At 54.1% G+C, this 113,693-nt stretch carries 111 protein-coding genes, 4 tRNA genes, 1 other RNA gene and 1 pseudogene (2 of these 117 cut by a window edge); 43 read left to right on the top strand and 74 right to left on the bottom strand.

All coding sequences use genetic code 11. The features are described from left to right. Positions 1-180 carry the final stretch of an NrtR DNA-binding winged helix domain-containing protein gene (locus RHK62_RS04370; RefSeq protein ID WP_206201071.1) on the top strand. It extends 531 nt beyond the left edge of the window, so only the last 180 of its 711 coding nucleotides appear in the window; the start codon falls outside the window, past its left edge; the stop codon is at positions 178-180. A gap of 18 nt (positions 181-198) precedes the next feature. Further along, the gene (locus RHK62_RS04375; RefSeq protein WP_310453325.1) at positions 199-1,914 is read left to right on the top strand and encodes an NAD+ synthase; all 1,716 of its coding nucleotides are present in this window, start codon (positions 199-201) and stop codon (positions 1,912-1,914) included. Between the two features lies 1 nt (position 1,915). On the opposite strand, the gene RHK62_RS04380 is transcribed toward RHK62_RS04375, so the two are convergent. From RHK62_RS04380 to murC, 3 genes are read right to left on the bottom strand one after another with little or no spacing between them, the layout of a single operon-like run. Continuing rightward, positions 1,916-2,992, bottom strand: coding sequence for a glycosyltransferase (locus tag RHK62_RS04380; protein WP_310453326.1), 1,077 nt, complete (start codon positions 2,990-2,992; stop codon positions 1,916-1,918). 5 nt (positions 2,993-2,997) lie between these two features. Continuing rightward, positions 2,998-3,903, bottom strand: coding sequence for a UDP-N-acetylmuramate dehydrogenase (murB, locus tag RHK62_RS04385; protein WP_310453327.1), 906 nt, complete (start codon positions 3,901-3,903; stop codon positions 2,998-3,000). Beyond that, on the bottom strand, positions 3,900-5,324 hold the full coding sequence (gene murC, locus RHK62_RS04390; RefSeq protein WP_206201596.1) for a UDP-N-acetylmuramate--L-alanine ligase: 1,425 nt from the start codon (positions 5,322-5,324) through the stop codon (positions 3,900-3,902). Before murC ends, murB begins: the two co-directional genes overlap by 4 nt. A 343-nt stretch (positions 5,325-5,667) precedes the next feature. Between murC and RHK62_RS04395 the strand changes: the two genes are divergently transcribed. The 5 genes from RHK62_RS04395 (at position 5,668) to fba (ending at position 10,606) form a co-directional block, all read left to right on the top strand. Continuing rightward, a complete protein-coding gene (locus tag RHK62_RS04395; RefSeq protein WP_310453328.1) occupies positions 5,668-6,933 on the top strand; it encodes a Ycf66 family protein in 1,266 nt (421 codons plus the stop codon). A gap of 554 nt (positions 6,934-7,487) precedes the next feature. Continuing rightward, a complete protein-coding gene (locus RHK62_RS04400) occupies positions 7,488-7,691 on the top strand; it encodes a DUF2811 domain-containing protein (RefSeq protein WP_011056228.1) in 204 nt (67 codons plus the stop codon). A gap of 24 nt (positions 7,692-7,715) precedes the next feature. After that, positions 7,716-9,119, top strand: coding sequence for a protoporphyrinogen oxidase (hemG, locus tag RHK62_RS04405; protein ID WP_302676816.1), 1,404 nt, complete (start codon positions 7,716-7,718; stop codon positions 9,117-9,119). Between the two features lie 2 nt (positions 9,120-9,121). Next, positions 9,122-9,367, top strand: a complete 246-nt coding sequence (locus RHK62_RS04410; protein ID WP_206201077.1) for a type II toxin-antitoxin system HicB family antitoxin — start codon at positions 9,122-9,124, stop codon at positions 9,365-9,367. 159 nt (positions 9,368-9,526) lie between these two features. Then, on the top strand, positions 9,527-10,606 hold the full coding sequence (gene fba, locus RHK62_RS04415) for a class II fructose-bisphosphate aldolase (protein ID WP_181495590.1): 1,080 nt from the start codon (positions 9,527-9,529) through the stop codon (positions 10,604-10,606). A 113-nt stretch (positions 10,607-10,719) separates the two neighbouring features. On the opposite strand, the gene RHK62_RS04420 is transcribed toward fba, so the two are convergent. Next, positions 10,720-10,793 (bottom strand) — tRNA-Arg (locus RHK62_RS04420). Positions 10,794-10,906: 113 nt separating this feature from the next. On the opposite strand from RHK62_RS04420, the gene RHK62_RS04425 reads away from it, so the two are divergent. After that, a complete protein-coding gene (locus RHK62_RS04425; protein WP_302676815.1) occupies positions 10,907-12,574 on the top strand; it encodes a hypothetical protein in 1,668 nt (555 codons plus the stop codon). A gap of 24 nt (positions 12,575-12,598) precedes the next feature. Continuing rightward, positions 12,599-12,680 (top strand) — tRNA-Leu (locus tag RHK62_RS04430). Between the two features lie 5 nt (positions 12,681-12,685). Here RHK62_RS04430 and RHK62_RS04435 read toward each other — a convergent pair. Next, entirely contained in the window at positions 12,686-14,128 is a 1,443-nt protein-coding gene (locus RHK62_RS04435; RefSeq protein WP_302678850.1) for a TldD/PmbA family protein, read from the bottom strand. A 45-nt stretch (positions 14,129-14,173) separates the two neighbouring features. On the opposite strand from RHK62_RS04435, the gene RHK62_RS04440 reads away from it, so the two are divergent. Further along, positions 14,174-14,809, top strand: coding sequence for a TMEM165/GDT1 family protein (locus tag RHK62_RS04440; RefSeq protein WP_310438065.1), 636 nt, complete (start codon positions 14,174-14,176; stop codon positions 14,807-14,809). Between the two features lie 29 nt (positions 14,810-14,838). Here the strand turns inward: RHK62_RS04440 and RHK62_RS04445 are convergent, their stop codons facing one another. The 6 genes from RHK62_RS04445 to RHK62_RS04470 form a co-directional block, all read right to left on the bottom strand. After that, a complete protein-coding gene (locus tag RHK62_RS04445; protein WP_310453329.1) occupies positions 14,839-16,377 on the bottom strand; it encodes a hypothetical protein in 1,539 nt (512 codons plus the stop codon). A gap of 169 nt (positions 16,378-16,546) precedes the next feature. Continuing rightward, positions 16,547-17,167, bottom strand: a complete 621-nt coding sequence (locus tag RHK62_RS04450; RefSeq protein ID WP_302678853.1) for a hypothetical protein — start codon at positions 17,165-17,167, stop codon at positions 16,547-16,549. A gap of 19 nt (positions 17,168-17,186) precedes the next feature. Next, positions 17,187-18,236 (bottom strand): SpoIID/LytB domain-containing protein, encoded by a 1,050-nt coding sequence (locus RHK62_RS04455; protein ID WP_302678854.1) that lies wholly within the window; start codon positions 18,234-18,236, stop codon positions 17,187-17,189. Between the two features lie 74 nt (positions 18,237-18,310). Beyond that, on the bottom strand, positions 18,311-19,300 hold the full coding sequence (locus RHK62_RS04460) for a glycosyltransferase family 4 protein (RefSeq protein WP_315863362.1): 990 nt from the start codon (positions 19,298-19,300) through the stop codon (positions 18,311-18,313). A 91-nt stretch (positions 19,301-19,391) separates the two neighbouring features. Further along, a complete protein-coding gene (locus tag RHK62_RS04465) occupies positions 19,392-20,339 on the bottom strand; it encodes a F0F1 ATP synthase subunit gamma (RefSeq protein WP_149820854.1) in 948 nt (315 codons plus the stop codon). Between the two features lie 62 nt (positions 20,340-20,401). Then, positions 20,402-21,367, bottom strand: a complete 966-nt coding sequence (locus RHK62_RS04470; protein WP_302678855.1) for a hypothetical protein — start codon at positions 21,365-21,367, stop codon at positions 20,402-20,404. 103 nt (positions 21,368-21,470) lie between these two features. On the opposite strand from RHK62_RS04470, the gene RHK62_RS04475 reads away from it, so the two are divergent. Further along, entirely contained in the window at positions 21,471-22,721 is a 1,251-nt protein-coding gene (locus RHK62_RS04475; protein ID WP_310453331.1) for an APC family permease, read from the top strand. Here the strand turns inward: RHK62_RS04475 and RHK62_RS04480 are convergent. Continuing rightward, the gene (locus RHK62_RS04480) at positions 22,691-23,275 is read right to left on the bottom strand and encodes a GerMN domain-containing protein (RefSeq protein ID WP_310438097.1); all 585 of its coding nucleotides are present in this window, start codon (positions 23,273-23,275) and stop codon (positions 22,691-22,693) included. The two genes, RHK62_RS04475 and RHK62_RS04480, sit on opposite strands and share 31 nt — an antisense overlap. 143 nt (positions 23,276-23,418) lie before the next feature. On the opposite strand from RHK62_RS04480, the gene RHK62_RS04485 reads away from it, so the two are divergent. Beyond that, on the top strand, positions 23,419-23,664 hold the full coding sequence (locus tag RHK62_RS04485; protein ID WP_310438071.1) for a DUF6439 family protein: 246 nt from the start codon (positions 23,419-23,421) through the stop codon (positions 23,662-23,664). Here RHK62_RS04485 and RHK62_RS04490 read toward each other — a convergent pair. After that, positions 23,661-24,152, bottom strand: coding sequence for a metal-binding protein (locus RHK62_RS04490; RefSeq protein WP_206201086.1), 492 nt, complete (start codon positions 24,150-24,152; stop codon positions 23,661-23,663). The two genes, RHK62_RS04485 and RHK62_RS04490, sit on opposite strands and share 4 nt — an antisense overlap. 274 nt (positions 24,153-24,426) lie before the next feature. Between RHK62_RS04490 and RHK62_RS04495 the strand changes: the two genes are divergently transcribed. After that, the gene (locus RHK62_RS04495) at positions 24,427-26,229 is read left to right on the top strand and encodes an N-acetylmuramoyl-L-alanine amidase (RefSeq protein ID WP_310453332.1); all 1,803 of its coding nucleotides are present in this window, start codon (positions 24,427-24,429) and stop codon (positions 26,227-26,229) included. On the opposite strand, the gene ssrA is transcribed toward RHK62_RS04495, so the two are convergent. The 3 genes from ssrA to RHK62_RS04510 form a co-directional block, all read right to left on the bottom strand. Then, positions 26,227-26,612, bottom strand: a transfer-messenger RNA (tmRNA) gene (ssrA, locus tag RHK62_RS04500). The genes RHK62_RS04495 and ssrA overlap by 3 nt on opposite strands. Before the next feature lie 54 nt (positions 26,613-26,666). Beyond that, positions 26,667-28,370, bottom strand: a complete 1,704-nt coding sequence (locus tag RHK62_RS04505) for a helicase HerA domain-containing protein (protein WP_310453333.1) — start codon at positions 28,368-28,370, stop codon at positions 26,667-26,669. Between the two features lie 91 nt (positions 28,371-28,461). Next, positions 28,462-29,271, bottom strand: coding sequence for a TPM domain-containing protein (locus RHK62_RS04510; protein WP_310438074.1), 810 nt, complete (start codon positions 29,269-29,271; stop codon positions 28,462-28,464). Positions 29,272-29,472: 201 nt separating this feature from the next. On the opposite strand from RHK62_RS04510, the gene RHK62_RS04515 reads away from it, so the two are divergent. Further along, positions 29,473-29,685: a DUF2949 domain-containing protein gene (locus tag RHK62_RS04515; protein WP_206201090.1), complete on the top strand. Its 213-nt coding sequence runs from the start codon at positions 29,473-29,475 to the stop codon at positions 29,683-29,685. Between the two features lie 8 nt (positions 29,686-29,693). Here the strand turns inward: RHK62_RS04515 and RHK62_RS04520 are convergent, their stop codons facing one another. The 3 genes from RHK62_RS04520 to mrdA all read right to left on the bottom strand — a co-directional run bounded on the left by RHK62_RS04520 (position 29,694) and on the right by mrdA (position 34,628). Continuing rightward, the gene (locus tag RHK62_RS04520) at positions 29,694-31,802 is read right to left on the bottom strand and encodes a M3 family metallopeptidase (protein ID WP_310453334.1); all 2,109 of its coding nucleotides are present in this window, start codon (positions 31,800-31,802) and stop codon (positions 29,694-29,696) included. A 10-nt stretch (positions 31,803-31,812) separates the two neighbouring features. Continuing rightward, positions 31,813-32,772: a M23 family metallopeptidase gene (locus RHK62_RS04525; RefSeq protein WP_310438077.1), complete on the bottom strand. Its 960-nt coding sequence runs from the start codon at positions 32,770-32,772 to the stop codon at positions 31,813-31,815. Positions 32,773-32,849: 77 nt separating this feature from the next. Then, positions 32,850-34,628, bottom strand: coding sequence for a penicillin-binding protein 2 (gene mrdA, locus RHK62_RS04530; protein WP_206201093.1), 1,779 nt, complete (start codon positions 34,626-34,628; stop codon positions 32,850-32,852). A 123-nt stretch (positions 34,629-34,751) separates the two neighbouring features. Between mrdA and RHK62_RS04535 the strand changes: the two genes are divergently transcribed. Both RHK62_RS04535 and hisF read left to right on the top strand, forming a co-directional pair. After that, complete coding sequence (locus RHK62_RS04535) at positions 34,752-35,411, top strand: hypothetical protein (RefSeq protein WP_302678863.1); 660 nt, start codon at positions 34,752-34,754, stop codon at positions 35,409-35,411. Between the two features lie 15 nt (positions 35,412-35,426). Next, a complete protein-coding gene (hisF, locus tag RHK62_RS04540) occupies positions 35,427-36,221 on the top strand; it encodes an imidazole glycerol phosphate synthase subunit HisF (RefSeq protein ID WP_149820833.1) in 795 nt (264 codons plus the stop codon). Between the two features lie 38 nt (positions 36,222-36,259). Here hisF and RHK62_RS04545 read toward each other — a convergent pair whose 3' ends face one another. The 14 genes from RHK62_RS04545 to RHK62_RS04610 form a co-directional block, all read right to left on the bottom strand. Further along, entirely contained in the window at positions 36,260-38,698 is a 2,439-nt protein-coding gene (locus RHK62_RS04545) for a phosphoketolase (RefSeq protein ID WP_206201095.1), read from the bottom strand. Positions 38,699-38,937: 239 nt separating this feature from the next. After that, a complete protein-coding gene (locus RHK62_RS04550; RefSeq protein ID WP_206201096.1) occupies positions 38,938-39,735 on the bottom strand; it encodes a TatD family hydrolase in 798 nt (265 codons plus the stop codon). 5 nt (positions 39,736-39,740) lie between these two features. Further along, entirely contained in the window at positions 39,741-40,037 is a 297-nt protein-coding gene (gene rpsT, locus RHK62_RS04555) for a 30S ribosomal protein S20 (RefSeq protein ID WP_149820827.1), read from the bottom strand. Between the two features lie 42 nt (positions 40,038-40,079). Next, positions 40,080-40,841: a nickel pincer cofactor biosynthesis protein LarB gene (larB, locus tag RHK62_RS04560; RefSeq protein ID WP_310438080.1), complete on the bottom strand. Its 762-nt coding sequence runs from the start codon at positions 40,839-40,841 to the stop codon at positions 40,080-40,082. Beyond that, complete coding sequence (locus tag RHK62_RS04565) at positions 40,842-42,308, bottom strand: site-2 protease family protein (RefSeq protein WP_206201098.1); 1,467 nt, start codon at positions 42,306-42,308, stop codon at positions 40,842-40,844. It lies immediately after the preceding gene. Positions 42,309-42,333: 25 nt separating this feature from the next. Next, positions 42,334-44,262, bottom strand: coding sequence for a molecular chaperone HtpG (gene htpG, locus RHK62_RS04570; RefSeq protein ID WP_310453335.1), 1,929 nt, complete (start codon positions 44,260-44,262; stop codon positions 42,334-42,336). A 37-nt stretch (positions 44,263-44,299) separates the two neighbouring features. After that, complete coding sequence (gene hemW / locus RHK62_RS04575) at positions 44,300-45,499, bottom strand: radical SAM family heme chaperone HemW (protein WP_310453336.1); 1,200 nt, start codon at positions 45,497-45,499, stop codon at positions 44,300-44,302. 7 nt (positions 45,500-45,506) lie between these two features. Then, on the bottom strand, positions 45,507-46,313 hold the full coding sequence (locus RHK62_RS04580) for a hypothetical protein (protein ID WP_310438083.1): 807 nt from the start codon (positions 46,311-46,313) through the stop codon (positions 45,507-45,509). 100 nt (positions 46,314-46,413) lie between these two features. Continuing rightward, positions 46,414-47,496, bottom strand: coding sequence for a photosystem II q(b) protein (gene psbA, locus RHK62_RS04585; RefSeq protein WP_310438084.1), 1,083 nt, complete (start codon positions 47,494-47,496; stop codon positions 46,414-46,416). A gap of 225 nt (positions 47,497-47,721) precedes the next feature. Next, positions 47,722-49,263 (bottom strand): Gldg family protein, encoded by a 1,542-nt coding sequence (locus RHK62_RS04590; RefSeq protein ID WP_310453337.1) that lies wholly within the window; start codon positions 49,261-49,263, stop codon positions 47,722-47,724. 12 nt (positions 49,264-49,275) lie between these two features. Next, on the bottom strand, positions 49,276-50,079 hold the full coding sequence (locus RHK62_RS04595; RefSeq protein ID WP_190278347.1) for an ABC transporter permease: 804 nt from the start codon (positions 50,077-50,079) through the stop codon (positions 49,276-49,278). Between the two features lie 16 nt (positions 50,080-50,095). After that, entirely contained in the window at positions 50,096-51,067 is a 972-nt protein-coding gene (locus RHK62_RS04600; RefSeq protein WP_302678871.1) for an ABC transporter ATP-binding protein, read from the bottom strand. A gap of 59 nt (positions 51,068-51,126) precedes the next feature. Then, a complete protein-coding gene (locus RHK62_RS04605) occupies positions 51,127-51,876 on the bottom strand; it encodes an MBL fold metallo-hydrolase (protein WP_302678872.1) in 750 nt (249 codons plus the stop codon). 52 nt (positions 51,877-51,928) lie between these two features. Beyond that, entirely contained in the window at positions 51,929-52,531 is a 603-nt protein-coding gene (locus RHK62_RS04610; protein WP_310453338.1) for an aminodeoxychorismate/anthranilate synthase component II, read from the bottom strand. Between the two features lie 60 nt (positions 52,532-52,591). Here RHK62_RS04610 and RHK62_RS04615 point away from each other — a divergent pair, with 60 nt between their 5' ends. Then, positions 52,592-53,335, top strand: coding sequence for an HAD family hydrolase (locus RHK62_RS04615; protein WP_310453339.1), 744 nt, complete (start codon positions 52,592-52,594; stop codon positions 53,333-53,335). A gap of 44 nt (positions 53,336-53,379) precedes the next feature. Here RHK62_RS04615 and RHK62_RS04620 read toward each other — a convergent pair whose 3' ends face one another. Both RHK62_RS04620 and RHK62_RS04625 read right to left on the bottom strand, forming a co-directional pair. Beyond that, positions 53,380-54,057, bottom strand: a complete 678-nt coding sequence (locus RHK62_RS04620; RefSeq protein ID WP_310438087.1) for a RibD family protein — start codon at positions 54,055-54,057, stop codon at positions 53,380-53,382. Further along, the gene (locus RHK62_RS04625) at positions 54,054-54,407 is read right to left on the bottom strand and encodes a DUF1830 domain-containing protein (RefSeq protein ID WP_302678877.1); all 354 of its coding nucleotides are present in this window, start codon (positions 54,405-54,407) and stop codon (positions 54,054-54,056) included. Before RHK62_RS04625 ends, RHK62_RS04620 begins: the two co-directional genes overlap by 4 nt. A gap of 214 nt (positions 54,408-54,621) precedes the next feature. On the opposite strand from RHK62_RS04625, the gene RHK62_RS04630 reads away from it, so the two are divergent. The 6 genes from RHK62_RS04630 to RHK62_RS04655 all read left to right on the top strand — a co-directional run bounded on the left by RHK62_RS04630 (position 54,622) and on the right by RHK62_RS04655 (position 61,001). Then, positions 54,622-56,184: a photosystem II high light acclimation radical SAM protein gene (locus RHK62_RS04630; protein WP_310453340.1), complete on the top strand. Its 1,563-nt coding sequence runs from the start codon at positions 54,622-54,624 to the stop codon at positions 56,182-56,184. Between the two features lie 87 nt (positions 56,185-56,271). Further along, on the top strand, positions 56,272-57,285 hold the full coding sequence (locus tag RHK62_RS04635) for a type I glyceraldehyde-3-phosphate dehydrogenase (protein ID WP_206201109.1): 1,014 nt from the start codon (positions 56,272-56,274) through the stop codon (positions 57,283-57,285). 34 nt (positions 57,286-57,319) lie between these two features. Next, positions 57,320-58,474 (top strand): alanine--glyoxylate aminotransferase family protein, encoded by a 1,155-nt coding sequence (locus RHK62_RS04640; protein ID WP_310453341.1) that lies wholly within the window; start codon positions 57,320-57,322, stop codon positions 58,472-58,474. Between the two features lie 3 nt (positions 58,475-58,477). After that, on the top strand, positions 58,478-58,942 hold the full coding sequence (locus RHK62_RS04645) for an MEKHLA domain-containing protein (RefSeq protein ID WP_206201600.1): 465 nt from the start codon (positions 58,478-58,480) through the stop codon (positions 58,940-58,942). A gap of 45 nt (positions 58,943-58,987) precedes the next feature. Next, positions 58,988-59,998: a DUF389 domain-containing protein gene (locus RHK62_RS04650; protein ID WP_206201111.1), complete on the top strand. Its 1,011-nt coding sequence runs from the start codon at positions 58,988-58,990 to the stop codon at positions 59,996-59,998. 91 nt (positions 59,999-60,089) lie between these two features. Further along, positions 60,090-61,001 (top strand): branched-chain amino acid transaminase, encoded by a 912-nt coding sequence (locus tag RHK62_RS04655; protein ID WP_310438090.1) that lies wholly within the window; start codon positions 60,090-60,092, stop codon positions 60,999-61,001. Positions 61,002-61,015: 14 nt separating this feature from the next. On the opposite strand, the gene RHK62_RS04660 is transcribed toward RHK62_RS04655, so the two are convergent. From RHK62_RS04660 to RHK62_RS04670, 3 genes are all read right to left on the bottom strand, one after another. After that, positions 61,016-61,429 (bottom strand): ATP-binding protein, encoded by a 414-nt coding sequence (locus RHK62_RS04660; RefSeq protein WP_206201113.1) that lies wholly within the window; start codon positions 61,427-61,429, stop codon positions 61,016-61,018. Positions 61,430-61,583: 154 nt separating this feature from the next. Continuing rightward, the gene (locus RHK62_RS04665) at positions 61,584-64,202 is read right to left on the bottom strand and encodes an AAA-like domain-containing protein (protein WP_310453342.1); all 2,619 of its coding nucleotides are present in this window, start codon (positions 64,200-64,202) and stop codon (positions 61,584-61,586) included. A 188-nt stretch (positions 64,203-64,390) separates the two neighbouring features. Then, complete coding sequence (locus RHK62_RS04670; RefSeq protein WP_310453343.1) at positions 64,391-64,774, bottom strand: DUF4359 domain-containing protein; 384 nt, start codon at positions 64,772-64,774, stop codon at positions 64,391-64,393. 46 nt (positions 64,775-64,820) lie between these two features. Here RHK62_RS04670 and RHK62_RS04675 point away from each other — a divergent pair. From RHK62_RS04675 to RHK62_RS04725, 11 genes are all read left to right on the top strand, one after another. Further along, a tRNA-His gene (locus tag RHK62_RS04675) sits at positions 64,821-64,893 on the top strand. 14 nt (positions 64,894-64,907) lie between these two features. After that, entirely contained in the window at positions 64,908-66,530 is a 1,623-nt protein-coding gene (locus RHK62_RS04680) for an ABC transporter substrate-binding protein (RefSeq protein ID WP_399377973.1), read from the top strand. Continuing rightward, complete coding sequence (locus tag RHK62_RS04685) at positions 66,527-67,321, top strand: TlyA family RNA methyltransferase (RefSeq protein WP_310453345.1); 795 nt, start codon at positions 66,527-66,529, stop codon at positions 67,319-67,321. Before RHK62_RS04680 ends, RHK62_RS04685 begins: the two co-directional genes overlap by 4 nt. After that, positions 67,299-67,430, top strand: a complete 132-nt coding sequence (locus tag RHK62_RS04690) for a hypothetical protein (RefSeq protein ID WP_310453346.1) — start codon at positions 67,299-67,301, stop codon at positions 67,428-67,430. The genes RHK62_RS04685 and RHK62_RS04690 overlap by 23 nt, the downstream gene beginning before the upstream one ends. A 97-nt stretch (positions 67,431-67,527) precedes the next feature. After that, positions 67,528-67,680: a hypothetical protein gene (locus tag RHK62_RS04695; RefSeq protein WP_302678883.1), complete on the top strand. Its 153-nt coding sequence runs from the start codon at positions 67,528-67,530 to the stop codon at positions 67,678-67,680. Between the two features lie 21 nt (positions 67,681-67,701). Then, positions 67,702-68,103: an amino acid ABC transporter permease gene (locus RHK62_RS04700; protein WP_399377976.1), complete on the top strand. Its 402-nt coding sequence runs from the start codon at positions 67,702-67,704 to the stop codon at positions 68,101-68,103. 94 nt (positions 68,104-68,197) lie between these two features. Continuing rightward, positions 68,198-68,791, top strand: a complete 594-nt coding sequence (locus tag RHK62_RS04705) for a peroxiredoxin (RefSeq protein ID WP_310453347.1) — start codon at positions 68,198-68,200, stop codon at positions 68,789-68,791. A 130-nt stretch (positions 68,792-68,921) separates the two neighbouring features. Beyond that, a complete protein-coding gene (locus tag RHK62_RS04710) occupies positions 68,922-70,220 on the top strand; it encodes a hypothetical protein (protein WP_310453348.1) in 1,299 nt (432 codons plus the stop codon). Positions 70,221-70,223: 3 nt separating this feature from the next. Then, positions 70,224-71,348 carry a hypothetical protein gene (locus RHK62_RS04715; RefSeq protein WP_310453349.1) on the top strand — a complete coding sequence of 375 codons (1,125 nt, stop codon included), beginning with the start codon at positions 70,224-70,226 and terminating at the stop codon, positions 71,346-71,348. A gap of 80 nt (positions 71,349-71,428) precedes the next feature. Next, a complete protein-coding gene (gene bcp, locus RHK62_RS04720; RefSeq protein WP_286625685.1) occupies positions 71,429-71,899 on the top strand; it encodes a thioredoxin-dependent thiol peroxidase in 471 nt (156 codons plus the stop codon). Then, complete coding sequence (locus RHK62_RS04725) at positions 71,896-72,351, top strand: NUDIX domain-containing protein (protein WP_206201123.1); 456 nt, start codon at positions 71,896-71,898, stop codon at positions 72,349-72,351. Before bcp ends, RHK62_RS04725 begins: the two co-directional genes overlap by 4 nt. A 162-nt stretch (positions 72,352-72,513) precedes the next feature. Here RHK62_RS04725 and RHK62_RS04730 read toward each other — a convergent pair whose 3' ends face one another. The 11 genes from RHK62_RS04730 to RHK62_RS04780 all read right to left on the bottom strand — a co-directional run bounded on the left by RHK62_RS04730 (position 72,514) and on the right by RHK62_RS04780 (position 83,121). Further along, positions 72,514-73,284, bottom strand: coding sequence for a precorrin-2 C(20)-methyltransferase (locus tag RHK62_RS04730; protein ID WP_206201601.1), 771 nt, complete (start codon positions 73,282-73,284; stop codon positions 72,514-72,516). Next, the gene (gene feoB, locus RHK62_RS04735) at positions 73,275-75,065 is read right to left on the bottom strand and encodes a ferrous iron transport protein B (protein WP_302678887.1); all 1,791 of its coding nucleotides are present in this window, start codon (positions 75,063-75,065) and stop codon (positions 73,275-73,277) included. The genes RHK62_RS04730 and feoB overlap by 10 nt, the downstream gene beginning before the upstream one ends. Beyond that, entirely contained in the window at positions 75,062-77,941 is a 2,880-nt protein-coding gene (locus tag RHK62_RS04740) for a GAF domain-containing protein (protein WP_310453350.1), read from the bottom strand. Before RHK62_RS04740 ends, feoB begins: the two co-directional genes overlap by 4 nt. Positions 77,942-77,971: 30 nt before the next feature. After that, entirely contained in the window at positions 77,972-78,352 is a 381-nt protein-coding gene (locus RHK62_RS04745) for a DUF1818 family protein (protein WP_310453351.1), read from the bottom strand. Between the two features lie 11 nt (positions 78,353-78,363). Next, positions 78,364-79,167: an MlaE family lipid ABC transporter permease subunit gene (locus tag RHK62_RS04750; protein WP_206201127.1), complete on the bottom strand. Its 804-nt coding sequence runs from the start codon at positions 79,165-79,167 to the stop codon at positions 78,364-78,366. Positions 79,168-79,176: 9 nt separating this feature from the next. Continuing rightward, positions 79,177-79,728 (bottom strand): DUF3172 domain-containing protein, encoded by a 552-nt coding sequence (locus RHK62_RS04755; protein ID WP_206201128.1) that lies wholly within the window; start codon positions 79,726-79,728, stop codon positions 79,177-79,179. 39 nt (positions 79,729-79,767) lie between these two features. Next, positions 79,768-80,040 (bottom strand): RNA-binding protein, encoded by a 273-nt coding sequence (locus RHK62_RS04760; protein WP_149820749.1) that lies wholly within the window; start codon positions 80,038-80,040, stop codon positions 79,768-79,770. A 515-nt stretch (positions 80,041-80,555) separates the two neighbouring features. Beyond that, positions 80,556-80,753 (bottom strand): hypothetical protein, encoded by a 198-nt coding sequence (locus RHK62_RS04765; protein WP_310453352.1) that lies wholly within the window; start codon positions 80,751-80,753, stop codon positions 80,556-80,558. After that, the gene (locus RHK62_RS04770) at positions 80,753-81,028 is read right to left on the bottom strand and encodes a helix-turn-helix domain-containing protein (RefSeq protein WP_310453353.1); all 276 of its coding nucleotides are present in this window, start codon (positions 81,026-81,028) and stop codon (positions 80,753-80,755) included. Before RHK62_RS04770 ends, RHK62_RS04765 begins: the two co-directional genes overlap by 1 nt. A gap of 226 nt (positions 81,029-81,254) precedes the next feature. Further along, positions 81,255-82,628: a D-alanyl-D-alanine carboxypeptidase/D-alanyl-D-alanine-endopeptidase gene (gene dacB, locus RHK62_RS04775; RefSeq protein ID WP_310453354.1), complete on the bottom strand. Its 1,374-nt coding sequence runs from the start codon at positions 82,626-82,628 to the stop codon at positions 81,255-81,257. Next, on the bottom strand, positions 82,594-83,121 hold the full coding sequence (locus tag RHK62_RS04780) for a GNAT family N-acetyltransferase (protein ID WP_302676764.1): 528 nt from the start codon (positions 83,119-83,121) through the stop codon (positions 82,594-82,596). The genes dacB and RHK62_RS04780 overlap by 35 nt, the downstream gene beginning before the upstream one ends. A 227-nt stretch (positions 83,122-83,348) precedes the next feature. Between RHK62_RS04780 and RHK62_RS04785 the strand changes: the two genes are divergently transcribed. The 3 genes from RHK62_RS04785 to RHK62_RS04795 are packed head-to-tail and all read left to right on the top strand — an operon-like array spanning position 83,349 to position 86,894. Beyond that, positions 83,349-85,076: a succinate dehydrogenase/fumarate reductase flavoprotein subunit gene (locus RHK62_RS04785; RefSeq protein ID WP_310453379.1), complete on the top strand. Its 1,728-nt coding sequence runs from the start codon at positions 83,349-83,351 to the stop codon at positions 85,074-85,076. Between the two features lie 4 nt (positions 85,077-85,080). Continuing rightward, on the top strand, positions 85,081-86,130 hold the full coding sequence (locus RHK62_RS04790) for a potassium channel protein (RefSeq protein ID WP_310453355.1): 1,050 nt from the start codon (positions 85,081-85,083) through the stop codon (positions 86,128-86,130). Further along, on the top strand, positions 86,127-86,894 hold the full coding sequence (locus tag RHK62_RS04795; RefSeq protein ID WP_302676761.1) for a TrkA family potassium uptake protein: 768 nt from the start codon (positions 86,127-86,129) through the stop codon (positions 86,892-86,894). The genes RHK62_RS04790 and RHK62_RS04795 overlap by 4 nt, the downstream gene beginning before the upstream one ends. On the opposite strand, the gene RHK62_RS04800 is transcribed toward RHK62_RS04795, so the two are convergent. The 5 genes from RHK62_RS04800 to psbH all read right to left on the bottom strand — a co-directional run bounded on the left by RHK62_RS04800 (position 86,891) and on the right by psbH (position 90,181). Beyond that, positions 86,891-87,709, bottom strand: a complete 819-nt coding sequence (locus RHK62_RS04800) for a carbohydrate ABC transporter permease (RefSeq protein WP_206201134.1) — start codon at positions 87,707-87,709, stop codon at positions 86,891-86,893. The genes RHK62_RS04795 and RHK62_RS04800 overlap by 4 nt on opposite strands. 120 nt (positions 87,710-87,829) lie before the next feature. Continuing rightward, positions 87,830-89,047, bottom strand: coding sequence for an ABC transporter permease (locus RHK62_RS04805; protein WP_206201135.1), 1,218 nt, complete (start codon positions 89,045-89,047; stop codon positions 87,830-87,832). A 73-nt stretch (positions 89,048-89,120) separates the two neighbouring features. Continuing rightward, positions 89,121-89,738 (bottom strand): aminoacyl-tRNA hydrolase, encoded by a 618-nt coding sequence (pth, locus tag RHK62_RS04810; protein ID WP_310453356.1) that lies wholly within the window; start codon positions 89,736-89,738, stop codon positions 89,121-89,123. A 5-nt stretch (positions 89,739-89,743) separates the two neighbouring features. Beyond that, complete coding sequence (locus tag RHK62_RS04815) at positions 89,744-89,977, bottom strand: TatA/E family twin arginine-targeting protein translocase (protein ID WP_206201137.1); 234 nt, start codon at positions 89,975-89,977, stop codon at positions 89,744-89,746. 3 nt (positions 89,978-89,980) lie between these two features. After that, entirely contained in the window at positions 89,981-90,181 is a 201-nt protein-coding gene (gene psbH / locus RHK62_RS04820) for a photosystem II reaction center phosphoprotein PsbH (protein ID WP_149820192.1), read from the bottom strand. 86 nt (positions 90,182-90,267) lie between these two features. Between psbH and psbN the strand changes: the two genes are divergently transcribed. Then, positions 90,268-90,399, top strand: a complete 132-nt coding sequence (gene psbN / locus RHK62_RS04825) for a photosystem II reaction center protein PsbN (protein WP_206201138.1) — start codon at positions 90,268-90,270, stop codon at positions 90,397-90,399. A 2-nt stretch (positions 90,400-90,401) separates the two neighbouring features. Here the strand turns inward: psbN and RHK62_RS04830 are convergent, their stop codons facing one another. Continuing rightward, positions 90,402-90,980: a photosystem I assembly protein Ycf4 gene (locus tag RHK62_RS04830; RefSeq protein WP_310453357.1), complete on the bottom strand. Its 579-nt coding sequence runs from the start codon at positions 90,978-90,980 to the stop codon at positions 90,402-90,404. A 227-nt stretch (positions 90,981-91,207) separates the two neighbouring features. On the opposite strand from RHK62_RS04830, the gene clpB reads away from it, so the two are divergent. Then, on the top strand, positions 91,208-93,823 hold the full coding sequence (clpB, locus tag RHK62_RS04835; RefSeq protein ID WP_310453358.1) for an ATP-dependent chaperone ClpB: 2,616 nt from the start codon (positions 91,208-91,210) through the stop codon (positions 93,821-93,823). Positions 93,824-93,895: 72 nt separating this feature from the next. On the opposite strand, the gene RHK62_RS04840 is transcribed toward clpB, so the two are convergent. From RHK62_RS04840 to RHK62_RS04855, 4 genes are read right to left on the bottom strand one after another with little or no spacing between them, the layout of a single operon-like run. Beyond that, positions 93,896-94,366 (bottom strand): hypothetical protein, encoded by a 471-nt coding sequence (locus RHK62_RS04840; RefSeq protein ID WP_310453359.1) that lies wholly within the window; start codon positions 94,364-94,366, stop codon positions 93,896-93,898. An 11-nt stretch (positions 94,367-94,377) separates the two neighbouring features. Continuing rightward, a complete protein-coding gene (locus RHK62_RS04845; protein ID WP_310453360.1) occupies positions 94,378-94,791 on the bottom strand; it encodes a hypothetical protein in 414 nt (137 codons plus the stop codon). Between the two features lie 11 nt (positions 94,792-94,802). Then, entirely contained in the window at positions 94,803-95,195 is a 393-nt protein-coding gene (locus RHK62_RS04850; protein ID WP_302678899.1) for a hypothetical protein, read from the bottom strand. A gap of 30 nt (positions 95,196-95,225) precedes the next feature. Next, entirely contained in the window at positions 95,226-95,411 is a 186-nt protein-coding gene (locus RHK62_RS04855) for a hypothetical protein (protein ID WP_310453361.1), read from the bottom strand. A gap of 323 nt (positions 95,412-95,734) precedes the next feature. Between RHK62_RS04855 and RHK62_RS04860 the strand changes: the two genes are divergently transcribed. The 4 genes from RHK62_RS04860 (at position 95,735) to RHK62_RS04875 (ending at position 98,741) form a co-directional block, all read left to right on the top strand. Beyond that, on the top strand, positions 95,735-96,985 hold the full coding sequence (locus RHK62_RS04860) for an MFS transporter (protein WP_206201146.1): 1,251 nt from the start codon (positions 95,735-95,737) through the stop codon (positions 96,983-96,985). Positions 96,986-96,994: 9 nt separating this feature from the next. Continuing rightward, complete coding sequence (locus RHK62_RS04865; RefSeq protein WP_310453362.1) at positions 96,995-97,744, top strand: creatininase family protein; 750 nt, start codon at positions 96,995-96,997, stop codon at positions 97,742-97,744. After that, a complete protein-coding gene (locus tag RHK62_RS04870; RefSeq protein ID WP_310453363.1) occupies positions 97,745-98,641 on the top strand; it encodes an alpha/beta fold hydrolase in 897 nt (298 codons plus the stop codon). A 26-nt stretch (positions 98,642-98,667) separates the two neighbouring features. Continuing rightward, positions 98,668-98,741, top strand: a tRNA-Pro gene (locus tag RHK62_RS04875). An 84-nt stretch (positions 98,742-98,825) separates the two neighbouring features. On the opposite strand, the gene RHK62_RS04880 is transcribed toward RHK62_RS04875, so the two are convergent. From RHK62_RS04880 to RHK62_RS04950, 15 genes and pseudogenes are all read right to left on the bottom strand, one after another. Further along, complete coding sequence (locus RHK62_RS04880; RefSeq protein ID WP_310453364.1) at positions 98,826-100,004, bottom strand: glycosyltransferase family 4 protein; 1,179 nt, start codon at positions 100,002-100,004, stop codon at positions 98,826-98,828. 80 nt (positions 100,005-100,084) lie between these two features. Then, on the bottom strand, positions 100,085-102,040 hold the full coding sequence (asnB, locus tag RHK62_RS04885; protein ID WP_310453365.1) for an asparagine synthase (glutamine-hydrolyzing): 1,956 nt from the start codon (positions 102,038-102,040) through the stop codon (positions 100,085-100,087). Between the two features lie 3 nt (positions 102,041-102,043). Continuing rightward, entirely contained in the window at positions 102,044-102,895 is an 852-nt protein-coding gene (locus tag RHK62_RS04890; protein WP_310453366.1) for a class I SAM-dependent methyltransferase, read from the bottom strand. 205 nt (positions 102,896-103,100) lie between these two features. Then, positions 103,101-103,403: a nucleotidyltransferase domain-containing protein gene (locus RHK62_RS04895; RefSeq protein ID WP_310453367.1), complete on the bottom strand. Its 303-nt coding sequence runs from the start codon at positions 103,401-103,403 to the stop codon at positions 103,101-103,103. Positions 103,404-103,420: 17 nt separating this feature from the next. Further along, positions 103,421-103,798, bottom strand: coding sequence for a nucleotidyltransferase substrate binding protein (locus RHK62_RS04900; protein WP_310453368.1), 378 nt, complete (start codon positions 103,796-103,798; stop codon positions 103,421-103,423). 321 nt (positions 103,799-104,119) lie between these two features. Next, positions 104,120-104,686 carry a class I SAM-dependent methyltransferase gene (locus RHK62_RS04905; protein WP_310453369.1) on the bottom strand — a complete coding sequence of 189 codons (567 nt, stop codon included), beginning with the start codon at positions 104,684-104,686 and terminating at the stop codon, positions 104,120-104,122. Then, on the bottom strand, positions 104,667-105,842 hold the full coding sequence (locus tag RHK62_RS04910; RefSeq protein WP_310453370.1) for a glycosyltransferase: 1,176 nt from the start codon (positions 105,840-105,842) through the stop codon (positions 104,667-104,669). The genes RHK62_RS04905 and RHK62_RS04910 overlap by 20 nt, the downstream gene beginning before the upstream one ends. Beyond that, positions 105,836-107,035: a hypothetical protein gene (locus RHK62_RS04915; protein ID WP_310453371.1), complete on the bottom strand. Its 1,200-nt coding sequence runs from the start codon at positions 107,033-107,035 to the stop codon at positions 105,836-105,838. Before RHK62_RS04915 ends, RHK62_RS04910 begins: the two co-directional genes overlap by 7 nt. 68 nt (positions 107,036-107,103) lie before the next feature. Beyond that, a complete protein-coding gene (locus RHK62_RS04920; protein WP_310453372.1) occupies positions 107,104-108,243 on the bottom strand; it encodes a glycosyltransferase in 1,140 nt (379 codons plus the stop codon). Between the two features lie 9 nt (positions 108,244-108,252). After that, positions 108,253-108,987 (bottom strand): class I SAM-dependent methyltransferase, encoded by a 735-nt coding sequence (locus tag RHK62_RS04925; protein ID WP_310453373.1) that lies wholly within the window; start codon positions 108,985-108,987, stop codon positions 108,253-108,255. Continuing rightward, positions 108,977-110,095, bottom strand: coding sequence for a glycosyltransferase family 4 protein (locus RHK62_RS04930; protein ID WP_225901694.1), 1,119 nt, complete (start codon positions 110,093-110,095; stop codon positions 108,977-108,979). The genes RHK62_RS04925 and RHK62_RS04930 overlap by 11 nt, the downstream gene beginning before the upstream one ends. A gap of 2 nt (positions 110,096-110,097) precedes the next feature. Beyond that, entirely contained in the window at positions 110,098-110,982 is an 885-nt protein-coding gene (locus RHK62_RS04935; RefSeq protein WP_310453374.1) for an FkbM family methyltransferase, read from the bottom strand. Positions 110,983-111,253: 271 nt separating this feature from the next. After that, positions 111,254-111,833: pseudogene (locus RHK62_RS04940) on the bottom strand (IS630 transposase-related protein). Positions 111,834-112,066: 233 nt separating this feature from the next. Beyond that, positions 112,067-113,029, bottom strand: a complete 963-nt coding sequence (locus RHK62_RS04945; RefSeq protein WP_310453375.1) for a glycosyltransferase family 2 protein — start codon at positions 113,027-113,029, stop codon at positions 112,067-112,069. A gap of 169 nt (positions 113,030-113,198) precedes the next feature. Then, on the bottom strand, positions 113,199-113,693 hold the 3' portion of the coding sequence (locus RHK62_RS04950; RefSeq protein WP_310453376.1) for an FkbM family methyltransferase. It continues 216 nt past the right edge of the window; only the last 495 of its 711 coding nucleotides appear in the window; its start codon lies off the right edge, out of view; the stop codon is at positions 113,199-113,201.

Consider the following 113,693-nt stretch of genomic DNA (forward strand, 5'->3'; position numbering starts at 1 on the left):
ACCGTTTTGGGAGCCAACTTCTCCGACTACTCCAATTTCCGCTCACGGCTTTTGAAACTCGGCATTTTGCAGGATACGCACCAAAAAGTGATCCGCGGCGCGGGCCGACCGGCAACCCTCTACCGTTTCGATCGCGAGGCCTTTGCGCCGCTGAAGGATAAACCCCTAGTTTTTGTCTAAACTTTTTGAGGAGTTCCTATGGCCGTGCATCTGTGGATTGCGCAACTCAACCCCACCGTCGGCAGTCTCAAAGCCAATGCCCAAGCAATTCTCACCGCAGTCCAAGAGATCCGCAGCCAGCACCCTCTGGATCTGCTGATCACCTCTGAACTCGCCCTCTGTGGCTACCCCCCCAAGGATCTGCTCCTCAACCGCTACTTTGTTGAAGCGATTCAAGCAGAACTGCACCGCCTTGCCGCTGCCTTACCGGCTGATGTGGCGGTTTTAGTGGGCACAGTGCTAGCCAATCCCGCCGCTGGCGTCAAGGGCGAAAAGCCCCTCTACAATGGCGCAGCCCTGCTGAAGGGGGGACAGGTGCAGCAGGCCTTTGCGAAGCAGTTATTGCCCACCTACGATGTCTTTGATGAATGTCGCTATTTTGCCCCCGGCGGTACGGAGAATCTCTTTACATTAACGACGGCCAGCGATCAACTCAAAATTGGCGTCACCATCTGTGAAGACCTCTGGAACAATGAGCAGTTTTGGGGAGAGCGGTACTACCAGCGCAATCCCGTTGCTGAATTGGTGGCCCAGGGAGCAGATCTGATTGTGAATCTTTCGGCATCGCCCTACTGTGTTGGCAAACCGAAGTTACGGCAGGCGTTGATTGAACATACGGCTCGCCAATATGGCTGTCCCTTAATCTACGCCAATCAGGTGGGAGGCAATGATGATTTGATTTTTGATGGCAGCAGCTTAGCGGTGAATCGTCAGGGTGAGATCGTTAGCCAAGCCAAGGGGTTTCGTGAGGACTACCTAGCCGTGCGCTGGGAAAGGGGAGACCTCGAACCAACGGCGATCGCCCCTGCAGCCACAGGCGAACCTGAGGAAATTTGGCAAGCCTTGGTTTTAGGGGTGCGCGACTATGTCCGCAAATGTGGCTTTCAACAAGTGGTCATTGGCCTCAGTGGGGGGATTGATTCCGCCTTGGTGGCAGCGATCGCGACGGCAGCCTTGGGCAACCAACAGGTGCTGGGGGTGTTGATGCCCTCTCCCTACAGTTCCGATCACTCGATAACCGATGCGAAGGACTTGGCCGCAAATCTGGGCATTGCCACGCAGATCTTACCGATTGCGCCCCTGATGCAGACCTACAGTGAGGTGCTGGCGCCTCTATTTGCTGGTACCCCCAGTGGAGTTGCCGAGGAAAATATCCAAGCCCGTATTCGCGGTACGCTGCTGATGGCGATCGCCAACAAGTTTGGCCACTTGCTTATTTCCACGGGTAATAAGTCTGAACTAGCGGTGGGCTACTGCACCCTCTACGGCGATATGAATGGTGGCCTTGCAGCCATTGCCGATGTGCCCAAAACCCGTGTCTATGAACTCTGCCATTGGCTGAATCAGCAGGCCGCCCAAGGGCATCCGATTCCCGATCTGGCGATCGCTGGTGCCGTTGTCATTCCCCCCCCCATTCTCACCAAAGCCCCCAGTGCCGAACTCAAACCCGGCCAAACGGATCAGGATAGCCTACCGCCCTACGACATTCTCGATGGCATTTTGGTACGAATGATCGATCGCCACCAGTCAGATCAGGAAATTGCCGCTGCCGGATATGATCTAGACTTAGTGCAGCGGGTGCGCCGCATGGTTCAACGGGCAGAATTCAAACGTCAGCAGGCGGCACCGGGGTTGAAAGTGACCGATCGCGCCTTTGGTTCCGGTTGGCGGATGCCGATTGCCGCCCAGTGGTAAGCTACAGCAGTTCCATGGCTTGCAGTTCTTGGCTGAGGCGTTGCGCTTCTTGGGGATTTTGAGCCTGCAGTAAATGAATGGCTTGCCGCAGTTTGTCAAGGGCCGGTCTGAGTTGTCCTAAACGCAGCAGCAGGGCTCCCTGATTTTGATAGGCTAAGGCACAGGTGGGATCCACGGCTTGCAGGCGATCGTAGGTGGCAAGGGCATCGCCCCAGCGTTTCAATTGCTTTTGGGCCTCCGCCAGCCGCAGATAGGTTGCCAGATGCATCACCTCAGGGGTGGGGGTTCTGAGGGCGGTTTCATAGGCTTGGATTGCTGCCGGCCACTCACCGCGTTCGGCGTAGAGATTGCCCCGTTGATAGTGGAGTTCGTAGGCAACGGCAGGGGGGACGCTTTTGACCTTTAGCCCCTGCTCCAGACAGTGCTGAGCCTGCTGCCAAGCTCCTTTAGCCAGATACACCCCTGCCAATTTAGTCCACAGGTAGGCATCCTCAGGGTGCTGCTCAAGGTGGCGGCGCATGATCCGCTCCGCCCGTTCCTGCTTTTGTTGTCGCTGGGAACCAAGGTAGCCACTGTGCACAAGGGCCACACGGTTAACTTGACCAATTTGCCAATGGGGTTCCCGCTGCTGCAGGGCAAGAACGCTGTCATCAATCGTTTCGTGGTACGGACGCTGAAAAAAGAGGTCGGGATGGTGACGAAAGAGGCGCGACACATAAGTATAGGGGGGCACAACGCCCAATTCCTGCCGCAGCAATATCACCACCAGCCAATTCGGTTGTCGGCAGATCTCAGGCAGTACGGCGGCAAATGACGGTGTCAGCGTTTCATCCGCATCGAGAACCAGTACCCACTCGGTAGTGACATATTGCAGGGCAATGTTGCGAGCGGCAGCAAAATCCTCTTGCCAAGGAACTTCATAGACCCGTGCTCCCCACTGGCGGGCGATCGCCACCGTTTCATCCTGAGACCCCGTATCCACAATCACCGCCTCATCCACCACACCAACCACACTGGCAAGGCATTGGGGTAAGCGTGCCGCCTCATCCCGTACAATCATACAGAGGGTAATGGCCATAGCAACTAGGCAAAGTCACCAATCAGCTTCACTTCCGGCTGCAACCACACGGACCAGCGATCCGCAACAGCAGCTTGTACATGGCGAATCAAGCGATAGACATCCATCGCTGTTGCGCCGCCACAGTTGAGGATAAAGTTGGCGTGTTTTTCAGAAACTTGGGCGCGGCCAATCTGGTAGCCCTTCAAGCCCGTTTGCTCAATTAACCAACCCGCTGTTCGCTCTTGGGGATTGCGGAAGACACTGCCACAGCTGGGGAAATCGTAGGGCTGCGTCCGCAGGCGATCGCTCAGGTGTTTTTGGGTGTCTGCTTTCACCTGGGCTGGGTCATGTCCCGGTTCCAGCTGCCATGTGGCCTGCAGCACCAATCGCTGGCTGTTTTGAAGACAAGAGGTACGGTAGCCATAGCCCAACTCCCGTGCCGCCACCACCGCCAATGTGCCATCGGGTTCCAAAATCACCGCTGACACGAGTCGCTCCGCTGTACAGCCACCATGGGCACCGGCATTCATGACCACTGCCCCCCCCACCGTACCGGGAATGCCAACAATCCACTCCAGACCGCGCCAGCCGAGTTTTGCAGCATAGTGAGCCAACTTGGGCAAGGGATACCCCGCACCCACCGTCAGTTGTCCAGTTTCTAGATCACTGTTGAGATAGCGCAGATGCCTGGTGGCGATCACAAGACCCGCCACACCGCGATCGCTCACCAGCAGATTAGAGCCTGCCCCCAAAACCGTAATTGGCAGTTCCTGTTCCTGCGCCCAGATGTAGGCTGCCTGCAATTCAGCAACGGTACGCGGTTCCACAAACCATTCGGCACAGCCCCCCACATTCAGGGTCGTAAACTCGGCAAGGGAGATGTGGCGTTGCAGAGGGCACTGGGTTTGGGGCAAGCAGGACAAGGTCATAGGGCGATCGCCTCAGTGAGGGAAGAGACACTTAATTGTTCTTGATCCGCCATTACAGACGGAATCAGTTGATTGAGATTGCCAGCCCCAAGAAAGATCACCAGATCCCCCGGTTGCAGCAGATGCGCCAAGCGAGTTTGTACCGCTTCAAGGGTGGGGCAATAATCCACTGCAGCATGATACTGACGGGCACAGGCGGCCACATCAGCACCACTAATTGTGCCGGGATTGGGTTCACCCGCACTATAGATATCCGTCAAGATCACGTGATCCGCTGCGGTGAAGCACTGGCCAAAGGCCTCGAGAAAGGTTTGGGTGCGGCTATAGCGATGGGGTTGAAACACGGCCACGACCCGTTGCCAAGGAGCTTGCGTCCCCACTTGCAGGCGGGCTGCCTCTAGGGTTGCACTAATTTCGCTGGGGTGGTGGGCATAGTCATCAATAAAGCGAATCCCATTCACCTGTCCCCGTTCTTCAAAGCGGCGGCGGGCACCGCGAAACTCCAATAAAGCAGCAGCAATGGTGGCAAAGTCAATGCCAAGATAACGTCCCACTGCAATCACCGCCAGAGCATTTTGGAGATTGTGGGCACCTAAGACACTCAGTTGTAGAATGCCAAGGGAGGTGCCTCGCTCCCAAACCCGTGCCGTGGTGCCCTCAGAGGTGTATTGAATATGATCCACACAGTAGTCCACCGCCCCTTGTCGCTGCAGGCTATAGGTCAACAGGCGCGGATGATGTAGGCGATCGTGGATATTCGGACAATCGGCACAGCCAATCACAATGTCTGCCTGATCAGCAAACTGCTGAAACGTGGCCACCACCTCTTCCAAGGAATTATAGTGATCGGGGTGGTCAAGCTCGATATTCGTAATGACGCCAATATGGGGATGGAATTTGCGCAGGGAGCCATCGGACTCATCCGCTTCAGCAACAAGGTAAGGACTTTGACCCACGCGGGCGTTGCCCTGCCACGCCGCCACTTCACCCCCGACAATAATCGTTGGATCCAGCCCGGCCTGCAACAGCAAATAGGCAATCATGCTGCTGGTGGTTGTCTTACCGTGGGTGCCGGCAACGGCAATACTTTGGCTACGGTGCATCAGTGCCGCGAGCACATCGGAACGGTGAAAAATGGGACAGCCTAACCGTTGAGCCGCTTGATATTCAGGGTTATCGCTACGAATGGCGGTGGAGCAGATGACTTGAGGCAGCGGGGCAAAGGGATACGTTTCAAGGTTGGCCGCACTCTGACCAATAAAGATCTGCACGCCTAACTCAGCCAGTTGCTCGGTCAAGCGGTTGGGACGCAAATCGGATCCAGACACCCTAAAGCCCTGCTTGGCGAGAATGTAGGCAAGGGCTGACATACCAATACCACCAATGCCAATGAAGTGGAATGGACGCTCACTAAACTCCATCACTGGCTGATTTGCCACAAACAACTCCTTCGCTCCACCAAAAAGAAATACGTTGAATCAATAATTAATATCAATAGATTAGTATCAATAGGCATAAATTCTTAGGCTCATCATAGCAGGTCACCCTCAATCCTCATGGGCTAATACTGGCAGATCCAAGGCAAATATGTCACCCTGAGCCAAAAATTTTTTGCAAACAGTTTATTCAGCCCGTGGCACCCTCTTCCTTGGGGATCAGCAGTTCGACAAAGAATAAACTTTAGCAGAGACAAATTCAGTGCGGTGTAAGGTAGAAGGTTGATACCGCCTTGTCGGTGTGCCGTTATCTTTCTGAGGACTGGGAATGCTGACGAACTTGCTGGCTTGGAGTATGGCGATCGCCAGTTTAGGCTTGTATCTGTTGGGGTTCTTCCTACCGGAACTGTACCGTAGGTTTGATCTGGTGGCCAGTGGCGCGGGATTATTCTTTGCCCTGACTCTGTGGATCTATGGCGATCGCATTGGCGGTGGATTGCTCCTAGGAACAGCAGCCGCAGTGGCCTTAATTCTCTGGTTGGGTTGGCAGACCCTCAGCTATCGCTGGCAACTCACCTACCCGGGCGATCGCACCGACACCCAAAAAGCTCAAGCCCTCTGGCAAAAAGTCCAGTCTCTGCTGCCCGAAGGTACCTTTGCAAAAATCGGTGAGCAACTGCAAGGCTTCATCAGTAGCTTGCGCGATCGCCTCCAGAAACAGCCGGATCGCCCCCAGCTTCCTGTGGATACCCCACCACCGCCGATGGATACTGGCGACATTAAAGAAGATCTGTGGACAGGGGAAACCAGCACCCCCAGTACCGTTGCCGAACAACCCACCCCAGCCACTGAGGAAGCAGCCACCGTCCCAGAAGAATCTGCTGAACCAGCGCCAGTCGCAGAAACAACAGCCAGCCCCACCGCAGACACTCCCACAGACGCACCGGCTGATCTGCCGTCCGAAGGGGTTGCCGAAATGACTCCCCCAGAAACGCCTAGTGTTGAAACGCTGCAGCCGCCCACTGCCAGTACCCCAGAGGAGTCAGAACCAGCAACGGTTACTGCTTCAGAAGAACCAGCCCCTCCCGAGACAACAGTTGACGCTCCAGAACCCACAGTGACGGCCGAAGCACCAGAAGAGCACGCATCTCCTGAAACGGCAATTGAGACTCCAGAATCCACGGTGACTCCTGAGGCAGTGGCAGAACCAGCCCCTCCTGAAACGGCAGCAGTGACGCCCGCAGCAGTGACGCCCCCTGAGACAGTCGTTGATGCCCCAGAACCCACGGCCACTCCTGAGCCAGTGGCAGAACCAGCCCCTCCTGAAACAGTGGTTGAGACTCCAGAACCGACGGCGACCTCTGAAGGAGTGGTTGAACCGCCTCTAGTCTCTGAATCTGCTCCCGATGCTGAACCGACAGAAACGCTGCCTCCATCGCCAGAATCGCGCACCGCTGCCGCCGATCTCCTAGGGGATATTCCCGAAAGTAGTGATATTGACGATGAGGCAACGTCAGAGGGGACAACCATCGAAAATCCAGAACATACTCCCCCTGAAGATGATGACTGGCCGCCCCCTGAAGCCCGTCTATGACCTCTCAGGCCATCGGGTACAGGGCAGGACTTATCGCTCCGCGAATCCCGCAAAAGTTAATAAAGTCATGAATCCCTGACTTTTGCTGCTTTTATTTTCTCTGAAGCGAACCTTAATAGAACCTTAATTTTCCCCTAACTTTCCCCAAAAATTCCCCAATTTTCCCAAGGTTTTCCACAGATTGGGGCAAAGTTTTCCACAGGCCTTGACGGTGTGATCAGATTTCAAGGCATTTCTGGGGATAACTGCTGCTGGAGCCTTGGGGAAAACGCAAGGAGCGTCAAAAGTCCGGAAACGCTGATTCTGTCGTGGATTTCGATCGCCAAGATCGGTGAAAACAAGGATTGACAGACCCTAGGACAACCCAGACAATGGAGTTCCACGGATAGAGATTCACTTGCTCTGAAACCTTGTGAATGTAGGGCTAAATCCCGCTCTGAGTCAGGGGTCTGGGGATTTGGTCAGAACTTTTATGGGAGTTTTCCACAGGTTTACCCAGGGCGAGCTGATGGCGCCTGCAATTTTGTCTTGGTTTTATTGAGGTAACTCACGGTATGAACGCTCAAGCCACGATTAGTATTCTTGCCGAGATTCCAGAGGAGCTACACGAGACCCTGAAATACTACCTCGAGCGGCATCCCGATTGGGATCAGGATCGCGTCTTTGTGGCCGCACTGTCCCTCTTTTTGCTGCAAAATGGAGAATGCGATCGCCGCACAGCACGGGTCTATCTCGACTCGTTGTTCAAGCGATCCTAAACACGTTGGAGGGTAGCAAAACGGGTGAGTGAGGTAGATGTCGCAATTGTAGGTGGTGGCCTCAGTGGCCTGAGTCTGGCTTGGCGGTTGCAGCAAAGCGCCCCCCAGTACAGTGTGGTTGTCCTAGAGGCCAGCGATCGCCTTGGGGGGAATATTACGACACAAGCAGCGGAGGGCTTTGTCTGGGAACTGGGTCCCAATAGCTTTGCACCGACCCCTGCCCTGTTACAACTCATTGCTGAGCTGGGCTTGCAGTCGGAACTCATTCGGGGCGATCGCCACCTACCGCGCTACATCTACTGGCGGGGACACCTCTACCCCCTAGAACCCACCCGTCCCCTTGCCTTGGCTACTTCAAATCTGCTCAGCCCTTGGGGAAAAGTGCGGGCAGCCCTTGGTGCCTTGGGGTTTGTGCCCCCCTATCTGGGCAGTGGCGATGAATCAGTTCATTCATTTTTCCGTCGCCATTTGGGGCAAGAGGTGGCTGAACGGCTGGTGGCGCCCTTTGTCTCTGGGGTTTATGCGGGTGATCCACAACAACTGAGTGCCGCTGCTGCTTTTCGTCGTATTGCCCAACTGGAAAAACTGGGTGGCAGTCTCATTGCCGGTGCCCTGCGCCTACGGCGTCAACAAGCCCCTAAACCGAAGCCGCCTACGGGTGTGCAGATGCGACCGGGGGAACTTGGCTCCTTTAAGGAAGGCTTGGCTGTGCTACCTCGGGCGATCGCCCAACAATTGAAGGCACCGATTCACCTGCAAACCCCGGTTCAGGAAATTACCCCAGAATCCAAGGGTGGCTACCTGCTGCGCAGTGGTGAGCAAACGTGGCACGCCCGCAGTGTGGTCTTGGCAACGCCCGCCTATCAAACTGCAGAGTTGGTAGCGCCTTTTCAGCCAGCGATCGCCCGTGTTTTGGCTACCATCCCCTATCCCACCGTGGCCTGTGTGGTCTTGGCCTACCCCGCTGGACTCGGGCGCAGTGTCCGCCCCGGCTTTGGGGTACTCATTCCTCGCGGTCAGGGCATCCGCACCCTTGGCACTATTTGGTCGTCCTGTCTCTTTCCCCAACGCACTCCCGCCGGTTGGCAAGTCTTTACGAGTTTTATTGGCGGTGCCACGGATCCTGATTTGGCAAGCCTCAGCGAAGAAACCATTGTCCAGCAGGTGCAGCAGGATTTGAGCCGCCTCCTTGATTTACCCGCAGCCAAGGCACGCTTACTCGGTATGAAAGTTTGGCGACGGGCGATTCCCCAATATATTGTCGGCTACCCTGAGCAGTGGCAGCAGGTGACCCATGCCCTCAGTCAAACCCCCGGCCTTTTCCTGTGTAGTAACTATGCTGAGGGTGTCGCCTTGGGCGATCGTGTTGAACATGGCAATCGAACCGCTGCTGCTGTTGCTGCCTACCTTTCAGGAGGCCAGCCCTAGGGATGTCGCTGTCGGACTATATGAATGCGGCTCTTGAGCGGGCTATCTATCACTTCAATGCAGAGGATGGCCTGATTTACGGTGAAATTCCAGACCTTGAGGGGGTCAAGGCCCATGGCAAGACAGTGCTTGAATGCCGCGAGCATCTCTCCGAACTCTTAGAGGATTGGATCTACTTCCATGTCTCGCGGGGCATTGCCGTACCCATGATTAACGGCATTGAAGTTCCCGTACGGGAGATTTTTTGAACCTCACCCTCTTTGGGTACGGCTGATCTATAGAAAAGGACTGTATTCTCAATAGGCCAGCGATCGCTCCCCTGTAACATAAACGAGCAAACATAGCCTAAGATTATCGGTAAGGTTAACGAAGCGATACATCCGCTCTACTAAGGAGGACATAACCCTATGGCACTCGTACCCATGCGCTTGCTGCTCGATCACGCAGCCGAAAATGGTTACGGCATTCCCGCCTTCAACGTCAACAACATGGAGCAAATCCAAGCCATCATGCAGGCGGCCCATGAAACCGACAGTCCCGTGATTTTGCAAGCATCGCGGGGTGCCCGTAAATATGCTGGGGAAAACTTCCTGCGTCACCTGATTTTGGCTGCGGTGGAAACCTACCCCCACATCCCCATTGTGATGCACCAAGACCATGGTAACGAGCCTGCCACCTGCTACTCCGCCATTCGCAACGGCTTTACCAGTGTGATGATGGATGGCTCCCTTGAAGCGGATGCCAAAACTCCCGCCAGCTATGAGTACAACGTGGCCGTCACCAGCGAAGTGGTAAAAGTCGCGCACTCCATTGGTGTTTCCGTGGAAGGGGAACTCGGCTGCCTTGGTTCCTTGGAAACCGGTAAAGGGGAAGCCGAAGATGGTCATGGGTTTGAAGGTGCCCTCGATCACTCAATGCTGCTCACTGACCCCGATCAAGCTGTGGACTTCGTGGAGCGTACCCAAGTGGATGCCCTTGCAGTGGCCATTGGTACCAGCCACGGTGCCTATAAATTTAGCCGCAAACCCACGGGTGAAATCCTCGCCATCAGCCGCGTGGAAGAAATCCACCGTCGTTTGCCCAACACCCACTTGGTGATGCACGGTTCTAGCTCAGTGCCCCAAGAATTAATTGACATCATCAACCAGTACGGTGGCACAATTCCTGAAACCTACGGCGTGCCTGTGGAAGAGATCCAAAAAGGCATCAAAAGCGGTGTCCGCAAAGTGAACATTGACACCGACAACCGCTTGGCCATTACCGCTGCGGTGCGTGAAGCTCTCGCCTTGGCACCCAAGGAATTTGACCCCCGTCACTTCCTCAAGCCCTCCATTAAATACATGCAAAAAGTGTGTGCTGAACGCTATCAGCAATTTGGTACCGCCGGCAATGCCAGCAAAATTAAGCAACTCAGCCTTGATGACTATGCTGCCAAATATGCCAAAGGTGAACTGAAACAAGTGACTCAGAAAACCGTGGTGGTCTAGGCACTCTGCGATCGCTGAGCAACGATAAGTAACGTGATAGAGGGTGGCTACGGTCACCCTTTTTGATTTGAATAAAAAATAATAGCTCTATAGTTTTATTCAGCTTTACTCAACGGGCTTGGAGGGACTCGAACCCCCGACCTGCTGATCCGTAGTCAGCCGCTCTAATCCACTAAGCTACAAGCCCAAGTCAGGAACACTATCCTAGCATGAATTCCCAGAGAGATCAAAGGGGCGACAGGAAATTTGCGCGCGGGTGTGTCATAGTCGGGAGCGGAGACCCTTGACTCAAACGGATAGATGCTGAAGAAACTCCACCGCTGGTTCTTGACCACTCCCCATCTGCCGCGATCGCTTGTGGCTTTTGGTCTGAGTCTGGCTGCCCTTGCCCTCTTGGATAGCAGTGCTAATCTTGTCCTCGCTCATCTAAAAGCAACTGCCCCAAGGTTCTTTGCTGGCTTGGTTGCTGGTACCTTTGATACTGGCTTTGCCCCAGAGGTGTGGCTCTCGGTCATCGGCCTCACCCTCGGTACGTTAATCATTGTGATTTCCATTGCGGCGCAAAATATCCCCAAAATTACTGAACTGTACATGCAGGACTGGACGAGCCTGATCTATGTCTGGTGTCTGGTTTTGGGGGGTGCCCATATCTTCTACATCAAGGTTTTGCAGGACTTGGGACGGCATCCTGTCGGCAGCATCCTGTTGAATTTATACGGCCTCTTGCCCTTGGCAATTTTGACGGCCCTCCCCTACATCTTCTACATTCTCAAGTCCATCCAGCCAGAAAGTGTGGCTCAGCAAATTTACCGCCGCCAGTATCACTACATGAGTCAACTGGGCATTGTTCTCAAGGATGGGGTGTCCTATCAACCGCAGTTTTTGCGCCGTAGTCAGGCTCACCTGATCGCGGGATTGAACCAATTGGATGATTTGCTGGCCTATGTGGCGTTTCGGGGAGCGCAGGCCGAGATTATTGGTGCAGTCAGTGAACTGCTTCAGCACTACATCAGTTGCAAGCCCGACTACCCAGCCTATTTCTTTCGCCTCAGCGGTGCGGTGATGGGGGATATTGCCTTCAAGACGATGTTTGACCAATTTAGCCAGATTGAAGAGAACCATACCTTCTATGAGCAAAAGTGTTTTCGGCTCCTCGGCAATGCCTATGTGCGCTTTTTGGAGGAGGAGCAGTTTCCTCTCGCGTCGCTGTGTGGCTCTGAGATGTGCGCGATCGCCCACCGCATTCTCAGTATGGGGGATGACATTTTGCTGGACCTAATCATTATTCGCTTTAATACAATGATGCGCTTTGCCATTAAACACGGCAGTCGTTACAACGAGGCACGCAATCTCTATAACTTGGCCTTTCACTATCGGCGGTTTATTGAGAGTCTGGTGCATTACCAGCGCCCCCAGCTCACCCAAAAGTGTGTGAATTATCTACGTGCCTACGGGAATGAAGTCTATGAGTTAGCACAGAATAGTCCTGCACTGTATTTCATTGTTGATGTCTTTGCCGCTGAGCTAAAGAAGGTCTTAATCTTGGTGAACGAGCAGCAGTGGGAGGAGCGACTGCAACTGGAACTCTTGGAGGAAATGCTTCGCCTAGATAATCCACCGGAACTGCGTCAACCCCAAAATGGCGATCGCCCCTATGGCAAAAGTACAGGGGTTCGCCTCCTACAAATGGGACTTGCCCTCTTTTACTTGGCACGGCAGCAACCTCAGTTTGCGCAGCGGATTGTTGAGGATATGGTGGAGGATGCAGCGGTTCTCGGCTTGGCGGGGTTTAAGCGTCTCTTTCAGCAAAATTGCGATCGCCTGCGCCAGGCTCAGCCCAAGTTTTGGGAGGACACCGATCGCGGCAATGCCAATTTGTACTACTCAGAACACACCGAGCAACTGCCTGCCCTACAGACCCTTGTGGATCGCGCTTGTCACGCTCTGGAGATGACTCAGTCGTCCTAAAGCATGGTATAGTAATAAGTCTGAGGGCGAGTGGCGAAATGGTAGACGCACTACACTCAAAATGTAGCGGGAATTTCCCATGTCAGTTCGAGTCTGACCTCGCCCATTGATTCAACCCCCGCCAAAAACTTGGATATTGGCAAAGGCACACACCGGTGAAGCGTGACCCACCCGAATGGCTTGATTGGGTTCGCCTTTACCACAAAACGGTGTACCAAAAATACCGAAGGTGGAGGCATCTCCCACCGCAATGAGGCTATGCCAAAATTCAGGGGTGGTACCGCGATAGTTGGGATTGCGCAGTGTGCGGGTCAGGCGGCCATTTTCAATGCGCTTGGCATATTCACAGCCAAACTGAAATTTGAGACGGTAGTCATCGATTGACCAAGAACGATTGGACTCCATGTACACCCCCGACTCAATGTTGCCAATGATCTCGGCAAAGGACTGTGTCCCTGGCTCAATATTCAGGTTCGCCATCCGGTCAATGGGGGGACGATTCCAAGAACAGGCACGGGCATTGGCAACACCAAGGACACCCGCTCGCTGCTGACTTTCAAGGCTGCCCAGACCGCGCAGGAGGCGTCCTTCCTTGATGAGATAGATGCGTTCAGCCGCCACCCCCAAATCATCAAAGGCATAGCTGGCCAGTTCACCGGCAACGGTCGGATCAAACGTGACGTTCAAGAGGGGGGAGCCGTACTGCCGCTGCCCAAAGTCCTCAAGGCGAATAAAGCTGCTGCCGGCATAGTTGCGCTCATCCCCCAAAATGCGGTCTAGCTCTAGGGGATGACCAATGCTCTCGTGGATTTGCAGCATCATTTGATCGGGGGCGAGTACCAGTGTTGTCGTTGTTTCTGGGCACTCTTGGGCACTGAGGAGTTCAACGGCCTGCTCGCCAATGTGGCGGGCGCGATCGCTCAATTGATCAGCCGTCAGCCACTCTAGCCCCCCTTGATAGCACCGCGCTAACCAACCATGATCGGTTCGCTGCTGCACTACCCCTGCCCCCTGAGCCGTGGCGCTCATATCGGTGAGCACTTGATAAAATTGCTGTTCAATTTGACTGCCATCACTGGTCAACCACTGAGTGGTGGTCTCTACAGTTTGCACAAAGGCACGGGTTTGCACAATGTCGTCACTGACTTTGAGGCAATGGCAAATGTCCTTGAGGAGGTGATTCAACTCAGCGGCTGAAAGTTGGTCAAAAGGTTGCTGCTGGGGCGATCGATAGTGTCCCTTGCCCTTGCCCCGTGCCGCTGGCGTAAAGTTAAAGACTCGCCAATGGGCAGCGGTTTTCGCCTGTTGATAGGCCTGCTGAATCGCCCGATGGATAGCACTGGGTTGCAAATTTGGGGTTGCTGTATAGGCAAATTGACCATCGACGAGCACCTCAACCATGACACCCCGCTGGCGCGATCGCTGGTTCATTTCAGGATGTCCATCCCGAGCACTGCGAGTCGTGACAATCTCCTCAACGTAACGCAGCCCAAGCCAATCAAGGGGTAAATCCACCTGATTCAAAAGGGCGGTGAAATTCTTCGGTGTCGTCATGGCAGCGTGCTAATTTAAGGCATGGTAAAGTTTGAATTCTTTTCCATGCTAACGGCTTTTACTGCGGGGCTGGCTCTCATCACGATTTCTGAGCTGGGAGACAAGACCTTCTTTATTGCCATGATTTTGGCGACCCGTCACAGCAAGCGGTGGGTCTTCCTTGGAGTATGGGCGGCTTTAATTGTGATGACACTGCTTTCAGTGGCCGTGGGCAAGGTCTTTCAACTTTTACCGCAAGAGTTCACCTTCTATGCGGCGATTTTGCTCTTCACTGTTTTTGGTCTCAAGATGCTAATTCAAGGCTGGCGAATGGGGGATAGCCCCTGTGAGGATGAGTGTGAAGCGGCAGTGGAAACCGTTGAAAAGGCGGAAGCCAATCTCAGCCGTTGGGGCAGTAACCCTGCTTGGGTGACTTTTGTGGAGGCCTTTAGTCTCACCTTCATTGCTGAATGGGGCGATCGCACCCAAATTGCAACGATTACCCTTGCTGCCGCGAGCCATGCCTTGGGCGTTGCCCTTGGTGCCATTGTTGGCCACGGGATTTGTGCCGCAATCGCGGTTCTAGGCGGCGGCCTGATGGCTGGACGCATCTCCGAACGGACATTGACCTTGGGCGGTGGTGCCCTATTTTTAATCTTCGCGATTGTTACCGCCTTGCAAGGGATGCCAAGGGCTTCTTGAGCCGCTTCTGAATCTAGAACTCCAATTGGTTATAGGAGGCGGCCAGAGGTGGCAAACTCCTGCACCGCAGCGCGCATAAAGTCTTCAAGGGAGCGTACCCCGGCTTGATCCTCGAACACCTTCGGCAGATTGTTTTGGATTTTTTCGCGGATAAATTGGCGATACTCAGCACTTTGACCCAGTTCAATGGCTTTTTGAATATAGGCAGAAACATCTGGTGCAATTAATTCCGGTAGCTCTAGGAGTGTGAGAATACCAGCGGTATGCCGCCCCCGCATAAAGCGTCCTAGTGTGGTCACCATAGGGACTTGGGCATAGTAGAGGGCTTCAAGGGTAGAATTCCCCCCTGACCATTCAAGGCTGTCTAGGAAAACATCGAGACAATGCAGCATTGAGGTAAAACCATAGAAGTTTAAGGGTCGGCAGAAGAAGCAGTACGCCCTATAGTCAAGGTTTTTGGCAGCAAAAGCTCGTTCTAGACGTCCTTCAAACCGCTGGCGGCTGTTTTTGGTCATAAGGTGGCTTATAAAGACAAATTGGCAATTCCCCACTGCTGCGGCAATTTCGGGATAGATGTCGTCAAACTGGGGGAGATACTTGAAGACACTTTGCAGGCAACCGTAGATAACGGCATCGCTTTTGAGGCCGAATTCCTCCCGCGTAATGGGCGATCGCGGGTCGGGGGGTAGCGGACTAAAGGCAATCCCCAAATTTTTTAGCCTGATCAGCTTTTCTGTGTAATGCGTTTCGCCATCGGGCGGTTCCATCAACTCACTACTGAGGAAATAATCAATTGTGGGTAAGCCAGAGGTGTCGGGATGCCCCCAAGACATACATTGAATCGGCGCTAATTTCAGAGCGGTAATCTTGATCAGTTCCAGATCCATGCCCAGTTCGGGGAAAATCACTAGATGTAATTGATCGGCACGAATCTGCTCAAACCATTCTGCAGGTGATTTGGTGCCCATGACAAAGCGATGGCAGTAGGTTTTTGCTTGCTCCGTACAGCGATCGCCATCATCTCGCACGTAGTAGCCATAAAGCTGAAATTGTGTTTTATCAAGATGTTTAAGCCAGCCGTGGAGCAGCAACTTCCAAACCGTATGCCCACGAAAGTGCCCTGAAACAAACCCAATCCGTAGAGGTTCATTGGCCTTCACTGGTGGCATTGGGGGGCGTTCTTTGGCGGCTGGAATCACACTGGTCATGATTTCGTAGATCATCTGCCCATACTGTTGTTGGACATCGCGGGTTTCTTTCCCTTGATAGGGCAGTAAAAATGTATTCACATTCCCCAGCCACTTCGAGAGATATTGTTTCTTATCTAAAGAGAAACTCTGAAACGTTTGATAGAACTCGGCAACGGATTCTCTGATTTTTTGACGGCAATCCTGTAGCTCTTCTACATCTTTATAAACGTAAATCAAGTACCTCGTACACTTGAGAAAGTCAATGCCAATTTGACAGTCAGGTCTCAGTTCAATCGCTTTTTCGTAGGCTGCTAGTGCCTGTTGTAAATCACTATCAACACCACTGATCATGCCCAACAGGTACCAACATCTTGCCATGGTAGGATCCATTGCTAAGGCATGGTTGAGGGCTGAGATCACTGCTTGATACTCATTCATCCTCCACTTATCAATCGCCAGTTTTTCCCACCCCTTGGCAAAGGCAAGGTGGCCTTTTTGTTGAGTCGTTCTTGCAATGAACTCTTCGATACACCCCATAACCTGAAACTTAGCAATCCCGACGGTATAAGCGCATGTATTTGAGGATAATCTCCCGTGCCTTCGGGCGTAAATCCCGTTTCAGTTGCGGATTTTCATCCACGCGATTCACCGCTTGCCAGACTTGACACCAACTGACATCAAAGAGGGTTTGTGCTTCCACAAGGCCGCGTACCATGGCGATCGCATAGCTTTCGGGGTCACGTTCCTGTGCCATATTGAGAAAAGACATCCCCCGCTGTGGTTGAAAGTAGTTGTCCATTGCTGTGAGATACCCTAGGGCCATTAAGTCATCGGCGGTAAGGCTTTCCAGCGGGATATTTTCAGGGGTCGTACCCTGTCTTAGGGCAAGATAGGCGCGGTAGGCTTGACCATTGGCTTTGCCGTTGAAATCCCAGCCGAGGGCATTGATCAGGGCAGCTTTGTGATCTGTGGGAACCTGCGGCGAAGAGAGCCACTCCGACATTTTCAGATCAAGGCGGCCACTGCGCTTGGCTCGCATCACCATGGGCACATCGGTATAGGCTTCGTAGAAGGGGGTGGAGGTCAAGGGCGAATCTGCTCGCCCACTGTATTGAAGGCAGACCACCGTTGTCAAAGCAAGGGCAGTCGCTAAAAGAGGAGATTTCATGGACTTGGCCTCCAAAGAGTTATTGGGTTTGCAGTTGCGATAGACCCGCCCCCGGATAGTAGGTGCCTAAAATTTGCAGGTAGTTGTAGCCGCGCTTGCCCAGTTCATAGGCACCTGTTTGGCTCATGCCACGCCCGCCAAAGACATCGCGCACAATGTCGTCGGTTGCTGCATACATCGAAACCATCACTCGTCCACTTTTGGTGAGGACAATGCCCCGCGTGGCTTGGACTGCCGCTTGAGTGGTGTTCCACTCGGTTTCAATCCCACGATACACCTGCCAACGCTCGTCGTTCCCCAGATCAAAAAAGCGGCTGGCGGGTTGAAACATTTGGGCAAGGGCATAGGAACGGGCAGCGATCGCTTGGGCTTTGAGGGTTTCCATTGGCCAGTCGGGATAGACCTCTGAACCCACCACACTCACGAGGTATTGTTCCAAGTCCACTTGATTGACGGCTGTAACCGTGTTTCCCTGAGCAATGAGGCGCACCACACCGCGATACCATTTATCGCCAACAAACGCAAGTTGATTGCTGGGGCGAATCCAGAGGGAGGGGGCAAGGGGTTGGCCATTCCAGAGCAAAAAGCCATCGCGGGCTGTGACCACGACCCCTTGGCTAGGGGTAAGCTGCGTCATCACCTGCTGTTGATCATTCGTAACAGCCGTGGCGACAGCAGTGCCAACGGTCAGTTGACTTTGATCGCGGGCGATCGCCACCCGCACTTGAGGGGCAGGGCCTTGGCTCGGAGGCACGGGTTGCAGGGCAGGAGGGGGCACTGTGGGCAAGATTGCCTTGGCGTGGGTAGAGGCAGCCGCTGGTGGTTGGGGGACTTTGTTGGGGACAGTTGCTAATAGGGGATCGCGGCCATCCAAAATCGGCCGAGGCAGAGGTCGTTCAAGTTGAATTGGGTCAGGTAAAGGAATTGGCTCTGAAAGAGCAATCGGTGTCGGGGATAGGCTCCGCAAAAACCAGAACCCTAGGCTCGCACTGGCGATCGTGGCCATCATAAAGGAAATGAGCAAGGGTGAGTGTCCTCGCTTTGTCCCTTGGAACAGAACCCAGCCCATTCAGGTGTCATCTCCACTAGCACCTTGCCTATTGTATAGGGGAGTACGGAATTTGCCATGCAACATTTGCTGGTTTAGGGCAGAGAGGAAGCTGCTACCCGTTGTAGCCATTGCTCCACCCTATCCCCATAAACAGCTAAGCTATACTCCTGTTCCGCCTGCTGCCGACAGGCCGCCCGATCAATTTGATCAATCTTGCCAATGGCAGCAATTAAGGCCTCGACAGAATCCGGGGTAATGAGAAACCCGGTTTGACCATCACGGACAATTTCACTCGGCCCACCGCGATCGTAGGCAATGACGGGAACGCCACAGGCAAGGCTTTCGATGACAACGTTGCCAAAGGCTTCGACCCAGCGGGAGGTCAGCAACAAAGCGCGACAGCGCCGCAGCTGTGCTTGCATTTCCCGTGTTGGCAAAAAGCCCAGATATTCAATGGGGGCGTTGGGGTAATCTGCTTGAATGCGCTGCCAATAGTCTATATCTTGCAGTTGCCCCATGATTTTCAAAGGGGTACGGGTGACATTGACGGCAGCGACAGCATCTTCGAGACCCTTTTCAGGAGCAATGCGCCCCAGCCAGCACAGGGCATCCTCTGGCTCTGCACAAAAGTCATAGAGGGAAAGATCCAGACCACTGCCCAAACACACGCAGCGATCGCCAAAAGGGAAGGTGGCGGCTTGGGTACGGGTATAGACACTAATGGTTTCCGGATAGTCATCAATGACACGGGCGATCGCCTGATCCATGACATCGGAAACTGAGGCCATGCTCACCAGATGCCCCACAGGACGGCTGAGAAAAGGCGTCAGGTAAAAGGGCAGCCAGTCGTAGGCAAAGTTGACAATGACATCAAATTCCTGTTGAAGCTGCCGCACCCGTGCCCACATATTGGCTAACACACTATTGGGGGGCAGTGTAATCGGTTGATCGCGGGTTTGATGCTGCGCTGGCACTTGAAGGGCACCCGCTACTGGTTCAATGGTTGCCGTTACTGGCAAGTGGGAACCCTCGGGGGCAAGGATGTGAATGGTATGCTGGCGATCGCCCAAGGCCTGAGCCATATTGAGGATCGTCAATTCAACACCGCCCCCTTTTCCTGTACCCAGAGGGCCAACCGAAGTGGAAACAAAAAGCAGCTTCAGAGGTCAACTCCTAGCGCAGAGCCTCAGCACCCGCCACCACTTCGAGAATCTCTTGGGTAATGGCAGCTTGACGCGCTTTGTTGTAGGAGAGGGTGAGGGTTCCAATCAGCGCTTGAGCATTATCGCTCGCGTTATTCATTGCCGTCATCCGCGCTGCCAATTCCGAGGCGGCGGCTTCTTGCAGTGCCCGTAGTAACTGGTTATTCAAGTACAGGGGCAGCAGGGCATCGAGAATTTGCACGGGATCCTGCTCAAAAATCATATCGGAGGGCAAAGCGGGCAAGGTTGAGGTGACTTTCTCGCGGTTAACTTCCAGATGTGAACCCCGCGTCGTCAGCCGAAAAATCTCATCATCGGGCGCCTCTAGCCCTTGGGGATCGAGGGGGAGCAGGGTTTGGACAACGGGCTTTGAACTAATGAGGGAGACAAACTTGGTGTAGATGAGTTCCACCCGATCCACCGTTTCCGAAAGAAAGAGGGAGAGCAGTTCACTGGCAATTTGACCCGCTTCACTGGCAGAGGGGATTTGCTCTAGGCCAGAGTACACGGCATCAATGGGATAATTACGGCGCTGGAAGTATTGGGCTGCCTTGCGACCAACAATCACCAGAATATACTTGACGCCCTCGGCTTCGAGTTCTTGGGTACGCTCCTTGGCACGGCGAATAACGTTGGTATTGTAACCGCCGCACAACCCGCGATCGCCCGTCACCACCAGCAGCGCCACCGTCTTCACAGGACGCTTGGCCAATAGCGGTAAATTGGCATCCTCAAAGCGTAGTCGGGTTTGCAAGCCATAGAGCACCTGAGCTAAGCGATCGGCAAAGGGACGGCTCGCCATAACCTGCTCTTGGGCACGGCGAACTTTTGCTGCCGCCACGAGGCGCATAGCTTCGGTAATTTTGCGGGTATCTTTAATCGTTTTGATGCGATCGCGAATAGCTTTGAGATTGGGCACGGTAATCTAAACTCCTAAGCAAAGCGTCCCTGCCCTAAGATTTTAGCCCAGAGGGGGATCGCCTAAGCAGTCTTTTCACTTGACCCACCCCTACCAACCAGCGTTGTAATCACAGGAACTGCCAAAGCGGCGACAGGGGGAATGATGCGGCCAATGGGCTGTGGCAGATTTAAGCTGACGCTCAAAGCAGAAACCACCGTTGCTGCAATGCCACTGATCCAAAGCACGGTGTCACGCCGCCACCGTTGTCGCTTCAGGCGGTGATTTTCCTGGGCAGCAAGGGTGAGTTCAGTGGAAACAACGGTTGAGGATTGGTTGCGCAGCACCTCTAAATCGTGCTGCAGACCGTGCAATTCATTTTGCGCCTGGGCAAGTTCCTCTTGCAGGCGATCGCGCTCCCTTTCCACTTGGGTGAGTTGCCGCGTTATCTCCGCCAGTTGTTGGGCAAGGCCGGCGTCTGGGGGATTACCGAGAAGGGCGGTATCCTCCAAAGAAGCGGGGGGTGAAGCAGCCAATACCGCCTGAAGTTGCTGTTCGAGAGCTGTTTTTTCTGTTTGCAGCGAGGCAAGTTGATCTTGAAGTTCTTGAATTTGTGAGACTTGGGATTGCAGGGTTGCCAATTGACTTTGCAGTTCCTGAATCTGGGAGGCTTGCAGTTGCAGTGTCACCAGTTGCTGCTGAAGTTCGTCTTGCTGAATGAGCGCCTGTGCCAGTTCCTGTTCAAGATTTTGCCGCAGGCCGCTCAAGGTGGCATTTTCTTCTTGGAGGCGGGCAAGGTCTTGGCTCAGTTGATCTCGCTGCTGTTGAACGTTTTCCAGTTCTGCGGTGAGCTGCCTAATTTGCTCCTGTAGGGCTTGGTTTTGGGCGATCGCCCGCTGTTCTGCGGTCAGGGTGAGCGACTCCAATTCAGCCGTCAGAGAGTTGAGATCAATATCCTGTGCAGGAGGCTCGTCCAACTCACCCAAATCAGTAATGATGTTTTCTAGGAGATCGTCGGGTTGGTTGCTAGGAGGTTCTGGACTGGCCATGATCCTAATACCTGCGCGCGTGCTAAGAATTGCTCCAATTATAGCGATCGCCGTCCCTATCCTCTAGGCTAGAAGGCGTTCTGCAGTTCTCGAACGAAACTCCATGCTCAAACGCGAACTAGGACTGTGGGGCGCCATTTTAACGGGTCTAGGTTCCATGATTGGTACGGGGCTGTTTGTCAGTTTAGGCATCGCCACCGACCTTGCTGGTTCTTGGGTGTTGATAGCCTTGATCCTTGCCGCGGCGATCGCGCTGTGTAATGGCCTCAGTAGTGCCCAATTGGCGGCCTCCCATCCTGTGAGTGGGGGCACCTACGAGTATGGGTATCGCTATCTTTCTCCCCCTTTCGGCTTTACAGCGGGGTGGATGTTTTTACTGGCCAAATCGGCTTCTGCAGCCACTGCTGCCCTTGGCTGTATGGCTTATCTCTTCCAATGGCTCGGCCTAGAGGACAATAGCGGGCGCTGGCAAATCATGGCTGCTCTGGGGCTACTGGCGGTCTTGATCTGTGTGGTGCTTTTGGGCATCCGGCGATCGGCGCAAGTGAATCTGGGGATTCTCCTAGTCACGTTCACCAGTTTGTTGCTCTTTGTTGGCATTGGCCACGTCCAACAACGGGGAGGGCTACTTTGGTCGGCAGCATCGCAACCACTCTCGCTCAAGAATCTTCTCCAAGCAACGGCACTGCTTTTTGTCGCCTATGCTGGCTATGCCCGTATTGCTGTGCTGGCGGAGGAGGTCAAGACTCCTCGGCGAACCATTCCACGAGCCATTGCCCTAGCCAGTGGTATTGTTGTCCTGCTCTACTTCAGTGTTGTCTTGATTGTTCTGGGGAGTCATGGCTCTGGGAAGTTGACTACGGCTGCCTCTTTAGAGATTGTCGCCAGTGAATTGGGTGTCTCTTGGCTGCCGCCTCTGATTACGCTGGGGGCGATCGCGGCCATGGTCGGGATTCTGCTCAATCTGTTGCTCGGCCTCTCCCGTGTGGTGTTGGCAATGGCGCGACGGCGAGATTTACCGGCAATTTTGGCTCAGATTCCAGCCCAAGGAAAACAACCTGTTGCTGCCGTTCTTGCGGTGAGTGGGGGGATTGCCCTCTTGATCCTGATTGGCAATGTAAAAACTACGTGGTCTTTTAGTGCCTTTAGCGTGCTGATTTACTACGCGATTACCAACCTTGCCACACTGCAACTGAAGGAGCCACAATTTCCCCGCTGGCTTGCGGTTGCAGGTTTAATCGGTTGTCTAGGGCTGGCTTTTTGGGTCGAAGTCCAAGTGTGGCTGTCGGGGTGTGGTCTCATTCTTCTTGGACTTGCTTGGCACTACTGGGTGCGGAGGGCAAAGGCCGTTTGAAAGTCTTGCCGGGTCATCGGTTGCGTCACCTCTAGCCCCTCACCCCCTAGGACGCGCAGGGGTTCACCCCCAATGGAAATCCAAACTGGCGCATTGGGATCATTCACTGTTGCTGTGTACAGTACCTGTCCTAGACGTGCTTGCATCGAAGCACTTCCCCCCCCTTTGGTAAAGTCTGGAGAGAGATCCACATGGATGCCATCGGCTTTGACTTCTACACGATTGACACGGGTATTTTCCGGAATGCTGGTGGTGACATCTTGATTGGCAGGACCCGCCAAAAGTCGCTCCAGACGAGATTGAATAAAGAGTTCTGGCCGCGTTGCCGGGGTATTGATCCGTACCGTAGAGGGCACTAAAACGAGGCTATCCCCTTCATTCTTGACCCAAAAGATTTGAGTTTCCTGCTGCTGGGCAACTTCCGCCGGATTAGGAACCAGATCTCCCTGCCGGGGGGGACTCAAGGTTAGCCATGCCGCTGTACCAGCCGAGGCAAGGCCAATAACCGCCAGCACAATCAAGGCGGGGCGGGAGCGGGTGACTTTTGCTACCATCACGATCTCTCCTTGGCGGGATGCACCTGCCTCTACCTTAGACGCTATGATTCAAGGGTAAAGTTCCAGTGCCTGTGGCCTTAGGGGCAGTTGCCCACTGCTTAAACTAGAGGATAGTTCTCCCTTTAGATCAAGTTTAAGTCATGGTGCAAACGACTCTCCGTGCAGAAGAACTAGCCACTGCCCTCCTTGATGCAGTTAGGATTGCTCCCCAAGATTGGCATCGCCTCAAGGGCAATCGCCGTGCCCGCGCCCTCGAACAAGTGGCTGCCGCCCTTGTCTATCTCCTCAAGGAAAATGATGCTGAGGCACTGGCGCATCTCCAACAGGCAGTGGGTTGGCTCGATCGCTCCATTAGTGCGCCGCCTTGCCCTACGCACCACCATTAGCGGTGCCAGCGTCGCCACCGAGAAACCACCAGATCGCTTGTGACATGAAGCAGTGCCGATAGCTCTAGGCCAAGGGCGATCGCAACTCCCCAGCGCCAGTCAATTCCCTGCCAACGATGTAGCCATTCCTGCACAAGGGAAAGGTGGCCTGTGAATGCGGCGACCCCGGCCACCAGACCCAATCCTAACCCCAACCAAAAGCTGAGATAGAGCAACCGAATCAGCGTGCCCACCACTGGGCCATGGGTCCAAAAGGAGCGATGGTGAAAGGCTTTTTGGTAGGGTAGCCATATTGCCCGCAGCCAGCCCCAACGGTAGTAGGGTAAAGAGGGGGTATCGAGGTCTGGACTGAGGAGAAAGCCGCCAATACCAAAGCTACTGCTGGCAATTGCCCCCCAGATCCAGTCACGGGTGAGGGCACTGGCGGTGAAGCCCACAAGGGGCATGCCGATCCAAGTCAGGCGATCGTGGGTACGGCCACTGGGCATTGAGGATTCCGCAGATATTTCCTAGGGCAAAGCTACGGCAAAACGGGCTAGATCATGCAATCGGCGAACTTATTGAGTGCGGTGGGCGTCTAAGTGAGCTTGAAGCAACTCGGCTGAAATTTGAATCTGATGAAGGGCGATCGCGCAAAACTAAATCGCAGGGTGTGCCAGTTCACATACCTGTCCCCGATCAAGTATGCTGAGCACGTTTGAGCGAGCGGCTTGGCTAGCCAACTTGGCAGGGTATTGTGCATCGCTGGTGGAGGAAGCGTGAATGGATCAACCGTGGCGTTCTTGGCAATTTCGAGCTGTAGTGAGTTTGCTATGGGCACCTGCCGCTGCACTGGTCATGGCTCAGCCTGCTTCAGCCAGCCGTCTACAATTGTGGCGACTTAACCCTGCCACCAATCAACTGGAAATTCGCACGGAGCGTGCTGTTCAGCCCCGTGCTGAGTTAGTCTATAACCCGACCCGCCTTGTCATTGACTTGCCGGGTGTCGTTCTCGGTAGCCCCCAGATCAGTCAAAACTACAGTGGTGCCATTCGCCAAGTGCGGGTTGCTCAGTTTGACCCCCAAACGACGCGGATTGTGGTGGAATATGCGGACGGTTTTACAATTGACCCGCAGCAGGTGCGCTTTCGGGGAGTCACGGCTAATAACTGGTTGGTGCAACTGCCTACCCCCCAGCAGCAAACAGTTTCGCTACCGCCGCCACCCCCACCGTCTCCTCCTTCTGCTCCTCCCGTAACGCCCACAGGGCCGCTGCAAGTGCGAAGTTGGCGAGCAGATGCCACAGGTTTTCTAGTGCTAGCCGATCGCCCCTTACCCGAAGGCAGTTACACCCTGCGCCGCCCCCGTCGGGATCGCATTGAAATTCTCCTCAGCAATAGTGAATTGATTCGCAACTTTAGTCCTCGGCGCTTGGAACTGCGCCGCTTTGGTCGGGATCGCGTCCGGGCAGAGGTACGGACTCAGAGCAATCGCCAAGTCCAAATTACCCTCGACATTGACCCTCAAGATGCCGATTGGCAAGTGATGCCCCGTCATGATGGCTTTGTGATTGTGCCTTCAACCACGGCCATTACACCCCCACCTCCGCCACCGTCCCAACGCCCTAGTGTGATTCCTGCGGCCAGTGCTCAAACTCCTGTCACAACGATTCAGCGCGTTGACTTGGGGGGACGAGAGTTGCTGATTCAAGGCGATCGCACCGTTTTCTATAACGTGGGCTGGGAAGGCAATCGCTATCGCATTCGCCTACGGCAAGCACAGTTGGACAGTAATCTGCGCGAACCCCGCCTAGTTACCGGTAGTCCCTTAAGCAACATTGAATTTCGTCAAGAGGATAACCAAACCGTCTCGATTCTGCTCACCCCAGCGCCCAACTTTCGCATCCTTGGCCCTCGTCCCCTGTCAGCTGAAGCGTTTGTGGTGCAAATTCAGGGAGCAAATGACCCTCCGAGCAGTACGCCCACCCCAATTGATATTCCCCCCACAGCAACCCCTCAGCCCCCCAATCAGCCCGTCCCCCGCGGCCGGTTTGTGGTGGTCATTGATCCCGGACATGGCGGACGCGATCCCGGTGCCATTGGTATTGGCGGCATTCGTGAAAAGGATATTGTTCTCGATATCAGCCTGCAAGTTTCCCAATTTTTGCAGCAGCAGGGGGTACAGGTGATTCTGACCCGCACCACAGACATTGACTTAGACTTGGCTCCTCGGGTCGCCATTGCGGAACGGGCACGGGCAAATGCCTTTGTGAGTATTCACGCCAATGCTATTAGTCTGGCTCGCCCCGATGTCAATGGTTTAGAAACCTACTTTGCCCCCGGACGCTCAAATCGTTTGGCATCTGCCATTCACAATAGTATTCTCAATTCCTTGAACATTCGCGATCGCGGGGTGAGGGCGGCACGATTCTATGTGATTCGCAATACGTCAATGGATTCTGCCCTTGTCGAGACAGGGTTTGTCACGGGCGCAGAGGATGCCGCAAACTTTCAAAATCCTGCATGGCGGACGCAGATGGCACGGGCGATCGCCCAAGGCATTTTGAACTTTTTGCATGGAAGATGATGGAGCTGACGGGAGTCGAACCCGTGTCCGCCCTAGCTATTCATCGACTGCTCCCTCACAGGTTTAGCCTTTCTGACCCTCAGGCGGGAACTGTTCCTTATCCCGAACAGTAGGATGCTCTGGTAGAGTCTTTGCTAAACAGCCCACCAGAGAGAACTGCCTAGCGCATCCGTTGGGGTTAACCCGCTGCCCTTAACGGAGTCGGACAACGAGTGCTCGAACCTGTTTAGAGGTCTTAGGCTACCGCAGCAGCTTTACGAGCGAAAGGAACGATGTTGTTCGCAGTTACTTTTGGTTTGGACTCTGGATTAACGAGAGATAGCCCACTCTCGACCTGCATCACAGCCCAACTTTCACTAGGACGTCGAAGCCGTTTCAGCCCCTTGAATAGAGCTACTCCTAAGCTAGCGCATTTTTTTGGAGTTGACAACGGCTAATTATTCGAGCGATCGCCGGCTAATGGTTCGCGGTTTAGGACGGGGTGCCGGTGCTGCACTGGCAAGTACACGCTCTAGCTGTTGATTCTTGTCAAAGTAGGTTTGCCATAGCGCTGGGGCATCCAATGTCTCACCCCCATGAGTTGTTAAGCGTTGCCGCACCCGACAGAGGACAGGCGTATTCACACAGGCACCCGCAATAATCACTTGCCCCTTACTCAGGGCAGGCAGTTCTTTGAGCAAATCTCGGCCAGCGGCCTCCACCCCATGCTTGAGGCTCTCTTGATCGACAGGGTTGACAATCCGCAGCATAAACTGGCTCATACACTGGGAGAGCACATCGCTATCCAGTTTGCCAGGACGCTGAGTAATCAGTCCTACCCCAAGGCCAAATTTACGACCCTCACTGAGAATCGTGCGCAGTACCTGCTTACATTGGGAAGGTTCATGGGCAGGGGCAAAGCGGTGCGCCTCCTCAATTAAGATAAACACCGGGTAGGGGAGGTACTGCTCATCCCCCTCAAAGACGCGGTCTTTTTGGGTATTCATGCGGGCATGGTTGGTTTGGCGCAAAATTGCCGTGGCAATCACCTGCTGCTCCTCAAGGGGAATCTCATTCATTTGCAGGATGGTGACTTGGCCGGGGGCAAACAACTCGCAGGGGGGCAAATGCTTGTAGGCATGGAAATAGTCAGAGCGCTGCATTTTTTCTAGCTTCCAAGCCAAGGCATCAGCCGAGGAACCCTGCTTGACATTGCCCTCTTCATCCTCAACGCGATCCACAGCATAGACCGCTGCAATCAAGTCTTCGGTACTCCAACGGCCATCTTTGAAACGACCGCGTACTTCGTCATAGGCTTTTTTGAGAATGGCCTGCTGGCGATCGCTCATCGGGGGGAGCAGCGTCAGAATATCGTAAAACTCTAGGGAAGAAACACGAATTTTGACCTCTTGGGGCGTAATAATTTTCACTTGGGGTTGATAGCCATCCGCCCCTTGAAAAGCGGGGTGTCCCCTCAGCTGCGCCAGCGTGTGGTATTCACCATGGGGGTCGAGGATCAGCACTGCGGCGCGATTTTTCGGTAAAAGCAATTCCTCCACCAAAACCCCTGCGGTATAGGATTTCCCGGAACCTGTGCCGGCAAGGATGGCCACATGCGTACTCACCAGTTCCTTGACATCGAGGGCAATGGGCACAGCACCCTCCTGCCGCAACAACAGTGAACCGATATGGGCAGCCCCCACCTCCTCTGGCTTTTTCTTGTTGAGAACCCGCCGCAGCAGTTCATCTTCCGCTAAATAGACCTTGGCACCCGGCAGGGGAAGCCGCCGCAAATTATTAAAGCCAAAGACCTCATGAAATTCCCCCATCACTTCTACGGTCATTTCGTAGAGTTCCGCCGGTTCACAGGTAAAACCAATCAGGGCAGCCACCGCACCGGGATTCAGTTCGTGATCAGCAAACATCCGATCCGGTAGATGCTCAATCAGACGGCAGCCAGTAATCTTGCCCAAGACTTGGTGAACCGCAGCAGCATAGGAGTTTGAGGCCACACTTGGGGAATGGCTCAACTCATAATAGACAAATTCACCAATGCGCACTGGCTGTGCATCGGCAGTAATAAAAACATACTCGCTACCGCTATCACCGGGGCCTTTGACAATGCCGACAATGTGGCGAGAAGAAGGGTGGCTACTGTTCATCGCACAGGACGGGTAACCCAAAGAGAGTAAAGAGAGCTAATGTCGTTAACCTCAATCCTACGCGATTTTCCAATTGAGAGCCTGACGGCGCCTACTCTTCTAGAACGGGCGGCGGCTCACTGGGGGCAGGAATTAAAAAGGCAACAATGGCACCCAAGGCAAAACCAGCCACATTGCGCAAGACCGGTAGCCATTCTTGGGTGCGCACCACCACTGGCCCTAAACCAAAGGCAAAGAAAAGCATGCCCCACAGCGGTGAAAAAAGAAGAATCCACGTCCAAGCCACTTTTTGATCCGCACGGCGGGGACGCGCCACAAAGCCCAAAATGATGCCGCCAAAGATGGAGGTGGCAAGGGTGAGAATCCATTGCTCTTGGGGTAATCCCGGTACGGCACGGCACCCCCCTTGGGCAAGGCAGGTTTCAATGGCATGAAGCGATTGCAGGATGGCCTGATCTTCGCCGTTGTCACGGACAAAGTATTGATTGCCAAAGCGGGTTTGCAATTCAACCCAAAAGGTGCGCTGGAGGACGCGGTAGGCGGTGTCGCCAACATTGAAGTTCAAAAGATTGCCACCGCGGGTATCGGCCACCAGCAGAATACTGCGATCGTCTAAGTCCCAAAAATCCCGCACTGCGAGGCCGGGGGTGCGATCGTACTGGGTGAGAACCCGCAATTTCCAGCCGGTCTGGGCTTCAAACTCTGCCAGTTCGCTGTCAAGCCGTTCCTTTTGAACGGGTGTCAGAATCTGCGCTAAGTCAACGACATTGGTTGGCTCCGCGGGCAACAACTCTGGATTGTTGAAGCTGTGGGCAGGGGCGATCGCCCCCAACCAGCAGAGGCTAACCAGCACCATCCCTAAACCAACTTGGTAAAACAAGCGCCGCAATTGCTGAAGCATCGTAATAAAAATTTACAAATAGGGCATCTTTTTTAATTATCTTAAGGGTATGCTGCGAAACATTGCAATCAGCGCTGCCGTCTTCTCAGACAATATGCAGCTTTTGTTAAACTCACCCTATCCTGAGAATCCCATTGCTATACTGCAAGTCTAAATACCTAAACCTTATATCCCTGTTTCATCAGCCACTCCTCACCTACGATGCCCTACTCTTCTCAGCTACTGCACTATCTCGAACAGGAACTGGCACTGCCACCAGAGAGCATTGCAATGGCGGTGCGGCAATGGCAACAGCAACGGGGATCGTTGCCGATTATTCTTTGGCAGTATGGATTGATTACCTTAGAGCAGTTGGATCGGATTTTTGAGTGGCTGGATCAAACGCGGGGCGATCGCCTGCCAAAGGCTCCGTAAGTGGCAAACTAAGTATTCGACAACAATCCTCGGTGCCGTAGGAGAGGCTCAGTGCTTGGTTCACGGCCGCGGAAGGCTTTGAAGATCTCCATCGGAGGTTGGCTGCCGCCAAGGGCAAGCACGGTTTCGCGATAGCGTCGTCCCATTTCAGCAATGGCTTGCTCGTTGTCTAGGCCTGCTTCCTCAAAGGCGGCAAAGGCATCGGCACTGAGAACTTCTGCCCACAGATAGCTGTAGTAACCCGCAGCATACCCCCCAGCAAAAATGTGGCCAAAGCTACAGAGAAAGGCATCCTCGGGCAAGGGGGGCAAAATGGTTGTTGTCTGCGCTAGGCGATCGCGCACTTGTTGGGGGGTTTCTCCTTGCCCCGGTTGATAGCGATGGTGCAGTTCTAAATCTAACAAACTAAAGTGCAACTGCCGCAATAGAGCACTGCCTGCGCGATAGGTGCGGGCGGCAACCAGTTTTTCATAGTAGTGTTCTGGCAGCGGTTCCCCCGTTTCATAGTGGCGTGCCATGCCAAAGAGTGTCGGCCGATGGTAGCACCAATTTTCCATAAATTGACTGGGAAGTTCGACGGCATCCCACTCCACATTGTTGATGCCCGCTGCCCCCGCTTCATCCACCCGCGTCAGCATGTGGTGCAAACCATGCCCAAACTCATGGAAGAGGGTTTCCACTTCGCTAAAGGTCATCAGGCTGGGCTTACCATCCACTGGGGGGGTTTGATTGCACACCAAGTAGGCCACGGGTAAGCGGGTGCGCCATTCCCCCTGAATGCGATATTTGGCACGGCCAAGGCAATCGTCCATCCATGCCCCACCGCGTTTTTCGGCAGGACGGCTGTAGGGGTCAAGATAAAAGTGGGCGATCGTCAGATGATTTTCATCGAGGATGGCAAAAAAGCGCACATCAGGATGCCAAACGGGTACTTGACCATCCGCAGGCACCACCGTCACCCCAAACAGTCGCTTCACTAGCCCAAATAAGCCCTCCAGCACTTGGGGCAAAGGAAAATAGGGACGCAGTTCCTCATCATTGAAGTCAAAGAGCGCCTCCCGCTGCCGTTCAGCCCAATAGGGAATATCCCAGTGCTGCAGATCGGTGGCTTCAGGTGCCCCTTGGGCAGCAGCAAAGGCTTTCAGTTCTTCCAGTTCTTGCGCCGCCGCACGATAGCTGACTTGCCGCAGTTCCTCGAGGAGCTTTTCCACACTGGCCACACTATCGGCCATTTTGCTGGCAAGGCTGAGTTCAGCATAGGTGTTGAATCCCAAAAGCTGTGCCTCTTCGACCCGCAGGGCAAGGATGCGCTCAAGAATGGGACGGTTATCCCACTCCCCACTGCTGGCACGGGAAATGTAGGCGCGATAGACCTGCTCCCGCAAATCCCGCCGTTGGCTGTGCTGCATAAAGGGACCAAAGCTGGGGAAGTCGAGGGTAATGTGCCATGGCCCTGTTTCGGGGGTGGCGGTCTCAATGCCATCTTGGCGAGCGGTTTGGGCAGCCAGCGCCAGCAAGCTGGGGGGAAGTCCAGCCACTTCATCGGGTTGGGTGAGCTTGAGGCGAAAGGCCTTGGTGGCATCCAAAAGATTGTTGGAAAACTGGGTAGATAGCTCCGCCAATTCCAGTTGAATGGTGTTGAAGCGCTCTTTGGCGGCTCCTGTCAAACTGACGCCACTGTGTTCGGCGTTACGAATGGCGGCCTCAACAATGCGTTTGCGCGCAGGGGGATAGCTCTGAAAGTCTGGACTGGCAGCCAGTGCCTTAAAGCCTTCATAGAGGGGGCGCGATTGACCCAAACGGGTGTAAAACTCCACTACTTGGGGTTGAACGGCTTCGTAGGCTTGACGCAATTCGGGACTATTTTTGACGCCGGTGAGATGACTGACAATGCCCCATGTCCAACCGAGGCGATCGCTCAAACGTTCGAGGGGTTCCACTAGCCCTTCCCACGTGGGCGTGAAGGATTGCTCGAGGGTCTCTAATTCTTGGGTGAGTTCCTGCAAGAGTTGGCGCACGGCTGGCTCAACATGGCTCACCTCAATCTGATCAAAGGGGGGAAAACCATCGCCCCGCAAGAGGGGATTATCGGTGTGAGGGGAAGTCGCAATAACCATCGGTATCCTACTAACTGCGATTCGATTGCTGACGCGCTTGGGCGATCGCCTGCTTTAACTGTGCTAAGGCCAATTCTAACCGCGCTTCGGGGGCAACAGGAATCAACCCCTGAGCCGTCATCTCATGGATCTCAAAATGCAGGTGCGGACCAGTGGAGTTGCCCGTACTACCCACGAGGCCAATGACATCCCCCTGCTTCACCCATTGACCGGGATTGACAAAGCGCTGTGAGAGGTGGGCATAGAGGGTTTGGTGCTGCTCTGGCGGGTGTTGCAAAATGACGGTGAGGCCATAGCCCCCTAGCCAGTTGGACTCAACCACGCGACCATCAAAAACCGCCAACACGGGTGTGCCTTCAGGGGCGCCCAAATCCGTTCCCGAATGGAAGCGGCGATCGCCAAAAATGGGATGGATGCGCCAGCCAAAAGTTGAGGTAATGGGCACCGGAAACGGCAAGGGAAAGAGCATTTGGCCATTGTTGACCTTTAGCCAACGCAAGGGATTCGGTCCCGGAAAGGGCTGGCGTACATAGGTCGGCGCAGCCGTTTGGGCAGATGGCACAAAATTTCTTGGGTTTGCAGCCACCAAGGGGCGATGAGAAGCTGGAGCAGAAGGTGATGTAGTCGTGGGGGTCACTAGGGGTTGTGGAGCACCTTGGGCTTGGCAAATGTTGGGGGGAACGCCCTCGCTAACGATCGCTTGACAGCCTGTGGAGCGCTCTTGGATCACCACGGGGATGGAGCGGGCGGGCTTAAGGTTTTCGAGGGGTTCACTGCCAGGGGGCGGATCCACGGGTTCTGTGGAAAAAACAAGAGGCTCACTGTCCACCGGTTGAACAGGATTGACAAGGATCGGTGCAGCCGCTTCTGGTTCAGCAGGAATCGTTTCAGCAACACTCTGGCGAGTCCCCAAGGCGGTTGTCAAGAGACCTATTGTCAGCCCAAGGGCAAGGACGCGCTGCTCGATCATGGTTCACCCCATCACACGCATTCCTTCAAATTCTAGGCGCAACCTTGGGGAATGACAATCTGCTTGGCCGCAAGGGGCTAGCGATCGCGAATTTTCATATAGGTCTGAATCACTTTGAGCACCATCGGACCTGCCACAGACCCACCCCCACCACCAGAGTTTTCGGCAAAGGCAACGACCACAATTTCCGGTTTGTCTGCAGGGGCATAGGCACCAAACCAAGTGTGGTTAGGGCGAGGTGGGTCTTCCCCGGTACCACTTTTGCCGGCGATCGCCACCTCAGGAACATTTAGGGCAGCCCCTGTACCACTGGTCACCACCTGCCGTAGGCCTTGACGCAGCACTTGAATGGTAGAGGGCTTTAGGTTCAGGGATTGCCGCCAGCGATGGGGATTGTCGGAAGCAATTAGGTGCGGCCGCACTTTATAGCCCCCATTGGCAGGCACTGCAAACATGACCGCGGCTTGAAGCGGACTCACCTGCAAAGCCCCTTGACCAATGGCGGTAATCAAGGAATCGCCGTCATACCACCCCTCGCCAAAGGTTTCTTGCTTCCACTGGGGGGTTGGCACAAATCCGGGAGCTTCACCGGGTAAGTCAATGCCGGTTTTAGACCCCATTCCAAAGCGATGCGCCCAATGAATCAGGGTTTCAGGTCCAATGCGGCGCGCCACTTGACCAAAAAAGGTGTTACTACTCCATGCCATGGCACCGGCAAAGCCCAGAGGGCCAAAGCCCGCCCGGTTCCAATCGTGGAAGGCAAAGCCCCCTGTGTAGAGGGCAGGATAGGTCATCAGTACGGTATCGGGGCTAAACTTCCCTGACTCCAAGCCGGCCACCGTTGTCACGATTTTGAAGGTACTCGCGGGAGGAAACCCCTGAAGGGCACGGTTGACAAAGGGAAACTGCCGCCGTTGCAGCTCCTCCCACTGGGCTTGGGTCATGCGGCGGGCAAACCAATTGGGATCAAAGGCAGGGTAACTGGCCAGAGCCAGAATCGCTCCATCACGGGGATCCATGGCCACGATCGCCCCCGGCCGACTCCCTAGGGCTGCTTCCGCCGCTTTTTGCAAGTCCAAATCCACTGACAGCGTGATGTCATTTCCCGGTCGGGCTACCTTTTGACCCAAAATGCGGATCACTTTGCCTTGACCATCCACCTCCACCTGCTGACCACCCCATGTCCCCCGCAGTACGTTTTCGTAGGTGGCTTCGACACCCATTTTGCCCATGACATCGCCAAGGCGGTAGCCCTGATCTCGACGAGCCGCTAGTTCCTCCTCATTCAGTTCGCCGATGTAGCCAATGATGTGAGCCGCCGTTTCGCCATGGGGGTAAAAGCGCAGGGCTTCGCGGTCAATTTCCACCCCTGTCAAGAAATTGCGGTGTTCTTCAAGGGCAATGATTTGGGCTTGGCTAATCCCTTGGGCAATGCGAATCAACGAAGGAGAATTCACCCCTGCTTGCTTGACTCGCGCTTCGATCTCACTGGCAGGGATATTGAGCACCCGCGAGAGAATGTTCACCGTCTGCGGCCATTCGGGCTTTTTCGCCGCAAGGGGCCAGAGAAATACCGAGTAGGAGAACTTATTTCCCGCGAGGATCCGCCCTTTGCGATCCAAAATCTTCCCCCGCTCCGGCGGTTTGGGAATCAGGCGAATACGGTTTTCATCGGCCATCTGGCGGTTGCGATCGCCCTCGACAATTTGCAGGTAGGCCAAGCGACTCCCAATGCCCCCCAGCAAAAATACGGTCATGATCGAGAGCAATACCAAGACCCGCCCCTGTTTGCCAACCACACGATCGTAGGCTTGGTAGGTGAGGGGACGAGGGGGGCGCGTTTTTAGCATTGCCATAAGTTGCGAGGAGTTGATGAGTGATCTATGCTAATTGCCACTGTATTGCCACTCTATCAGATGCGCTAAGACCAGAGGTCAAGAATTCCGATACCCTAGAAGAAGTCTCTGTACTGCCGCTTCATGAAGCGATCGCGCTCCCGTCCCCAAGTCCAAGCCCCCAGTCAAAATCTGGACTCGTTCCTCGATGTCCTCACCAATACCGTGGGGGTGATGATCTTTGTCTGCCTCTTTGCTAGCTTGACGGCAGCGGTGTCTCCTGCTCTTGTGCGCACGCCCATTGCCCGCGAAACCCGCAAGCAGGTGTATTTCTTTGAGTGTCGTGAAAATCGCGCCCTGCCCCTTGAGGAGGATCAAGCCAGTGAGGCCATCGATCGCCACCTGCGGCGCATTACAGAAAATCCCTTTGCAGATCCCCGCCAAATTCAGCAACAACTAGAGTCCTTTCACCACCGTACCCGCTACTACGATGTGCGCCTGAGTCTGGTGCACAGCCAAGGGCAACCAATTTTGCAAACCCTTTTTGAACCCCGCGATCGCACCGCTGGGGAATCCTTTAGCACGCTGGAAAAACCCGCGTCCAACTTTCGGCGTACCATTGATCGCCTCTCCCCCAGCCGCTATTCCCTTGTCTTTTTTGTGCGTCCCGATAGCTTTGATTGTTTCCGGGCAGCTCGTGCGGTGGCTTGGCGCAGTGGCTTTGATGTCGGTTGGGAACCGATGGCGGAGGGTCGCGCCATTATCTTTGTCAGTGGCGGGGGTCGCCGTGTCACTGTGCAGTAGTCCCAAGGAGGCTAAATGCTTGCCAAACGAATTTTGCCCTGTTTGGATGTGAAGGCGGGTCGCGTCGTCAAGGGCGTGAACTTTGTCAACCTGCGCGATGCCGGCGATCCGGTCGAACTCGCCCAAGCCTACAATGCAGCGGGTGCGGATGAACTGGTGTTTCTCGATATTACGGCCACCCATGAAGAGCGGAACATTATTATTGATGTCGTCTATCGCACCGCAGATCAGGTGTTCATTCCCCTGACGGTGGGGGGTGGGATTCAGTCTCTGACCATGATCAAAGACCTGTTGCGCGCCGGAGCAGATAAAGTCAGCCTGAATTCAGCGGCAGTGCGGCAACCCGATCTCGTGAATCAGGCCAGCGATCGCTTTGGTGCCCAATGTATTGTTGTCGCCATTGATGCGCGGCGCGAACCCCATTGGGATCCTAAAAACCCCCGTTGGCAAGTCTATGTGCGCGGCGGACGGGAAGCTACGGGGCTAGATGCGATTGAATGGGCGGTGGAAATGGCTAAACGGGGTGCGGGCGAACTGCTGGTGACCAGTATGGATGCCGATGGGACACAGGCGGGCTACGACCTCGAATTGACGCGGGCGATCGCTGAGCGGGTGGAGATTCCTGTGATTGCCTCTGGGGGGGCGGGTACCTGTGAGCATATTCGCGCGGCTCTTGTGGAAGGGAAAGCAGAGGCGGCACTGTTGGCTTCGCTCCTACACTATGGCCAACTGACGATCGCCCAGATCAAGGACTATCTCCATCAGCACCAAGTGCCCGTGCGCCAAGAAGAACCCCTCCCTTGCCGATAAGCGAAGAGAGGGGCAGAGCATCAACCTAGAGGATCAAGCTAAAATGGCCAAGTCCAGTGGCTAAACTCCGGCTTGTCCACACCGTACTCGTAGGCGTAGTTGCGGGCTTCAATTTGCATGTTGCGGAATTTTTCCTTGGCATGGGCACCCGCCACTTGAAGACCGGGGAGGCGATCAATGGCATCAATGGCAAGACTAAAGCGATCAATCTCATTATTGATGGCCAACTCAAGGGGGGTGTTGATGTTGCCCTTTTCTTTGTAACCGCGCACGTGCAAATTACGGTGATTGTGACGGCGGTACGTGAGACGGTGGATCAACCACGGATAACCATGGAAGTTAAAGATAATCGGGCGATCGAGGGTAAAGAGACTATCAAAGTCGCGATCGCTCAGGCCGTGGGGGTGTTCGGTTTCCGGTTGCAGCTTAAAGAGATCCACCACATTGATATAGCGAATCTTCAGCTCTGGAAACTCCTGCCGCAGGAGGGCGATCGCCGCCAACGCCTCTTGGGTGGGAATGTCCCCGGCACTGGCCATCACCAGATCGGGTTCACAGCCTTGATCATTGCTGGCCCAATCCCAAATGCCTAGCCCCTTCGTGCAGTGGATAATCGCCTGATCCATCGTCAAGTACTGCAAGTGCAACTGCTTGTCGGAGACAATCACATTCACATAGTTTTTGCTCCGCAGGCAGTGATCCGCCACCGACAGCAGTGAGTTGACATCAGGCGGTAAGTAAATGCGCGTAACCTTTGCACTCTTGTTGCAGACAATATCCAAAAATCCCGGATCCTGGTGAGTGAAGCCATTGTGATCCTGCCGCCACACCGTGGACGTAATCAGCAGGTTCAACGAGGCCACATCCGCCCGCCACGAGAGTTCATTGCAGATGCTCAACCATTTGGCATGTTGGTTAAACATCGAGTCAATGACATGGACAAAGGACTCATAGGTGGAGAAGAACCCATGGCGACCCGTCAGCAGATAGCCCTCCAGCATCCCCTCCATGGTGTGCTCGCTGAGCATTTCAATGACGCGACCATTAGGGGACAATTCACCGCCATCGGCGTCCTCCTCAAAGTATTCCGCAATCCAGAATTTCTTGCTGACCTCGTAAATGGCATTGAGCTTATTCGAGGTATTTTCATCGGGACCAAAGACACGGAAATTGGTCATGTTATTGCGCATCACATCCCGCAGGAAGACTCCAAGGGGACGGGTATTTTCCACCTCAATTTGGGCGGGTTTCTCAAACGTAATGCCGTACTGCCGAAAGTCGGGCATTTTCAAATCCTTGCGCAATAGCCCACCATTGGCGTGGGGATTCATGCCCATACGGTAGTTGCCGGTTGGCGCCAAGGCTTTGAGTTCAGGACGAAATGTGCCATTCTCATCAAAGAGTTCTTCGGGGCGGTAGCTGCGCAGCCAATTTTCAAGGAGCTTAAGGTTTTCAGGGTTGGTGTGGACATCGGCCATGGGCACTTGGTGTGCTCGCCAGAAGCCTTCCACTTTGTGGCCATTCACTTCCGCGGGGCCTGTCCACCCTTTGGGGGTACGCAGCACAATCATCGGCCAACGGGGTAAGGTGGTAACGCCCTCTTGCCGAGCCGCCCGTTGAATCTCCTTAATTTTAGTCACGCAGTAATCGAGGGTGGCGGCCATTGCTTGGTGCATTGAGGGGCGATCGGAACCTTCCACAAAGCAGGGTTCATACCCTAAACCGCGGAAGTAGCTTTCCAAATCTTGATGGGGAATGCGTGCCAGAATCGTCGGGTTGTTAATCTTGTAGCCATTCAAGTTGAGAATCGGCAAGACTGCCCCATCGCGCGCCGGGTTGAGGAATTTATTGATGTGCCATGAGGTGGCCAAAGGCCCCGTTTCTGCTTCCCCATCGCCAACCACTGCCGCCACAATTAAATCAGGATTGTCAAAGGCAGCACCACAGGCATGGGAGAGGACATAGCCCAATTCTCCCCCTTCGTGTATCGAGCCGGGCGTTTCTGGGGTGCAGTGGCTGCCAATGCCACCGGGGAAGGAGAACTGCTTGAAGAATTTTTTGAGGCCGTGGGCATCCTCACTAATGTTGTGGTAAATCTCGGTGTAACTGCCTTCAAGGTAAACAGGTGCCAAAACCCCCGGTGCCCCATGACCGGGACCCGCTAGGAAAATCACCTCCTGTTGGTACTTTTTAATAATGCGATTGAGGTGAAGGTAGCAAAAGGACAGACCCGGACTCGATCCCCAGTGACCAAGGAGGCGTTTTTTGATGTGTTCAGGCTTGAGGGGTTCCTTGAGTAGGGGGTTATCGAGCAAATAGATCATGCCCACGGCCAGATAGTTACAGGCACGGAAGAAGGCATCCATGGCCTCAACTTCACTATCACTCAAGGGCTGTCCTTGAATCGTGGCGCGAGCAGAACCAAAAGCATGAATATCAGCGGTGAGTTCGGTGGGACGGGGAGGAGAGCTAACCATACAGTATCCTCGTCAAGTCAGCATGAGTATCAAGAAAATCAACCGAGATCATATAGATCAAAGTGCTAACGGCGTTGATCAAGAATCCACGAATTGCCTACTTACTAATCGAGACACATCCTAAACTATCGTCTTTAGCCTACAGCCCCATCCTAGGATGCTGAAACGGCTAGGCTCGCAAATGCGCTAGATTTTTTAACGTTGATTCAATTCAGTAAACTTCCCAATGCCTGAGCAATTTATGCGGCAACTTCTGGGGGCAGGGGGAGGCGAAAGAGCTGACAGGCGTTGAGGGTGGTTTGCTGTTCTAATTCCAAGAGGTCACATTGTCGCAGACGGGCGACGGCTTCAGCCACAAAGCGCACATAGCTGGGTTCATTGCGTTTTTCGCCGCGTTTGGGCACAGGGGCAAGGAAGGGGCAATCCGTTTCCACCAGTAGGCGATCGCTGGGAACCATTTGTGCCGAGGCATGGATTTGTTTGGCGTTCTTAAACGTGACGGTGCCGCTAAAGCTGATAAAAAGACCCAGATCGAGAAACCACTCCGTTTCTTCGGGGGTACCGCCCCAGCAGTGCATCACTCCTTGCACCGGCCCGCGATCGCGCACAAACTGTTGAAGTAGATCCCGCGCGGCAGCGGCTGCCTCCCGACAGTGGATAATCACTGGCAGATTCAAGCTGTGGGCAACCTCCAACTGTGCCCAAAAGGCCGCTTCCTGTTCTTCGCGATTCGTGGCTTTGTAAAAATCTAAACCTGTTTCGCCAATGGCCACCACCTTGGGTTCACTGGCGGCAAGGCGGGCAATTTTTTCCTTGAGATCCGGCTGCCACTGCTCTGTATCTAGGGGATGGAGACCCACTGCCATAAAGAGTTCGGGAAACTGCGCGGCAAGGCGCTGAATGGTGGGAAATTCACTGGGTTCAACGCAGGAGTGAACCAGCCGCACCACTCCCGCCGATCGCCAGCGTTCAGCCACTGAGTCCAGATCGGATGCGTACTCTGGAAAGTTGAGATGGACGTGGGTATCCACCAACATGGGGATTAGGCAGCCGGTTGCAGCGTTTTGTTGAGGATACGGGTCAGCCGCGCTTTACGACGGGCACCGGTGTTGCGATGGAGCACACCGCGCTTAACCGCTTTGTCAATTTTGCTAAAGGCCAAGTTGAGTCGCTGCTGGACTTCCGCCAGTTTTTCCGGAGTGGGATCGGCAGCATACTGACTAATAGCCGTCAAGTAGTTTTTAATCAGCGTCCGCACTGCCGAGCGATAGGCTTTGTTGCGAAGACGGTTGCGCTCAGCAATTTGGGCACGTTTAGCGGCAGATTTGATGTTAGCCACAGGTCACCTGATGATCAATCACACGTTAAGAACAAATAACCATTATAACCGTTGACTGAGCGATCGCAAGATCTTGGCCGCCAGCATTGCCGCCCCAAAGCCATTGTCAATATTGACGACACCAATGCCGGGGGCACAGGAGTTGAGCATTGTCAGTAGCGCTGCCAAACCGCCAAAATTCGCGCCATAGCCAATACTGGTGGGTACAGCAATCACGGGTACCGAGACTAGCCCCGCCACCACACTGGGCAGTGCCCCCTCCATGCCCGCAACCACAATGAGCAGGGCCATCTCCTCTAGGCGATCGCGCACACTCAACAGCCGATGAATTCCCGCCACCCCCACATCCCAAAATCGCTCAACCCCAAATCCTGACAGTTGCAACGTCACTGCTGCCTCTTCGGCCACGGGTAGATCCGCTGTGCCGGCACAGACCAAGCCCACCGGCAGGGGAAACTGCGGCGGCAAAATGGGGGCTGTACTGCAAATCCGTGCCTTTTCAAAATAGTGCAGTCCACCAACGCGCGATCGCAGCGCCTCAAACACCTCAGAGGAAATGCGCGTGGCCATCACACAGGGATAGTGGGGACGCATCCGCTGCAAAATCTCGACAATCTGCTGCGGGGTTTTGCCGGGTCCCCAAATCACCTCTGGAAAGCCGGTGCGCTGCTGCCTTTGGTGATCAATGCGTGCAAAATCGCCAATGGGTTCGTAGGACAGGTGTTGCAGTTGGCGATAGGCGGTCTCTACGCTCAGTTGTCCTTGGGCAACTGCCGTCAAAATTTGCCGCAGTGAGTCGGGCATTTAGCCTCCAATTCCCAAGCGACCCGCTAGCCCCGGCGCCATCGGGATCAAGGTAGCGGCCATCAGGAACAACAGCAGCAGACCAAGACCAGCACGGGTATCATCGGGTTCGGTGATCTCATCGAGACTGGGCTGATCCATATCCCGCTGCAACAGCAGAATCACCAACGCCCAATACAAGGCCAAGGGGTTGACGATCGCCACCAAGCCCAAGACCACAAGGGTAATAATCGTCAGTCGTTTGGCGGTTTTGGTACCGTAAATGGCTTGAATAATCCGCCCCCCATCCAGTTGTCCTGCGGGCATCAAGTTCAAGGCCGTCATGATCAAGCCCAGCCAGCCCAAAATCACAAAGGGATGCACCACCACCACTTCACTTTGCAACTGCTGCCCCAAAAAGAGCTTGGCGATCGTCCCCACCAAAATCGAGCCTTGGAAAAAGAGGGTCGGCACCTCTAACCCCTGACTCGTGGGCGAGAGAACAAGGCCAATGGCCAACAGCAGCAGCGAAACACTACCAGCCGCGATCGCCCCTGCTGCACCAATGTCAAAGAGTTGACTGCGATTGGCAAGGAAGGATTCAATGCGGGTCATGGCTCCAAAAGTCCCCAACTGCCACGCGGGTAAAAAGATGGGCGGCCCCAAGCGTGCCCGATAGCGTTTGGCCATTAGCCAGTGACCCCCTTCCCGTATAGCGGCAATGCCAAAGAGACCCAAGGCAAAGGGGAGCGATCGCTGGAAGAGGCCAGTGGTTGGATTTCCCAGTAAGCTAAACCCCTGCAGGATGGCACTGGTCTCGAGACAGGTTCCAAGGGTGGCCACCGCCAAGAAAACCGCTGCCAGCTTCTGAAGATTGCCCGAGCGAATTGGTTCGGTCGTCATTGGTAAAATCACGACCATCGGCTTGCCCTCCCCATTGGCCACCATAAAAAGGCGATAGCGATCGGGCAAGGCGGCCTGTAGGCGTTCAGTGAGTTGCTGATGCACCACTTTGGCCTCTCCCCGCAGATTCCCCGGGCAGATCACGCCCCCTTTGTAGGGAATGTAGTCGGTGGCGAAGTAGGTATCCACGCTAAAGATACTTTGAATGGCTTGTAGGTCTTCGGCGGGAAGGCTGGGTCGTGCAGTAGGCTGGGCTGGGGTCGTCTGCTCTGTGGTGGCTTGCTCTAGTTCCGAACGGCCAGAGGGAGCAGAGGGTAGGGGCAATTCGGCGGTGGCCGCCAGCGATCGCAACCAACGGCCAAGGGCAACATAGGCCACAATCGAGAACACCAGCCCAAAGAGCACGGCAGCAAAGTTAATCACAATCCCAAAGCTGAGGCTGCCAAAAACCACTAGCCAAGGGAGCATCAGGACAAGGGTTTGCAGCCAAGCCACAATCCCCAGCTTGCCGTAGGGCAGGTTGCGGTACAGTCCCCACGCCAGTAGGGCGATCGCCCCCGCCAATAGGCCTACCGTAATAATCATGCGTTACCTCCCGCGTTTGCAAACGTTAGCGCGTGGCCATAGTGGTCAGTTGGGTCAGAACTTGACTGGCACGCTCTGTAAATTGCTGCATACCATTGGCATCAAAGCCCCGCTGTGACAATAGAGCCAAATCGTAGATATACTGACACAGCTTTTCGACCAATGCACCCGTTTCTGAGGTGCCGCTGGTTTGAATAATCGTGCCTTGGTTGAGGCTGAGGAGATTTTGCACCAAGGGATGGGCGGTATTGACAACCAAGATATGCTCCTCTGGCAACTGCGCATTGGGTTGCTGCTGCATCATCGCCATCATCTCCTGCATCCGCCGACTGGTTTCGGGCAACAGGATCATTGCCGGGGGGGCATCGGCCTTGAGGGCCTCGGTGCGAATGGTCAGTTTCGGCTTTTTCAGCACAGATTCAAAGAGCGCCTTGATCTGCTCACTGCGGGTTTTGTTGGTAGCTGGGTCAATGATTTCGCTCTCTTTGCTCTTGTCAATCAGGGTTTCATCCAGTTCAGCGTCCACCCGCAGAAACTTGACATCGCGGTAATTTTGCTCCAGCCACGGCACAAAGTGGGTATCAATGAAACTGTCCATAAACAGGACTTCAATCCCTTGGCTTTTAAGCAGTTGCACGTAGGTGGCTTGGTTCACCTCATCGGTGCAGTAATAGACGCGCTTGCCTTGGCGCTCTTGGTTGCGCTCGAGGTACTCCTTGAGGGTGGTGTAGGTTTTGCCATCCACTTGGATGCCCCCCTCACTGGCCCAGACATCCTCGCTCTCTTTGGAGATGAGTTCGGCCGTGGTGCGGTAGATGAGAATATCTTCCACCTGCTTTTTGAACTTCTCATCGTTGATGGAACCGAATTTGACAAAGGTGCCCAAGTCTTGCCACGAGCGTACGTAGGCCGCCGGGTCTTCGCGGTATAGCTCCTTCAGGCGATCGCCCACCTTTTTGGCAATGTAGTCGGCAATTTTGCGCACCGTGCGATCGTTTTGCAGGAAACTGCGGGACACATTCAGGGGAATGTCGCTGCTGTCAATGACCCCCCGCAAAGGCAGCAAAAAGCGCGGGATCACCTCTTCACAGTTATCGCTGACAAAGACTTGGTTGCAGTAGAGCTTAATTTGCCCCTTGCTGACATCAATATCGGGGCGCAGCTTTGGAAAGTAGAGAATGCCATTCACCACAAAGGGATAGTCGGTATTGAGGTGAACCCAAAGCAGCGGGTCTTCTTGAAAGGGATAGAGATAGCGGTAAAACTCGAGATAGTCTTCTTTGGTGAGGCTATTGGGGGCACTCTTCCAAGGGGCAATTTGTTTATTAATTTGCTCACCCTCTAGCTTAATTGGCACCGGCAAAAAGTCACAGTATTTGCGCACCAATTCACGAATGCGGCCGGGTTCTAGGTACTCCAACTCACCCTCTTGCAGGGTTAGGGTGACGGTTGTCCCAACACTGGTGCGCTGACCATCGGAGAGGGTAAATTCAGTGGAACCATCACAGGTCCAATGCACGGGGACAGCACCTTCGCGGTAGGAGAGGGTATCAATTTCCACCCGTTCTGAGACCATGAAGGCGGAGTAAAAGCCAAGGCCAAAGTGACCAATGATTGCGTCTTCCCCTTCCCCTTTGTACTTTTGAACGAATTCTTCGGCACTGGAAAAGGCCACTTGGGTAATGTATTTTTTGACTTCCTCGGCGGTCATGCCAATGCCGTTGTCGGCGATCGCCAGCTTTTTGTTTTCTTTGTCAATCGTGATCGTCACTTCCGGGTGATCCACATCGCCGCTATATTCCCCAGAACGTGCCACCATCCGCAGTTTTTGGATTGCATCTACCGCATTGGAGACCAGTTCCCGCAGGAAAATCTCATGATCGGAGTAGAGCCACTTTTTAATGATTGGAAAAATGTTCTCAGTATGGATTGAAATGGTTCCCTGTTCCAACATGATGCTTCCCGTGAGTGTATTCTTGGTCAGACAACCTCTAGTGTATCGGTAGGGGTTGCCCTTGCTGGTGGTGGAAAACCGATCTCTCCATCGCCTCCCAAAGAGTGACAATGACGGTATTGGCCATCAGAAATCCTTCTGGCTGGGTCAAGTGCAGGCGATCGCCCGTCAAAGAAAGTGTCTCTGGAGACATGTTTGCCGCTGCTGCTTGTAGGGCTTCAACCCACGACATCGGAAATTCATCCGCCAGAGCAGTTAAAGAGAGGCCATCCCTGAGGCGCAAGCCCAGCATGAGGGTTTCCAACCAGCGATCCCACTGGGCATCTGGACTGACTTGATTGAGGCTCTCGGGTAAACTTTGCAGCCATTGATAGTATTCACGGCGGGTACGCGGACGGCTGAGGCGACGATGCCCGAGATAACTGGTGGCGCCCATGCCAAAGCCATAGTAGGGTTGATTGCGCCAATACACTTGATTGTGACGACAGGCAAACCCCGGTCGGGCATAATTGGAAATTTCGTAGTGATCGTAGCCCGCTGCGGTTAAGATTTCGTGGCCAAGGCGATAGGCAGCGGCGGCCTGTTCTTGGGTGGGTAGGGGGGCTGCTTCGGGTTGATAGCGTTTGCTGAAGACGGTTTTTGGCTCAATGATCAGGTCGTAGATGGATAGATGGGTAGGGTTGAGGGCGATCGCTTGCTCTAGGGAGCGTTGCCAACGCTGCAGGGATTGATTCGGTAGCCCCAAAATGAGATCCATGCTCCAATTTTCCACCCCAACCTCGTGAATCAGAGCCACTGCACGCTCAACATCGGTCACATCGTGACTACGGCCACACACTTGCAATAGCTCATTGTCAAAGGCCTGTACACCCAAGCTGACGCGATTCACCCCTACCCTGAGATAGGCCTGCAATTGTTTTAAGTCAAATGTCCCCGGATCCATTTCCATGGAAATTTCTGCCCCTTGGGCAATGCCTATTTGGCGATCGAGGGCTTCCAGCAGTTGGCCAATGTATTGAGGCGGGACTAGAGACGGTGTTCCCCCCCCAAAAAAAATCGTTTGGAGTGGTGGCGGCTCAGCAGGGGTGTGGGCAATTTCTTGACAGAGTGCAGCCACATACTCTTGGATAAGTGACTCTGCCAGCGTCGGAGAATCTCCCACTACCGTAATCGGAAAGTCACAGTAGAAGCAGCGGCGCCGACAAAAGGGCAGATGAATGTATGCGGCTCTAGTCATTGTTTTCTTAACTGGTTTGTGATGAAATCTGGTCAGGCAGCCGACCTTTGGCAACCAATAACTCCCATGCCCGCAAAACAGCGACCAAATCAGAGGCAAGGCGGTATTCATTGGCTTCAGCAAAGCGCACCGTTGCGGTGGGGGTCGAGACGAGATGAATAGGCACCGGTCGCTCTAGGGGTGTGGGTACAAAGTCAAAGCCATTGAAGCGCTCAAACCGGCGATCGCTCAACCATTGATTAAATTGACTGACTTGAGCAGGTGTCACTGTGCGTAGGGTGCGGCTGAGGGTTTCCCCGCGAGCATTGGTGGTTTGCTGCACAATCCGACCATCGTTATAAAGCAGTGTCGTTGTCGTTACGGGTAGACGGCTCCCAGAGGCATCACTTTGCCGAATCACGCGAAAACTCACGCCCTCAGGAAGGGGGGGCGGCAACTCCTCTGGACTCAGGCGTTGGGGGCGCTGAATGAGGGTGCCGATCATCCGACTGCCAGCGGCATCCCAAAGAATCAGGGAACCACTGTGATTGCTGCGATAGACCCACTGCTGGGGGTAAGGCGCCTTGGGATTTGTCAGGGTAATTTCCCAACCGGGGGTTAAACGCTCAGCACAATCCACCCGCAATCCCCCCAAGCCCAAACAGCCATCAGACCAAACTTTGGGCTGAACTTGAACCACGCTAATTTGCTCTGGTTCCTCACCAAACTGCTCGGCAGCGATCGCGATCGCCCGCGTAATGATCTCTGGAGCTGGTGTTGCTGCTTGCACCACAAGAGGCACTGCCACTGCCAAGAGGGATGTCCAACCATTCATTAACAAAGTCTCTACCCTTTGACCATCATCATAAAAAAAGACCGCCCCCGATGAAGAGGCGGTTCCTTTAACTAAACGCTAGTTAGCGTTGCTCTAGAAATTAGCCGTTGATGCTAGGAGCAATCATGGCCACAGGAGCAGACTCAGCGCTGGCCAAGTCGAGGGGGAAGTTGTGAGCATTACGCTCGTGCATCACTTCCATACCCAAGTTGGCACGGTTGATGATGTCAGCCCAGGTGTTGATCACGTTGCCTTGAGCATCGACAACGGAGTGGTTGAAGTTGAAACCGTTGAGGTTGAAGGCCATCGTGCTGATACCCAGAGCGGTGAACCAGATACCGATCACCGGCCAAGCGGCGAGGAAGAAGTGCAGCGCACGGCTGTTGTTGAAGCTGGCGTATTGGAAGATCAAGCGACCAAAGTAACCGTGGGCAGCCACAATGTTGTAGGTTTCTTCCTCTTGACCGAATTTGTAACCGTAGTTTTGAGACTCGGTTTCGGTGGTTTCACGGATCAAGCTGGAGGTCACCAGAGAACCGTGCATGGCGGAGAACAGAGCACCACCAAAGACACCAGCCACACCCAGTTGGTGGAAGGGGTGCATCAGGATGTTGTGCTCCGCTTGGAACACCAGCATGAAGTTAAAGGTACCAGAGATACCGAGGGGCATCCCGTCAGAGAAGCTGCCTTGACCAATGGGGTAGATCAAGAACACAGCGGTAGCGGCAGCCACAGGAGCGGAGTAGGCCACGCAGATCCAAGGCCGCATACCGAGGCGGTAGCTGAGTTCCCACTCACGACCCATGTAGCAGAAGACACCGATCAAGAAGTGGAAGATAATCAGCTGGTAAGGGCCACCGTTGTAAAGCCACTCATCAAGGGAAGCAGCTTCCCAGATGGGGTAGAAGTGCAAGCCAATGGCGTTGCTGGTGGGCACCACTGCACCCGTGATGATGTTGTTGCCATAGAGCAAGGAGCCAGCGACAGGCTCACGAATGCCATCGATGTCCACAGGGGGAGCAGCGATGAAAGCAATCACGAAGCAGATGGTAGCAGCGAGCAGAGTGGGGATCATCAACACACCGAACCAGCCCACATAGAGGCGGTTGTTGGTGCTGGTAACCCAGCTACAAAATTGCTCCCACAGGTTCAGTTGCTCGCGACGTTGTAAAACAGTCGTCATAGTGATAAGTCCTGTTGAACAAGATGAATGAATGTTACAAACCGTTTACACTCCCAAATCGAGTCCCTGAGAGGCCTCAGGCGCACCCGCTGGCGTTGTGCAACGGAATGTAACCTCATATTAACCAATCTCTCAGGAAAATGTAAAGGGTTGTGTCTGAATTTTATATTTTGTTAATGATTTCTCAGGGATCAGGGGTGGTCACGCGCGATCGCCAGTGAAGAGTTAGCGGCGCCGCCACCAGACAAAAATGGCAGAGCCAAACCCGACAAGGGGCAACAGAAAGACACTGATAATCTCTAGCCAGCGACTGGTGGTGACATTGAGTTGCAGGCGGCGATTGGTGGTTTCGCGCGGCCGAATCGAGAGTGCCTTTTGGTCGCGATCGCCCAACCAGAGCACGGAATTGACAAAGAGATCACTATTAATCCCTTGGTAGGCAATCACGCCATCGGTGGCGAATTCCGAATCCCCAAAGACCACCAAGCGGGCTTCCTTCGGTGGGTTATCACTCAACTGACGGGTAATCGCTACACCAATCGGCAGCGGCCCTTTGGTATCGACACCTTCAGTGAATTCAAGGTTGCCCGACTGCCAGTCGGTTTCCGCCCAAGTTTGCGGGCCCGAGAGGGCAATTTCCACAATGTCATCATCCTTCACAGGATCAATGCGAATGGCTTGCGCGCGGGGAAAGACACTCGGACCTTGGGCAAAGCGTTGAGTAATCGGGTGATTGCCATAGGTGGTGACAATAATCGTATCGGGACCGAGTCCCACCTGTTGACCCACACCAGAGCCGTCAATCACCCAGCGATTATCGAGGGTGAGTCCCCAGTTTTTCAGTAAATCATCCAGACCGGCGTTGACATCGACATCGAGCATTAGCAAAAGGCTACCACCCCGATTCAGGTACGCCTTGAGCAGATCTTGCTCCAGACGCAAAAAGGGTTGCCGCGGTCCAGCGACCACAATGACATTCGCATCCTCAGGAATTTTGCCCTTCTCCAGCAAATTCAGGGGCAGGAGTTCCACATCTCGCTGTTCGAGGAGTTTAGCCACTTCACTGAGACTGGCGGAGCCACCTGTGAGGGGAAGTTCATTGTGCCCCGTAGTGAAATAGGCACGGATCGTGCGATCGCTCGTCACCCGAATCAGGGCAGGGGTGAGGTTACTTTCGGAAAGGTCTTCATCAATGCGCTGCGTTTTCTCGCCCGCCACAACAATCACTTGCCCCACTTGAGTCACGTTGTACTTTTTAGCAAGGGCGGGTTGCTCTTGGGGGTCAATGAACTCAAATGAAAACTGGTTGTTGGCCTGACGGCGGTACTGTTCCAACAACAGGCGATCGCGACTGGCAGCATTGGCATCAAACACCAATACCCGCACCGGCTGATCCAAAGTTTGCAGAACATCACGGGTTTCTGCCGCTAGGGTAAAGGCACGGTTTTCGGTGAGATCGATTTCAACACTGTAGCGATCGGCCAAAAAATTGACGATGCCCAATAGAGCAATCACCGCAATCACAGTCAGGATGGCATTCGTACTGGTTTGGGTGGAACGCCGCCCCCAAAACCCTGTGGAGACACGACTTTGCTGGATCAGCCACAGCAGTAGGGCAATCCCCCCCAAAGCTAAAAGGCTCAAGGGTAACCAATTCCAGCGATTGGTGACGATGCCAGCACTCAAGCCAGCAATGATCAAAAGTGGCGCCGCCCACAGCAATACCGTGGTCAATTGTTCGGGTGAGCCTAGGGCAAAGCGTTTCATGACCGGTACCCCCTAATTGCGCTGGTAACGAAAGGCATCAATGGACTGTGCCGTGAGGAAAATGCCGAGGAAAATATAACTACCAAAGACAACAAGACTACTGCTGCGAAAAATTCCCCGTGTCAGGTTGGTAAAGTGCTCTAGGGGTGAGACGTAGGTGAGGATATCACTGAGATTCCCGCCGGTATTTTTAGCCAAGACATCCAGCACCCAAAGAATCAGCAACACCGCAAATCCCAAAATGGCCGCCAAGATCGTGCTATCCGTCAACGATGAGAGAAACATCCCCAAGGAGAGAATGGCTGCTGCTAAAAGAATCAATCCGCCATTGCCCGCCAGAATGAGCCAAGGGGAGAGGGGGGGCGTACTCTGCTGGAGCGCCACAAACTGATAGACAATCACGGGCAGCAACAGCGTGGTATAAAACGTGAGCACTGCCAAGAGTTTACCCGTTGCCACACACCAGTTCGTAATCGGTGAGGTGGCTAAAAGTTCGAGGGTGCCGCGTTTGCGTTCTTCGGTGTACAGTCCCATCGAGAGCATGGGCAAAATGACTTGGGAAATGGAGCCGAGGAGTCCAAGGAAACTTTCGAGGATGAGCTTGGGAACGTCAATGGCTTGGCTCGGCGCCCCAAACTGTTGTTGCAGCAAATCCTGCTGAGCCACTTGGCTAATAATTGTCGTCATCACAACGAGGAAAAACAGGCCGCTGAGCAGCCAGAACACCCCGGCAATCACATAGTAGAAGGGGGCACTAAAGTAACTCTGGAGTTCGCGGCGATAGATGGCAAGAATGTTAGCAAGGAGGACACGCAGCCCGTGGAGGGAAACGCTAAGCACGGGCTTCTTCGGTGGTATCGCTGGGTTCTGCGGTGGGTTCATCGGTCGTTAGCTTCAAGAACACCTCCTCTAGGTTGGCACGGGAGCGGCGCATTTCAAAGAGTTGCACCCCATTTTGGACAAGGAGACTGGCGAGATCGGCACCGATTTCTGAAGGACTACTGACCTGAAGTTGCTGTCGCCCTTGGGGAGTGCTATTGCCCCATGTGATCTGTTGCAGAGCAGGCAACTGTTGGAGGAGGGATTCAATAGCGGCGCGATCGCCCACGAGTTCGAGGTCATAGGTGTAGCTACTGCTGAGGCGTTGCAGCAGTTCATCCAGTTGGCCAATGCCCGCCACTTCGCCTTTATTGATAATCACGGCGCGATCGCAGGTCATGCTCACTTCCGCCAAAATATGGGTAGAAAGGATCACTGTATGCTGCCCCGCCAAGTTTTTAATCAGGTTGCGCACCTCAATAATTTGCCGCGGATCGAGACCCACCGTGGGTTCATCCAGAATGATGGCTGGCGGATCATGAACGATCGCTTGGGCAATGCCGACCCGCTGCCGATAACCCTTCGAGAGTTTGCGAATAATGGTGCGTTGCCGATCCCAGAGGCCGCAGCTTTTGAGGGCATATTCCACCCGCTGGGGGCGATCGCCCGCACTGACGCCCTTGATGCGAGCCACAAAGTGCAAATAGCCCGCCACCGTCATTTCCGTATAGAGGGGGGGATTTTCTGGCAGATAGCCAATGCGCTGCCGCACCGCCATCGGATTCGTGTGGACTTCATAGCCTGCAATAGATGCTGTGCCACTCGTTGCCGGTAGATACCCCGCCAAAATCCGCATTGTGGTGGTTTTGCCTGCGCCATTGGGGCCAAGGAGACCGAGAATCTCACCACTGGCCGCTGAAAAGCTGACATCCCGCAGCGCGACGGTTGTACCGTAAACCTTGGTCAGGTGTTCGACCTGAATCATGGCGTTTCCTCAACTCGTTCTACGGGAAACATTGACACACAATATAGCCGTTTTCCTCATCAAATACTGAGGACTTGGATAGTGGTATTTTGGGGCAGATTGGCTGCCGATAGACTGAGGGAGGCACCCCCACTGCGGCGAACCGGGGTTCCCTCCATAACTTTCAAAAAGTCCTCTAGCCCCGTCAGATCACAATTATTGGGGTCAGCCGCTGCCGTGCGATAGTGGGAAGGAATGACCAAACGGGGTTGCAAAACTTCAATGGCTGCCTTGGCCTCCTCAGCCCTATAGGCTTTGTCACTTCCTCCCACTGGCACAATCATCACATCAGGCCGTCCCATGAGAATGCGTTGTTCAATCGTGATCGGCATGGCAATGCCGCCCATATGCAAAAGATTGATGCCCCCCTGCTGCCAGCGCCAAACCACGTTGACGCCAAAGCGCAAGCCACCGACGCGATCATGACTGGTGCGGATGCCCTGAATACTCAAACCATTGACTTTATAGGAACCGGGTTGAAAAAGCAGTTTAGGCCGACCGGGTAAGCCTTCGATGTAACCCTCGTCCAGGAGGCGACTGCTAATCATGACAATATCCGCAGTGACACGGGGAGGCCGCAATCCTTTGGTGCAACCAATGGGACGGAAGGGATTCACCAGTACCCGCTGACCACTGCCGGTGAAGAGAAAGCAGGTGTGGCCAAACCATTGCAGAGAGAGACCCCCCCCTTGGGCATGGGCTGCCCAGTGTCCACTCAGGCTGGCGATCGCCCCAATTTGTGCCCAACGCAAGAACTGCCGCCGTTCCATTTTCTCTCCCCACACTCCTATTTCCAGCTCAGTGTACCGAAAAGTGGCTGGCTCACAATGATGGACTGGACAGCCGTCGCAAAAAGTTCCGTAGCAGGTCTTTGCCGCAGGTGGTGAGAATGCTCTCCGGATGGAATTGCACCCCTTCCAGCGTCGGATAGTGGCGGTGGCGCACCCCCATAATCAGGCCATCCTCTGTCCAAGCCGTAATTTCCAATAGATCAGGGCAACTGTCACGATCAATAACAAGGCTGTGGTAGCGGGTTGCGGTAAAGGGTTGGGGCAAGTCTTGGAACACCCCCACACCACTGTGGTAAATTTCTGACGTTTTGCCGTGCATGAGGGTTGGTGCGAGCGTCACCGTGCCGCCAAAAACTTCACCAATTGCTTGATGTCCCAAGCAAACCCCCAAGATGGGTAGTGTGCCAGCATAGGTGCGGATCAGGGCTTTAGAAATTCCAGCGTCCGCAGGGCGACCCGGACCAGGAGAAATCACAATACCCGCAGGGGCGAGGGCAGCGATCTCATCGAGGGTGATCTTGTCGTTGCGAAAGACGCGCAGATCCGCAGCAACTGGGAACTCCTGCGCTAGCTCTCCTAGGTACTGCACAAGGTTGTAGGTGAAGCTGTCGTAGTTATCAATAACGATAAGCAAGGGGGCAACGTCCTCTATCTTTTTTATTCTTTATGATCCTACTACCCAGAGGTTTTCTGAATGGTACGGCTCTCCTGTCGCGGACACGCTTTTGAACCTGTGGCAGCGGTGGTGTTTGATAAGGATGGCACCCTCGCAGATGTTGCTGAGTACTTGAAAGAGCTGGCGATCGCCCGCGCTGCGGCAGTTGCTGATCATTTCCCCAATCTCAAGCAATTGTTGCTCCAAGCCTTTGGTGTAAGGGGGGAGCACTTGGATGCAGGGGGATTGCAAGCTGTAGGAACACGGCAGGAGAATCTGATTGCCGCAGCAGCCCTTGTTGCCAGCCAAGGGGTTTCATGGATTGCCGCCCTAGAGCTGGTGAGTGCCGCCTTTGAAGCAGCAGAGCTAAAATTTACAACCAAAGCAGCGTTAACTCCTCCCCTGCCGAGGGTGATTGAATTGGTACAACAGTTGCATGGAATGAACTGTGCCTTGGCGATTATTTCTGGCGATCGCAGGTCGGAAATCGAGGCTTTTTTAGACACCTATCACCTGAAGCCCTTTTTCCAATGCTGGCAGGGGGGAGATGAACCACCCACGAAGCCCGATCCGCAGGTACTCCTGAGGGTGTGCGATCGCCTTGGGGTGCGACCCGATCAAACCGTGGTTATTGGCGATGCCGATAGTGATGGCCTCATGGCACAGCAGGGGGGGGCAGCGGGCAGCATTGGTGTTACGTGGGGTTGGCATCGGCCACCAGTGCTCAATTACTGTGATTGCATCCTTGCCTCACCCTTGGAGATGCAGATTAGTGCTGACTGAGAACTAATTAGACTCAGTGGTGATTGAGGGTTACTCGCAATGAGTCAAGCATAATTAAGGCGGTAGTGCAGATAAACCTCATTGCCCACGGGCAAGACATTCAGGAGCGTCAACCTCCCTGAGAAGGCAATCTCCTCTGGATAGAGGCTAGGCGCTACCGACCCTAGGAGGAGGGGGCAGAGGGTCAACCACAATTCGTCAATGGCAGCCATCTGCAACAGGGAGGCGAAAAGCTGTCCTCCTCCCAACACGGCCAAGGTTTGTACACCAGCCCCTTGAATGTGCCTAAACGCCTGTGGCCAGTCAATCTCCGCCACCCCAGCAGACCAACAGTGATCAAAGGCAGTGGATCCTTGCCAGCGGCTGGCGCCTTTCTCGGTGGTCAGCAAAGCGCGCGAAATGGGCTGGCGAAAGAAGGGAAGATTGAAGTCTAATTCACCACGGGCAGAGCAGACAATTTGCAGCGGTTGGGGCGATCGCCCTTGGTGCTCACGCTCAGCAATCAGATGGGGAGACTGAAGGCGCATCGCTGTCCCCCCCAAACGCAATGTTGTCGCCCCAAAGAGTACCGCATCCACCTGTGCCACCTGCTGCTCAAGGTGCTGAAAGTCATAGGCCGAGGCAATGCGCTGACCCAAAGCATCGGCACGAGCAAGGCGGCCATCTAAACTACTGGCCAAAACTGCAATGGTGTAGGGGCGATAACTATTGGGTTGACTCAATGGAGCATCACTTTTTCCGTTGCTGCAGCGGACTCATCATACCACTGTAGCCAAGGCTGGGGGTTGCCATCATGGACAAAAACATGATCTGCCCTTTCTTGCACTTGCAGCTTACAACAGGGAATCGTATCGGCAAGAAGGGCACTAGCCATGGTGCCGCTGTGAACCTCCAGTTGTCCCGCTGGCGGTGATTCAAAGAAAAGCCGTTGTCCTGGAAAAACGACTCGCTCAAAATACCAATTGGGAATATTAGTAATGCGCACCACCTGAATTCTGCTAGTGGCGTTGACATAACAGCAGAGGATGCGATCGCAACTATCGCTAGGGACGGGATCAAAGATTTGCGGCATAGGAAGTAATGGTTTCTTATAGGGACGTGTCTTTACCCTTGTTAGCCTAACATTGCCAATTCGATCCAGTTGTAAACTCAACTACAGGATGGACAGTTCATCCTTTCCTTGAGTTCCCGTGATCCCCTGTTGGAAAGGCGCAAATGTGTTAAAACCTAAACAGCGATAGAGATTTATTAAGAATTTAGCGTTTCCATAGATCTTGGGCTAGCCTATGTCCCCGCGTGTCCTTTACGTCCGTCTCCCCTGCAATCCCATTTTTCCCATTGGCGTGGTTTATCTGGCTGACTACATCCACAAGCAACTGCCAAGCATCGAGCAGCGGATTTTTGATCTGGGGACGGTACCGCCCTTGGATTTTCGTCGTGCCCTTGCCCAAGTGATTGATGACTTTGAACCCACGCATCTGGTTTTTTCTTGGCGGGATATTCAAATCTATGCCCCTGTGGGGGGACGGGGCGGCAATCCACTGCAACATGCCTTTGAGGTCTATTACGCCCGCAATCCCTTGGTGAAGCTACGGGGGGCGATCGGGGGTCTGCGGGTGATGAGTGCCTACTATGGTGAACTCTGGCGAAACCTCAATTTAATCCGTTTGGGACTCCACCATGCCAAGCGTCACCATCCGCAAGTCACGACCATCGTCGGTGGCGGTGCGGTCAGTGTCTTTTATGAACAATTGGGTTCTCAACTGCCCAAAGGCACCATTGTTTCCGTTGGTGAAGGGGAAACGCTGCTGCACAAAGTCCTAACGAACCAGCCAATTGCCGGGGAGCGTTGCTACATTGCGGGTGTTGAAAAGCCCCGCGATCGCCTGATCCACGAATGGCCAACCCCCATCGAAAAAACCGCCTGCAACTACGACTACATTGAGACGATCTGGCCCGAATTTGAATACTACCTTCAGGGGGGTGACTTTTATATTGGCGTGCAAACCAAGCGTGGCTGTCCCCACAACTGCTGCTACTGCGTCTATACCGTGGTTGAAGGCAAACAGGTGCGCATCAACCCTGCTGAAGAAGTCGTCGCCGAAATGCGCCAGCTCTACAATCGCGGTGTGCGCAACTTTTGGTTTACCGATGCCCAGTTTATCCCCGCCCGCAAATTTATCCCCGACGCGATCGCCCTGCTGCGGGAAATCCTGAAAGCAGGCATGAATGATATTCACTGGGCAGCCTACATTCGTGCTGACAACCTCACCCCCGAACTGTGTGACCTGATGGTGCAAACGGGGATGAATTACTTTGAAATCGGCATTACCAGTGGCTCCCAAGAATTGGTGCGAAAAATGCGCATGGGCTATAACCTGCGCACCGTGCTGCAAAACTGCCGCGATTTGAAAGCCGCCGGCTTCAACGCCCTCGTCTCTGTGAACTACTCCTTCAATGTCATTGATGAGCGACCCGAAACCATCGCCCAGACCATTGCCTACCACCGTGAACTAGAAGGCATCTTTGGCGCTGACAAGGTGGAGCCAGCCATTTTCTTTATTGGTCTGCAACCCCACACCCATCTTGAGGCATATGCCCTTGAACACGGCATTTTGCGCCCCGGCTACAACCCTATGAGCCTGATGCCTTGGACGGCCAAGAAACTCCTCTGGAACCCAGAACCCATGGGATCCGTCTTTGGCGAAGTGTGCCTAGCGGCTTGGCGACTCAATCCCAATGACTTTGGCCGCACGGTCATGGATCTACTGGAGGAGCGATTTGGCCGTGCCCCTCTCGAGGCGGCATTGTCAGCACCCCTTGCGGAGACTCGTCTTGTGCATCGTTAAAAAAAACGCAATAAAATGACCATTCCCCCTTAGAATGTTTCCTAGATCATTTCTGGCAATGAGTTAGTAAACAGAGGAAGGGATCAGGTGGTTAGAGTCGCTATCAATGGTTTTGGGCGCATCGGTCGGAACTTCATGCGTTGCTGGTTACAGCGGAAAGCCAATAGCAAGCTAGAGATTGTAGGCATCAACGATACCTCCGATCCCCGCACCAATGCCCATTTGCTGAAGTATGACTCGATGCTAGGCATTTTCCAAGATGCCGAAATCAGTGCTGACGACGACTGCATCTATGCTGGTGGCCATGCGGTCAAATGTGTCTCTGATCGCAACCCCGAAAATCTGCCTTGGAGTTCGTGGGGAATTGATCTCGTTATTGAAGCCACCGGGGTTTTTACCAGCCGTGAAGGTGCCAGCAAGCACCTGAGTGCCGGTGCGAAAAAAGTCTTGATTACAGCACCCGGTAAAGGCAATATTCCGACATACGTGGTGGGAGTGAATCACCACACCTACAATCCCAGTGAAGATATCGTCAGCAATGCCAGTTGCACCACCAACTGCTTAGCCCCCATTGTCAAAGTGCTCCATGAAACCTTTGGCATTCAGCAGGGGATGATGACGACGACCCACAGCTACACGGGGGATCAACGCTTACTCGATGCCAGTCACCGCGATCTGCGGCGGGCACGGGCAGCAGCGATGAACATTGTGCCCACCTCTACGGGGGCTGCTAAGGCAGTCGGATTGGTGATTCCCGAGTTGCAAGGTAAGCTGAACGGGATTGCCCTGCGGGTACCCACCCCCAATGTCTCTGTGGTTGATTTTGTTGCTCAAGTGGAAAAACCCACCATTGCTGAGCAGGTGAACCAAGTGATCAAGGAAGCCTCGGAAACCACAATGAAGGGGATTATCCACTACAGTGAATTGGAGCTGGTGTCTTCGGACTATCGGGGTCACAACGCCTCCTCGATTTTGGATGCGTCCCTCACGATGGTGATGGGGGGCAATCTAGTGAAAGTGGTGGCTTGGTACGATAACGAGTGGGGCTATAGCCAGCGGGTTCTGGACTTGGCAGAGCACATGGCCGCTCACTGGGCTTAGTCGTTTCATTTTAAGGATTGGTTCGCAACTCACGATGCAAGATAAATCGATGTTAATGATTCCGGGGCCTACGCCGGTACCGGAGTCGGTTCTTCTGTCCCTCAGCAAACATCCCATTGGCCATCGCAGCGGTGACTTTAGCGAGATCATGGCGGCGGTGACGTCAGGGTTGAAATGGCTGCATCAAACCACGAATGATGTGCTGATTTTGGCGGCCAGTGGCACAGGGGCAATGGAGGCCGGGATCATTAACTTTCTCAGCGCGGGCGATCGCGTGCTCGTAGGCTGTAATGGTAAGTTTGGCGATCGCTGGGCAGAGGTGTGCGATGCCTATGGCCTGAAAACGGAGCGCATTACGGCACCTTGGGGACAACCCCTCAACCCCGATGACTTCAAAACCGCCCTCGAGGCAGACACGGCCAAAACCATCAAAGCGGTGATCATTACCCACAGTGAGACCTCAACGGGCGTGATCAACGACTTAGAGGCAATCAACCGCCACGTCAAAGCCCACGGCCAAGCCCTGATCATTGTGGATGCCGTGACCAGTCTGGGCGCTGTGAGTGTGCCCATTGACGAGTGGGGGTTAGATGTTGTCGGTTCCGGTTCCCAGAAGGGGTATATGATCCCGCCGGGCTTGGCGTTTGTCAGCGTCAGTGCCAAGGCTTGGGAAGCCTACAAGACAGCCACGTTGCCGAAGTTCTATCTTGACTTGGGGAAATACCGCAAGGACGCTGCCAAGAACACAACCCCCTTTACGCCACCGGTGAATCTCTTCTTTGCCCTGAAGACCGCACTGGAGATGATGCAAGCGGAGGGCTTAGAGAATATCTTTGCCCGCCACCACCGCTTGATGCAGGCCACCCGCGCCGCCATGAAGGCACTCAACTTGCCCCTTTATGCGGCGGATCACTGTGCCAGTCCCGCGATTACGGCGGTGGCACCCCAAGGAGTGGAGGCCGAAAAGATTCGCAGCCTAATGAAAAAACGCTTTGACATTGCCCTAGCGGGTGGTCAAGATCGCCTCAAGGGGCAAATTTTCCGAGTGGGTCACTTGGGTTTTGTCAGCGATCGCGATATTTTGGCAGCCATCAGTGCGCTTGAAGCTGTGCTTGGCGAATTGGGGTATAGCAACTTTAGCCCCGGCGCTGGGGTAGCGGCTGCCAGTCGTGTATTGACCACGGCCTAAGTGATGGAGCCTTGGTTGCAGCCACCAGCAGTCCAGCAGGCACGACGTATTTGCGCCAGTTTTCAGCACTGGACGGGGCGATCGCTCCTAGCTGCTCCGGCTGGGGATGACTTGAGCCTAGCACAGCAGTTGTTTCACTGGTCACAGCCCGTTCTCTCCCATGGGTGTGAGGCCGATCCCATCCTCAACTATGGCAACCAAGCCGCTCTCACCCTGTGGGAACTCTCTTGGCCGGAATTGGTGCAGCTTCCTTCGCGGCTGACGGCAGAACCCATGGCTCAAACTGAACGAGCAACCCTCCTTGCCCAAGCAGCCCGCCAAGGCTATGCCAACAACTACAGTGGTGTTCGTATTTCTCGTTCTGGGCGGCGGTTTCGCATTGAAAATGCTTGGATTTGGACTGTTTTGGATGAAGCGGGCAATCCAGTTGGCCAAGCAGCAACGTTTAATCAATGGCAGTTCCTGTAGCATTGATCTAACCTCTTGCGTATAAGTGACTGTACAAGGTTGTCCATGAAAGAACTCCTTGCCCATTGGTTGCATCAGGTTCAAGCCTTCCGCTATCACCGCCGTACGCCAGAAAGCCTCAATCAATTGATTCGGATACTGTATGCTGAATCCCATTTGAATGTTCCCTATGTGGTCTTGATTGTTACTTCCTGCGCGATCGCCACATTTGGTTTGCTCGCCAACAGTGCCGCTGTGATTATTGGGGCGATGGTGATTGCACCGCTGATGCTGCCGATTCGCGGATTGGCCTTAGCCGCTCTCATTGGCGACTTCAAGATGTTTCGTGAGGCAGCGATTGCCTTGATTGTCGGCACCCTCATGGCCATTGGCATGTCTTGGACAATTGGTGTCATGGTGGGTCTTGAGGTCTATGGCAGTGAGATCATGGCTCGCTCCCAACCCAATCTGCTGGACTTGGGTATTGCGGTGGCTGCAGGTGCCGTGAGTGCCTATGCGGTGGCGGAACCCCGTGTTTCAAACACCTTGGCGGGGACAGCGATCGCCGTTGCGCTCATGCCGCCCGTTTGCACCGTTGGCCTTGGGATAGCGCAGTTGAATACGAGTCTGAGTGTGGGGGCAACGCTGCTATATTTCACAAACCTGCTAGGAATTACGCTGGCCTGCATGGTAGTTTTTGTCATTGTTGGCTATATCCCTTTGCATCAAGGGCGCCGTCCCCTCACCATTGCCGCTGCCCTCACCGCTCTGTTGGTGATTCCCCTCGCCATTAGCTTCAGTCGGCTCATTGAACAAGCACGGTTGCAACAGCAAGTACGAGAGGCACTGACTCGAGGAACGCTGACATTTCAACGCCTCGATCTGTTAGGTATGGAAACGAATTGGGTCAGTAACCCACCCGTGATTCGGGTGAATGTGCGTGCCCGCGAGCCGGTCACCCCAAAACAGGTGGCACTCATGGAAGAGTTTATCCAACAGCGGATGAATCGCCCTTTTCGTTTAGTCCTACAGGTGTCTAGCATTGAAGAGATCACCTCAGAGGAGCCGTTGCCCTAGTTTTTTGAGCGTTAAGCCAAAATGTTAGACTATTGAGACTGCAGCTGATCTTTGGTTGCATCTGTCCTTTGTCAACGCTTCCCATTGACGCATGAGTGACTTTCTCCCCTACGCCTATCTCAACGGTCAGTTTGTGCCCTTTGCAGAGGCCAAAATTTCCGTGGCCACCCATGCCCTTCACTACGGAACAGCGGCACTAGGAGGCTTGCGCGGTCTCCCTAATCCGGCCAACGCTAGGGAAATTCTCCTCTTTCGTCTGGAGGATCACTGTCGTCGCCTGAGTCGCAGTGCCCACTATCTCGGCTATGAATTGCCCACCAGCGAGATTAAGTCGAAAATTGTTGCATGGGTGCAAAAAAACCAACCTAGCGTGCCCTTCTATATTCGCCCTTTGGTCTATACCTCTGGGCTGGGCATTGCACCACGGCTCCATGACATTGAGAAGGATTTTCTTATTTACGGCATGCCCCTTGGCGATTACCTGTCAGCTGCAGGCGTTACCTGTCGCATTAGTTCATGGCAGCGGCAGTGCGATCGCTCGTTTCCCCTACGGGGCAAGTTGACCACTTCCTATATTGTCTCGGCACTGGCAAAAACAGAGGCTGTTTCCTCCGGCTTTGATGAGGCGATTCTCCTCAATGACCAAGGGAAAGTCTGCGAAGCGTCGGGAATGAATCTCTTCTTGATGCGGGATGGGCAATTGATTACGCCGAGCGTGGATCAAGACATTCTTGAGGGCATTACCCGCCGCAGTGTCATTGAGCTAGCGCAGGCGGCTGGTGTCAAGGTGATTGAGCGGCCTGTGGATCGTACGGAACTTTTGATTGCCGATGAGGTCTTTTTAACGGGTACGGCTGCGCGAATTGTGCCCGTCAGTCGCATTGAGACCTACACGCTGCCCAGCGATCGCCCCCTGACACGCCAACTGCAAAAACAACTACAGGCGATCGTTGAAGGACGGGAGCCACAGTATCGCCACTGGGTTGATGTTATTCCCCTCTAGCGGCTGTGATCCGTTCAGGTGAGGTACTTACATAGACTTAATTCGGTTCCTTTGGGGTTCCAATAGACCTCATCAAAGATGGCATAGATCAAAAACAATCCCCGACCACATTCACAGTCGGCGGCTGGCAACAACTCATCAGCGGTCTCAGAAACATTACTCGGCGGTGAGAAACCGTCCCCCTGATCCGTAATCACCCACCAGCATTGATCAGGGAAGAAGGTATAACGCACAAAAACCAGCTTTTCGGGATTGAGTTGATTGCCGTGGCGAGCCGCATTGACGAGGGCTTCTTGGAGGCCTAGCCTAATTTCATCTTTGTACTGGGGGGGAAGATCACTGAGTAGAATGTCTAGGATGGGTTGGAGAAAAAGCGTTGAGGGAAATGCTAGGGTTTGCCATTGAGGCGCAACGTACATCAACGTCATAGACGGCACAACCCGCGAAGCATAACTGGGCAGCGGGATACAGATCCGAGACTGCTGAAAGTCATTGGCGGATAACCGAACCCCTCCTTCTTTAGCTTAGCAAGGGAGTCGTTGCCAGCACAACCACTGTCTCCCCTGCCCATGGTTTGGTCAACTAATGCAGGCGATCGCCAAAATAGCGGCGGTAAAGATCACAGCGCACCTTAGCTAAATTTCCCTCTAGGGTAATCAGTCCCAAACTGTGGAGCTTAAAGCCAACAGTGCTGTCCACGACACTGCCACTCTCCACTTGCAAAATGTTCCTAAAAGCAGGCACTAGGTCTGCCTGCTGCTGGAGATGCCACCACTGTCGCCGCAGGTGATCCCGATATAACCCCGTTTCTGAGGCCGCATTGGTCATTAGCTCCTGCCATGTCAGATCTTGGCGGGCGAGGTGATAGAGGCTCAGACGAATCAGATAGGGATGACCTCCCACCAAGTGCTGCAGGTCTTGAAGCTGCTCCTCTGACAGACTCAAGCCGTGGAGGCGACACAACTCAGCAATTTGTTCTTGGTTGAATTCCGGCAGATCAATGGCTAAGCCAACGTTAAAGGGGGACTGATTAATGTCTAGGGGAATATAGACCTCCGTACCATGAACCACAATTAGACGGAGATTACGCCAAATATCGCGGTTTTTGCCCTCTTCATGCCATGCCCGCAACAGGCCAAAGAAGTCACTGGCCACTTTCGGATATTCAAACACCCGATCCACTTCGTCTAGACCGAGGACAAGCGGGCGACTCTCAAATTGCGTCCCCGGTTTTTGGCAATTGGGTAGGAGATACTCCTCAAAATAGGTAGTGCAGTTGTATTTACTGCCAAAAATGTCATCCCAATACTCATTGAGGCGGTTTTCTAGCCCTAATCGCCGCCCGACACTGGCACAAAACCAGCGCAGGAGTTTTTCTAAATCACTGAAGACTTGGGCATCTGCCAGTTGGAAACTGAGGGGAACAGTGCCATAGCCCTCTTGGGTCGCGCGGTACAGCAGCCGTGCCATGAGTGAGGTTTTGCCCATTTGGCGGGGGGCTTTGATGCGAATCAGGGAGCCGGGTTGCAAGAGGGTTTCGCGACAGCGTTGCTCGATGGGGGGGCGCTCAATATAAAATGCCGAGGCCACTTCCACCTGCCCTTCTGGGAGTTCTGGCTCAGCCACGGGAACAGGCGCACCATCACCCACCAATGTGCCAATTTGCGCAGATTCAGCAATGGTTTCTTGGACGGCATCGCTACTGGTGGCTACAGGGGCAGTGGTCGCATTCACCAAGTCGAGAATCTCTTGCAGCAGGGTGTCGGTGTCCGCTGGCGATCGCCAGAAGCGCTGTTGTAGGCGATGCAGGTAGCCCCGCAACTCATAGTTCAAAGGCATATCAAGGGGAAAATTGACCCGCACAGGCAAGATAAAGGGACGGCGATCGCCCCGTTGGGCTTGCAACTGCTTGACCGTGCGGACTTCCTCAAGCACCATTTCACTTTGTGCCGCCGTTTGTGAGAGCAACAGAACAAAGAAATCACACCGCTTTAGCTCCTGATCAATCCGCTGTGCCCATGCCTCCCCAAGGCGGATACTTTGGCTGGCCATAAAGGGTTGGTGACCCGCTTTTTGCAACACCTCTTGGAGGGCACTGGCCAACTGCAAATCGGTGCCGTCACTGGAGTGACTGATAAAAACATGGCGACCTTGGTTGGAAAGGGCGGCGGTGGCTGCCGCTGGAGAGGACACTGGTTTCGGTTCGGTGGCTTGCGGCGGCAGCGTGGCAACAGCGGGTAGTGGATGGGGCGGCACTGTAGAAGCACCCCCACCTGCCTTTGGCGATCGCGCAGCGCGCCCTTCGGGCGATCGCCAGAGGTCTTGAACAGGAGTTTTGAGAAATTTGCCAAGGCGAAACCAAAAGGATTTGGGCACCTCCACCTGTTGCAGGCTGGCAAGGGCATCGGTAGCCGTGGTAAAGCGCTCGTAGGGAGAAGGGTGAATTAGTTTATTGACAAACTGCACTAGGCGATCGCTCACTGGTTCAGCAGCTTGCCAACACCAACAGCCGTAGGGGTCTTGGGTGAGTTGCAGAGGACTCAACCCCGTCAATGCCTGTACCGCCACCATCCCCAAGGCATAGAGATCGCTGGCCGGACGCGGACGCCCTTGGGCTTGCTCTGGGGCCATATACCCTGGTGTGCCAATGGCAATTGTCTGTGGATTGGTCTCTCCCACCAAGGTACCGCCACCAATGGAGACCCCCATCTCCTTCACTGCCCCAAAATCAATGAGCACTAAGCGGTGATCCGATTGGCGACGAATCAGATTATCGGGTTTAATATCGCGGTGGATAACACCACATTGATGCACAAAGGCCAAAACCCGCAGGGCATCTTGGAGCAACGCCATCACCCGTGCCTCTGACCACGCACAGCCCGGCAACAATTCGTGCCGTAGGACTTGACCCTCAATGAAGTCTTGGACAAGGTAAAATTCGTTGTCTTCCTCAAAGTAGGCAAGGAGGCGGGGGATTTGCTCGTGACTGCCCAGCCGCTCTAGAATTTGTGCCTCCCGCTGAAAGAGCGATCGCGCCAAAGGGAGAAAGGCCGCATCCGTACGAGCGGGGCGCAGGTACTTAACCACACACTTGGCACGAATGGGACGGTGAATATCCTCAGCGAGAAACGTTTGGCCAAAGTTCCCAGCCCCTAAAACTCGAATCAATTTGTAGCGCCCGCCAAGGGTTTTCCCAATCATGGTAATTACGTTTTACTGGTTTCTGCGGTTGTTGATATATTTTGGCATAGTCTTTCCCGCCCCCTGCCGAAGGCTCACTAGCTGGCGAACGCCACTGGTTCTAAAAGCAACCCTGCTGCCAAGCAGAGGTCTGGGGAAATGGGTATTTGCATTTTGCACCTGCTGCTGAAATCAGGGAGAGAGGAAGCTTACAGTCTGAGGGGAATAATTTGACCAAAGAGGCCGAGGCTCCAGACAGTGTCAATGGGCAACTCTGTCACAAAGAGGGTGGCAACGCCAAGGTTATAGGATTGGGTGTTGTAGGCGATGTAGCGTTCAATGTCTTCTGCTGGGCGGGATTCCAGTTGATCGCAGACTTCTAAAGCCACCATGGCGATCGCGCTATCGCGATTGATGATCTCTGGACACACTTGAGTCAAAAGGAAGGTATTGATTTCCGCTGCGGCGCGGCGTTGATAGTCGGCAGGGGTGGGATTCGTCAGAACCGCCGCAATGATCCCCAAGAGCAAGAAGGCGCCACCGCCCCACCAAAGAGGGCGTGCCATGACTTGGGCAAGGAGAGGCACTTTCATAAGAGAGTTCTCTATGCTATGCTAGAGGACTAGCTCAGGAAGCATGGCGAGCGTAGCCAAGTGGTTAAGGCAGTGGATTGTGGTTCCACCATTCGTGGGTTCGAGTCCCATCGCTCGCCCTTTATTCTAGTGGATGATGTACCGAGCGGGTGTATCCGTGACACGACGGCTACTGTGGGGATGTCTGGTACTGTTGTTGAGCCTGCTGCTGGTTGCCTGTGGCGGTGATGAGCCTCGCCCAGGGGATGACAGTATTGTCATTGGTACCACGGCTCGCCTGCGCACCCTAGACCCCGCTGATGCCTACGAAAATTTGGCGGGACTGCTGCTATTGAATTTGGGCGATCGCCTCTATACCTACGAAGGCAAAGACCTCATTCCCCAACTGGCCACAGCGCTACCTGAAGTGAGCGAGGATGGCCTGACTTACCGCATTCCCCTGCGGCGGGGGGTTCGCTTCCACGATGGCACACCGTTTAATGCAGCCGCCATGGCCTTTTCCCTTGAGCGATTTATGAATAGTGGTGGCCAACCCGCCTCCCTCTTGGCCGGGCGCGTTAAAGAAATTCAGGCGATCGCGGAGGACTTACTGGAAATTCGCCTCAAGGAACCCTTTGTGGCTTTTCCCCATTTACTGGCCTTTAGTGGCTTGTGTGCCGTTTCGCCGACAGCCTATGGTGCAGCGGGCGATCGCTTTTTGCCGACGCAATTTGTGGGCACAGGCCCTTACCGTTTAGCGGCCTACGGTACCGATGGGGTACGCCTTGAACCCTTTGCCGACTATTGGGGAACCAAGCCCCAAAATACGGGGATTCGCCTGCAAATCTTTTCCAGTAGCGCTAATCTCTACAATGCCTTTCGCACGGGGGCAGTGGATGTGGCGATCGGTGCGCTCGATCCCAATCAAATTCGCGCCCTCAAGACTCAAGCGGCAACAAAGCACTGGCAGGTCATTACCGGGGCAGGTAACGCTGTCACTGTCCTAAGCATTAATTTGCGCCAACCCCCTTGGGATCAATTGGCAGCGCGGCAGGTTTTGGCGGCCAGTGTCAATCGTCAACGCCTCGCGGAACGGGTCTTTTTGGGGGAAGCAAAACCCCTGTACTCGCTGGTGCCGAGTTTATTTCCTGAGAGTGAGCCGATTTTTCGCGATCGCTATGGAGATGGAGACGCCGCTCAAATAGCTCACTGGCTAGCCAAGACCTCTATTTCAGCGCAGCAACCCCTCGTCGTCAATCTCTGGTACCGTGCCAATGTTCCCAGTAATGTGCTGGCGGCAACGGTTCTTAAAGCTTCACTAGAGCGGGATTTGGGCGATCGCGTGCAGGTGCAATTGGACAGCGCTGACTCGGCTACGATCTACCGCAATTTAGACAGTGGGGCTTACCCCTTGGTCTTGCTCGATTGGTATGGTGATTTTTACGATGCTGACAATTACCTTGAACCTTTCCTGAGTTGCGAGCATGGTTCTGTGGAAACAGGCTGTGAAAGTGGTGCCAGTGCGGCGTGGGGGTCGTTTTTCTATAGCCCTGAGGCCAATGATCTCATTGTTGCCAGTCGCCGTGAGGCTAATCCCCAACGCCGTGGGGTACTATTGCGTCAGCTTCAGGAACTCAATGCCGAGGTCGTGGCCTTTTTGCCCCTGTGGCAGAGTGAAACCACCCTCTTTGCCCAACCCCAGTTGCGCGGGTTAATCCTTGATGTCAACCAGCTCTTTGCCTTTGCCCCCCTGCAGAAAGCACCAAAAGATCAATGAGTCCCCGAAAGCAACGCTTGGATAGTCTTCTGGTGGAGCGGCACCTGTGTGAGAGCCGCCAACAGGCACAACGTTGGATTCGCGCTGGGGAAGTGCAGGTAAACCATGTCCCCATTGATAAGCCGGGCACGCTGGTGGCAGTGGATGCCACGATTCAAGTGAAGGCAAAAGCCGCCTATGTTTCGCGGGGGGGTGAAAAACTTGCCCATGCCCTAGGGGTCTTTCCTGTGGTGGTGCGCGATCGCGTGTGTTTAGATGGCGGTATTTCCACGGGCGGCTTTACGGATTGTCTGTTGCAAGCGGGCGCCAAACGGGTCTATGGCATTGATGTCGGCTATGGCCAAGTGGATTGGAAACTGCGCCAAGACCCGCGCGTTATCCTCAGGGAACGCACCAACCTGCGCTATTTAACCCCCACTGATCTCTACACTGACGATGCGCCCCGCCCCGATCTCGGCGTGGTGGATGTCTCTTTTATTTCCCTGACTAAAGTTTTACCCGCCCTATGGGAATTACTGCTGCCGCCGCGAGACTTGATTGCGCTAATTAAGCCACAGTTTGAGGTGGGGCGCGATCGCCTCGGCAAACATGGTGTGGTGCGCGATGCCAAGGCGCGTCAAGAAGCCGTGGATCAGGTGATTGCCGCCGCCGAAGCGTTGGGGTGGCAGTGCCACGGTGTGACTCCCTCGCCGATTTTAGGGTCTGCGGGCAATCAGGAATTTTTGGCCTACTTTTCTGAGGGTGGTGGGGTCAATGGTTCACCAATAAATGGGGTGGTACCATCATCCTGAGAAAAATCGCGGTTTTCTAAGCATGCAGCAGGTGGCACCGTTTATTCCTCCTTGGGCAAAATGGCTCAATGGCATCTTTTTGGTGTGCCTATTTGATCTCAGTCTTTAGTTTGCTCTTGGCCGTGATTTTGGGGGCGATCGCCACCTAGGCGAGGTTGTATCCTGTCCCGCCATTGCGCTAGCTGAGTACAGTTTACATTGAATTTGTGCGCGGTACCCCAACCTTGGTGCAACTGCTGGTGTGGGGCTTTGGCATTGGTGGGCTCTTGAGTCAATGGGGTTTTGATCCTCGGCAAATTGCCTTTGATGTCATGAGCGTGCTGCAAAGCAACCGCTTGGTGCCGCCGCTTTTTAACTAGATTTTCTACGGCATTCTTGGCTTGGGCTTTAACTATGGTGCCTATTTGAGTAAGGTCTTTCGCAGTGGCCTAGAGGGGGTTCCCAAAGGACAAACGGGAGCCAGCCTCAGCCTTGGCCTCTCGGGTCGGCAAACTCTATGGCGGATTATCCTGCCCCAAGCCATTTTGATTATCCTGCCTCCCTTTACCAATAACTTCATTACGCTGATGCAGGACTGCGCCCTCCTGGTGGTGATTGGCGTGCCCGAACTGCAAAATATGACGAGCAATATGACGAGCACCTTTGCCAATCCCATGACCGATCCGCAGCGGAAGCTCTTTATCTATGTCTTGGGTGCGATGTTCTACTTTGCCCTCTGTTTTCCTCTGTCACGGCTCTCCCGCTTCCTTGAGCAACGGTGGCAGCGATCGGCTATTTCATAATCAAAACCGTTATGAGTATGATATAGTAGGCATAGCTGTTAAAAAATGTAAACAGCCCTGTTAATTGGTCGTTGCTAAAAGTACGAGGTTTGCTATGTCTGACTGTCTGCGCGTGGGTCAACCTGCCCCTGATTTTGAAGCAGTTGCTGTCTATGATCAAGAGTTCAAAACCGTCAAGCTCTCGGACTATCGCGGTAAATACGTTGTTTTGTTCTTCTATCCCTTGGACTTCACGTTTGTTTGCCCCACAGAAATTGTTGCTTTTAGCGATCGCTACGATGAATTCGCCAAACTGAACACCGAAATCCTTGGCGTGTCTGTGGATAGCCAGTTCTCCCACTTGGCGTGGACGCAAATGGATCGCAAAGCTGGTGGTGTGGGCGATCTCAAATATCCCCTCGTGTCTGACCTGAAAAAAGAAATCAGCACCGCCTACAACGTGCTGACCGAGGAAGGGGTGGCACTGCGGGGTCTCTTCATCATTGACAAAGAAGGGATCATCCAACACGCAACGATCAATAACTTGGCCTTTGGCCGCAACGTTGATGAGACCCTGCGGGTGCTACAAGCGATTCAATACGTCCAAGCTCACCCCGACGAAGTCTGCCCTGCGGGCTGGCAACCCGGCGACAAAACGATGAACCCTGATCCTGTCAAATCCAAAGTGTATTTTGAAGCGGTGGGCTAATCGCCCCTCTGTCTCAGACTGATCCGTGCTGTGAACCTGCCCTTGGGGTGGGTTCTTTTTTGTCTCGCCAAGACCCGTAGGAAAACGTTAGGGTGGAACAGGAGGCCTTTTGCCGAAAAGGGAGGCAAACATGACGGTCGATCGCCGCCTAATGCAAGCTGTAGAAACACTGGGGTACCGAGTGACCGCAGGGGATGTGGCGGGTACGGTGGGATTACCACTGCAAACGGCTGAAAAAGGATTAATGGCCTTAGCTGCCGATGTTGGCGGCACGCTACAAGTGGCCGAAAGTGGCGATATTGCCTACGTCTTCCCAAGAAATTTTCGCAGTATCCTGCAAGCAAAATACTGGCAACTGCGACTGCGGGCGGTGGCGCAGCGGGTTTGGGGTGTTGTTTTCTATCTGATTCGCATTTCCTTTGGCATTTTTCTCATTGTTTCGATAGTTCTGATTTTTCTGGCGATCGCCATCATTTTGATTGCCCTTTCTAGTCAAGGGCGAGATGGTGAGGATCGCGGCCAAGGCAGCTCTTGGGGGGGCGGTGGCATCAATGTTTGGGTCTTTCCCGACTTTTGGTATTTCTTTGGCGATCCTTCTCCCCAGCGATCGCGCCCCCGGTCACAGGACAATGACGAGGAAATGAACTTCTTTGAGGGGGTCTATTCTTTCCTCTTTGGCGATGGCAATCCCAATGCCGACCTCGAAGAACGCCGCTGGCAACTCATTGGCCAAGTGATCCGCAACAATGGCGGGGCAGTCACGGCAGAGCAAATTGCCCCCTATCTCGATTTAGAAACAGATCCGGGGGATGATGAGTGGTATATGCTGCCGGTGCTCACCCACTTTAACGGTCGCCCCGAAGTCACAGAGACAGGGCAGATTATCTATCGCTTTCCTGAGTTACAAACGACGGCTCAAACTCGCAAAGGTCAACGGCAGACGCTTCCCCCCATCTTGGAAGAGCACCGCTGGCGCTTTAGTCGGGCACCCGCTTGGCAAATTATGGTGGCCATTGGCTTGGGCTGTGTCAATCTGATCGGGGCGCTGATGCTGTGGTACCTCTTGGGAGATGGGGCGATCGCCCAAGAACTGGGGGGGCTGGTGGCCTTTGTGGCCTCCATCTTTTGGATTTTGCTGGGCTATGGTATTGGCTTTTTGGGTATTCCCTTGGGGCGGTACTACTGGTTACTGTGGCAAAATCAACGCATTCGCGATCGCAATGCCCGCCGCTACCACTACGCCAATATTCTGGCCAATCCCACACCGCAGTTGCGTGCCAAAGTACGGGCAGCTCAAGCCTATGCCCAGCAGCGGCAAATCCGTGAACAGGATGTCATCTATCGCTCCGATCAAGATTTAGTGGAGCAGGAACTCGCCCAATCGGAAGCCATCGATCGCGAATGGTTACGCCGACTGGAATCGGAGTAGATCATGACCCGCTCCTCCCTGCGCCCAGCGGCTGCCACAGGAGATCTCGAGGCCATTCAAGCCCTCCTAGAAGCGGCACTTGCCCCCAAGGGGATAGGGGTCACAGCGAGCCAGCGGCGCGAATGTCTCTTGTTGCGCCTGCAGTGTCCAACGAGTGTCCCGGCTGCAATTGTGCTCACACTACTCGCTCGCGAACTGATCCACTGGCCAAGCTATGCCCACAGCAGCATCCTGATCACGGTTTGCCAAGACAGCCATGAACTCTGGGAAGCGGTGCTTGATCTCACCAGTCGCCATGAGTTACAACGCCTTGCCAAGGGGGAGCATCTACGTCAGACTCTCTCCCTCCCTTCTCCTCCTCGCAAGGAAGAGTTTGGCATTCCTGTCCAACCCCTCAGCACTAAAGATTGGCAAGTGATCGCGGCGGGGTTGGGTCTATCACTCCTTCTTCTTACGTCAGAGCAGGTGACGTTTTTGCTCAGTCCGCTGATTACCCTTGTCCACGAAATGGGTCATGCAGTAATGGCGTGGCTCTTTGGCTATCCAGCGGTTCCCGCCTTTGATTTTCGCTACGGTGGTGGCGTCACTCTCCATGGCGATCGCGCGGGCGGCATCATCCTGCTTATTTATACGGGATTGCTGGCCTTGGCCTATTTCTACCGTCACAATCGGCTGACCCTTATTTGCCTTGGGGTCTTTACGCTGCTTTATACCCTTGTGGCCTTTAGTCCAGTCCATGAAATGCTCTTTGTAGCGATGGGGCATGGCTTTGAACTCATTTTTGCCGTCATTTTTCTCTACCGTGCCCTCAGTGGTTGGGGCTGCCGCTATCCCATTGAACGTCCCCTCTACGGTATGGTGGGGTTTTTCATTGTGTTTTTTAATATGCGCTTTGCTTGGCAGTTGCAGTTTAATCCTGTGTTTCGAGAGATGTACCTGATGGGCAAAGGGGGCATTGATCACGATTTTGTTCGCTTGGCTCGCGATTTTCTGCACACCGATTTAGCAACGGTGGTTGGCCTCTACGGCTTTTTTGTGGTTCTGACACCGGCGATCGCCTTCCTGCTCTATCGTTATCGCCAGCTCATGCTGTACCTGTTCATTCGCCTCTTTATCTCTGAGGGCTAAAGGCTACACCCCTTGGCCACCACAGCAGGAGCCAAACTGGGGGAAGATAGATATGGCCAACCATTGGAAATTGCTCAGAAATGTCCCTGACCGTTGGGGCGATCGCCCCTTCCTTTGAACTGGCGGATGCTACGGGTGAGCGGGTGCGTTTGGCTGACTTTCAAGGTCAGTGGGTGATTCTCTACTTTTATCCCCGTGACAATACCCCCGGCTGCACCAAAGAAGCCTGTGCTTACCGCGATGTCAGTGCCACCTTGGGTGATCGCAACGTCGTTATCCTAGGCATTAGCCCCGATAGTGTCGCCTCCCACGCCAAATTTCAGCAAAAGCTTAACTTGCCCTTTCGCCTGCTGGCCGATGTGGACACCAGCGTTGCCCAAGCCTACGGTAGCTATGGCCCGAAAAAGTTCATGGGCAAGGAATATCTCGGTGTTTATCGGGATACATTTCTCATCGATCCCACGGGCAAAATTGCGGCTATTTATCGGCGGGTGAAGCCCGATGCCCATGTGGCGCAAGTGCTGGCGGATCTGGAGCAGCTACAAGCGTGAATTGGTTTTGGCGAGTTGTCCGTTTTTTCCTAAAGCGATTTTGGCGGCATCCCTTTGTGGCGGTGTCGGTGATTGCCTTGACAGCGGGCGATCGCCTGATTTTGATCCAACGCCGCGATACGGGTCAATGGTCGCTGCCGGGGGGCATGATGGATTGGGGAGAAACGATTCTCGATACCGGCGCTCGCGAACTCGCGGAAGAAACAGGATTGCGCCTCAAGAGCTTTGAAGGCTTAGTGGGGGTTTACTCTGACCCAAAGCGAGATCCCCGTGTTCATGCCGTGTGTATCGCGATCGCTGCCCGCGTTGTCGGTGAGCCGCAGGTTTTGGATGTCAAGGAAGTGCGTGCAGTACAAGCCTTTCCCCTCAGTGACCTCCCCTTAGCCGATCTCGCCCACGACCATGCCCAACAGTTACAGGACTATTTGAGTGGACATCTAGGATTGACATGAACACCAAAGCTAGATTGTTAAGTCTTATTTAACGATATCGCACTTTCGTTTAGTGGAACAAACGGCTACTAATGCAAATGAAGGTACAGAGACACGCTAAGAGAATTCACACCACTTGATCTATCGTGAGGAGACGCCCACCCCCGTAGCACCGATAAAGAATCATTGGGTACTGTTGTACATAGGATTGACTTCAGCACTCGCGAAATTCTGCAAGATGGGGCGCCGCTGCCAAACAATGAGCAGCGAAAAGTAGGGCAGGGTTAACTCTGGATAGTTCGTCAGGGGGGTGTAGATTTGCTGTTGAGGGGTTGTTGCCCAGCTCACCACTGCCGCCTGTTCCAAGAGGTGGTGTTCCTTGAGCCAATGCCAGACGTGGCCATAGACCGATCGCACCTTCATTAAAACCACCACCTCCGCCCATGCCCACACCCGCTCGAGGTCATCCCCGTGGTACATTGCTGGCAAAATCGCTAGGCGATCGCTCCCCAAGGTCAGGGGCACCCCTAAGCTAGCCGCTGCGGCCAAAGGCGAGCAAATTCCCGGAATCACTTCAATCGCAATATGGGGGTCAAGGCTCTGGACGGCTGCCGCCAGATAGGAAAACGTACTGTAGAAACTGACATCCCCCTCAGAGACAAAGACCACATCAATGCCTTGAGCGAGATAGGCATAGACTTGCTCTGCCGCCTTTTGCCATGCTTGTTCTAAGACATCTTCTGCAAGAACATAGGGGAATTCGAGGGGCAGATACATTTGCTGGGGGTCTTTGTAGGGGGAAATGATCTCCTCGGCAATGCCGCGCCGTCCCTGTAGTCCCGCCGGAAAGGCAATCACCCTTGCGTGCTGTAGGCGTCGCCAACCCTTGAGGGTAATGAGTTCAGGATCCCCCGGCCCTACGCCAATGCCGCAAAGGGTGGCCATTAGCCCCATCCCCACCAGTGCCCCAGTTGATAGACACTGCCACTCACCACCCACGCCATCACCAAGGCATAGAGGGTCGCAAAAATCGTAAACTGCCCGCGTTTCGATTCACTCCAGAGGGTGGCAAGGGTGCTCAAGCAGGGGGTGTACAGGAGAGTAAAAAGCATAAAGCTGTAGGCCTGTAGGGGCGTTAAATCTTGGGCGATCGCCTGCTGTAACGAGGTACCCGAAAGGTGATAGATCACCGCCAACGCACCAATCACAATCTCCTTGGCCACAAAGCCGACAATCAGGGCGATCGTCAGGGCAGGTGTAATGCCCACCGGTGCCAAAAGCGGCTGTAGCGCTATCCCCAGTTGACCCGCCCACGTTTCTGGACTTGAGGGCGTTGCATTCAGGGGTAAATGGGTCAATGCCCACACCACCAAGACACCTATCATAATGAAGCCCGTGGCTCGCGAGAGAAAATGCTGCACCTCGCCCCAGGCCCGCAGAATCACCTGTCGCCCCGTCGGCCAGCGATAGGGGGGCAACTCCAGCAAAAAGGGATCCGTATTCGGGAAATAGCCCTGAAAACAGAGGGCAGTGAGCAAGGCCGCCAGAATACTCCAGCCATAGAGAGACAGCAGGACGACTGCCCCCCACTGCGGGGGAAACAAACAGGCAATGAGAAAGACAAACACCTGTAGCCGCGCTGAGCAGAGGGAAAAGGGAATGATCAGCATCGTCAGTAGCCGCAGCCCCGGCGAGCGAATAATGCGGGTGGCCATCAGGGCGGGGACATTGCAGCCAAAGCCCATCAAGCTGAGGACGAAACTGCGTCCATCTAAACCCAAGCGTGCCATCAGGCCATCCATCAGGTAGGCGGCACGGGCAAGGTAGCCACTATCCTCAACGATCGCCATCACAATAAAGAAGATGGTGACTAAGGGCACAAACGCTGCCACCGTGGTCATACCGCCATAGATGCCCTCAATGAGCAAACTGCTGAGCAAGGGGGGCAGCCCCGCGAGGAATGGTGCCAGCACCTGTCCCTGAAAGGTCTCAAACGCATCACTGAGCCAGCCTTGAACCCCCAGCCCTAGCACCCATACCACTTGAAAGACAAGGTATAGCCCCGCAAAAAAGAGGGGCAGTCCCCACAAAGGGTGTAGCAACCAGTGATCCAACTGTTCTGTTAGTCTGCGAACGGTGCGACTGGGGAAAGTAACGGTGCCCGCCAATAGGGGCGCGATCGCCCCCGGTTCAATTTCTGGCAACGTTGGCTTGAAGAGCGGGGCTTGGGGAACGGGTGCCTCTTTGAGGGCATGGCAAATTGTTTCATAGGCCTCCCAATAGCCGCCACCATATTTGGCACTGAGGGCCACCACCGGCACCCCAAGGCGATCGCTCAATTTCTCGGTATCAATCTGAATCCCCAGTTGCCGCGCTTCATCGGCCATATTCAGGAGCACCACCATTGGTAGTCCCCAAGCCTTCACCTGCAGGGCTAAGCGCAATTGATGCTGAATCTGACTGGCATTGAGAATCACCAACACCAGCCGCACCGGCACCCGTTGGAAAAACTCACGCACAAGGGTTTCATCGGCAGCCGTCCCCGCCAGATCGTAGATGCCCGGCAAATCCACCAGTTTAACCATTTCCCCATTGAGGGAGATCTCTGCTTCTATTAGATCCACCGTAATCCCCGGCCAGTTGCCTACATGGGCACGGGCAGCGGCAATGCGATTGAAAAATGTGGATTTACCCGTGTTCGGGAGGCCAAGAAGGGCGATCGTGCTTGGGGTCATTGGCGCGGCTGTGAGGATTGCAATTCAAAGGTACCCGTGTCGCCACTATTCAGGGGAATGAGCAGACGACTCAGGAAACGGCCATCCTCCAATTTATACATATCGAGGTTATAGCCTAGGCGTTGACACAGGTTAAAGCAGACTTTGAGGTGTCGTCCGGGGGGCTGATCAAGGCTGGAGGGAGCAAGCCAGTCGAGATGTTCGAGTTGGTGCAGTTTAATGAGTAACTGTGGCTCTATTTCCCCATTGTCGGTGATTGATAGTTCCAGCCAAGACTGCATTTTGCCCCCCTGACCCATGCCTTCAATTTGTTGGCACCAGATGTCAATGCGGCCTTGGGAGGGCGATCGCTGGCAGGCAAAAAGCAACAACTCATAAAGGATTAACTCCAGCTTGCTAATGTCACCATTGAGGGTGAGGACAGGTTGATTGTGAACTTGAATCCACAGTTGTTTGCGCTGCTTCCAATTTTCGATGCGATCCATCACTCGCTTGAGGAGCACCGCTAGGCCTGCTGTGTCAGTCGTTTTGTCCAGTTGCCATACCTCATGGCTCAAGAGGGGATGGAGGGATTCCAACTGGGTTTGCAGGAGCGTGCCCAACCGCCGCAGCAGGGGAGCCGCCTCAGGGTGTTGCTGAACCGATTGCATCAGCTGATGGCAGAGACTCGCAAGTTGACCATAGACCTGTTCAAGGCGACGGTGCTTGTACCAGTTGAGGGTTTCAAGGGTTTGCCAACCTTGGGTGAGCATTTGAATGAGGGAAGTACTGCGGTGTGCCCAAGCCAAATGGTTGACAAGGGTAATGAAGGCCTCTAGGTGCAAGGTTGACCACTGGCGATCGCGACGATCAGCGACAATGAGAACCCCTGAAGGTTCGTATTCGGGATCAGTGCGTAGGGCGATCGCCAAAATTTGACCAATGTCTGGCCCTGAGAGCCATTCCCGCGTACGCGGATCTAGTTCTGCTGCTGTGGTTTGAATCAACCAAGTGTAGGGATTACTGGTGACATCGGCTTGGGAGGCCATCAGGGCACTGTGGATCAGCGGATCCTCATAGATGGCAATTTCCGCGTCATTGCGAATCGCAAATTTGGGATGGCTAGGGGGCGGTGCCACAATCGAGCCAACCGTCTGACCAGGTCGCCAAGTCACTAAGGCCACAAGGGGTACCTGCATTAAGTTCATGAGCTGCTGTAAGCCCGTCAGTTCAATGCGCTCCAAGTTTTGGGTGCGTTGCAGTGCCGTTAACCCCGCCAGCATCGCCGATCGCACTTGCTCCTGCTGCGTATTGGTGTTTTGCAGTTGCCACTGATGGCTAATGAGGCCAAGGGTACGCGCCACCTCCTGTACAAGGGTTTGCTGACTTTTGCCCCAAGCCGTTGGTTCAGTGCGCCCCACTAACAGCAGTGCTTCCAAAGAATGGCCGGGGGTGGTGGTTGCTACCACAAGGGACTGGATATGCAGCTTGTCGAGAACCTCTTTCCAAGAGTAGAGGCGCAGTTCATGGCTATAGTCCTCAAGGGCAATGGCTGTGGTTGCCGTTTCCAGAAGTTGCCAATCCATTTTTTGTAAGGGCGGGAAGGGCGGATGGCGATCGCGCCCCCGGGGCGCCGGATACTGAAACAGGACATCAAAGACTTGGGTCAGGGAGTTGTAGCTTAACAAAAAGACCCACTGTGCCCCTAAATCTGCCGCTAACCTTTCGCCCGCATGGTGGAGCACTTGCTTCCAGTCCTGTTCATCACAGATGGCTTGCGCCAACTCACTCACCAAGCTTTGGGCCTGCTGGGTCTGTGCCAAGAGGTGTTCAAGGCGTTCAGTGGGGGCTGCCAAGGCCAATAGCTCTGCGGTGACTTGGAGGAGTTTCTTTTCATTGTCATTCCAAGGGTAAGGCTCACTGCGCTCGAATGTGAGAAAGCCCACGACATCCGTGCCCACCAGAATCGGGGTTGCCACAAGGGCACGGCAATTCAGCATTTGCATTAACCGTAAGGGTGCGGTAGCACTGACCACACTTTGACTATCGCTGACACTCACGGTTTGGCCGCTGGCAAGGGCAGTATAACAACCTGCTAACTCCTGCTGTGTAATCGCTAAGGGTTGCCGCTGGCTCTCGCGGCTCTGGGGTTTACCAACGGTGTAACTGCGCCGCCGATAGAGGGGTTGCTCCAAATCTCGCCAAAAGAGGCTGGTACGTTGAGGTTGACAGAATTGGTGCACTGCCAGCAACAGGGCTTCAATGCGTTGACCCAAGCTAGGGGCACGGCTGGCCTCTTGGAGGAGATGGCGCACTGGATCATTACTCGTCATTGTGGGCGCCGCCGCTTGCTTGGTTTCAGGGGCTGGTTTTGCCGCGGTCAAGCGTTCCAATTCCGCCCCAAGGGCACTCACCAGTAAGCTCATGTGGGCCAAATCATCGCCCCGCAGGGTATCGCCCCAAGTGGTAGAACCGATCATGAGAATGCCGAGGGGTTGACGATGGCGGACAATGGGATAGATGGCCGTGCCTTGAATGCCCAAACGGGTGGCGGCTTCTCGTAACTCGCCTAGGCGGGGTTCCTCCTTGAGACTGGGCAAACTAATCGGCTTGCGGTTGATCAACACCTGATCGAGAAGACTACCGGCGGCAAGGGTCAATTTCTGCTTCAGAAAAGGATGATCGCCAACGGGCGTGGTTCCCCCTTGGCCAATGAGTTGTTTGGCGGCTTCATTGTATAGTCCCAACCAAGCAAAGGACATGCCGAGGATTTCTTGGACAAAGCTCACCAAGGGAGCAATGAGTCCACCAATTTGCTCTTGCTGTTGCAGTTGCTTAATGGTGTTAACCAGTGCCGCCAAAGCGGGGCTGACCTTCGAGGATTTGACAGAGGTCATAGGGGCGATCGCAACCGAGAAGGATGTCTTCTATTCTAAACTTTGCCCCTCCGCAATCCTGTGCTGCAACTCACAGCAGGCAAGGAGAAAGTCTGGGGGCACAGGGGCAGGCCATGTCCCCTCAACCCGGCGATCGCCCAACACAATCAGATGCAGGCTATAGGCATGGGGATAGCCCTCCAATTCCAAATGCACAGCATCGTTGCCGCCACTGAGGGTAATCATTTCCTCTGCCATCAATTCGGGGGCGATCGCCAAAAGCTGCCCGTGGAGTTGGCGAAATAAATCCACAAATGCCTTGAATTCTGCGGCAGTAAGTTCCGTGGCCCAATCCTCAGCGCCCACCAGAGCGGCATAGAATTGATCATTGCGCCAGCCCACCCGCCAGCCTTGCCCCACCCGCAGTTCCACAGACTAGCCCTCTAAAACGTGGGTACGAGGCTACTGCTGCCGCCAAAGAGGGCCCAAGACAGGAAAAAGTTGAGAATAAAGATCGCCAATAGCGAGATCACCACAGCCGCCGTAGTGGATTGACCGACCCCCTTGGCGCCCCCTGTAGTTGTAATGCCCCAATTGCAGCCAATGATGGCCACCACACCGCCAAAAATGCCTGACTTGATAATTGAACTCCACAGATCCCAAGTTTGCAGAAAGTTCTGAATGGACTCAATATAGACCCCACGGGGAATGCCGTAGAGATAATCGGCAATCACTAGCCCACCCCACAGCCCCGTTACGAGTGCCAAGATATTGAGAATCGGCAACATCAGCACGCAGGCAATAAACCGTGGCACCACCAGATAATCCACCGGATCCGTGCCCAGCATATAGAGGGCGTCAATTTGCTCAGTGACTTTCATGGTGCCAATTTCAGCCGCAAAGGCAGAGCCAACTCGCCCGGCGAGTACCACCGCTGTCAGCACCGGCCCCAGTTCCCGCGCTAGGGCGATCGCCAGCACCCCACCCACCGCAGAGGTGGCACCAAAGGTAATAAATTCACGGGCGACCTGAATCGTAAACACCATGCCCACAAAGGCTGCTGTAATTAGGGCAACACTGAGGGAGGCAGGCCCCACCAAGGCCATTTGCTCGATCGAGTTGCGCAGCGGAATCCGCCCCCGCAGCAAATGATAGGTGACTTGACCCGCCAAGAGAAAGGCTGTGCCCAAGCGTTGTATGCCCTGACTTGCACGCCAGCGCAGCCGTGGCCACTTCCTCGCCTTCATTGTTGCGCCCTAGAAATTACCGGTTTCACCCGCAGCACCATTACCCAAGCCTGAGAGTTTGAGGAAGAGGTTTTTATCCGTTGTGCTCTGATAAACACAGCTGATTTCAGGATTGGCTTCAAGGTTGCCCACATAGCCAAAGGTATTCAGCCGCTGCCGACAACTGCGCAATTGCTCACCGGTAATGAGTTGTCGCTGTTCTAGCAGGGCAACGTTATTGGCACGCAGCACACAGCCCGGTTGCATCACCGGTTGGGAAACAAAGACCGAAAAGGGGTTAAAAGTGACAAAAATCCGCGTATCCACCGCGATCGCGCTCGCACCAAATTGCACGCAAATATCAGGATTGGGCGCCGCCTGATCAATAAACTGCGTTGAGGCCACGTTGTCAGGATTGAGGGTGGTGGTTTTGCTAAAGGTGACACCCACACCAACGCCAATAATAAAGACCCCTCCCAACACCGCCAGAGTGCGGGTATTCACTGGTGACTTCGATTCTGGCTGGGGAGGCCGACGAGTTTGGGGACGCGGACGCGGTGGGGATGGCGAACGTCGAGGCATAGCAGGAAGAGTGAACAGCACTTCCCTACCAGTATGCCCTTAGAAGGCAGGGTTTGACTGCCCCCCTGCTTGTTTTGGCTTCGCCTTGTTGACCTTGAGCACCCGTCCTAGCCATGTTGCACCGTCGAGATCATCAATGGCAGCGGCCTCCTGAGTTTCATCCACCAGTTCGACAAAAGCAAAGCCACGCCGTTTGCCTGTTTCTCGATCCACCGGCAACACAATCCGGCGAATAGCACCATATTTTTCAAAAACTTCGCGAAGATCGTTTTCTGTCGCCTCATAGGAGAGGTTGCCGATGTACAGTGTCATAACCCGAACTCAGAAGCAATTTGACAATCATCATAGCCTCTCGCTTTCCCTTACCCATGCGATCCAGACTACAGAACCCAACACCTTGCAAAGAAAATTAACGTTTTCTATCAGCCCCAAAATATACCAAGGTTAAAAAGAAATTAATTCCTCCCTTAATGTCACCTACAGCCCTTTGCACAGGGTTTGAGCCGCGTCCGACAGATTCAGCAAATTGCCGCCAAGCCCATTCTCTCGTGGAATCCACCGGAGTCTCTCTAGGAGAGGATTTGAGTATTTTCAGTGGTCTTGTAGAAAATAATTTCACCCCCCTCGCAAGGGATCCCTCGGAACAGGGGGTTGCAATCCGCTCTGGGAGAGGCTATATTCAAGGTACTCTTGCTTCTCTCCGGGGAAGTGGATTAAATGAGAATGAACCAGCCCGTCAAAGAACGAATCACTGCCGCCATCAGTTGTAACAATACAGCTTGCAGGTTTTGACGCACGGCTTCTAGGGTTTCGAAGGACTGCCATGCTCATGCTGCTCGCAGATGTTGCCACAACCGCTCCATGGGATTGACCTCGAAGGCAAACACAGGCACAACATTGCGCACAATGCGATGCACCGTCGGGTAGGCGACCTCAAGCTGATGCTCCTGTCGTAGCCACTGCACAATAGCCTTGTAACTGTCAAACCCGCTGGGGTCTTGTAGGCGTTCCTGCAACTGTGCCATCACTGTTGGGGGGATGATGCGGGCGGCTCCGGGGGCGTCTTGACTGCCAATAACTGCTGGAGTCCTCCTTGGCGATAGGCGTTCAGCCAGCGAGTAATGCTGGACTCGTTGCAATGGAGCAATTGGGCAATTTGTGGGCAGCTGTGGACAAGTCCTTGCTTCAGCCAGTAGAGCATCTGCAAGCGTTCCTGCTGTCGGGCATTGGTTTCATGTTGTAGGCGCCGCTGCAGTTCTTCAGAGCTTTCTGTAATTGTGAGGACGAGCGGGCGAGCCATGAAGGTCTCCTACTGGGATGACTTCAGTTTTAGGATAGACAATTGCCTCGTTTAAGACCTATTTATTAAGCTCAATGTTACAAAGAGCTGGTATTAGCAGAATCAATAAATACAACCCTTTTTTAGAATATGAGACACGTGACGGGTACGCGATCCTCTCCCGCTCTCGCAGTTTTGAACCTGTCTCGGGCTGTAGTTCGAGCTACTGAATGGATGTGGGGTTTTTCTATGGGCGGTGAGGACAGTTCTGCGATTGCGCCAGCAAAACAACTATGCGATCCAAACCAGCACGGAGTTGAGCCGTGGCCTCCCCCCCTTGATTGACCACAAGACTAAAGACGAAAGGGCGATCCTGCAACGGTTCCACGTAGCCCGCTAGGGCAACCACCCCCCGCAATGTGCCGGTTTTCGCCCAGACACGATCCTGAGCCGCTGTATCACGAAAGCGCTGTCGCAGGGTGCCGGATCGTCCGGCAAGGGGGAGCGATCGCCGCCACAGCGAGGCATCCTTTGTTTGCGTTATATGTTGCAGCAGCGTGACTAAACCATTGGGCGTCAGCCAATTTTGCCGCGAGAGTCCCGAACCATCTACTAAAACCGCTGCTTGGACACCGATGCGCTCTAGATAGCGTTGGCGATAGCCGGGTTGTGCTGCCTCCAGAGCCGTAAGGAGCATTTCTGCATAGAAATTGTCACTCTCTTGGAGAACCGGCAAAATTAACGCTTCTAGGGGGGGTGAGGCATGGCGCACCAACACATTGGGTAACGGCTCTGCTGTTTCCACAAGGCGAATTTGCTGCACTTGAATACCGGCTTGGGCAAAGGCCCGCTGCACCTGTTGTTGAAGATAGGGGATCGACTCACTGAGAGGAATGCGCAGTTTTGCCGGTTCACTGCCAATGTGGAGTTGACCCCGCACAATGATCTGCTGGCCGCGCACCTCACTTTCCAGAAATTCTGGCTCAGAGGGGGTCACGGTGCGGGTCTCATTGACCACTCGAAAATGAGTCTGCGGCTGCCGTAGTGCTAAGGGTTGCCCCAACTGTTGTGGTATGACCTCTAGGTTCAGGGCATTTTGATTGAGACTAAAGCGCGTCACTACCGCTGCATAGCCCATCGTCAGGTCTTCGATCGCCCATGTGGGTTCCATCCTCACAGGAGTTACACCGCCGATTTCCAAGATTGGAATCTGGCGAATGCCCTGTTGGCTAAGGCGGAGTGCCATTTGTTGCAGGTCTTGGCTGCTGAAACTGGGGTCAAAACTGCCCTGAAGACGCAGGGTTGTCCTGTCGGGCGATCGCGCGCTGAGGGTGGTCTCAAAGAAATGATTAGCTCCCCAATAGTCTAAGGCGGCAGCCACTGTCGTTAGCTTGACATTCGAGGCCACCAGAAAGAGCTTTTCCCCTTGGTAGTCGTAGAGAAGATCCCCCGTGGTTAAATCCCGCACCACCATGCCCCATTGACCCCGTTGCCATTGGGGATTTTGAATTTCCTGTTGCAGGGCACGAGCCAAGTCTTGGCGGCAGAGACCGAAGGCGGCAGGTGAAACCACCAGGACAATCAAACTAGCAGGGGGCAGAAGCCATCGAAGCCATGCCATGGGGCACTAGATCCTTGACATAGACGCGATCGCAACGCTGCGTTTCCACACCCGTCGCCGGCTGATAGCCCGCCTTTTCGTACAAATGGACGGCTGTAGTCATGATTGAGGCCGTTTCAATCCAGATTTTGCGGTAGCCGGCCGCTGCAATGGCTACCTCCAGATGGTGCAGGAGAAATGTCCCTAGGCCTTGGCCGCGTACGCGGGGATGGAGATACATTTTGCGAATTTCGACAGCCGCTTCGCCCCGCTGAATGGGATAGAAGGCGATCGTGCCCACAACTTCCGAGGCTCGCTCCACCACCCAAAATTGTCCGCCCCGGCGGTGGTAGTAATCTTCAACGTGAACCACATCGGCATCGGCGCCTTCGGGTTGCCAAGAAAGGCCAAACTCACTGAGGACATTAGCAATGAGGTGCATGACCGCTGCGCGATCGCGATCGCACCAATGGCGCACCCCACAATCCCCATAGTGAAGAAAAAATGCACTCAAGGACAGCTGCCTCCCATAAAATTACAGTCCTTTTCACAGAGAGAGAACACGCACAAAAGCATCGAAACCGCTGTGCCCCCAAAAGAACTGTACTGCCACTCTAACGATTCAGCGTGAGGCTCGCAAGATCATTTTGCTACTGTTTTTATCTTTGTTTCATCTTTGCTGCCGCCGCTGCTCTCTTAAGCGCCAACTTAGTATAGGAAAAGATGCTGGACAAACGGACGATGCAAGACTTTGGCGTTGTGATTGTCGGTGGTGGCTTAGCAGGCTGTCGTGCTGCTTTGGAAATTTGCCGCCTGGCCCCAGAGACCCCGATTGCCCTTGTGTCCAAAACCCATCCCATTCGTTCCCATTCCGTTGCTGCCCAAGGGGGCATTGCCGCTACGCTGAAAAATGTCGACAGCGAAGACTCTTGGGAAAGCCATGCCTTTGATACCGTCAAGGGGTCAGACTTTCTTGCGGATCAGGATGCCGTCGCCATTCTTGCCCAAGAAGCGCCCGATGTGGTGATTGACCTTGAGCATTTGGGGGTGCTCTTCTCTCGCCTGCCCGATGGCCGCATTGCCCAACGTCCCTTTGGTGGTCACACGCACCAGCGCACTTGCTATGCAGCCGACAAAACTGGTCATGCCATTCTCCACGAACTCTACTGCAATCTCCTGAAATACAACGTCACCTTTTTTAGTGAGTGGTATGTGCTGCGGCTGATTGTCGAGGATCAGCAGGCCAAGGGGGTCGTTGCCTACCACATTGAAACGGGTCAACTGGACATTCTGCGGGCACCTGCCATTCTTTTTGCCACAGGGGGCTATGGTCGCGTCTTTAATACCACCTCTAATGATTTTGCCTCCACGGGGGATGGCTTAGCGATGACGGCACGGGCAGGCTTGCCCCTTGAGGATATGGAGTTTGTCCAATTTCACCCCACGGGGTTGTATCCAGCGGGGGTTTTGATTTCTGAGGCGGTGCGCGGTGAAGGGGCTTATTTGGTCAATGCCGAGGGAGAACGCTTTATGGCACGCTATGCCCCCAGTCGCATGGAACTGGCTCCCCGTGATATTACCTCGCGGGCGATCGCCATCGAAATTCGCGAAGGGCGCGGCAGCCACAGTGATGGCTCAGCCGGCGGGCCTTTTGTTTATCTCGATGTCCGCCACTTGGGTCGCGAAACAATCATGAGTCGCATTCCCTTCTGTTGGGAGGAAGCCCATCGCTTGGCGGGGGTAGATGCCGTGGTGGAGCCGATTCCTGTACGTCCGACGGTGCACTATTCAATGGGGGGGATTCCGGTCAATGTCAATGGTCAGGTGCGTGCCAATGCCACGGAACTGGTGACCGGGTTTTATGCCGCTGGTGAATGTGCCTGTGTCTCGGTGCATGGTGCCAATCGCTTGGGGAGTAATTCCCTCCTAGAATGTGTGGTCTATGGCCGCCGTACCGGTGGGGCGATCGCCAAAGATTTACCGAGCTTGCCCCAACCCCAATTTGACCCCCAGCCGTATCTACAGGCAGCGGAGCAACAGATTCAGCACCTCTTTAGTCAAGCGGGGGATTTACGCATTGCCCAACTACGGCAGCAGGTTCAAGATTGTATGACCCAATACTGTGGCGTATTTCGCACCGCGGCTCTGATGCAGAGGGGTTTGGAAGAATTGCAGCGGCTGAAAGCAGCCTATGCGCGGATTCGTCTCGACGATCGCCAGCGCTACTGGAACACAGAGCTGTTAGAGGCGTTTGAGTTAGCAAATATCCTCGTGGTTGCGGAAGTGATTTTGAGCAGCGCCCTTGCTCGCCAAGAGAGTCGTGGTGCCCACTTCCGTGAAGACTATCCGCAGCGGGATGATGTCAACTTCCTACGCCACACCCTAGCCACCTACCACAGCGACGGCATGAGGATTGACTATCTGCCCGTCACCATCACCATGTTTCCCCCCCAAGAGCGCAAGTATTAAAGCCATGCAACGGTTACCTGCGACCCCTGCCCTCAACCGTTTTATTATTGGCATCACCCTCTTTGTTCTGATCATGTTGGTGGCGGTGGTGGGCTACACCAGTTTTGGCTGGAACTGGCTCGATGCCCTTTACATGTACGTGATCACCGTCTTTGGCATTGGCTACAGTGAAGTGCGACCCCTGATTACGCCGGCGCAACGCTTCTTTAACATGCTGATCATTGTGGCCGGCAGTGCAGCAACGGTTTATACCATCGGTGCGGTGGTGCAACTGTTTACCGAAGGGGAGATCAAACGCCTACTGGATATTCAGCGGGCGAGCCGCGACATCAACAAACTCAACCGCCATGTCATTGTCTGTGGCTTTGGCCGCATTGGTCAGGTAATGGCTCAGGAATTATCGGCATTAAAAACCCCCTTTGTGATTTTGGATGTCAATGAACAGCGCATTGATCTAGCGATACAGTTGGGCTATTTGGCCTATTTGGGGAGTGCGGCGGAGGAAGAAACGCTGCGCGTGGTGGGGATCGAGCGGGCGATCGCCCTAGCGACGGTGCTGCCCAATGACACGATCAATGTCTTTATTACGCTGACAGCGCGCTCCCTGAATCCGAGCCTGCTGATTGTGGCGCGGGCGAATTTGGCAAGCACAGAAGCAAAGCTACGTATGGCAGGAGCGGATCACGTAGTCTTGCCGACAAAAATTGGTGCCATTCAAATGACTAACCTGATTCGGCGGCCACGCATTGACTTTCTTGAGCAAACGGGCGATCGCGAGACCCTCAACGACCTCTTGAGCCACATTGATGCTCACCTTGAGGAACTGGAGATTACTGCCGATTACCCCTACGTGGGTACGCGCTTGACAGGACTTGAGGTACGCGGCCAAGGGGCATTTATTATTGTTGGCCTGCGCAAAAGTGATGGCCAATTATTCCCGACCCGCGCCAATCCCCTTGTGGAAGTGGGCGATACATTGATTCTATTGGGGCATGCTCAAGATACCCCCAAGCTCATTCGCAAATATACTGCCCGCTCCCGCCACTCCCAATGACAACCCCCGCTCATCTCGCTGACCTTAAGGATCACGTCATCATTTGCGGCTATGGTCCCCTTGGTCGCACCTTAGCGATGAACTTGGCTGCTGCCCAAATCCCCTTTGTCGTGATTGACAACCAGCGGCAGCGACTACGGCTTGCCCAGCAGTCAGGGCACCTTTTCTATCGCGGTGACGATCTCATGGATGAAAATGAGCTGTTGGCGGTGGGGGTGGATCGCGCTCGCACTGTAGTGGCGGTTTTGGCCGATGATGCCAGTAATGTCTTTATCACCCTGATTGCCCGTCGCCTCAATCCCAACTTACAAATTTTGGCCTATGGTGAATTGCCAGCCACAGAGTCCAAACTGCGTTTTGCCGGTGCCGATCATGTGGTCTTGCCCTCGAGTATCAGTGCCCAACGCATGGTGCAGCTCATTACTCGCCCGACAGTCTTGGATTTTCTTGAGGAAAAGGATGAGCGCAGTCACTTGATTGAGCTACTCAGCCAGCTCGATCTTCAGATTGAGGAGTTTACGCTGCCCTTGGAGTCCTCGCTGGTGGGGCTAGCGATCGCCGATGTGGAAGCGAAAGGCCGAGGCCGCTTTATTATTGTTGCTCTCCGCCATCAGAACGGTGCCTTGGTGACCCATCCCCCCTTAACCTTGCCCCTAGGGCCGGGGGATACCCTGATTGCCCTTGGCCGAGCAGCGGAAATTAAAACCTTCTTTCGCCAATATGCCCACCGCCAGCCAATTCGCTATCGCGGCCTAGGAAGCTAGCCCTTCAGGCCAGCAGTGGTTTGGGAGGGAATGATATATCGTTGCAAGAAAATAAACACAATGAACACGGGCACAATTGAAATCACCGAGCCAGCGGCAATGAGTCGCCAATCCAAAGAAAACGTCCCCGCCAAGGTGACCACGCCAATGGGCAGGGTATAAAGTTCTGGCTGATCCAAGACCAACAGGGGCCAGAGAAAATCACTCCAAGCACCAATAAACACAAAAATGCCAAGGGTAACAAGGGCAGGGCGAATGGCCGGCAGCATCACAAACCACCACAGCCCCAATTCTGAGCAGCCATCGAGGCGAGCCGCTTCCTCTAGTTCCTTGGGCACCGCCATAAAGGCCTGTCGCAACAGAAAAATGCCAAAGGCAGAGGCCAAACTCGGCAGAATCATTCCCAGATAGGTATTCCGCAGCCCCAACTGCACCGCCAAAATAAACAGGGGAATCATGATGATTTGAAAGGGAATCATGATCGTGGCCAAAATGGCCGTAAAGATCACCTCACGTCCGCGAAAGGACAGCCGTGCCAAGGGATAGGCGGCTAAGGCCGAGGTCAGGAGATTGCAGGCCACCGTTAAGACTGCCACCAGTGTACTGTTGAACAGGTACTGGCCAAAGGGATTCGTTTGCCAAACCGTAACAAAATTCGCCCAGGTTGGTTCGGCCGGCAGCCAGCGGGGCGGAAAGGCAAAAATATCTTCATTGGCAGACTTGAAGGCGGTACTGGTGAGCCACACCAAAGGCAGCAGCATGACGATCGCGATCGCCACCAACAGCAGGTAGGTCAAGCCTCGCCGCAAGGTCATCGCCGTGTCCAAAGATTGGTAAACATCATCAACAGGCCACCAATGACAATGGCGATCGCAAGGCCGCCAGCAATCCAGTCTAGGGTTGTCGTTTCCATCGGTAATTTCCCAAGGGTACTTTTAGACACTGCGCAAGGCAACAATCGGATCCAGCCGCGCCGCCCGTTGAGCGGGAACCACCCCAAAGAAGAGGCCAATACTGCCCGAAACGCCCACAGCAAGAGCCACAGCAACGGGAGCAACCCCAGCCTCCAAGGGGGTCAACATCACCACTAGCATCACACCACCTACGCCCACTCCCGTGCCAATGAGGCCACCGAGAGCCGAGAGGATCATCGCCTCAATCATAAACTGTGCCAGTATATCCCGCTGTGTGGCACCAATGGCCTTGCGCAGGCCAATTTCTTGGGTGCGTTCGGTTACCGAGACCAGCATAATGTTCATAATGCCAATCCCCCCCACCAGCAGGGAAATGCCGGCGATCGCCGCCAACATCAAGGTCAAGGCATTGCTGATATTGCCAATGATTTGCAGAGCTTCCTTTTGGGTTTGAATTGTAAAATCGTCCTCATCAACAATTTGATGGCGCAGCCGCAGGAGGTTGGTAATCTGAAACTTAGCCGCATCAATGCTCTGTTCATCACGGGCAGATACCGAGATAAAGGTTAGGGAAATCCCATAGGGGGAGCGCTGCCCCACAATACGGGAAGACATCGTCGTAATGGGAATATAGGCGGCCTCATCCTGATTGTTGCCAAGGAAAGCACCCTTTTCGGCCATGACGCCAATCACTTCAAAGGAAAGATTCTTGATCCGTACCTGCTGACCCACAGGATTTTCGTTAATAAAGAGCTTCCTCGCCAAATCCGAGCCTAAAATGACGACGCGGCGATGCCGTTCCACATCCTTATCGGAGATAAAGCGCCCCTGCGCCACTGTAAAACTGCGCACTGAAGGAAAGGTGGGGGTGGTCCCCACAATCAGGACATTGGTATTGCGCCCTCGATAGGTAACCCGTTGTTGCACTTGAATTTGGGGTGCCACTTCCTTAACGGTGGGCACTTGGGTGGCGATCGCCTTAGCATCCTCAAGGACAAGGGTTTGCGGCACATTAAACGTGCGGTTGCGGGCTTGGGGCGTCCCCGGCACAATAAAAAGCGTATTCGGACCAAGGGATTCAAACTGACTGGCGGCATAGCGCTGTGCCCCCTGACCCACGCCGACCATGGCAATCACCGCTGCGTTGCCAATAATTATCCCCAGCATCGTCAGGCCGCTACGCAGTCGATTGGCCTTGAGGGTGGCGATCGCCATGCGCACACTTTCAGCAATGTCCATGATTCTGCGCCGAAAACACCTGTTTTTAATCTAACTTGAGATCTTCTTTTTCCTCAGACTTCTAGTGGGGGGGTCAGGATTGCGGTAGGGGAATGCTTTTGCCGTTGAAGTGGTTCATCGCTGCCTCCACCCCAGACTGAATACTTAACTCAATGGCATCCACGGCAAGGTCAAGCACAGCAGGTAAAATGGCGAGTTCAGCAGCCGAAAAATGTCCCAAAACAAAGGGCACAGCATTGCGCGGCCCGGTTTGTTGCTGCAGGCGATCGCCAAAGGCAATGCCCACCTTGAGGCGGGGAAACTGCTGCGAATGACAGTGTTGAATAATTGACTTAATGCCGTTGTGTCCGCCCGTCGAGCCACTCAAGCGCAAGCGCAGCCGCCCCAAGGGCAAATCGGCATCATCATAGACGACAAGGGTTCGCTCAAGGGGCAGCTTATAAAAATTCAGCAGGGCATGGAGAGACTGCCCCGAACTATTCATATAGGTAGTGGGTTTGAGGAGGCGTACCTTTTGACCATGAATCAGAACCTCTGCCACCTCTCCCAAGAAGCGCCGCTGCGGGGTCAACTGCACCTTATACCGATCGGCAAGGGCGTCAAGGACACGAAAGCCAATATTGTGGCGCGTCGTCGCATACTCTGCCCCCGGATTCCCAAGGCCGACAATCACACAGGGTTGGAGAACCATGCCACCTAAGCAGAGGGTTCCCGCGATGATTCCGATTCTGCCTTGGCCTGCTGTTCCTGTTCGAGGGCAGCGGTCTGCCGTTTCATTTCATCTTGGAATTCACGGGAGGCTTCCTCAAAGGCACGCTTGGTTTTGCCAAGGCTGCGACCAATTTCCGGCAGCTTTTTAGGGCCAAAGATTAAAAGCGCCACCACCAGAATCACAATCAGTTCCGGCAGACCGATACCAAAAACGTTCATGGGTTATCCTAGTGCTTTCCAACTCACGTTAACACCATCGAGGATGAGTGTCGAGTTGTAGATTTGCAAAATAATCAGCAAAAAGACAAGGAACAGCCCCATAAAGACCGCCATCAAGGGAGTGGTACCCCAGCCGGGGGCGACTTTACCGTATTCAGAGTTCAAGGGGCGCAGGAGATCCCCTAGCCAAGTCCGTCGTGCCATAAATCCCTTTTTTGAACGAGATGAACAGAGTTTTAATGTTTCGTAATATTATAGAAGCACATCTTGCTCCCATTGAGAACGCTTCTATGGAACCTGCAACAGTTCTTAGCATTGCTCTCGCTGCCATCTGCATTGGCGTGACCGGCTACTCTATCTACCTCTCCTTTGGCCCTCCTTCCAAGGAGTTAGCGGATCCTTTTGACGATCACGAAGACTAAAGCTAGAGTCCCTCAACGGGGACACCCAAAAAGCTGGCGATTGTGGCGCCTTGGGTTTCGAGTTCTGCCAACGGCAAGGGCGCACCTACGCGCGTTAGGGGGACTTCGCCGCGACCTTTGATTTTAAGGTAGAGGGCGCGTTTCGGGTTTAGCCCTTCTTTAATCATAATTCTCACGGATTGGACATCGCTGATGGGGCAGCTGACCTCAATGCGGCGATTCTTCCCCGGAAAACCCCAGCGGAAAATGCGGACAACGCCCGTTTCTTTGTTGAACTCGTTAAAGCCACCGCCAATATCCCAAGCGATCGCCAGCCACAGATACGTTGCCAACAGCAGCGCCGCCACCCCATAAAAGCCAATGGCAATGCCTTGGGGAATAAAGACTAAATCAATTGGGTTCCCAATGGGCAGTAGGTTGCGGTGCAAATAGCTAGAAAGACCGGCCAAAAAGAAACCCAAGCCACCAATGGAGACCGCTGTTGCCCAAAAGTAGTTACTAGGGCGACGGGAACCCAGCACCGTATAGCGCAGAATCGACTCTTGACGCGGGGATGGCTCAGTTACAGGGGAGTTCGTCATAGCTTCCGTTGCCAAAGTTAAAGCACTTTACATATTAAGAGAAATTGGGGGTATTCCTAAAGGAAGAATTTCTGTGCCTCCACAATCCTCTGCATAAAAGCTAGGCTAGAACTACTCTTGGGTGGCTAATTCTACCTGTAGAGTAGGGAAGTCCGAAAAAGCGTTTTTCTTGCAATTCATACAATATAAATAGTTAAAAACTGGAAAAAGGGGTCAAAGGGTCAGCTATGCAACCATCCAATCCAAATCAATTTACCGAAAAAGCATGGGCTGCGATCGCCCGCACACCAGATCTAGCCAAGCAGGCACAGCACCAGAATCTCGAAAGTGAACACCTGATGAAATCGCTGCTCGAGCAAGAGGGTCTAGCGACACAAATTTTCCAAAAAGCTGGCTGTTCGGTGCAGCGCATTCGCGATCTCACCGATGAATTCATTAACCGTCAGCCGAAAATCAGTAATCCCAGTGGCGTCTATCTAGGACAGAGCCTTGACAAGCTCCTCGATCGCGCCGAAGAGGCACGCAAACAGTTTGGCGATGAGTTTATCTCGATTGAGCACTTGGTATTGGCCTTTGCCCAAGACGATCGCTTTGGCAAAAAACTTCTTCAGGAGGTCGGCCTGAGCGAAAAAGCCCTACGGGAAGCGATTCAGCAAATTCGCGGCTCCCAAAAAGTGACGGATCAAAATCCAGAGGGCAAATATGCGGCGCTGGAAAAATATGGCCGTGATCTGACGCTCTTGGCTCGTCAAGGGAAACTGGATCCCGTCATTGGCCGTGATGATGAAATTCGCCGTGTGATTCAGATTCTTTCCCGCCGTACCAAAAATAACCCAGTGCTCATTGGTGAACCCGGCGTTGGTAAAACCGCCATTGCTGAAGGCTTGGCACAGCGGATTGTGGCGGGGGATGTGCCTGATTCCCTGCGCGATCGCCAGTTGATTGCTCTCGACATGGGTGCCTTGATTGCCGGTGCCAAGTATCGCGGTGAATTTGAAGAGCGCCTCAAAGCAGTTCTCAAGGAGGTCACCGACTCCAACGGCCAAATCATCCTCTTTATTGATGAAATCCACACTGTCGTTGGTGCCGGGGCAACCCAAGGGGCGATGGATGCCGGCAACCTGCTCAAACCGATGTTGGCGCGGGGGGAACTGCGCTGTATTGGTGCCACCACCCTTGATGAGTACCGCAAGTACATTGAAAAGGATGCAGCTCTGGAACGGCGGTTCCAGCAAGTCTATGTGGATCAGCCCAGCGTTGAGGACACGATCTCCATCTTGCGGGGTCTCAAGGAACGCTATGAGATCCACCATGGCGTGAAAATTTCCGATACCGCCTTGGTGGCAGCAGCTACGCTCTCAACCCGCTACATTAGCGATCGCTTCTTGCCCGATAAAGCCATTGACTTGGTCGATGAAGCCGCCGCGAAACTGAAAATGGAGATTACCTCCAAGCCGGAGGAACTGGATGAGATTGACCGCAAAATCCTGCAGCTGGAAATGGAGCGGCTCTCCTTGCAAAAAGAAACCTCGGCAGCTTCGCGCGATCGCCTTGAGAAGCTGGAAAAAGAGCTAGCGGATCTCAAGGAAGAGCAAAGCCGCCTCAATGCCCAGTGGCAAGCAGAAAAAGAGGTCATTGACCGTCTCCAAGCCATCAAAGAAGAAATCGAAAAAGTCAACATCGAGATCCAGCAAGCGGAGCGCAACTACGACCTCAACCGTGCCGCTGAACTGAAGTACGGCAAACTCACAGAACTCCACAAACAACTGGCGGCAGCCGAAGCCAAACTGCGGGAGATTCAAGTGGGCGGTCGCTCTCTGCTGCGGGATGAAGTGACCGAGGCCGACATTGCCGAAATCATTTCCAAGTGGACGGGCATCCCTGTCAGCAAACTAGTGGAGTCGGAAGCCCAAAAACTGCTGCACCTCGAAGAAGAGCTGCATAAACGGGTTGTCGGTCAAGATGAGGCCGTCACCGCAGTAGCGGAGGCCATTCAGCGCTCCCGTGCCGGACTAGCGGATCCCAACCGTCCCATTGCCAGCTTCATCTTCCTTGGGCCAACGGGTGTCGGTAAAACGGAATTGGCCAAAGCCTTGGCGGCCTTCATGTTCGACACCGAAGAGGCGATGGTGCGGATTGACATGTCGGAGTACATGGAGAAACACGCCGTATCGCGGTTAATTGGGGCGCCCCCCGGTTATGTGGGCTATGACGAAGGCGGTCAACTCACAGAAGCCATTCGCCGCCGTCCCTATGCCGTGGTTCTCTTCGATGAGATTGAAAAAGCCCATCCCGATGTCTTCAACGTGTTCCTGCAAATTCTCGATGATGGCCGCGTCACCGACTCCCAAGGGCGGACGGTGGACTTCAAGAACACCATCATCATCATGACCAGCAACATTGGTTCTCAGTACATCCTTGATGTGGCCGGCGATGACAGCCGCTACACGGAAATGTACAGCCGCGTCATGGAGGCGATGCGTGCCCACTTCCGCCCCGAGTTCCTCAACCGTGTGGATGAATTTATCATCTTCCACAGTCTGCGCAAGGATCAATTGCGGCAAATTGTCCATTTGCAGGTGCAGCGATTGCAGGAACGCCTCAGCGATCGCCACATTACCTTGTCCCTCACAGAGAAGGCGATCGACTTCTTGGCCGAAGTGGGTTACGACCCCGTCTATGGTGCCCGCCCGCTGAAACGTGCCATCCAGAAACAACTGGAAACCCCGATTGCCAAAGCTATCCTGCGGGGCGAGTTCTTCGATGGCGACACGATTCTGGTGGATGTGGGCGAGAACGAACGCCTCAGCTTCCAGCGTCAAGCGGAACTGGTAACCGTTTAGGTGCAATTGAAACTGATTCAAGAGAGTTGGGTTGGGGCTTTCCCCTCAGCCCTCTTTTTTTGACCAAGCGTTTTAGTAGCCTCCGTCAAACAGGGTAATCTTGGCCAATAGTCCTGCCACCATCAAAAAGAGCGCCACTAGTAGTGCCCAAAGGCGATTTTCCGTTGAACCTTGGCGCTTTCCTAGGTCCACTAACTGCTCACGATTGGTTTGCACTTCCAAGCGCACTGCCTCGATTTTGGCTTCTATAGTGTTGAATTTCTCGTCAATCGTGTTAAACTTCTCGTCAAATTTTGCTTCCAGCGTGTTCAGCTTCTCTTCAAACTTGGCTTCTAGTGTGTTGAACTTTTCTTCAAATCTGACTTCTATAGCATTCAATTTCTCATCTACTATCTGGAACTTTTGATCAATCGTATTGAATTTCTCACGGATTTCCGCGTGACCGACTTTCACCTCAAGGGTAAGTTCCGCCAGTTGCGACTGCATGGCTTTCATGGTCTCGAGGACTTCTGTCAGTTGCGATTGGGTGACGGGTTCACTCATGCTGCTCATCCTTAGACTTGGTCAAACAGGGTAATCTTGGCCAATAGTCCCGCCACCATCAAAAAGAGCGCCACCAGTAGTGCCCAAAGGCGGTTTTCCGTTGAACCTTGACGCTTCCCTAAGTCCACTAACTGCTCGCGATTGGTTTGCACTTCCAAGCGCACTGCCTCGATTTTGGCTTCTATGGTGTTGAATTTCTCGTCAATCGTGTTGAACTTCTCGTCAAATTTTGCTTCTAGCGTGTTCAGTTTCTCTTCAAACTTGGCCTCCAGAGTCTGGAATTTTTGGTCAATCGTGTTAAATTTCTCACGGATTTCCGCGTGACCCACTTTCACCTCAAGGGTGAGTTCTGCGAGTTGCGACTGCATGGCCTTCATCGTCTCGAGAACTTCTGCGAATTGAGACTGGGTGACGGGTTCACTCATGCTGCTCATCCTTAGACTTGGTCAAACAGGGTAATCTTGGCCAATAGTCCCGCCACCATCAAAAAGAGCGCCACTAGTAGTGCCCAAAGGCGGTTTTCCGTTGAACCTTGACGCTTCCCCAAGTCCACTAACTGCTCACGATTGGTTTGTACTTCCAAACGCACTGCCTCGATTTTGGCTTCTATGGTGTTGAATTTCTCATCAAATTTTGCTTCCAGCGTGTTCAGTTTCTCTTCAAACTTGGCCTCCAGAGTCTGGAATTTTTGATCAATCGTATTAAATTTCTCACGGATTTCGGCTTGACCGACTTTCACCTCAAGGGTGAGTTCTGCGAGTTGCGACTGCATGGCCTTCATGGTCTCGAAGACTTCTGCGAGTTGAGATTGGGTGATGGGTTCACTCATGGGTGGAGTTCAAGGGGACTTAAGTTTATTCTAGAGTGACCCAGCAATTTCCGTTTTTAACGTCTCCATAAATGCCGAATAATTTTGGTGGTTGGCTGGGAAGCCGAGTTCTAGCCAAGTCTGGGGTAATGTGTCTGCAATAAACTGACGTGCTTCAGTACCATCGTTAGGCTGGCGATCGCCCCCTTGGTATTTCCCAATTACTCCTCCAGCCAAGCCAGATTGCGACGATGATTTAGTTCTGCTTCTAAAACGATAATTTCTTATTGGCAGAAAATTAAATGGTTATTAACTCTCAGATGGTAGGGTGTTATATGCTACACAGGCAAGGGTAATTTTTTGTATTTTTGTGTTTTTACTTCCTCCTATCTGGTGATTTTTGCGACCTGTACTCCTCAGAATGCCCAAAACGAACCTCAAAGGATACAGAGACAGGGCAAACGCCGGCAAGGGTCTGACGGTATATTGGATTCAGACTGCCAGCCCCAATCTTTGGTAACGGTGAGGAAACTTGTGTTCATGGTCAGTGAGCAACAGCAATGGTAAGTTCTGGTCCCAAGCCCCGTCCAGAAGGGTTTGCTGCTCTGATGCGGAACAAGAATTTCCTCAAGTTATGGGGCGGTCAAATCATCTCCCAACTGGCGGACAAAATTTTTCTCGTCCTCCTAATTACACTGGCGGTTTCCTACGACGCCAGCTATGAACTGCCCGGCTCTAAGGCCTCAGCCGTAATGATTGCCAATACCCTACCAGCGGTCTTCTTTGGCTCAACGGCAGGCACCTTTGTGGATCGCTACCCCAAGCGGGAGCTAATGAGCATTACCAATATTCTGCGCGGGCTACTGGTTTTTGCTCTGATCTTTATTCCGAAGCGGTTTACGCTGCTGCTCCTGATTGCCTTTTCTGAGTCCATTCTTACGCAATTCTTTGCCCCGGCAGAACAGGCGGCGATTCCCCTGCTAGTGAAGGAGGAAAATCTGCTCTCGGCGAATGCCCTCTTTATCACAACAATGATGGGGTCACTCGTAGTGGGGTTTGCCATCGGTGAGCCATTGCTGAGTGGTGCTGTGGCCATAGGGGGTGTCTATGCCCGTGAAGTCGTTGTCGGTGTGCTGTACGTTATGGCGGGATTGGTTTTAGCCTCGATTCGCTACCGAGAAGCAGTTCATGAGCGCGATCGCCACCTCAATGTATGGCAGGACTTGCAGGAGGGGTTTCACTACGTGCGCAAAAATCGCCTCTTGGGGAATGCCATGCTCCAGTTAACGATCCTCTATTGTGTCTTTGCCGCCTTGACGGTGTTGGCCGTCAGTTTAGCCCAAGAAATTGGCCTGCGTCCTAATCAGTTTGGCTTTCTCTTGGCCGCCGCAGGGCTGGGGTTAATTTTAGGGGCGGGGGTTTTGGGCCAATGGGGGGAAAAATTGCATCATCGACCCCTGCCTTTGATTGGCTTTTTGGTGATGGCAGCTGTCCTACTGGTCTTTGCTTTTGTGCATCATCTGTGGGTGGGTCTGGGCTTAAGTATTTTGCTGGGAATGGGGGCATCCTTAATTGGTATTCCCATGCAGACCCTCATTCAAGTTCGGACGCCGGCGACGATGCGGGGTAAGGTCTTTGGCTTCCAAAATAACATTGTCAACATTGCCCTCAGTGTGCCTTTGGCGATCGCCGGGATTCTTTCGGATTTCCTTGGCCTCACAGTGGTCATGGTGGGGATGGGGGGCGTGGTGGCGATCGCGGGCATTTGGGCATGGCGGAATACACGAGCCGTTCTTGAGGATGCGATTTAGGAGACAGGAATGCCCCTACTACACTTGAGTACTTGGCCAGAGGTCGAAGCCTATCTCAACACTTCCAAGGGGATGATTATTCCCATTGGCTCCACGGAGCAGCATGGCCCGATGGGTCTCATTGGCACCGATGCCCTCTGTGCCGAGGCGATCGCCAAAGGGGTAGGGGAAGCAACTCATGCCCTTGTTGCCCCGACAATTTCCGTGGGCATGGCCTTACACCATACGGCTTTCCCCGGCACGATTAGTTTGCGTCCTAGTACCTTGATTTTCGTCATTCGCGACTATTTAGTGAGCTTGGTACGCGCAGGCTTTCAACGCTTCTTTTTCATCAATGGTCATGGCGGCAATATCGCGACAGTGAAGGCGGCCTTTGCGGAAACCTATGCCGTTTTGGCAGATCTGCCCATCCCAGAGGCGGATCAGGTGCGCTGTGAGTTGGCCAACTGGTTTATGTGTTCCTCAGTGATGCAGCGGGCGCGGGAATTGTATGGCGATCGCGAGGGTTCCCATGCCACCCCCAGTGAAGTGGCGGTGACCCAATTTCTCTATCCAGAGGCCATTAAACGCGTTCCCCTCAATCCCGAAGTCAACACCAGTCATGCCATCTACGGTGCCGCAGATTTTCGCCGCCGCTATCCCGATGGTCGTATGGGGGCAGATTCCAGTTTGGCCACCCCTGAGCATGGACAGAAATTCTATGAGCGGGCTGTTCAGGAGTTGAGCGATCGCTACCGTCAATTTCTGCAAGCCGACTAAATGACTTTCTCTCTCCCAGCTCAAACGTGGCATTGGCACGGTTACCCGATTCTCTATCGGCATCAAGGGACTCAGGGCATCCCCCTACTCCTGATTCACGGCTTTGGTGCCTCTAGCTTGCATTGGCGCAAAAACATCCCTGCCCTTGCGGCTCACCATCAAGTCTATGCCATTGATTTACTGGGCTTTGGTGGCTCCGCCAAACCCGCTCCCTCGGTCATCCCCTATACATTTGAGACGTGGGCAACCTTGGTTCTAGACTTTTGCCGCGAGGTCATTGGTCAGCCCACGGTTTTAATCGGCAACTCCATTGGCTGCGTCGTTGCTTTACAGGCCGCTGTTTTCCAGCCTGCATGGGTCAGTCAACTGATCCTGCTGAACTGCTCTTTGCGTCAGCTCCACGATCGCAAGCGATCGCAACTGCCTTGGTACCGCCGTTGGGGAACCAGCCTACTCCAGCAACTTTTAGGCAATCGCACCCTTGGCACCTACTTTTTCCGCCAAATTGCCCAACCCCGTACTGTGCGCCGTATTCTCCACCAAGCCTATGCCAACACTGCCGCCGTCACCGATGAACTGGTAGAGATATTACTCACCCCTGCCCAAGACGTGGGGGCTGCCGAGGTCTTCTTAGCCTTTGTCCGCTATTCCCAAGGTCCCTTACCCGAAGACCTGCTACCCCAGATTACCTGCCCCACCTATTTTCTGTGGGGTGCCGCCGACCCTTGGGAACCCATTGATGAAGGGCAGAAGCTAGCTCAATTTCCCTGTGTGCAGGAGTTTGTCGCCTTACCAGAGGTGGGCCATTGCCCTCAAGATGAAGCACCTGAGCAGGTGAATGCCCACATTCTGAAATGGTTGCGCAAAATTTCCGTCAGCAGCTACGATGTTCTCTGAACTCGTGTTATACTGGTAAAGCTTAACGGGGCGTAGCGCAGCTTGGTAGCGCACCACTTTGGGGTAGTGGGGGTCGTGGGTTCAAATCCCGCCGCTCCGATTCATTGTTAGCAATCCCCAGCTGCCGCGTGATACAGCTCTGGGGCTTATTGTACACGCCTCAGGGCATGGCTTTCAAAACCCATCACCCATTTTCTACACCCAACAGTGGCAGCAATACCCCATTGACCCGCCCCACATCAAACCGCTCCTCCGCCAGACGCCGACTTGCGCGCCCCATGGATGGAATGAGCTCGGGTTGTTCAATGAAGCGACGTATAGCGTTTGCCAGTGCTGCAACATCCCGCGGTGGTACCAAGAATCCATTGACACCATCGATGACCGTCTCGCGGCAGCCGGGTGCATCGGTGGTAATGACTGGCCGCCCTATGGCCATGGCCTCTTGGGTGCTGCGCGGCACCCCTTCCCGATAAGAAGGCAGCACAAATACACTGGTCTGCGCCAGCCAAGGCTTGACATCTACTGCTCCAGGCCATTCCACCGTGCCATCCTCCAGCCAAGGCTGTAAATCTGCAGTCGACAAGCCGCCAGGATTGTCATCCAAGGAGCCCAGTAAACAAAAGCGGATCAACGGATACTCCCCCTTTACCTGCCGGGCGGCGGCCAGAAACTCCATGACCCCCTTTTCGCGCAGCAGCCGCGCCACCATGGTAAAAGTCAATGGCTGCAGGTGCGCAGGCTGCATGGGCCACTCGTCCAGCGCGACACCCGTGCCCAGTATCAATTGAAATTTCTCGGCTGGTAAGCCGCAGATTTTTTGCAACAAACATAAATCGTCCGGGTTTTGCACCACAACCCGATGCGCCAAGGGGAATGCCAAGCGATACAGTTGCGTCAGCACCCAGGATAAAACCCTGCGCTTGAATGGACTGCGTCCCTCAGGATCAGCCGTAAAAGCATAGCCTAGACCCGTCACCATCGCCACCCGCCGCGGTACCCCTGCCCAGGCTGCGGCTAGGGTTCCCCAAACATTGGCCTGGGCCGTGTAACTCAGCAAGGCATCGTAGCGGTTGGTACGAAAGATGCCCACCAGCTTCAGGAATGTTCGCAGATGACCCAAGGGGTTCAAACTCTTGCGTTCCAAGGGGTAACAAAGGCACTGGGCACCCAAACTCTCCACTTTTTGCCGTTCTTGTTGAGACCAAGTGGGCGCCAAGACATCGACGGTGCACCCCCTGTGCACCAACTCCGCGATCAATGGCAGACGAAAATTGATCACGGAATAGGCGGCATTGCTGATCAGGGCAACCTTGAAGGCCTCTTTTCTGGGCGCACCCCCCTCAGCTGCATCTTCCTCTGCCACTGTTGTGTGTGAGGTATTGCTTCCGCGCATTGCTGCCGGGAAAACCCAGCCAAGCAGTCTATCGGATCTAAAGTAACCGATCATTGTTGCAGCCACGCCTGCCACATCAGCACATCCCACAAATAATGCACCCAATTGCGCTGGCCGCAGAGATGCTCTTGCCAGCGTTGTCGGATCGGTGCTGGTGCTAGGAAACCCTCCCGTTTCAACCGCGCCTCCGAAAGCAAATCCTCCGCCCATTCCCGCAAGGGTCCACGCAACCAGTGTTCGATGGGCACGCCAAAGCCCATTTTGGGCCGCTCGATGAGTTCCTTGGGGACATAGCGGTAAAGCACCTGCCGCAGCAGCCATTTGCTCTGACCTCCACGGATTTTCATTGCCAACGGCAGCTGCCAAGCAAACTCTACCACACGGTGATCCAAAAGCGGCACACGTGTTTCCAAGCTTACTCCCATCGCCGCCCGATCCACCTTGACTAGGATGTCATCGGGAAGATAGGTGATGCTATCAAGATACAGCATGTGCTGCTCAAAATCGCAATCCTCAAGCCAAGCGTCCGGGTCGGTAAGGGGGGTGGGTGGCTCTGCCGTCACACCTAGCACGATTTCGGTGGGAGACTCCCAGTGGGAGACTAGGCGCAGATAGATTTCCTCCGAGCGGCGCACTGAAAATAACCGTGCTGCCTTATGCAGTTTATCACCAGGCAGCCGAAAGCGCAGGCGGTGCGGCAACAAGGGCGCTGCGAACCCATACAGCCTGTTCCACGCCGCGGGGGAAAGCGCCCGCACCCCAGATGCCGCCAGCTGCCGCAGTGGGCGTGGCACCATCGCCAGGCGCCGCCACAACCGCCGGGTCCAGAAATAGCGGGTGTAGCCGCCAAAGAGCTCATCGCCGCCATCCCCCGACAGGCTCACCGTCACCTGCTGGCGGGTCAGCTCAGAGACCAAAAAAGTGGGAATTTGGGATGAATCGGCAAAGGGCTCGTCATAGAGTGCGGGCAGCCGTGGAATCACCGCCATTGCGTCTTTGGGCGTCACATACAGTTCCGTATGCTCCGTGCCCAAGTGCCGCGCCACCGCTTTGGCGTGCTCGGCCTCGTTGTAGTCGCCCTCATGAAAGCCAATGGTAAAGGTCTTCACTGGCTGCGGGCTTTGAGCCTGCATGAGCGCCACCACGGTGGAAGAATCGATTCCCCCCGAAAGGAACGCCCCCAAGGGCACATCAGCCACCATCTGCCCCGCCACCGCACTGCGGACAAGCCCTTCCAGTTCGTCGATGGCGTCTTGCGCTGATCCTTTGAAGGGATGATGCAACCCCCACTGCGCCACTTTCCGCAGCGACCAGTAGGTTCGGATGTCGCCGCGGCTGCCAATGGGCAAGGAGCCTGCAGCAAACTGTACATAGCACCCTGGCGGCAGCTTCCAGATGCCCTCATAGATGCTCCACGGTGTGGGAATGTAGTTGTAGCGCAGCAAAAGTGCGAGTGCCCGCCGCTCAATGCTATGGTCAAAACCGGGAAAGGTACGGATTGCCTTCAGCTCCGAGCCGAACACCAGTGTCCCCTTGACCCAGCCATAATAGAGAGGTTTTTCCCCCATGCGATCTCTAGCTAGGGTTAATGTACGAGTCTTGCGATCCCAGAGGGCAAGAGCAAACATGCCAACTAGCTTTTCTAGGGCTGTGGTCACGCCCCAATGGCTAAAAGCCGCCAGTAGCGTCTCGGTATCGGAATGTCCGCGCCAAGAGGGGGCTGCACCAAGCGCTGTTAACTCCTGACGCAGTTCAAGGTGGTTGTAAATTTCACCATTAAAGACGAGGACATAACGGCCACACGCAGAAGCCATCGGCTGATGTCCTGCGGGGGAAAGATCAAGAATTGCTAGACGACGGTGGCCTAGGGCGATACCTGCCGCCTCATCTATCCAGACTCCCTCATCATCAGGGCCGCGATGGGAAAGGGTGCCATTCATCTTGCGGATAGTTGCTGCCCAGTCACCTAAAAAGGCAGCGTTGAGAAAACCAACTAGGCCACACATAGTCTATTCATAAAATTTCGGTATCTCCACCTTCTTATAGCCTAATGCCGTCCAGAATGGAGGACTATCTGAAAATTGAATATTTTCTAATCCAGCTTCCTCAAGCATGTGTTGAATCTCTAATTTTGAGAATCGTTTTTCTAGGGGTGTGCCAAATCGATCTCTAGAGTCAACACGCATTGTATAGAATGTTTTATCTCGATAATAACTAAGTGGTAAGCTATTTACATTGAAGCCAGCTTTTTCAAGAAGATATGATAGTCGAGCCAAAGGAAAATAGATGGCTATAGCAATCAGGTCGGTTAGAAAAATTTTTACTTTATTAGGTAGCCTAGAAATAAACAATCGGGGAAGAATAGTCATATACCACAGACACAGGTACCAAAAAGGTCGATTATCCAGTTTGTAGTAAATATACACAAGAAATGGGGCTTTTGGCTTTAGTAAGGCTACACAAGATTTAATACCTTCAAGTGTATTAGGTATATGATGTAGAACTCCAAGACAATAACCAAAATCTTGGCTGTTAGCCTGTAAATCGATGTTATCAATTGTCGTTTTAAAAAAGTTTATATTGTGGAAGTCTCTTAGCATTGATTGAGCAACTTCAATAGCATCAGATGGTTCAATACAGTTTAGTATGCCTACTCTTGGTGCGACAAACTTTGCCCAACGACCTGTACCACAACCCATATCGAAACCAACTGCATTTGGAGGTAAAATGTCCCACGGGAAAATTCTAAAGTAATCAAGAAATAATTTTTCTAATTCAGATTCACTAACTTCAAGGTGATTAAAGCTAGTCCATTCACTACCAAAACTCTCCACCACTTTAGGATCATAATTGAAAGACATTGGCTATGCTCCTCCTTTGTTCTTGAACTTAAAGATTTGATTTCTCTGAGATCAAGTGCGTGCCCAATTCAAGCTAGGTCTTGCCATCGCCAAGGTCGTGGTTGGTGAGGGAGTCAGTTATGCGACGAACATTGGCCGTAGCCTCAATACGAGTAAGGCCGCCGGGTCGCCAAACACCGATTATTCCGCACATGCGCCCATCCCCTCACTGCCACTCATCAGAATCTCGTATGTACATAAACTGTCCCACCCGCTCAATATACTCGCCCAAGGGGGGGTGGTCAACGGCCGCAAGCCAAACCAAATCCACCAAGATTGATGACTCTTCGAAGAGGCGCATGAGGCGCTTCAAGGTGCCGACGTTCAAGTCCGCCCCCACCAAGGCCAGATCAATGTCCGACCCCGGCAGGTGCATGCCCTTGGCGCGGGAACCGAACAGGATGGCCTTTTCCACCTTGGGTTCCTGTTCTAGGATAGCGCGGATGGCCGCTATGGTGGCGGCTGGCAAGCTCTAGTCCTCCTCACTCATGTAAGTTCCGAAAGGCGACGTCCGAGGTTCAGGAACACCGAGTGGTAACGCTCCACCACCGCCTGCGCCACCGCCAGTGCGATCGCCTCGTTGTAGGTGTGGCTGGAGAGGCTGCGCTTGTCGATCATGTCCATCCACACCTCCCCAACCTCGATCAGCCCGTGCTTGAAGGCCTCGCGCACTGTGCTGCGTGAATAGTCCTCGAGTACATTCCAAGCAAGCTCATGGGTGAACTCGAACCCCTGGATCAACCCCTGCCGCTCTAAATCCGACAGAGGGCGCACACGAGACAGACCCACCGCTGCCGTGAGCTGGCGCAAGGCCCGCTGAAAGTTGTCGAAGCGCTCTTTCCAGCGAATGTCGGGATCTGTCATTGCTCGGCTCCCCATGTAACGTCAATCCACTCGGTAGCGTACCTACAACACCCCCTGTCGGCGGTATACGTACTCGTCACAGCCCGAGCCGAAGAACCCAGGGTTGCGCCCCCACAACTGCCCCGGCCTGGCCAGAACCCGCTCCGCACGGAAGCCCAACATCTTCATCTGCCGCTCGACCTCTTCAGGCGAGATCGACTCGTAGGGCCAGCCACCCAGCCAGTCATGCACGTCATGGTGGAAATCCATCCCGCGCTTGGAACGGTACTCATTGACATATCGGGTGAAACTTCTGCCTGTGACCGCAAGACCCAAGCGAAACTAGGCCACGTAGATGGCACGGGCGCGGCGCTGCACCTCTTGGGACGCATGCGCATACCAACGTTTCTCCCACCGCCAGAAGGGATCCATCCACACCCGCCGGTACAGGGCAAACGCAAACCGGCCTTCTTTCCCTACCATGGCCGCAGGACACTGAATGGCGCGCTCCATGTCCCCGGTGTGGTGCAGCACACCCCAAGAATAGACCGTATCGAAGGCGCCCATCGCCTCAGGATGCAGATCGAAGACGCTAACCACCTCCACACGAAAGGCGGCTCCCCGAGGAGCATACCGATCGAGCAGCGCCTGGGTGGTGGCTACACTATCGGGGTCCAAGTCCACCGCCACCACCTCCCTAGCTCCTAAGCGCAGCGCCGCTAGGCTGTGCAGCCCCGACCCGCAGCCAATATCGAGAAAGCGCTGTCCGTCCAGGCGGTCTGACCCTAGCAGGCGGATCAGCCCTCGTTCGGCCTCAGCGATCTCGGCCGCCGTCACCTTCTCGGCATAGGCAGCCCAGTTTTTCCCAAACGCGAAGTGGGTATCGACGCTAGTTAAATCCTCTCTCATCTGTTTCTCCCTTTCGTAACATTTTCACCGCCTCCCGCCACACGGCGCGGTAACGCTCAACCATCGCCTCGATCGAGAAATGCTCGCCGATTCGCGCCCGGCAGGCCGACTGACGCTTGATCCAGTTTCCACGATCCATGCGCGCTGTGAGAGCAGCAACGATTGCCTGCGCCAGCGCTGCGCTGTCCTTGGTCGGCACGATCCAGCCCGTCTCGCCCACGATGCGCGCCGCATCCCCGACATCGGTGGCCACACAGGGTGTGCCGCAGGCCATCGCCTCAGCGAGCACATTGGGGAACGCTTCGCCATAGGCGGAAGACAGGACATGCACATCGAGGGCATTCATCACTACGGGCACATCCGTGCGGGGACCAAGGAGCTGCACCCGCTCCGACAAACCGGCCGCCTGAACTGCATGAGCCAGTTCTCGGTTTTGCAACGTGACATCGGTACCTACCAACACCGCACGAAACGCTACTCCTCTTCGCGCTAATTCGGCCAAAGTCGCAATCAGATTTCCGTGATCTTTTTGTGGATCAAACCGTGCCACCATGCCAATCAAGGGCAGATCGTCGGGCACCTGCCATTCGTCACGCAGCCGCTTTCTCGCCTCGTCATCCGGTGCAAAACGATTCAAGTCATAGCCATTGGGAATGACCACCATGCGGTGGCGGTCATAACCCAGCGCAGCGTGTACCTCAACCGCGGCCTCGGCGCAGGCGACGATTCGCACCGGCAGCCGGCGCGACAGCCGTCCGCACAGGCAGGCCACAAGACGTGTGCTGCGTGCCGACTTGCCCGGCTCCAACGTGGTGTTACGGATTCCCCATACCACCGGCACGCCCGTCATGCGTCCCGCCAACCCACCCAGTAAATCGGCGTGGTACATCCAGGTCTGCACCACATCGGGCTGCACCCGGCGCACTGCGCGCCACAGACCCATCAGGCCAGCTGCCGTCAACCGGCCGCGGGGCATGCCAAGCGCCGTCACATCCACCCCTAACTCTCGCAGCAGGGAGCCGTATTTGCCCTCTGAGGTAAGGGAGAGTACATAGTGTTCGTCTTCCCAGTCGTGGGTAATCAAGCGGTACAGCACCGCCTCCGCGCCGCCGTCGGAAAGGCTGGTGATGATGTGCAGGATTTTTCTGCTCACCATAAGGTCGTACTTGTCTTGTTTGGCGCCAACTGGCTCTTAGAGAGGTCTTTAGGACAGCATTGTACTCTAAGCAGTGCACAAAGGCCGAGAAACTGAAATATTGCCCAAGCAAAATCTAGTTGGACACGATGACGAGGACCTTGCAACTCTCCGTAAATTGAATATAGCCCTACAAATAAAGCCACATAAATGAGTAGAAAGCGTGAGAATGGTGTTCCCATGCGATGAAGTTTCAAAACTCCTAATAGCGCGGCCGGGATGAGCATCCAATGTAAAACAGCAGGAATATCGAGGAACGCGTACGCTTCTTCGGTATTAAACGGAATCGGCGTGAGCACAAAGCGCACTAAACCGAACAGAGGATTAACGAATTTTTCACGCAATTCGCCAAGTACGTAGTTAAATCCACCAAATCCAATTAACCCAAGAATAACTCCAAACATAAGCAACGCTAGCAAGGCGAATTTGCCCCTTTTATGACCTGAATTGATGAATCGCGTTCCTACCGCTAATAACAACGCAAGACTAAACAGGAATGGCACGTAAAAGCGCAGGTAGAAAAGCACCAGACTCGCTGCCGCCCCCAACGCCAAGGCATGCCAAATTCGACCCCGCAGGAACCAAGCCACGGAGATCAAAAGTAATACATGTAGCAACAGTACAAGCGTATCTTTGCCATTCATCACAGTGGACCATGCGACAATATCGGGATGCAGAACAAGAAAGGCGAAAAGCTGAGGCTGGTATCTTTGATAGCACAAACCTTCGCTCACCGATAGCCGAGACCCTAGCCAAGCGATTAATCCAGTGGCCATCACGTTCAATGCCACAGGGGCATAGTAACCTCTGCCAAACCAATCCATCGCCACTGTGTTATAGAGGTAATAAAGGATATGATCTCCCCCCGCTAGAGCGAAGACGAATTCAGAACGGACGAGATCAAGTAAACTACTTTGCTCATCGAGCAATGCTTCGCCAACCTGTAAGTACGACCAATCATCTAAGAAGGTAAACGTTCCATCAAATAAGAAACCGTAGTAAATGATGTAGAGGGCGGCTTTCAACAGCGCCAAGAACATCGCAAGCGTGGGTTCGCAGCCGCTACGCATAGCTGAAATCGCAATGGTGATGAAAATCGCTACTGTAGGAAGAAAAAGAAGCGTCAGATCGTAAGGATGCATCACGGTGGTCAACTTCTTTCGTACTCTGGTGCGAAATATATTGGCGTCACTCTTAATGCTTTATTTCTTTTTCCTTAACTTCAGGGCAGTAAACCCATCGCATCGAGATAAGCATCGATCGCCTGCGTCTGGTCGAAGTCCTGCGCGCGCTGACGCACGTCAGGCAACTGATCTCTCGGCATTGTCAGGGTTTCCTCCATCGCCCGGGTTAAAGCCTCTACATCCCCCACCGGCACTAGGCGCCCCCAGCGCCCATCTTCCAGAATTTCCCTTGGCCCACTGGGGCAATCAGTGCTTACCACCGGCGTGCCGCAGGCCATGGCCTCGATCAAAACGCCTGGTAATCCCTCCCAGCGCGAGGACAAGACGAACAGCGCGGCTCGCGAGAGATACGCAAACGGGTTGGCCACAAACCCCGGCATCTGCAGCACATCCGACCCCAAGCCTAGGGCATGAGACAGTTGCTCCAGCTCTTCTCGCAATTCGCCTTCGCCCAAGATGAGCAAACGCGCATCCCTCCGTGCGCGGAGCTGGGCAAAGGCCTGCAGCAGCGCGGTGAAGTTTTTTTCCTCCGTCAGGCGGCCGATCGCCAGCACCACGGGCACCTGCCCCGGTTGCAGCCAAGGGTGGGGCACCGGCTCATGGGCCAAGCGCTCGATGCGTTCGAGATCGAAGGGGTTGTAGATGGCGCGGACGCTACCCGCAGGTAGCTTGGCGAAGCGCTCCAGATCGCGCGCCGCATCGCGCGAGACAGCAACAATCCCATCCGCCTTGGGATAAAGCCGCGGCACCAGGGCATAAACCGCCCGCGCCGCCAAGCCACGCGCACGCGCCACTTCCACGCTAATGGTGGTGCGCTCCGACACGACCAGCCTTGTGCTGGCTGCCGCAAGCCGCCGGGCCAGAATTGCCACCACATTGGCGTGGTTCATGGCCGACAGCATCGCCAACGGCCGTTCGCACCGCAGATAGCGCACAAGCGGCCACAGGGCCTTAATGACCCGCCCGGCACGCAAATCCACCACCCGCACGGCGGGCGCAACATCCTTGAGATACGGCCCCACAGCGCTGGCCAGCACCAGATCGACGGCGTACCCCCGCGCCGCAAAGCCGTTGGCCAGCGTCACCATCACTCGCTCGGCGCCGCCGCCAGCAAGGGAGGGTAAAAAAATAGCGATACGGGATCGCCCCCGAGGATCTAGTAATGAAGACAAATTCATTCGATTTCGTTATAGCAGTTTACGAAACATCACAAACACATTGTTGTAAAACTTCTCCGTCCAGTCTATTTGATCCAGCAGCAACCCCAAGCCGTTCATAACCAGACAAAACGGTATCCACAGCGGCAGGGTCAGCGCCTTAAGCAGCCGAGTCAGCTTATTGGCGTTGAAGCTATTTTCCAGCCAGTTCAAGGTCAAAATCACCACCGTGCTACCAAACCCGCCTTGGCATTCCAGCGTGTGAACCTCATACGGCAGCAAACGCGCTGCACCATGCTTAGTAAAGCGTTGAAAATCATAGGGCGAGCCATGTTCGTTGTACAAAAACGGAAACGACAACACAATCATCCCGCCCGGCTTGCACACACGCGAAATCTCCCCCAGCGTGTGCGGTAGGTTTTCCACATGCTCGACCACTTGCGTCGCAAGCACCACATCAAAGGAGGCGTCATCGAACGGAAACACCGCATCGGGCGCAACTATATAATCTGCCTCCCTCCCCGCAACATCGATTCCGACATACTCGGTCGCTTGCGCGAACAGCGGGCGATAAGGCTTGTCGCCACATCCGACATCCAGCACCCTTCCCGTCAATTGCGGCAGCCGCAACTTTAGGGTACGCACCAGATAAACCGTATCCAGCCATTGAAAATGCCAAGGACGCAAGTGCGGATGTTTGCCGCAAAGTGCCTCATAAGTTTGCCGATAAAGCCGCCCAAGGCGAGATTCCTGATTATTTTCCATGTTGCAATTCCTCAAATAACGCTTCCCACATCCCTGCAATGCTAACCATCGAAAATCGCTCACGTGCCTCGATGGCGCGGGCAGCAAACCGCTGGCGCAAGGCCTCATCGCCCATCAATCGGCTCAATGCCGCACTTAACGCGGCCACATCGCCAGGCGGCACCAGCAGGCCATCCACTTCATGACGGATGATGTCGCGCGGTCCGGTGTCGCAATCAAAGCTTACCGCGGGCAAGCCATAAGCCAAAGCCTCAGCCAAGGTATTACCGAATCCCTCAAAGCGGGAACTCATTACATAAAGATCCGCCGCTTGGTACCAATCACCTATATTGCCCACCCGCCCAGGCAGCAGGATGCGCTCGTCCAGCCTGGCATTCTTGATTTGCGCCGCAAGTTCGTTCCGCAGCGGCCCCTCGCCCAGTATGGCTAGACGCCAATCCGGAAATGCCGCCGCCAAGCCTTGAAACGCAGCAATCAGGAGATCAAAGCCCTTTTGCCGACTCAAACGGCCGACCGCCAGCAGTAGTTTTGCATTACCGGTCTTGACCGGCGGCATCATGTATGGCGCTTGCGCCGGCAAGGGATAGCTTGCTGCATTCGGGATCACCGGCACCTTGCGCGCTCGGGTATTTTGACGCAGCCAAGTAGCGGATTCATCGGTGAGCGCGACTACCGCATCTAACCGTCCATAGAAATAGGATCTCAGGGTTTCCCAAACCACACCCAAAGGCATCTGCGGCGGATGGATATGCTCCGAACCGACGGTCACCAAGCCATGTAGGCCGGTTGCCGCTAACGCGAGCTGGATATTGGACGAATCCATCATGCCCAGTGCGACATCCGGTTGCACTTGGCGCAACACCCGGCGCAGGGCAGACACACGGCGCAGGTTGTTGATCAAGCCTTTCAGCACATTGCCACTATTTTGTTGCAGACCCAGCTTTATTCTGTGCACTGAAGGTAATAGTTCATAAAAATCGTCCGCGCCATCGGATAAAGTGACAACAGTCACTTCCCAGCCTTTCTCCGCCCAATAATTTGCAAGATTGGCTACAACACGCTCGGCGCCACCGGAAGAGAGGGAGGAGATAAAAAAAAGCACTCGCATATTCAAACTCTTGGGCGGGCAAGGAGGTTTTGAAATGCTGCTAGTCGATCAGGATTCAAGTGCGACAGACCAGCGTTTTCCTCAATCTTAAAAATATCGTAATTCTGCGCCCGCAGCCAGGCGATCAGATCCTGCATGGTATAGCCCGCAGCGCGATAAGTGGCGGCGTTGAGCTCGATGATCACCACAGGCCGAAAACGCTGGATAAGCCCCAAGCTGCCTTGTAAGGCGGGCAATTCTGCACCTTCGATATCCATCTTGATCACATCGACACGGTCTAGGTTCCGCTCCCATAGCCACGCATCCAGTGTAGTCACCTCAACTTCTGTCGCGGTGCTGGCCGCCGCCCTAGCCTTTGGATACAGGGTGGGCAATCCATCGTTTATCGTGCCATCATCAAACGTACCGATTGGTGAATACAAGGACAAACGGCCGGGCTTGTCGGCGACAGCAAACGGCTCAATGCTGACTTGCTCGAAGCCGTTCAACTGAATGTTTTTTAAGAGCTGTTTTCGTATGATGGGTGACGGCTCGAAAGCAAATACGTGCCCTTCCTTGCCAACCAAACCTGCCGCGAAAATGGTGAACTCGCCTTGGTTGGCACCCAAATCGATAAACACCCCGCCAGGCGGCAAAAATAAAGCCAACACTTGGAGCTGCGAGCCGGAATATGTGCCACGCCAATAGATTTGGCTCCCCATGTGCTCGCCCAGGCGACAGGCAAATCTCAAATCTCGCCCTTTACCGAAGTCATCGATAATCACTTCGGTGTTTGGGTGCCATTTGGCATGCATTTTTCGAATAAATTCAGCGATACGCGGCAAACCGGTGCCCTTACACTCATAAAGTGCACGTACCCAGCTACGCGGAGGGAAAATTTTGTTCATCCTGATCACCATATTCTAGGTTTGATATTAGATATTAAAACTAATGCCCGCTATGTCTTGCGCGCCACGCAGATAATGTAAAGCGCAAACCAACGTGTAGCCGGCAGCGGAAATAAGCATTGTTCAAACAGCCAGCCTAGTTTCGATAGGCGGGTCAGCCAAACGTATATTTGCCATGTCATGCCGCGCTTGGGTCGGTCAGCAAAGCACCAACTCAACATCCCAAAATTCAAGGACAAAAAATATAGCTATTCCAATAAAGAATGAGACATTATCCAGCACAATACTTGCGAATCAACTCATCAATCGAACTGTTTGACCCTGCATACCTCCGCGCTCGCTTCAGCGCACTGAAGTCGTGCTTAATCACATTCAAATCAGGAGAGTATTTCGGTAAAAATAACACCTCGTGACCCGCTGCTTTGACTGCTTCCTGAATCGCCCCTTTCGGATGAATCGGTGCATTATGGCCATTTTAATCAAGAATGAGATATTATCCAGTACAATAATCGCGAATCACCTCATCACACCGTTCTTGCTAGCGCATCTGTTTTTTTTCGGGTGATGCCCATCTGGGCGAGGGCATAACTAATGGTGGAAACTTGAACGCCAAATCGCTGGGCACGGTCGATTAAACGGTCATCGGGATGGGCAGCAACATCCGCTGCTAAGGCCGCCCAATCCAGCTTCCAAGGACGACGGGGGACAACTGTGGGGGCTAAGTCGTCTCGCTTCAGCCAGCGGTGGATAGTGGCGCGGCTCACCTGAAAAATTTGAGTCGCTTCACTGATTTTGCCACCTTGCTTGATATAGGAGACAACCCGCTCTCGTAGGTTCAAGCTATAGCTCATATTCTTGAGTAACATTCATGACTCTTTGAGTATAGCCTATCCCTCTTGAAAATATCTCACTCCTTTTCGAAATAGCTATATTTTGTCGTTCATGGGTCTATTGCCTCTCTCAATGCCTGCAACAGTCAAGGATTAGGAACACGCACCGCACGATGCTCATAACAAAACCATCTCTCCGCGAAGGCATGATTCCAACGGGGTCGCCGATTGCTTATGCATGCAGGCTGCCCCTTTCAATGAAATCGAGCTCTAAACCGAGCTAGGCCATCGCGCACGCGGCTCGTCAAGCGCAAATGGTCTAGGCCATAAAGCACCCAACCTAGCGGACGCATCACACCCGCCAGCACGCGCGCACCGATGCGAGCAGGTTTATGTCTCCGCTTGGCTTTTGGCAGATACAACGCCCAGCGTCCATACTGGACGGCCAGGAAAGCCACCCGCAGCGGTGACTTCAGGCAGCGTGCCCAGGTGACACAGTTCAATGCTTCGGCATAGGAAAGTACGGCACCCTCGGCATTCTGGTATTTGGCTCGAAGGGCATTTACTGGCTGAGTGGTGGATTCGACATCGCGGTGATAGATGCGAACCGGTACATTGAAGCAGCGTTGCGTATAGCGTTGCGCCATCGGAAACCAGACGACGCTCTCCGGCACATAGTTGGGGATATCCTCTGGGAAGAGGTAAGAACGCAACACGTCGGTACGCAAGCAACCGAGCTTTTCTCCTCTGATGCGATGGTCGAACCACTGCTCGATGGCGGTCGCATCCAGAGGCTCGGACGGGAAACGATCGCCGACGACGGCGCCATGCACATCCACGCACAAACCGACTACGGCACAGTAACGATCGACTTCTGCCTCAGGGATGCTTTGCCACATGCGCATGAACTGTTCCAAGGCATCGGGCAGCAGTTCGTCGTCGCTATCAATCGGCACGAACCATTTTCCCCGTGCCTCACGCACGCCGCGGTTGAAGGCCACTTTCTTGTGCTGATTGGGCTGCCAGATGTAACGGATCGGAAAGTCGTTGTCTGCGCTTTGCCATTGCTCCACCAAAGCTTGCGTGCCATCCGTCGAACCGTCATCGACGATGAGCCACTCGAAATTGCGCAGCGTTTGGCGGCAAATGCTTTGGTAAAGCCGTGGTAGCGTATGCGCACGGTTGTAGGTGGGGGTGAAAACAGTAATAGAGGGCATATCACACCATCCCCAACATCGTCTGCCAACGCGAAGGAACAGCGACGATCATGCTGTGATCGGCTGGTTCGATGTCGTCGCCACAATAGATTTTACAGACTTTTTTACCGATCAGCAGAGTCTTGAATTGCTGCCACCACCACTTTGCACCCGTCCCCAAGGGCTTGATCTAGGCAAAACGATAGCCCCAATCTTTGAGAATATCCACTTCTTCCATCGCTCCCTGAAAATCCGAGGCATGGACTTCGAAAAGCACAATAGGTTGGGCGGCTTTCATAGTCGACTCAGCTCCCTTCAACACTTGAGCTTCATAACCTTCAACGTCGATCTTGACCAAGGCGATTTGACTGGCGTCAAACGTGAGATCGTCTAAACGATAAACATCAATGACGTACCCGCCTCCAGAAGCGCTTTGTACGATACGACTCCCGCCCAGGTTGGTTGGATTTTCCTGCAAGGAAACAGTGCCTGAAGCATCGCCCAAACCGTATGGATGAACATGAATAACTGGATGCAAATCCGCATTGATTTCCAGAATGCGTCGGGTCACGGGATGAGGCTCAAAAGCATGTACTGCGGAAAAGTACCGGGAAAAATAGATGCTGTGATTCCCGATATTAGCCCCCACATCCAGCGCCACTGATCCGGAAAATGCAGTATACAA

Origin of the sequence: Thermosynechococcus sp. HY213 (genome assembly GCF_031460975.1) — a bacterium.
In the GTDB taxonomy this organism is placed as follows: domain Bacteria; phylum Cyanobacteriota; class Cyanobacteriia; order Thermosynechococcales; family Thermosynechococcaceae; genus Thermosynechococcus.

Excerpts from the sequence above, each read along its gene's own strand:
- RHK62_RS04930 (WP_225901694.1), bottom strand. The coding sequence starts at position 110,095 with ATGCGAGTGCTTTTTTTTATCTCCTCCCTCTCTTCCGGTGGCGCCGAG.
- RHK62_RS04515 (WP_206201090.1), top strand. The coding sequence starts at position 29,473 with ATGCCCTACTCTTCTCAGCTACTGCACTATCTCGAACAGGAACTGGCA.
- RHK62_RS04600 (WP_302678871.1), bottom strand. The coding sequence starts at position 51,067 with ATGATTCAGGTCGAACACCTGACCAAGGTTTACGGTACAACCGTCGCG.
- RHK62_RS04550 (WP_206201096.1), bottom strand. The coding sequence starts at position 39,735 with ATGTTGGTGGATACCCACGTCCATCTCAACTTTCCAGAGTACGCATCC.
- hisF (WP_149820833.1), top strand. The coding sequence starts at position 35,427 with ATGCTTGCCAAACGAATTTTGCCCTGTTTGGATGTGAAGGCGGGTCGC.
- htpG (WP_310453335.1), bottom strand. The coding sequence starts at position 44,262 with ATGTTGGAACAGGGAACCATTTCAATCCATACTGAGAACATTTTTCCA.
- RHK62_RS04685 (WP_310453345.1), top strand. The coding sequence starts at position 66,527 with ATGAGTCCCCGAAAGCAACGCTTGGATAGTCTTCTGGTGGAGCGGCAC.
- RHK62_RS04545 (WP_206201095.1), bottom strand. The coding sequence starts at position 38,698 with ATGGTTAGCTCTCCTCCCCGTCCCACCGAACTCACCGCTGATATTCAT.
- RHK62_RS04455 (WP_302678854.1), bottom strand. The coding sequence starts at position 18,236 with ATGGGCTGGGTTCTGTTCCAAGGGACAAAGCGAGGACACTCACCCTTG.
- RHK62_RS04380 (WP_310453326.1), bottom strand. The coding sequence starts at position 2,992 with ATGGCCATTACCCTCTGTATGATTGTACGGGATGAGGCGGCACGCTTA.
- RHK62_RS04890 (WP_310453366.1), bottom strand. The coding sequence starts at position 102,895 with ATGTCTTTCAATTATGATCCTAAAGTGGTGGAGAGTTTTGGTAGTGAA.
- RHK62_RS04925 (WP_310453373.1), bottom strand. The coding sequence starts at position 108,987 with ATGGAAAATAATCAGGAATCTCGCCTTGGGCGGCTTTATCGGCAAACT.
- RHK62_RS04460 (WP_315863362.1), bottom strand. The coding sequence starts at position 19,300 with ATGGCTCAGGCCTTGGGCGATCGCCAGCATACCATTCACATCCTTGCC.
- RHK62_RS04520 (WP_310453334.1), bottom strand. The coding sequence starts at position 31,802 with ATGGTTATTGCGACTTCCCCTCACACCGATAATCCCCTCTTGCGGGGC.
- murB (WP_310453327.1), bottom strand. The coding sequence starts at position 3,903 with ATGACCTTGTCCTGCTTGCCCCAAACCCAGTGCCCTCTGCAACGCCAC.
- RHK62_RS04510 (WP_310438074.1), bottom strand. The coding sequence starts at position 29,271 with ATGCTTCAGCAATTGCGGCGCTTGTTTTACCAAGTTGGTTTAGGGATG.
- RHK62_RS04755 (WP_206201128.1), bottom strand. The coding sequence starts at position 79,728 with ATGCCTCGACGTTCGCCATCCCCACCGCGTCCGCGTCCCCAAACTCGT.
- RHK62_RS04485 (WP_310438071.1), top strand. The coding sequence starts at position 23,419 with ATGGTGCAAACGACTCTCCGTGCAGAAGAACTAGCCACTGCCCTCCTT.
- bcp (WP_286625685.1), top strand. The coding sequence starts at position 71,429 with ATGTCCCTGACCGTTGGGGCGATCGCCCCTTCCTTTGAACTGGCGGAT.
- fba (WP_181495590.1), top strand. The coding sequence starts at position 9,527 with ATGGCACTCGTACCCATGCGCTTGCTGCTCGATCACGCAGCCGAAAAT.
- RHK62_RS04475 (WP_310453331.1), top strand. The coding sequence starts at position 21,471 with ATGCTCAAACGCGAACTAGGACTGTGGGGCGCCATTTTAACGGGTCTA.
- clpB (WP_310453358.1), top strand. The coding sequence starts at position 91,208 with ATGCAACCATCCAATCCAAATCAATTTACCGAAAAAGCATGGGCTGCG.
- RHK62_RS04425 (WP_302676815.1), top strand. The coding sequence starts at position 10,907 with ATGCTGAAGAAACTCCACCGCTGGTTCTTGACCACTCCCCATCTGCCG.
- RHK62_RS04535 (WP_302678863.1), top strand. The coding sequence starts at position 34,752 with ATGAAGCGATCGCGCTCCCGTCCCCAAGTCCAAGCCCCCAGTCAAAAT.
- RHK62_RS04450 (WP_302678853.1), bottom strand. The coding sequence starts at position 17,167 with ATGAAATCTCCTCTTTTAGCGACTGCCCTTGCTTTGACAACGGTGGTC.
- RHK62_RS04690 (WP_310453346.1), top strand. The coding sequence starts at position 67,299 with ATGGGGTGGTACCATCATCCTGAGAAAAATCGCGGTTTTCTAAGCATG.
- RHK62_RS04730 (WP_206201601.1), bottom strand. The coding sequence starts at position 73,284 with ATGGGGCTAATGGCCACCCTTTGCGGCATTGGCGTAGGGCCGGGGGAT.
- RHK62_RS04470 (WP_302678855.1), bottom strand. The coding sequence starts at position 21,367 with ATGGCCAGTCCAGAACCTCCTAGCAACCAACCCGACGATCTCCTAGAA.
- RHK62_RS04410 (WP_206201077.1), top strand. The coding sequence starts at position 9,122 with ATGTCGCTGTCGGACTATATGAATGCGGCTCTTGAGCGGGCTATCTAT.
- RHK62_RS04845 (WP_310453360.1), bottom strand. The coding sequence starts at position 94,791 with ATGAGTGAACCCGTCACCCAGTCTCAATTCGCAGAAGTTCTCGAGACG.
- RHK62_RS04440 (WP_310438065.1), top strand. The coding sequence starts at position 14,174 with ATGCTAACGGCTTTTACTGCGGGGCTGGCTCTCATCACGATTTCTGAG.
- RHK62_RS04790 (WP_310453355.1), top strand. The coding sequence starts at position 85,081 with ATGCAACGGTTACCTGCGACCCCTGCCCTCAACCGTTTTATTATTGGC.
- pth (WP_310453356.1), bottom strand. The coding sequence starts at position 89,738 with ATGGTTCTCCAACCCTGTGTGATTGTCGGCCTTGGGAATCCGGGGGCA.
- RHK62_RS04800 (WP_206201134.1), bottom strand. The coding sequence starts at position 87,709 with ATGACCTTGCGGCGAGGCTTGACCTACCTGCTGTTGGTGGCGATCGCG.
- RHK62_RS04945 (WP_310453375.1), bottom strand. The coding sequence starts at position 113,029 with ATGCCCTCTATTACTGTTTTCACCCCCACCTACAACCGTGCGCATACG.
- RHK62_RS04580 (WP_310438083.1), bottom strand. The coding sequence starts at position 46,313 with ATGAATGGTTGGACATCCCTCTTGGCAGTGGCAGTGCCTCTTGTGGTG.
- RHK62_RS04850 (WP_302678899.1), bottom strand. The coding sequence starts at position 95,195 with ATGAGTGAACCCATCACCCAATCTCAACTCGCAGAAGTCTTCGAGACC.
- RHK62_RS04670 (WP_310453343.1), bottom strand. The coding sequence starts at position 64,774 with ATGAAAGTGCCTCTCCTTGCCCAAGTCATGGCACGCCCTCTTTGGTGG.
- RHK62_RS04830 (WP_310453357.1), bottom strand. The coding sequence starts at position 90,980 with ATGACGAACTCCCCTGTAACTGAGCCATCCCCGCGTCAAGAGTCGATT.
- RHK62_RS04480 (WP_310438097.1), bottom strand. The coding sequence starts at position 23,275 with ATGGTAGCAAAAGTCACCCGCTCCCGCCCCGCCTTGATTGTGCTGGCG.
- RHK62_RS04490 (WP_206201086.1), bottom strand. The coding sequence starts at position 24,152 with ATGCCCAGTGGCCGTACCCACGATCGCCTGACTTGGATCGGCATGCCC.
- RHK62_RS04435 (WP_302678850.1), bottom strand. The coding sequence starts at position 14,128 with ATGACGACACCGAAGAATTTCACCGCCCTTTTGAATCAGGTGGATTTA.
- RHK62_RS04645 (WP_206201600.1), top strand. The coding sequence starts at position 58,478 with ATGGAGCCTTGGTTGCAGCCACCAGCAGTCCAGCAGGCACGACGTATT.
- RHK62_RS04505 (WP_310453333.1), bottom strand. The coding sequence starts at position 28,370 with ATGAACAGTAGCCACCCTTCTTCTCGCCACATTGTCGGCATTGTCAAA.
- RHK62_RS04655 (WP_310438090.1), top strand. The coding sequence starts at position 60,090 with ATGAGTGACTTTCTCCCCTACGCCTATCTCAACGGTCAGTTTGTGCCC.
- RHK62_RS04705 (WP_310453347.1), top strand. The coding sequence starts at position 68,198 with ATGTCTGACTGTCTGCGCGTGGGTCAACCTGCCCCTGATTTTGAAGCA.
- RHK62_RS04445 (WP_310453329.1), bottom strand. The coding sequence starts at position 16,377 with ATGGCAAGATGTTGGTACCTGTTGGGCATGATCAGTGGTGTTGATAGT.
- RHK62_RS04710 (WP_310453348.1), top strand. The coding sequence starts at position 68,922 with ATGACGGTCGATCGCCGCCTAATGCAAGCTGTAGAAACACTGGGGTAC.
- RHK62_RS04400 (WP_011056228.1), top strand. The coding sequence starts at position 7,488 with ATGAACGCTCAAGCCACGATTAGTATTCTTGCCGAGATTCCAGAGGAG.
- larB (WP_310438080.1), bottom strand. The coding sequence starts at position 40,841 with ATGCCCGACTCACTGCGGCAAATTTTGACGGCAGTTGCCCAAGGACAA.
- RHK62_RS04590 (WP_310453337.1), bottom strand. The coding sequence starts at position 49,263 with ATGAAACGCTTTGCCCTAGGCTCACCCGAACAATTGACCACGGTATTG.
- RHK62_RS04865 (WP_310453362.1), top strand. The coding sequence starts at position 96,995 with ATGCCCCTACTACACTTGAGTACTTGGCCAGAGGTCGAAGCCTATCTC.
- RHK62_RS04375 (WP_310453325.1), top strand. The coding sequence starts at position 199 with ATGGCCGTGCATCTGTGGATTGCGCAACTCAACCCCACCGTCGGCAGT.
- RHK62_RS04495 (WP_310453332.1), top strand. The coding sequence starts at position 24,427 with ATGGATCAACCGTGGCGTTCTTGGCAATTTCGAGCTGTAGTGAGTTTG.
- mrdA (WP_206201093.1), bottom strand. The coding sequence starts at position 34,628 with ATGGCAATGCTAAAAACGCGCCCCCCTCGTCCCCTCACCTACCAAGCC.
- RHK62_RS04565 (WP_206201098.1), bottom strand. The coding sequence starts at position 42,308 with ATGATTATTACGGTAGGCCTATTGGCGGGGGCGATCGCCCTACTGGCG.
- asnB (WP_310453365.1), bottom strand. The coding sequence starts at position 102,040 with ATGTGTGGCCTAGTTGGTTTTCTCAACGCTGCCTTTTTAGGTGACTGG.
- RHK62_RS04815 (WP_206201137.1), bottom strand. The coding sequence starts at position 89,977 with ATGAACGTTTTTGGTATCGGTCTGCCGGAACTGATTGTGATTCTGGTG.
- RHK62_RS04715 (WP_310453349.1), top strand. The coding sequence starts at position 70,224 with ATGACCCGCTCCTCCCTGCGCCCAGCGGCTGCCACAGGAGATCTCGAG.
- RHK62_RS04770 (WP_310453353.1), bottom strand. The coding sequence starts at position 81,028 with ATGGCTCGCCCGCTCGTCCTCACAATTACAGAAAGCTCTGAAGAACTG.
- RHK62_RS04660 (WP_206201113.1), bottom strand. The coding sequence starts at position 61,429 with ATGACGTTGATGTACGTTGCGCCTCAATGGCAAACCCTAGCATTTCCC.
- RHK62_RS04900 (WP_310453368.1), bottom strand. The coding sequence starts at position 103,798 with ATGACAGATCCCGACATTCGCTGGAAAGAGCGCTTCGACAACTTTCAG.
- RHK62_RS04395 (WP_310453328.1), top strand. The coding sequence starts at position 5,668 with ATGCTGACGAACTTGCTGGCTTGGAGTATGGCGATCGCCAGTTTAGGC.
- RHK62_RS04740 (WP_310453350.1), bottom strand. The coding sequence starts at position 77,941 with ATGACCTCTGTCAAATCCTCGAAGGTCAGCCCCGCTTTGGCGGCACTG.
- RHK62_RS04630 (WP_310453340.1), top strand. The coding sequence starts at position 54,622 with ATGTCCCCGCGTGTCCTTTACGTCCGTCTCCCCTGCAATCCCATTTTT.
- RHK62_RS04605 (WP_302678872.1), bottom strand. The coding sequence starts at position 51,876 with ATGGAACGGCGGCAGTTCTTGCGTTGGGCACAAATTGGGGCGATCGCC.
- RHK62_RS04860 (WP_206201146.1), top strand. The coding sequence starts at position 95,735 with ATGGTAAGTTCTGGTCCCAAGCCCCGTCCAGAAGGGTTTGCTGCTCTG.
- RHK62_RS04760 (WP_149820749.1), bottom strand. The coding sequence starts at position 80,040 with ATGACACTGTACATCGGCAACCTCTCCTATGAGGCGACAGAAAACGAT.
- RHK62_RS04785 (WP_310453379.1), top strand. The coding sequence starts at position 83,349 with ATGCAAGACTTTGGCGTTGTGATTGTCGGTGGTGGCTTAGCAGGCTGT.
- RHK62_RS04805 (WP_206201135.1), bottom strand. The coding sequence starts at position 89,047 with ATGGACATTGCTGAAAGTGTGCGCATGGCGATCGCCACCCTCAAGGCC.
- psbA (WP_310438084.1), bottom strand. The coding sequence starts at position 47,496 with ATGACGACTGTTTTACAACGTCGCGAGCAACTGAACCTGTGGGAGCAA.
- murC (WP_206201596.1), bottom strand. The coding sequence starts at position 5,324 with ATGGAGTTTAGTGAGCGTCCATTCCACTTCATTGGCATTGGTGGTATT.
- RHK62_RS04905 (WP_310453369.1), bottom strand. The coding sequence starts at position 104,686 with ATGAGAGAGGATTTAACTAGCGTCGATACCCACTTCGCGTTTGGGAAA.
- feoB (WP_302678887.1), bottom strand. The coding sequence starts at position 75,065 with ATGACCCCAAGCACGATCGCCCTTCTTGGCCTCCCGAACACGGGTAAA.
- RHK62_RS04665 (WP_310453342.1), bottom strand. The coding sequence starts at position 64,202 with ATGATTGGGAAAACCCTTGGCGGGCGCTACAAATTGATTCGAGTTTTA.
- RHK62_RS04765 (WP_310453352.1), bottom strand. The coding sequence starts at position 80,753 with ATGGCACAGTTGCAGGAACGCCTACAAGACCCCAGCGGGTTTGACAGT.
- RHK62_RS04640 (WP_310453341.1), top strand. The coding sequence starts at position 57,320 with ATGCAAGATAAATCGATGTTAATGATTCCGGGGCCTACGCCGGTACCG.
- RHK62_RS04910 (WP_310453370.1), bottom strand. The coding sequence starts at position 105,842 with ATGGTGAGCAGAAAAATCCTGCACATCATCACCAGCCTTTCCGACGGC.
- RHK62_RS04920 (WP_310453372.1), bottom strand. The coding sequence starts at position 108,243 with ATGAATTTGTCTTCATTACTAGATCCTCGGGGGCGATCCCGTATCGCT.
- RHK62_RS04870 (WP_310453363.1), top strand. The coding sequence starts at position 97,745 with ATGACTTTCTCTCTCCCAGCTCAAACGTGGCATTGGCACGGTTACCCG.
- RHK62_RS04625 (WP_302678877.1), bottom strand. The coding sequence starts at position 54,407 with ATGCCGCAAATCTTTGATCCCGTCCCTAGCGATAGTTGCGATCGCATC.
- RHK62_RS04525 (WP_310438077.1), bottom strand. The coding sequence starts at position 32,772 with ATGATCGAGCAGCGCGTCCTTGCCCTTGGGCTGACAATAGGTCTCTTG.
- RHK62_RS04680 (WP_399377973.1), top strand. The coding sequence starts at position 64,908 with ATGATGTACCGAGCGGGTGTATCCGTGACACGACGGCTACTGTGGGGA.
- RHK62_RS04650 (WP_206201111.1), top strand. The coding sequence starts at position 58,988 with ATGAAAGAACTCCTTGCCCATTGGTTGCATCAGGTTCAAGCCTTCCGC.
- RHK62_RS04795 (WP_302676761.1), top strand. The coding sequence starts at position 86,127 with ATGACAACCCCCGCTCATCTCGCTGACCTTAAGGATCACGTCATCATT.
- hemW (WP_310453336.1), bottom strand. The coding sequence starts at position 45,499 with ATGACTAGAGCCGCATACATTCATCTGCCCTTTTGTCGGCGCCGCTGC.
- RHK62_RS04935 (WP_310453374.1), bottom strand. The coding sequence starts at position 110,982 with ATGAACAAAATTTTCCCTCCGCGTAGCTGGGTACGTGCACTTTATGAG.
- RHK62_RS04615 (WP_310453339.1), top strand. The coding sequence starts at position 52,592 with ATGGTACGGCTCTCCTGTCGCGGACACGCTTTTGAACCTGTGGCAGCG.
- psbN (WP_206201138.1), top strand. The coding sequence starts at position 90,268 with ATGGAACCTGCAACAGTTCTTAGCATTGCTCTCGCTGCCATCTGCATT.
- dacB (WP_310453354.1), bottom strand. The coding sequence starts at position 82,628 with ATGGCATGGCTTCGATGGCTTCTGCCCCCTGCTAGTTTGATTGTCCTG.
- psbH (WP_149820192.1), bottom strand. The coding sequence starts at position 90,181 with ATGGCACGACGGACTTGGCTAGGGGATCTCCTGCGCCCCTTGAACTCT.
- RHK62_RS04840 (WP_310453359.1), bottom strand. The coding sequence starts at position 94,366 with ATGAGTGAACCCGTCACCCAATCGCAACTGACAGAAGTCCTCGAGACC.
- RHK62_RS04750 (WP_206201127.1), bottom strand. The coding sequence starts at position 79,167 with ATGAAGGCGAGGAAGTGGCCACGGCTGCGCTGGCGTGCAAGTCAGGGC.